106 protein-coding genes, 1 other RNA gene and 1 pseudogene (2 of these 108 only partly in view) are annotated in these 115343 nt (G+C 55.0%); 56 read left to right on the plus strand and 52 right to left on the minus strand.

Annotated features, from left to right (window positions below):
- From ACQG22_RS20230 to ACQG22_RS20255, 6 genes are all read right to left on the minus strand, one after another.
- On the minus strand, positions 1-363 hold the 5' portion of the coding sequence (locus ACQG22_RS20230; protein ID WP_023619960.1) for a DinI-like family protein. Its footprint begins 78 nt before the window's first position; only the first 363 of its 441 coding nucleotides appear in the window; it begins with the start codon at positions 361-363; the stop codon falls past the left edge of the window.
- A 109-nt stretch (positions 364-472) separates the two neighbouring features.
- Positions 473-2434, minus strand: a complete 1962-nt coding sequence (locus ACQG22_RS20235; RefSeq protein ID WP_336340584.1) for a replication endonuclease — start codon at positions 2432-2434, stop codon at positions 473-475.
- Position 2435: 1 nt separating this feature from the next.
- A complete protein-coding gene (locus ACQG22_RS20240) occupies positions 2436-2657 on the minus strand; it encodes a TraR/DksA family transcriptional regulator (protein WP_023619962.1) in 222 nt (73 codons plus the stop codon).
- The gene (locus ACQG22_RS20245; RefSeq protein WP_038420649.1) at positions 2657-2884 is read right to left on the minus strand and encodes a DUF2732 family protein; all 228 of its coding nucleotides are present in this window, start codon (positions 2882-2884) and stop codon (positions 2657-2659) included. Before ACQG22_RS20245 ends, ACQG22_RS20240 begins: the two co-directional genes overlap by 1 nt.
- 67 nt (positions 2885-2951) lie before the next feature.
- The gene (locus ACQG22_RS20250) at positions 2952-3290 is read right to left on the minus strand and encodes a DUF5347 domain-containing protein (RefSeq protein ID WP_336340585.1); all 339 of its coding nucleotides are present in this window, start codon (positions 3288-3290) and stop codon (positions 2952-2954) included.
- A 32-nt stretch (positions 3291-3322) separates the two neighbouring features.
- The gene (locus tag ACQG22_RS20255; RefSeq protein WP_014833350.1) at positions 3323-3586 is read right to left on the minus strand and encodes a hypothetical protein; all 264 of its coding nucleotides are present in this window, start codon (positions 3584-3586) and stop codon (positions 3323-3325) included.
- A gap of 132 nt (positions 3587-3718) precedes the next feature.
- Here ACQG22_RS20255 and ACQG22_RS20260 point away from each other — a divergent pair, with 132 nt between their 5' ends.
- Both ACQG22_RS20260 and ACQG22_RS20265 read left to right on the plus strand, forming a co-directional pair.
- The gene (locus ACQG22_RS20260) at positions 3719-4294 is read left to right on the plus strand and encodes a phage repressor protein CI (protein ID WP_040021848.1); all 576 of its coding nucleotides are present in this window, start codon (positions 3719-3721) and stop codon (positions 4292-4294) included.
- Complete coding sequence (locus ACQG22_RS20265; protein ID WP_063427137.1) at positions 4294-5328, plus strand: phage integrase; 1035 nt, start codon at positions 4294-4296, stop codon at positions 5326-5328. Before ACQG22_RS20260 ends, ACQG22_RS20265 begins: the two co-directional genes overlap by 1 nt.
- A gap of 545 nt (positions 5329-5873) precedes the next feature.
- On the opposite strand, the gene ACQG22_RS20270 is transcribed toward ACQG22_RS20265, so the two are convergent.
- The 14 genes and pseudogenes from ACQG22_RS20270 to ACQG22_RS20335 all read right to left on the minus strand — a co-directional run bounded on the left by ACQG22_RS20270 (position 5874) and on the right by ACQG22_RS20335 (position 29230).
- A complete protein-coding gene (locus ACQG22_RS20270) occupies positions 5874-6413 on the minus strand; it encodes a serine O-acetyltransferase (protein WP_146257248.1) in 540 nt (179 codons plus the stop codon).
- Between the two features lie 260 nt (positions 6414-6673).
- Positions 6674-7357, minus strand: a complete 684-nt coding sequence (locus ACQG22_RS20275) for an outer membrane protein (protein WP_336340586.1) — start codon at positions 7355-7357, stop codon at positions 6674-6676.
- Positions 7358-7494: 137 nt separating this feature from the next.
- Positions 7495-9567 (minus strand): fimbria/pilus outer membrane usher protein, encoded by a 2073-nt coding sequence (locus ACQG22_RS20280; RefSeq protein ID WP_336340587.1) that lies wholly within the window; start codon positions 9565-9567, stop codon positions 7495-7497.
- A gap of 105 nt (positions 9568-9672) precedes the next feature.
- Positions 9673-10101 (minus strand): DUF1090 domain-containing protein, encoded by a 429-nt coding sequence (locus tag ACQG22_RS20285; protein ID WP_336340588.1) that lies wholly within the window; start codon positions 10099-10101, stop codon positions 9673-9675.
- A 62-nt stretch (positions 10102-10163) separates the two neighbouring features.
- Positions 10164-13352, minus strand: a complete 3189-nt coding sequence (locus tag ACQG22_RS20290; RefSeq protein ID WP_369706772.1) for an ATP-binding protein — start codon at positions 13350-13352, stop codon at positions 10164-10166.
- Entirely contained in the window at positions 13349-13978 is a 630-nt protein-coding gene (locus ACQG22_RS20295; RefSeq protein WP_061771918.1) for a response regulator transcription factor, read from the minus strand. The genes ACQG22_RS20290 and ACQG22_RS20295 overlap by 4 nt, the downstream gene beginning before the upstream one ends.
- Positions 13979-14201: 223 nt before the next feature.
- A complete protein-coding gene (locus ACQG22_RS20300; protein ID WP_257000223.1) occupies positions 14202-14561 on the minus strand; it encodes a DUF6911 family protein in 360 nt (119 codons plus the stop codon).
- Positions 14562-14839: 278 nt separating this feature from the next.
- Complete coding sequence (locus tag ACQG22_RS20305) at positions 14840-15568, minus strand: hypothetical protein (protein ID WP_336340593.1); 729 nt, start codon at positions 15566-15568, stop codon at positions 14840-14842.
- Positions 15569-15756: 188 nt separating this feature from the next.
- Entirely contained in the window at positions 15757-15906 is a 150-nt protein-coding gene (locus tag ACQG22_RS20310; protein ID WP_336340594.1) for a hemagglutinin repeat-containing protein, read from the minus strand.
- An 18-nt stretch (positions 15907-15924) separates the two neighbouring features.
- Positions 15925-16398: a CPCC family cysteine-rich protein gene (locus tag ACQG22_RS20315; RefSeq protein ID WP_243649045.1), complete on the minus strand. Its 474-nt coding sequence runs from the start codon at positions 16396-16398 to the stop codon at positions 15925-15927.
- Positions 16399-16787: 389 nt separating this feature from the next.
- Positions 16788-17399, minus strand: a pseudogene (locus ACQG22_RS20320) (VENN motif pre-toxin domain-containing protein); the annotation flags it as partial.
- A 228-nt stretch (positions 17400-17627) separates the two neighbouring features.
- Positions 17628-17876 (minus strand): hypothetical protein, encoded by a 249-nt coding sequence (locus ACQG22_RS20325; protein WP_335277234.1) that lies wholly within the window; start codon positions 17874-17876, stop codon positions 17628-17630.
- 2 nt (positions 17877-17878) lie between these two features.
- Entirely contained in the window at positions 17879-27547 is a 9669-nt protein-coding gene (locus ACQG22_RS20330; RefSeq protein WP_336340595.1) for a hemagglutinin repeat-containing protein, read from the minus strand.
- A gap of 9 nt (positions 27548-27556) precedes the next feature.
- Positions 27557-29230 carry a ShlB/FhaC/HecB family hemolysin secretion/activation protein gene (locus ACQG22_RS20335; protein WP_129251581.1) on the minus strand — a complete coding sequence of 558 codons (1674 nt, stop codon included), beginning with the start codon at positions 29228-29230 and terminating at the stop codon, positions 27557-27559.
- A 260-nt stretch (positions 29231-29490) separates the two neighbouring features.
- Here ACQG22_RS20335 and ACQG22_RS20340 point away from each other — a divergent pair, with 260 nt between their 5' ends.
- Positions 29491-30660, plus strand: a complete 1170-nt coding sequence (locus tag ACQG22_RS20340; protein WP_045293638.1) for a DNA repair protein — start codon at positions 29491-29493, stop codon at positions 30658-30660.
- On the opposite strand, the gene ACQG22_RS20345 is transcribed toward ACQG22_RS20340, so the two are convergent.
- Positions 30661-31425 (minus strand): siderophore-interacting protein, encoded by a 765-nt coding sequence (locus ACQG22_RS20345; RefSeq protein WP_251998761.1) that lies wholly within the window; start codon positions 31423-31425, stop codon positions 30661-30663.
- Positions 31426-31571: 146 nt separating this feature from the next.
- On the opposite strand from ACQG22_RS20345, the gene ACQG22_RS20350 reads away from it, so the two are divergent.
- Positions 31572-32066 (plus strand): PadR family transcriptional regulator, encoded by a 495-nt coding sequence (locus ACQG22_RS20350; RefSeq protein WP_148791225.1) that lies wholly within the window; start codon positions 31572-31574, stop codon positions 32064-32066.
- On the opposite strand, the gene ACQG22_RS20355 is transcribed toward ACQG22_RS20350, so the two are convergent.
- Both ACQG22_RS20355 and ACQG22_RS20360 read right to left on the minus strand, forming a co-directional pair.
- Entirely contained in the window at positions 32063-33622 is a 1560-nt protein-coding gene (locus ACQG22_RS20355) for a methyl-accepting chemotaxis protein (protein ID WP_251998760.1), read from the minus strand. The genes ACQG22_RS20350 and ACQG22_RS20355 overlap by 4 nt on opposite strands.
- A 336-nt stretch (positions 33623-33958) precedes the next feature.
- On the minus strand, positions 33959-35479 hold the full coding sequence (locus ACQG22_RS20360; protein ID WP_058661852.1) for a methyl-accepting chemotaxis protein: 1521 nt from the start codon (positions 35477-35479) through the stop codon (positions 33959-33961).
- A gap of 434 nt (positions 35480-35913) precedes the next feature.
- Here ACQG22_RS20360 and ygjG point away from each other — a divergent pair, with 434 nt between their 5' ends.
- Entirely contained in the window at positions 35914-37293 is a 1380-nt protein-coding gene (gene ygjG / locus ACQG22_RS20365) for a putrescine aminotransferase (protein WP_013098827.1), read from the plus strand.
- 74 nt (positions 37294-37367) lie between these two features.
- On the opposite strand, the gene ACQG22_RS20370 is transcribed toward ygjG, so the two are convergent.
- Positions 37368-37970: a helix-turn-helix domain-containing protein gene (locus tag ACQG22_RS20370; protein WP_058684332.1), complete on the minus strand. Its 603-nt coding sequence runs from the start codon at positions 37968-37970 to the stop codon at positions 37368-37370.
- Positions 37971-38012: 42 nt separating this feature from the next.
- Between ACQG22_RS20370 and ACQG22_RS20375 the strand changes: the two genes are divergently transcribed.
- The 10 genes from ACQG22_RS20375 (at position 38013) to pagP (ending at position 46722) form a co-directional block, all read left to right on the plus strand.
- Complete coding sequence (locus tag ACQG22_RS20375; RefSeq protein ID WP_369706773.1) at positions 38013-38699, plus strand: B3/B4 domain-containing protein; 687 nt, start codon at positions 38013-38015, stop codon at positions 38697-38699.
- Between the two features lie 11 nt (positions 38700-38710).
- Entirely contained in the window at positions 38711-39559 is an 849-nt protein-coding gene (locus ACQG22_RS20380; RefSeq protein WP_369706774.1) for a dihydrodipicolinate synthase family protein, read from the plus strand.
- A 232-nt stretch (positions 39560-39791) separates the two neighbouring features.
- Positions 39792-40517: a winged helix-turn-helix domain-containing protein gene (locus tag ACQG22_RS20385; RefSeq protein ID WP_369706775.1), complete on the plus strand. Its 726-nt coding sequence runs from the start codon at positions 39792-39794 to the stop codon at positions 40515-40517.
- Positions 40480-40980, plus strand: a complete 501-nt coding sequence (locus ACQG22_RS20390) for a hypothetical protein (protein ID WP_038985752.1) — start codon at positions 40480-40482, stop codon at positions 40978-40980. The genes ACQG22_RS20385 and ACQG22_RS20390 overlap by 38 nt, the downstream gene beginning before the upstream one ends.
- Before the next feature lie 439 nt (positions 40981-41419).
- Positions 41420-42097, plus strand: coding sequence for a winged helix-turn-helix domain-containing protein (locus tag ACQG22_RS20395; RefSeq protein ID WP_038420666.1), 678 nt, complete (start codon positions 41420-41422; stop codon positions 42095-42097).
- A 120-nt stretch (positions 42098-42217) separates the two neighbouring features.
- Entirely contained in the window at positions 42218-43657 is a 1440-nt protein-coding gene (locus ACQG22_RS20400; protein WP_038985754.1) for a basic amino acid/polyamine antiporter, read from the plus strand.
- Positions 43658-43678: 21 nt separating this feature from the next.
- On the plus strand, positions 43679-44941 hold the full coding sequence (locus ACQG22_RS20405; protein WP_045293622.1) for an arginine deiminase: 1263 nt from the start codon (positions 43679-43681) through the stop codon (positions 44939-44941).
- 9 nt (positions 44942-44950) lie between these two features.
- Positions 44951-45421 (plus strand): glycine zipper 2TM domain-containing protein, encoded by a 471-nt coding sequence (locus ACQG22_RS20410; RefSeq protein WP_369706776.1) that lies wholly within the window; start codon positions 44951-44953, stop codon positions 45419-45421.
- A gap of 126 nt (positions 45422-45547) precedes the next feature.
- Complete coding sequence (locus tag ACQG22_RS20415; RefSeq protein ID WP_369706777.1) at positions 45548-45925, plus strand: zinc metalloprotease HtpX family protein; 378 nt, start codon at positions 45548-45550, stop codon at positions 45923-45925.
- 155 nt (positions 45926-46080) lie between these two features.
- Positions 46081-46722: a lipid IV(A) palmitoyltransferase PagP gene (gene pagP / locus ACQG22_RS20420; protein WP_013098837.1), complete on the plus strand. Its 642-nt coding sequence runs from the start codon at positions 46081-46083 to the stop codon at positions 46720-46722.
- Between the two features lie 170 nt (positions 46723-46892).
- Here the strand turns inward: pagP and ACQG22_RS20425 are convergent, their stop codons facing one another.
- Entirely contained in the window at positions 46893-47438 is a 546-nt protein-coding gene (locus ACQG22_RS20425; protein WP_013098838.1) for a YfaZ family outer membrane protein, read from the minus strand.
- Between the two features lie 247 nt (positions 47439-47685).
- Here ACQG22_RS20425 and ACQG22_RS20430 point away from each other — a divergent pair, with 247 nt between their 5' ends.
- From ACQG22_RS20430 to ACQG22_RS20440, 3 genes are all read left to right on the plus strand, one after another.
- The gene (locus ACQG22_RS20430) at positions 47686-47943 is read left to right on the plus strand and encodes a hypothetical protein (RefSeq protein ID WP_045902634.1); all 258 of its coding nucleotides are present in this window, start codon (positions 47686-47688) and stop codon (positions 47941-47943) included.
- A 12-nt stretch (positions 47944-47955) separates the two neighbouring features.
- On the plus strand, positions 47956-48249 hold the full coding sequence (locus ACQG22_RS20435) for a hypothetical protein (protein ID WP_058661859.1): 294 nt from the start codon (positions 47956-47958) through the stop codon (positions 48247-48249).
- Positions 48250-48357: 108 nt separating this feature from the next.
- Complete coding sequence (locus ACQG22_RS20440) at positions 48358-49806, plus strand: alpha/beta hydrolase (protein WP_058661862.1); 1449 nt, start codon at positions 48358-48360, stop codon at positions 49804-49806.
- A gap of 139 nt (positions 49807-49945) precedes the next feature.
- Here the strand turns inward: ACQG22_RS20440 and lsrG are convergent, their stop codons facing one another.
- From lsrG to lsrA, 6 genes are read right to left on the minus strand one after another with little or no spacing between them, the layout of a single operon-like run.
- Positions 49946-50239, minus strand: a complete 294-nt coding sequence (gene lsrG, locus ACQG22_RS20445; RefSeq protein WP_013098845.1) for a (4S)-4-hydroxy-5-phosphonooxypentane-2,3-dione isomerase — start codon at positions 50237-50239, stop codon at positions 49946-49948.
- On the minus strand, positions 50236-51123 hold the full coding sequence (lsrF, locus tag ACQG22_RS20450) for a 3-hydroxy-5-phosphonooxypentane-2,4-dione thiolase (RefSeq protein ID WP_029883832.1): 888 nt from the start codon (positions 51121-51123) through the stop codon (positions 50236-50238). Before lsrF ends, lsrG begins: the two co-directional genes overlap by 4 nt.
- An 11-nt stretch (positions 51124-51134) precedes the next feature.
- Complete coding sequence (gene lsrB / locus ACQG22_RS20455) at positions 51135-52136, minus strand: autoinducer 2 ABC transporter substrate-binding protein LsrB (RefSeq protein WP_369706778.1); 1002 nt, start codon at positions 52134-52136, stop codon at positions 51135-51137.
- A gap of 1 nt (position 52137) precedes the next feature.
- Positions 52138-53115, minus strand: a complete 978-nt coding sequence (gene lsrD / locus ACQG22_RS20460; RefSeq protein WP_057071600.1) for an autoinducer 2 ABC transporter permease LsrD — start codon at positions 53113-53115, stop codon at positions 52138-52140.
- Entirely contained in the window at positions 53116-54147 is a 1032-nt protein-coding gene (lsrC, locus tag ACQG22_RS20465; protein ID WP_129327523.1) for an autoinducer 2 ABC transporter permease LsrC, read from the minus strand.
- Entirely contained in the window at positions 54144-55631 is a 1488-nt protein-coding gene (lsrA, locus tag ACQG22_RS20470; RefSeq protein ID WP_129327549.1) for an autoinducer 2 ABC transporter ATP-binding protein LsrA, read from the minus strand. Before lsrA ends, lsrC begins: the two co-directional genes overlap by 4 nt.
- A gap of 215 nt (positions 55632-55846) precedes the next feature.
- Here lsrA and lsrR point away from each other — a divergent pair, with 215 nt between their 5' ends.
- From lsrR to ACQG22_RS20490, 4 genes are all read left to right on the plus strand, one after another.
- Entirely contained in the window at positions 55847-56815 is a 969-nt protein-coding gene (gene lsrR / locus ACQG22_RS20475; RefSeq protein WP_013098851.1) for a transcriptional regulator LsrR, read from the plus strand.
- 35 nt (positions 56816-56850) lie between these two features.
- Positions 56851-58443: an autoinducer-2 kinase gene (lsrK, locus tag ACQG22_RS20480; protein WP_369706779.1), complete on the plus strand. Its 1593-nt coding sequence runs from the start codon at positions 56851-56853 to the stop codon at positions 58441-58443.
- 83 nt (positions 58444-58526) lie between these two features.
- Positions 58527-59702 carry an IS4 family transposase gene (locus tag ACQG22_RS20485; protein ID WP_038418736.1) on the plus strand — a complete coding sequence of 392 codons (1176 nt, stop codon included), beginning with the start codon at positions 58527-58529 and terminating at the stop codon, positions 59700-59702.
- 163 nt (positions 59703-59865) lie between these two features.
- Positions 59866-61887 carry an NADPH-dependent 2,4-dienoyl-CoA reductase gene (locus tag ACQG22_RS20490; RefSeq protein WP_058661947.1) on the plus strand — a complete coding sequence of 674 codons (2022 nt, stop codon included), beginning with the start codon at positions 59866-59868 and terminating at the stop codon, positions 61885-61887.
- Here ACQG22_RS20490 and rlmG read toward each other — a convergent pair.
- Positions 61884-63020: a 23S rRNA (guanine(1835)-N(2))-methyltransferase RlmG gene (rlmG, locus tag ACQG22_RS20495; RefSeq protein ID WP_058661946.1), complete on the minus strand. Its 1137-nt coding sequence runs from the start codon at positions 63018-63020 to the stop codon at positions 61884-61886. The genes ACQG22_RS20490 and rlmG overlap by 4 nt on opposite strands.
- Before the next feature lie 84 nt (positions 63021-63104).
- Between rlmG and ACQG22_RS20500 the strand changes: the two genes are divergently transcribed.
- The 4 genes from ACQG22_RS20500 (at position 63105) to sstT (ending at position 67346) form a co-directional block, all read left to right on the plus strand.
- Positions 63105-63608 carry a YgjP-like metallopeptidase domain-containing protein gene (locus ACQG22_RS20500; protein WP_369706605.1) on the plus strand — a complete coding sequence of 168 codons (504 nt, stop codon included), beginning with the start codon at positions 63105-63107 and terminating at the stop codon, positions 63606-63608.
- Between the two features lie 70 nt (positions 63609-63678).
- Positions 63679-64677: a Gfo/Idh/MocA family protein gene (locus ACQG22_RS20505; protein WP_013098856.1), complete on the plus strand. Its 999-nt coding sequence runs from the start codon at positions 63679-63681 to the stop codon at positions 64675-64677.
- Between the two features lie 251 nt (positions 64678-64928).
- A complete protein-coding gene (locus ACQG22_RS20510; RefSeq protein ID WP_013098857.1) occupies positions 64929-65894 on the plus strand; it encodes a TerC family protein in 966 nt (321 codons plus the stop codon).
- Positions 65895-66104: 210 nt separating this feature from the next.
- Positions 66105-67346 carry a serine/threonine transporter SstT gene (sstT, locus tag ACQG22_RS20515; protein WP_013098858.1) on the plus strand — a complete coding sequence of 414 codons (1242 nt, stop codon included), beginning with the start codon at positions 66105-66107 and terminating at the stop codon, positions 67344-67346.
- 93 nt (positions 67347-67439) lie between these two features.
- Here the strand turns inward: sstT and ACQG22_RS20520 are convergent, their stop codons facing one another.
- The gene (locus ACQG22_RS20520) at positions 67440-68927 is read right to left on the minus strand and encodes a UxaA family hydrolase (RefSeq protein WP_013098859.1); all 1488 of its coding nucleotides are present in this window, start codon (positions 68925-68927) and stop codon (positions 67440-67442) included.
- 17 nt (positions 68928-68944) lie between these two features.
- Positions 68945-70357, minus strand: a complete 1413-nt coding sequence (uxaC, locus tag ACQG22_RS20525) for a glucuronate isomerase (RefSeq protein ID WP_058681005.1) — start codon at positions 70355-70357, stop codon at positions 68945-68947.
- A gap of 473 nt (positions 70358-70830) precedes the next feature.
- Here uxaC and ACQG22_RS20530 point away from each other — a divergent pair, with 473 nt between their 5' ends.
- The 11 genes from ACQG22_RS20530 to ACQG22_RS20580 all read left to right on the plus strand — a co-directional run bounded on the left by ACQG22_RS20530 (position 70831) and on the right by ACQG22_RS20580 (position 78155).
- A complete protein-coding gene (locus ACQG22_RS20530) occupies positions 70831-72129 on the plus strand; it encodes an MFS transporter (RefSeq protein ID WP_013098861.1) in 1299 nt (432 codons plus the stop codon).
- Positions 72130-72270: 141 nt separating this feature from the next.
- Positions 72271-73047, plus strand: a complete 777-nt coding sequence (gene exuR / locus ACQG22_RS20535) for a transcriptional regulator ExuR (RefSeq protein WP_013098862.1) — start codon at positions 72271-72273, stop codon at positions 73045-73047.
- Between the two features lie 343 nt (positions 73048-73390).
- The gene (yqjA, locus tag ACQG22_RS20540; RefSeq protein ID WP_013098863.1) at positions 73391-74053 is read left to right on the plus strand and encodes a DedA family general envelope maintenance protein YqjA; all 663 of its coding nucleotides are present in this window, start codon (positions 73391-73393) and stop codon (positions 74051-74053) included.
- Positions 74054-74055: 2 nt separating this feature from the next.
- Positions 74056-74439, plus strand: a complete 384-nt coding sequence (gene mzrA / locus ACQG22_RS20545) for an EnvZ/OmpR regulon moderator MzrA (protein WP_029883512.1) — start codon at positions 74056-74058, stop codon at positions 74437-74439.
- Positions 74440-74581: 142 nt separating this feature from the next.
- On the plus strand, positions 74582-74950 hold the full coding sequence (locus ACQG22_RS20550) for a DUF1090 domain-containing protein (RefSeq protein ID WP_020689388.1): 369 nt from the start codon (positions 74582-74584) through the stop codon (positions 74948-74950).
- A 29-nt stretch (positions 74951-74979) separates the two neighbouring features.
- Positions 74980-75285, plus strand: a complete 306-nt coding sequence (locus tag ACQG22_RS20555; RefSeq protein WP_013098866.1) for a DUF883 family protein — start codon at positions 74980-74982, stop codon at positions 75283-75285.
- 1 nt (position 75286) lies between these two features.
- The gene (locus tag ACQG22_RS20560; RefSeq protein WP_013098867.1) at positions 75287-75685 is read left to right on the plus strand and encodes a phage holin family protein; all 399 of its coding nucleotides are present in this window, start codon (positions 75287-75289) and stop codon (positions 75683-75685) included.
- Positions 75682-75978 (plus strand): YqjK-like family protein, encoded by a 297-nt coding sequence (locus tag ACQG22_RS20565; protein ID WP_013098868.1) that lies wholly within the window; start codon positions 75682-75684, stop codon positions 75976-75978. Before ACQG22_RS20560 ends, ACQG22_RS20565 begins: the two co-directional genes overlap by 4 nt.
- Before the next feature lie 254 nt (positions 75979-76232).
- Positions 76233-76625, plus strand: a complete 393-nt coding sequence (locus tag ACQG22_RS20570; protein WP_013098869.1) for a DoxX family protein — start codon at positions 76233-76235, stop codon at positions 76623-76625.
- 72 nt (positions 76626-76697) lie between these two features.
- A complete protein-coding gene (locus ACQG22_RS20575) occupies positions 76698-77684 on the plus strand; it encodes a glutathione S-transferase family protein (protein WP_013098870.1) in 987 nt (328 codons plus the stop codon).
- Positions 77685-77789: 105 nt separating this feature from the next.
- The gene (locus ACQG22_RS20580; protein WP_013098871.1) at positions 77790-78155 is read left to right on the plus strand and encodes a DUF805 domain-containing protein; all 366 of its coding nucleotides are present in this window, start codon (positions 77790-77792) and stop codon (positions 78153-78155) included.
- A gap of 41 nt (positions 78156-78196) precedes the next feature.
- On the opposite strand, the gene ACQG22_RS20585 is transcribed toward ACQG22_RS20580, so the two are convergent.
- On the minus strand, positions 78197-79099 hold the full coding sequence (locus ACQG22_RS20585) for a LysR family transcriptional regulator (RefSeq protein WP_014885334.1): 903 nt from the start codon (positions 79097-79099) through the stop codon (positions 78197-78199).
- A 104-nt stretch (positions 79100-79203) separates the two neighbouring features.
- On the opposite strand from ACQG22_RS20585, the gene ACQG22_RS20590 reads away from it, so the two are divergent.
- Positions 79204-79905, plus strand: coding sequence for a pirin family protein (locus ACQG22_RS20590; RefSeq protein WP_369706606.1), 702 nt, complete (start codon positions 79204-79206; stop codon positions 79903-79905).
- 62 nt (positions 79906-79967) lie between these two features.
- On the opposite strand, the gene ACQG22_RS20595 is transcribed toward ACQG22_RS20590, so the two are convergent.
- The 10 genes from ACQG22_RS20595 to garL form a co-directional block, all read right to left on the minus strand.
- The gene (locus ACQG22_RS20595; RefSeq protein WP_048972736.1) at positions 79968-81269 is read right to left on the minus strand and encodes a serine dehydratase subunit alpha family protein; all 1302 of its coding nucleotides are present in this window, start codon (positions 81267-81269) and stop codon (positions 79968-79970) included.
- Positions 81270-81290: 21 nt separating this feature from the next.
- Entirely contained in the window at positions 81291-82622 is a 1332-nt protein-coding gene (locus ACQG22_RS20600) for a hypothetical protein (RefSeq protein ID WP_369706607.1), read from the minus strand.
- Positions 82623-82894: 272 nt separating this feature from the next.
- Entirely contained in the window at positions 82895-85189 is a 2295-nt protein-coding gene (gene pflB, locus ACQG22_RS20605; protein ID WP_013098876.1) for a formate C-acetyltransferase, read from the minus strand.
- A 15-nt stretch (positions 85190-85204) separates the two neighbouring features.
- Entirely contained in the window at positions 85205-86413 is a 1209-nt protein-coding gene (gene tdcD, locus ACQG22_RS20610) for a propionate kinase (RefSeq protein ID WP_369706608.1), read from the minus strand.
- A 30-nt stretch (positions 86414-86443) separates the two neighbouring features.
- Positions 86444-87775, minus strand: a complete 1332-nt coding sequence (tdcC, locus tag ACQG22_RS20615; protein WP_013098878.1) for a threonine/serine transporter TdcC — start codon at positions 87773-87775, stop codon at positions 86444-86446.
- Between the two features lie 9 nt (positions 87776-87784).
- Entirely contained in the window at positions 87785-88774 is a 990-nt protein-coding gene (gene tdcB, locus ACQG22_RS20620; RefSeq protein WP_369706609.1) for a bifunctional threonine ammonia-lyase/L-serine ammonia-lyase TdcB, read from the minus strand.
- A gap of 119 nt (positions 88775-88893) precedes the next feature.
- Positions 88894-89814 carry a transcriptional regulator TdcA gene (tdcA, locus tag ACQG22_RS20625; protein ID WP_038983586.1) on the minus strand — a complete coding sequence of 307 codons (921 nt, stop codon included), beginning with the start codon at positions 89812-89814 and terminating at the stop codon, positions 88894-88896.
- A 797-nt stretch (positions 89815-90611) separates the two neighbouring features.
- Positions 90612-90990: RNase P RNA component class A (rnpB, locus tag ACQG22_RS20630), an RNA gene on the minus strand.
- Positions 90991-91049: 59 nt separating this feature from the next.
- Positions 91050-91940: a 2-hydroxy-3-oxopropionate reductase gene (garR, locus tag ACQG22_RS20635; protein ID WP_013098882.1), complete on the minus strand. Its 891-nt coding sequence runs from the start codon at positions 91938-91940 to the stop codon at positions 91050-91052.
- 21 nt (positions 91941-91961) lie between these two features.
- Positions 91962-92732, minus strand: coding sequence for a 2-dehydro-3-deoxyglucarate aldolase (gene garL / locus ACQG22_RS20640; protein ID WP_013098883.1), 771 nt, complete (start codon positions 92730-92732; stop codon positions 91962-91964).
- A 352-nt stretch (positions 92733-93084) separates the two neighbouring features.
- On the opposite strand from garL, the gene garD reads away from it, so the two are divergent.
- Positions 93085-94656 carry a galactarate dehydratase gene (garD, locus tag ACQG22_RS20645; protein ID WP_095440076.1) on the plus strand — a complete coding sequence of 524 codons (1572 nt, stop codon included), beginning with the start codon at positions 93085-93087 and terminating at the stop codon, positions 94654-94656.
- Between the two features lie 54 nt (positions 94657-94710).
- Here the strand turns inward: garD and ACQG22_RS20650 are convergent, their stop codons facing one another.
- Positions 94711-95520 (minus strand): DeoR family transcriptional regulator, encoded by an 810-nt coding sequence (locus tag ACQG22_RS20650; RefSeq protein WP_013098886.1) that lies wholly within the window; start codon positions 95518-95520, stop codon positions 94711-94713.
- 239 nt (positions 95521-95759) lie between these two features.
- On the opposite strand from ACQG22_RS20650, the gene kbaZ reads away from it, so the two are divergent.
- From kbaZ to ACQG22_RS20695, 9 genes are all read left to right on the plus strand, one after another.
- Positions 95760-97067, plus strand: coding sequence for a tagatose-bisphosphate aldolase subunit KbaZ (kbaZ, locus tag ACQG22_RS20655; RefSeq protein WP_058680263.1), 1308 nt, complete (start codon positions 95760-95762; stop codon positions 97065-97067).
- Between the two features lie 19 nt (positions 97068-97086).
- Complete coding sequence (agaV, locus tag ACQG22_RS20660; RefSeq protein WP_013098888.1) at positions 97087-97560, plus strand: PTS N-acetylgalactosamine transporter subunit IIB; 474 nt, start codon at positions 97087-97089, stop codon at positions 97558-97560.
- A gap of 10 nt (positions 97561-97570) precedes the next feature.
- On the plus strand, positions 97571-98350 hold the full coding sequence (gene agaW, locus ACQG22_RS20665) for a PTS N-acetylgalactosamine transporter subunit IIC (RefSeq protein ID WP_369706610.1): 780 nt from the start codon (positions 97571-97573) through the stop codon (positions 98348-98350).
- Entirely contained in the window at positions 98340-99218 is an 879-nt protein-coding gene (gene agaE / locus ACQG22_RS20670) for a PTS N-acetylgalactosamine transporter subunit IID (protein ID WP_058680262.1), read from the plus strand. Before agaW ends, agaE begins: the two co-directional genes overlap by 11 nt.
- Before the next feature lie 16 nt (positions 99219-99234).
- A complete protein-coding gene (gene agaF / locus ACQG22_RS20675; RefSeq protein ID WP_029883376.1) occupies positions 99235-99669 on the plus strand; it encodes a PTS galactosamine/N-acetylgalactosamine transporter subunit IIA in 435 nt (144 codons plus the stop codon).
- Positions 99666-100799 carry an N-acetylglucosamine-6-phosphate deacetylase gene (gene nagA / locus ACQG22_RS20680; protein WP_222169054.1) on the plus strand — a complete coding sequence of 378 codons (1134 nt, stop codon included), beginning with the start codon at positions 99666-99668 and terminating at the stop codon, positions 100797-100799. Before agaF ends, nagA begins: the two co-directional genes overlap by 4 nt.
- Positions 100800-101045: 246 nt before the next feature.
- Positions 101046-102194 (plus strand): SIS domain-containing protein, encoded by a 1149-nt coding sequence (locus ACQG22_RS20685; RefSeq protein ID WP_045293584.1) that lies wholly within the window; start codon positions 101046-101048, stop codon positions 102192-102194.
- 12 nt (positions 102195-102206) lie between these two features.
- Positions 102207-103079 carry a tagatose-bisphosphate aldolase subunit KbaY gene (gene kbaY, locus ACQG22_RS20690; protein ID WP_214453204.1) on the plus strand — a complete coding sequence of 291 codons (873 nt, stop codon included), beginning with the start codon at positions 102207-102209 and terminating at the stop codon, positions 103077-103079.
- A gap of 20 nt (positions 103080-103099) precedes the next feature.
- Positions 103100-104989 carry an enterotoxin gene (locus ACQG22_RS20695; protein ID WP_246932446.1) on the plus strand — a complete coding sequence of 630 codons (1890 nt, stop codon included), beginning with the start codon at positions 103100-103102 and terminating at the stop codon, positions 104987-104989.
- Positions 104990-105042: 53 nt separating this feature from the next.
- On the opposite strand, the gene rsmI is transcribed toward ACQG22_RS20695, so the two are convergent.
- Entirely contained in the window at positions 105043-105906 is an 864-nt protein-coding gene (rsmI, locus tag ACQG22_RS20700; protein WP_013098896.1) for a 16S rRNA (cytidine(1402)-2'-O)-methyltransferase, read from the minus strand.
- 62 nt (positions 105907-105968) lie between these two features.
- Here rsmI and ACQG22_RS20705 point away from each other — a divergent pair, with 62 nt between their 5' ends.
- From ACQG22_RS20705 to dolP, 4 genes are read left to right on the plus strand one after another with little or no spacing between them, the layout of a single operon-like run.
- Positions 105969-108116 carry a penicillin-binding protein activator gene (locus ACQG22_RS20705; RefSeq protein ID WP_038420689.1) on the plus strand — a complete coding sequence of 716 codons (2148 nt, stop codon included), beginning with the start codon at positions 105969-105971 and terminating at the stop codon, positions 108114-108116.
- Complete coding sequence (locus ACQG22_RS20710; protein WP_013098898.1) at positions 108074-108469, plus strand: YraN family protein; 396 nt, start codon at positions 108074-108076, stop codon at positions 108467-108469. The genes ACQG22_RS20705 and ACQG22_RS20710 overlap by 43 nt, the downstream gene beginning before the upstream one ends.
- Before the next feature lie 21 nt (positions 108470-108490).
- Positions 108491-109081 carry a DnaA initiator-associating protein DiaA gene (diaA, locus tag ACQG22_RS20715; protein WP_003861754.1) on the plus strand — a complete coding sequence of 197 codons (591 nt, stop codon included), beginning with the start codon at positions 108491-108493 and terminating at the stop codon, positions 109079-109081.
- Between the two features lie 9 nt (positions 109082-109090).
- Positions 109091-109666: a division/outer membrane stress-associated lipid-binding lipoprotein gene (gene dolP / locus ACQG22_RS20720; protein ID WP_038420691.1), complete on the plus strand. Its 576-nt coding sequence runs from the start codon at positions 109091-109093 to the stop codon at positions 109664-109666.
- Positions 109667-109715: 49 nt separating this feature from the next.
- Here the strand turns inward: dolP and ACQG22_RS20725 are convergent, their stop codons facing one another.
- Positions 109716-110753, minus strand: coding sequence for a permease (locus ACQG22_RS20725; protein WP_102752152.1), 1038 nt, complete (start codon positions 110751-110753; stop codon positions 109716-109718).
- A gap of 40 nt (positions 110754-110793) precedes the next feature.
- Positions 110794-111438 carry an NAD(P)H-binding protein gene (locus ACQG22_RS20730; RefSeq protein WP_013098901.1) on the minus strand — a complete coding sequence of 215 codons (645 nt, stop codon included), beginning with the start codon at positions 111436-111438 and terminating at the stop codon, positions 110794-110796.
- A 128-nt stretch (positions 111439-111566) separates the two neighbouring features.
- On the opposite strand from ACQG22_RS20730, the gene ACQG22_RS20735 reads away from it, so the two are divergent.
- On the plus strand, positions 111567-112085 hold the full coding sequence (locus ACQG22_RS20735; protein ID WP_013098902.1) for a type 1 glutamine amidotransferase domain-containing protein: 519 nt from the start codon (positions 111567-111569) through the stop codon (positions 112083-112085).
- On the opposite strand, the gene ACQG22_RS20740 is transcribed toward ACQG22_RS20735, so the two are convergent.
- Positions 112065-112499: a YhbP family protein gene (locus tag ACQG22_RS20740; protein ID WP_013098903.1), complete on the minus strand. Its 435-nt coding sequence runs from the start codon at positions 112497-112499 to the stop codon at positions 112065-112067. The two genes, ACQG22_RS20735 and ACQG22_RS20740, sit on opposite strands and share 21 nt — an antisense overlap.
- A gap of 14 nt (positions 112500-112513) precedes the next feature.
- Here ACQG22_RS20740 and ACQG22_RS20745 point away from each other — a divergent pair, with 14 nt between their 5' ends.
- Entirely contained in the window at positions 112514-112843 is a 330-nt protein-coding gene (locus tag ACQG22_RS20745; RefSeq protein ID WP_020687335.1) for a GIY-YIG nuclease family protein, read from the plus strand.
- Here ACQG22_RS20745 and ACQG22_RS20750 read toward each other — a convergent pair.
- Both ACQG22_RS20750 and ubiT read right to left on the minus strand, forming a co-directional pair.
- A complete protein-coding gene (locus tag ACQG22_RS20750; protein ID WP_020687336.1) occupies positions 112830-113333 on the minus strand; it encodes a GNAT family N-acetyltransferase in 504 nt (167 codons plus the stop codon). The genes ACQG22_RS20745 and ACQG22_RS20750 overlap by 14 nt on opposite strands.
- Positions 113327-113851, minus strand: coding sequence for a ubiquinone anaerobic biosynthesis accessory factor UbiT (gene ubiT / locus ACQG22_RS20755; protein WP_102752168.1), 525 nt, complete (start codon positions 113849-113851; stop codon positions 113327-113329). The genes ACQG22_RS20750 and ubiT overlap by 7 nt, the downstream gene beginning before the upstream one ends.
- 211 nt (positions 113852-114062) lie before the next feature.
- On the opposite strand from ubiT, the gene ubiU reads away from it, so the two are divergent.
- Both ubiU and ACQG22_RS20765 read left to right on the plus strand, forming a co-directional pair.
- Positions 114063-115058 carry a ubiquinone anaerobic biosynthesis protein UbiU gene (gene ubiU / locus ACQG22_RS20760; protein ID WP_020687338.1) on the plus strand — a complete coding sequence of 332 codons (996 nt, stop codon included), beginning with the start codon at positions 114063-114065 and terminating at the stop codon, positions 115056-115058.
- A gap of 7 nt (positions 115059-115065) precedes the next feature.
- Positions 115066-115343, plus strand: partial view of a U32 family peptidase gene (locus ACQG22_RS20765; protein WP_038983605.1) — the 5' portion only. Its footprint extends 601 nt past the window's final position; 278 of the gene's 879 nt are visible here — the first part of the coding sequence; its start codon is at positions 115066-115068; its stop codon lies beyond the right edge, outside the window.

Here is a 115343-nt window from a genome sequence, read left to right on the forward strand (position 1 = left end):
CAGCAGCTCGACGCCCGTCATGGAGCCTTCTTTCACCGTCACCCGCGTTGACGGGAACAGAGGCCTTATTCTGCGGGTGAGTTCGCACTGGAAGGCCTCCACGACGGAAGGGCCAATGTGCTGATCTTTATCCAGGGTAATATTGACCCGCACATTGCCTTCTTTTTTGATTCGTTCTGGAACAGGCGATGCCGAGAAAACAACGGTAAACGCGTTGTTTTTGATTAAATTCCCTCTCGCTATCTCAGCAATAAGATTCAGGGCAATTTCACGATCTCTCTCCTGACATGTTCCTTCCGTCGTCAGTCGCGCAATCATCTCGACTCGTTCAATCATGACTTGCTCATTCAACTCTCTGTCCACACAACCTCCACCACGAGATACTGTATAAACATACAGTAGCACGTAATCATAAAAAGAGTGAAGCAAAAAATCAGACCTGTTTGCGGTATGTGCATGATATCGATGGAGATTAGCGCATACTTCCGGCGACCTGATGCCTTAAATGCCCGGTACGTTCAAGGATTGAACTGGCCTTATCCAGGTAGGGCGGGGGCAACTCGCGGTGTCGGTGCAGATGAGTAAAATCACCCGCCGTACAGTTATTGACAGAACTCCAAGAGGGCGCGGTGGCGCCCTTAAGGTCAACGGCCCGCTTCGGTACAATCTTCCACTGTTTGAGGCGCGTTAAAACCGGTGACCCGGCCCCAATGGCCGCATCATAGACCCCGCGGATACAGACGGTTTCCTCGCCGTACTGGTTATATTCTTCCTTCGATTCGTAGAGCGTACGTACCTGCAGATCGTCACGACGGACAAACGGCCCGCCCTGGGCGTTCACATACCCCGCCCAGTCTCCGGCGTCCGCCGCGTCATGCACGGCGGCAAACTCCACGCTCAGGCCATGCGCCGTCTCGCGGTCGGCGAGACGGCGCAACTCCCGGTAGACCGTCACCGGCGCACCGCCAATAAACTGAAACTGACGGATGTGCCAGCGGGCCGCCCAGGCGGAAACGGCGGGAGCGGTCTCTTTCAACAGCTCGCCATTTTCATCATCAGTTTCGCCATCAAGCGCATAGCCATCGATATTCTTCGCGATGTATTTGGCGATATAGCCGGTAGCGCTGCCCTTCTCCGGGTCAATGGCTTCGGCATGAAAACGGGCTTTTTTTGCCCTGTCGCGTTGTAACTCGAAGGCATCCTCTTCGCAGGCATAGTCATTCATGATGCGTCGAACCCGCCCGGTATCCTCCGGCCGCATGAACACCAGCATATGCCAGTGGGGCGTACCGTCATGATGAGGTTCAGCAACCCGGATCCCGAAAATACGAATCCCTTCCCGGTGCAGCTTCGCCCGGATACGCGCCCAGAGTCGGTTGAGATAATGTTGCGTGTCTGCCGGGCTGGCGCCGTTCCACTTGCCGTTACGGTAACCGGCCTGCACGGTCGCGTGATACTTCGCGGGGGCGGTTAAGGTGTAGAACTCGCCTGCATAGCCCAGCTCATGGCAGATATTTTCAAACCCGCGAATGCGGGTCATCAGTTCACAGCGACGTATTGCGGGGTTGGCCACCGAGCCATCGTATTTTTCGATCAGACTGATACGGTTACCCTCTTCATCTTCAAGCTCCAGCCCCTTCAGGAACTCACGCGTACGGCGCTTCTGCTCGCGCCACTCGGCGATGCACCGTTTGCTCGCATAGGCAGATTTCTTTTTGCTGACGTGACCGATGGCGATCTGCAGATGCTCCCGCCAGGCGGCCGCCATCCGACGCAGACGACCGCGCCACCAGGCCTCTGAAAACATCCGGATCACCGCCGGGGCAACGTCCTCTTTGCAGAAGACGGTTTTGGACACGCGCTCCCAGTGGGGAGGGAGCACGTTGAACTGACGGGTAATGACACCGGCGAGCTGATACCAGGCATGCAGCGTTTGATATTCACCCATGCCGGCATCGTCCATATTTGCCAGCTCGGCGCGAATAAAGCGGGCGATGTCAGCCCCCAGCAGATCGATATCCGCACGGGACATATCCGGAAGGCGGTTGAAGCGGACGACCATATCAACCATCCGCGAGGCAAGGTATTGCCGCAGCGGCGTGTCGAAGTGGCCATCAAAAACCGCCGCGGAGACGCTCTCGTGCACGCCGACCCGGCTATATTGCTCAGCAACCCGCTGCAGGCGGGGTAATCCCCCTTTACAGAAGCGGATCAGAAACGCATTGGCTCGCGGTGTGCCCTGCTGTTGTTCGATGGCGTCAACCATCCGCCACACTTCGGAACGGACACATTCAGGCTGCAAAGAGAGGGCTTTTCTGGCTTGCAGCAGCGCCGCGAACAGACGATCGCGACGCTGCAGTTGAGAGTGTGTGAGATAGGGGCTGACAATGGCCGTCCGTGGCGCATTCCACGGATAAGCACAGGAGATAGCCAATTCACCCTCCCCGATAGTGTTTGTTTTTCAGCTCCGTCATTTCCTGGCAGGTAACGCACATGGCCACGCCGGGGACGGCAATACGGCGTGCCTCGGGGATCGGGGCGTCGCACGCTTCGCAGAGCAAACGCGATGGCGACACAGGTCGACGGCGCGCGCTGTTAATGTGGCGCTCGCGTTCTGCCAGTTCACGCTCCTGCACCAGATCGATAAAATCCGCCATCAGTGCAGCTCCTGGGATTCACGCTCGTAACGGGCCGCTTCGTGACACAGCAGTTCAGCCACGTCTTCACCGCTCATGCCGGTTTTGTAAATGTGGCTGGCCAGCGCCTCAAGGCGCTGTGAAACCGCGAGCGCACGTGCTCTTCGCTCCTCGGTCTTCGCTTGCGCCAGCAGACGTACCAGTTTGTCTCCCTCGATCGGGGACGTGCGGTTTTCGCTATTTCGCATTACTCGTTCTCCTTAAATTCAGGCAATAGAATGCCCGGCGGGTTTACGCCATTACGTTTGGTTGGGGTTACATCGGCATGGTCAGCCGTTCGGGAAATAAGCTCACGACTGCACGAAAATGGTTCATGGCGGTAATCAGCGCCCTTTTCTCGTCAGTCGTCAGTTCACCGACCTCGCACGCATGACGGGTAGCGGGTAATTTCGCCAGGAAGAAGATGGCGGCCAGCGCGCGGGTGTTCTCTTCAAAACAGGGATCGCGCTTATCACGCAGCTCTGCAAAAAACCGCGTCAGCTCTTTCTCGCTATTGCCCCAGAATCTGGCGCGCAGTTCGGCCACGTGGTTAAGTCCGGACAGACGCGCCCCGACGCTGAGCGGAACGCCTGCCTGAGCAGCTTCTATCGCCATATCGCCCCTCGCTTCGTTTCCCGCAACGTGAATTATTCACCGATAACAAGCTGGAAGCGGGAATGGCCTAACGCCTTACGTAGCTGCTCCTCTTTCCAGCGCGCGTAATAGATACGGATGGGGCCACCTGCTTTTTTGCAGCCCTTGCGGATAGTGCGCGGCTCAATAGGGACCCGGGGGTTATCGCCTGTCGTCCAGCGGTAGGCAGTACGTTCAGAAACACCTTCCAGCGCGGCGAATTGCTGCAGCGTCACCACAGGGGCTGGCACTTTGATGATTGCGATTTCAGAAGCCATGTTGCATGATTCCCATTTTGATAATGACTGCAATCTTTAGCCTCTGTTTGCCAACGTCTGCCGCTGATTGCCCGAATTTGCAATGATACTAATACCCAATTGAGTATTAGTAAACACCCAAAGGAATATATTTTGATTTTAGATTCTCAAGTGAATAATGAAGAGTTGCTCGATAGAATCTGTCAGGTATATGGTTTTACGCAAAAAATCCAGCTTGCCCGGCACTTCAATATTGCCGCCAGCTCGCTGCAGAACCGCTACGCACGCGGCACTATCTCTTATGACTTCGCCGTGCAGTGCGCCCTGGATACGGGCGCCAGCCTGCGCTGGCTGATGACCGGGCAAGGTGCTCAGTTTGAAGGTCAGCCTGCGCCGGGCGATCCTGTATCTGTCGCATCATTCACTCTTAGTGATGGTCGACTGGAAGAAAATACTACTTTGAGTATCGACTCCCATTTCTTCAGTAAACAACTCACCCGCGGCATCGCCGTCCGGGCTGAGGGAAAACTTCACTTTGTTGAAAAAGACGCATCGTTAACCGACGGGCTGTGGCTGGTTGAGATTGAAGGCACCACCAGCATCCGCGAGCTGACGCTCCTGCCGGGTAAAAAACTCCACGTCGCGGGCGGAAAGATCCCATTTGAATGCGGTATCGAGGAGATAAAAACGATTGGCCGTGTGGTGGGTGTCTACAGCGAGGTTAACTGATGGCGGTCCGTAAAAATCCTGCCGGTGGCTGGCTTTGCGAGATCTACCCCAACGGGGCAAAGGGTAAGCGCATCAGAAAGAAATTCGCCACCAAAGGCGAAGCGCTGGCCTTTGAACAGTACACCGTTCAAAACCCGTGGCAGGAAGAAAAAGAGGACCGCCGCACCTTAAAAGCGCTGATTGATGCCTGGTATAGCGCTCACGGCATTACGTTGAAAGACGGTCTTAAACGCCAGCTGGCGATGCACCATGCCTTTGAGTGTATGGGCGAACCGCTCGCGAGGGATTTCGATGCGCAGATGTTTTCCCGCTACCGGGAAAAGCGGCTGAAAGGTGAATACGCCCGTTCTGCCCGGGTAAAAGAAGTTTCCCCCCGCACGCTTAACCTTGAGCTGGCCTACTTCCGGGCGGTATTCAACGAGCTGAATCGTCTGGGGGAATGGAAAGGCGAAAATCCGCTGAAAAATATGCGCCCTTTCCGTACGGAAGAGATGGAAATGGCCTGGCTGACGCAGGAGCAAATCGCCCGGTTACTGGCCGAGTGTCGGCGTCATGACAACCCGGATCTGGAAAACGTGGTCAGGATTTGTCTCGCCACGGGCGCACGCTGGTCTGAGGCCGAAGGGCTCAAAAAAAGCCAGCTGTCGAAGTACAAAATCACCTATATCAATACCAAAGGGCGAAAAAACCGCACCGTCCCTGTCAGCAAAGCCCTGTATGACGCTCTGCCTGATAACAAAAATGGCCGTTTGTTCAGTGATTGCTATGGTGCGTTCCGCTCTGCGCTGCAGCGGACAGGTATCGAGTTACCCGCCGGGCAATTGACCCACGTGCTGCGCCATACTTTTGCCAGCCACTTTATGATGAATGGTGGGAATATCCTGGTCCTGCAGCGGGTGCTTGGGCATACGGATATTAAAATGACTATGCGGTATGCACACTTTGCACCTGATCATTTAGAGGATGCCGTTAAGCTCAACCCGCTGGCGGTGAGTGGCGATAAAGTGGCGGTGGAGATGGCGAATAATGGGTAATCATTGGCAAACAGTGGCAATCTATGTCAGTGATAAATAATACAATGCATTGATTTTTGGTTGTTCTGGTAGGAACTCATAATCGCCTGGGCGCTGGTTCAAGTCCAGATGCGAATACCAAATTGAAATTATTGCCGTTTAATCCCTACTATTTGCTATCAACGTTAAGCAAAGTCATCGCATTTTGTGCAGGGTTTAGCCCCAAAGATGCATTTCGCGCTTTTTTGACTTTTAACTCCCCGAAAACTTAAAGGGAAAAAGAAGTTTTCTTATGTCAACAAGGATAAACCAGACAATGTTACTCACTACCATGAAAATACTTAAAATATGATTCCGAACAAGTTGCGCGCAGACTGACTTGAAAACATAGATATGCGTTCCAGTTTTGATTTTATATAATCCAGCATGCGCTTACGCGGGTTGGTGATAAAAATGAGATGGAGAAAGGAATGGGTTATAGGTCAACGAGACAAAAACCCGCTCCTGCGGGTTTAATCTACTTCAACCGAGCAAGCTAGTGAAACAATCATTACTCCCACTCTGCTTTACTCTGATACCGACACGCTTACAATCTCTGTTACTTTTTTTGTATAAACACGGCAGTTATCCGGGAGATCTTTATTGATGAAAGTCATTGCGCCAATAGTAACATTATCGCCAATTTTCAGATCGTCGCCGATTATGCAGCTATTCGATCCCAGATAAAAGTTATTCCCAATGACGATCTTACCCTGTGTACCTTTTCCACTGCTTCCAATAACAGAATTTTGGGTAAGTTTCATATTTTTTCCTGCATGCACTCGCTTTGTCACTACTATACCAATATGATGAGCGATAGTTAGCCCTTCACCGATAGTTGCACCGAGCATAATATCGCAAGCAAATTTACTTTTGATGCGTGAGTGGACACGATAAGCCATGCGGCGGTGGCCGTTCTCATACAAATAACTTGCCAGTCGCCACCAAAAAACATATTTCAAACCCGGTTTGTTCCTTAGGCGTGTCATTAGGCGCAGAAAAGAAAATTTTTTTTCAAGACCAATAATCTCTACATGCCAGAATCGTTTTAGCTGTGAAAATTTCATCAAATAAAAATCTCTTTTTTTAGACTTGCTAATCAAGTTCGCCGGACGTCAAGTCAAGCGATTATATCAATATTTACTGCAGGTCTGCAAAATGAGTGAGTTATACTGAAAAAGGCCAGGCGGTCTTCACCGATCTCATCATCCGCAACGGTTACTGATCTGGCTCGGGCAATCAACATGCCACACCTGCGCAATAAAAAAGCCAACCCCGCACTCCCACGGTGTTGGCCCTGTTTTAAAGCAGTGACGGTCACAACAGGTTAAAACACGTAACGCATACCCAGCGTAAATTCGTTAGAGACAATATGCGCTTTCATCTGCTCGTCTTTTAAGCCGCGCGCGTTAGTAAAATTGTTATATCCGCTTTCGATCTTGCCCATATCGATATAGCGATAGCCCAGATCGACATATAGACGTTCAACCGGCGTGTAGCTTACGCCCGCTCCTAACGCGTAGGTCAGGTTGCTTTGAGTGGTCGAGGCGTATTCACGTCCGGCGTTACCCTGCCAGCCGCCCGCTTTGATCTTGCTCACGCCAAGCCCTGCGGTTCCGTAAACAGAGACACCGTAACCGAGTTCATAATCGCGGTAGACATTCAACATCAGTCGTTCAGTTTCGGTCTGCAGGTGGTTAAAGCTGTTCGCGAATGTGCTGGAGCCGCTGGTGTACTCCGTCTTTTGTTTAAAGGTGTATTCCCCTTCGGTACGCCAGCCGTTACCGAACTGGTAGCCTGCGGCAATCGCCGCGCCGCCAAAATGCTCTTTCTCTTTACCACCCACAAACTGTCCGACACCCGGACGCGCGCTGGTATCCATCTCTTTCGCACGCTGTTCAATCTGCAGGTATTTTGCCGAACCGTAATACCCTTCTTCCGTATTTGCCGCCAGAACGGTAGCCGGGATCATCGCCACAGGCAGGGCGATTAAAATTGCTTTCGTCTTCATCTACACTCCATTGAAAAACAGTCAGTGAGACGAATCATAAGCAGTCCCGAAAGGGCAAACTATTAGGATGAATACGCGTTTTACCTGGTAATTTTACGTAGGGATTTGTCTCGCTTTTTGTCCTGTTTATTTTAATTTCAATCGGTTACTGGTTGGGGAAAACGCAGCAGAACAATCGCGCCATCGGTGGGCACCGATTCCAGTTCCGTCACATCCAGCGCGGTGTTTTCCGGCAAGCTCAGGCTATCGACCGTAATGCGGTTCCCGCGCCACGGCGTTAAGTAACTCACCAGCAGCTCGCCTCTGGCATTGGTTGTGGAGCCAAACTGGTTATAGAAGCCAATGCCCGGCGAGTCCGGCACGTCCACCAGCGCAGCGGTGCTGCCGAGCTGTTGGCCAAGCGTCACGCCGCCTGCGTGTACCAGAATGCTGCCGCTGGTGTCGGCATGATAATCACGGCGCGTTCCCCCGCGTACCATACTGAGGTTCAGCTCGCCCGCGTTGTACTGATAGCCCAGGCTCGCAGACAACTCATCATTGCGGTGTAGGGTATGCGTCGCCTGCAGATCGTAACGCAGGCTGTAATCACTCAACGCCGAACCGTACACATTCACTCCATGACTATCTTCCCCCCGGCTGGCGAGCTCGGTGATATAGCCGACATTACTCGTCGTCCCCCAAAGGGATAAAGGCACACTGATGTTGAAACCCACGGTGGTTTCATCCGGGTTTTTACCGTAGCGTTCATAACCGCCGTACAGGCTGACATCCACGTTCTGTAAGGTCGCATCCAGGCTCAGCGTCACCCCCATGCTGCCTGCGTCAGGTTCACGTGACTTCAACCCGTGCCACGACAGGCTCAGGCTGGCGTCCTCGCCAAGATTCTGGTTAAGCTCCAGCTGCCCGCGCAGCGCCCGCCGGGTGACGTCATCGTCCCAGCCGTATCTCAGCAGCTCCGCCCGCGTGATTTTTTCTTCCAGCGACCGGTAATGTTCATTACGTGGATACCACTGGAGCTGGGCAGTGAGGCTGGTTTCGGTTGTAAAGAACGCTTTGGCATAGCGCAGACGCCACACCTTACCCCGTTGCGTCTCCGCCTCTTGCGTATAGCGAGCCGCGCTGACATCTGCGGAAAACGCCCCCCACCGCCCGAGGTTAGCGCCAAAACCCGCGACCTGGCTGAAATAGTGCTCCCCTTGCTGCAACCCGGCAAACACGGTGACCTGCGGGGCAACTCCCCACGAGAACGTACTCTGCCAGAAGCGATCCTTGTCCCTGTCGATACCGTGAAAAGGCTTATACCGACCGGCGGCCAGTTCGTAGCTAAAGAGCCCGTGATGCACCAGATTGGGCATGCTGGAATAAGGCAGCAGGCGGGTACGCTCCGTACCGTCGCTCTCCTGCACCGTCAGCTCCAGGTTGCCGTCCGGGTCCGGTGGATAAAAATCGCGAATGGTAAACGGCCCGGGCGGGACGTGAATACGGTAAACACGTACCCCGTTCTGGTGAATGGTGACTTCCGCCTCTGTGCGGGCATAGCCGTTGATCCACGGCGAATAGGGTCGCCAGCTATCAGGGTACATCGCCTCGTCACTGGCGAGCGATGCACCGCGAAACGCCAGGCTGTCGAACATATTTGAAGAGGTATTGCCGTCGCCCAGCGTCACACGCGAACGCAGCGGCGTGATGCTGCGCCAGAGCGACATCGCATTGGTGTACGAACCGTGTTGTCCCTCTTTTTCATGCCAGAAAGTGTTTTGATAACGCAAACGCCAGGGGCCCACATTAAGGCCGTTGTCCAGGCTCAGCGTGGCGTCAGTACCGGAACGCTCCCAGTAATACTGCGCCTGGCTGTTATCCGCATCCAGACGGTAGTTGATAAACAGCGCGTTGATGCCATCATCCCAGCGGCTGGTGCTGACGCCGTTCTGCTGCGGGCTAATGGCGTCTGTCGGGAACAGAAGCGTCAGCAGTTGCGCCTGCGGGCGGTACCAGTACTTGAGGTTAAACTGCTCTGCAGACTGTGGTGTCAGGCACCCTTTGGCATCCCAGACCAGACGCGCAAGCACCGTGTCACGTACGCCCCACTCCTCCATCAACGGCTGGCTAAGGCAAGGCCCTGAGGCTGACACCTCAAACGAAATCGCCCCTTTATAGAGGTTATTGAGGATCACCCACGTCTTTTGGCTTACCGCACGACTTTCTGCCATGGCGAACAGCAGCATAAAAAAGAGAAGACGGATTCGCATCATGATGGCAGGCAGCGCAAAAAGGTGAGGAGGCTCACGCCCCCTCACCTGTTTTACAAAAAAGCGTTATTTCTGCAGGGAGGCAAGCGCGGCGCGTGCGCGGCTCAGATCTTGCTGAATGCTGCTCAGATCGCTCTGTTTTTCAGCCAGTTTGCGTTGGTATTTCGCCACTTTCTTGCTGTCGCCTTTGGCTTTCGCTTCACGCAGATCGGCCTGAACCTCGGCAATATCTTCGCGCTTCTCGGCCAGTTTCTTCTCCAGCTTCTTCACCTCTTTTTGCGCGTCAGCCTGTACGCTTGCCGGGGTGCAGTGCGCTTTCACTTCAGCCAGCGCTTTTTTCAGGCCGTTGACCTTGTAGGTATTACCGTACTGCTGGGCGATACGGATCTCTTTTTCCAGTGCCGCGGCTTTGGCAGAGCAGCTTTCTGCCGCCTGGGCGGAGGTGAACATACCAACAGAGGCAATAACGGCCAGGGCGGATACGAGTTTTTTCATCGGGATATCTCCTTTATATGTGAACGTCCTCGAATAAAAGAGTACCCCGGCGGACGGGAAGCTTACGCTGTACGCCCGTCCTCATTCTGCTGTAGGACGGTCTCGCCCGGTTGTAGTCCCGTCTCGCGCCAGCGCTGCAATGCGGCCCTTAATGCCTGAATATCCTCCTCAAGCTGACGGATGCCGCCGCTGTCGGCAGCCCGCTCCTGCTCCAGACAGCGCGCCTCAAGCGCTGGCATACCGAGCAGTTGAATACCGCCCCGCAGTCGGTGCAGCGCGTCCTTCAAGGGTGTACCGGGGTCCTTTCGCCACAGCGCAATATCGCCCAGCGTCTCCTCCAGCACGGTTATCTGCAAATCCAGAAACGTTGCCAGATGCTCACCGTCCAGCAGTGCTGGGGGTAGCGTGATGGAATATGGCGAAGCAACCGGCGATTTACCGGAGGGGGTCAGAGGGGCAAGCAGATTTTCCAGCGCAACCAGCGTGACCGGCTTGAAGATACAGTCGCGCATGCCTGCTTCCCGCGCCTCATCCCGCACGGATTCACGCGCGTCCGCCGTCATGCCAAACACCGTGACACAGGGGTAATATTCATTGATGATGCGCGACAGGGCATAGCCATTCATCTCGGGCATGTTGCAGTCGGTGATCACCGCGTCCGGCTGTCGGATTGCCAGGCTCTCAAGCAGCTTTGCCGGGCTGTCGTGCTGGGTGACCACATGCCCCAGCCACTCAAGCTGCTGGGTAAGCAGCATCCGCCCGACCGGATTATCGTCTACCACCATGATGGTCAAGGCTGCGCGTTTGCCGGGTGGCACACAAGCTTTAGTCTCTTTCTCTGGCAGTGCGGCCATGACGGGCAGCCTGAGCGTCACCGTGACCGTTGTCCCCTCTCCCGGCACGCTATTCAGCGTGAGATCCCCATCCATCATGTCCGCGAGCTGGCGGCAAATATAGAGCCCCAGCCCGCTGCCCTGCGCCCGGGTACGGCTCTCACCCTGACTAAAAGGCTGGAACAGACGCTGTTGCGTCGCGATATCAATCCCCTCGCCGGTGTCTGCTATTGTCAGCTCCAGCAGCATAAACTCGCCGTTCTGCCATTGCGGCTGCGCCCGCAGCATCACCTGACCGTGGTCGGTGAATTTAATGGCGTTACCCAGCAGGTTGGTGACGATCTGACGAAAACGCATCACATCGATCAATATGTCCCCTTTCAGGGCGGTATCCATTTCCAGCAGCAGCTTCAATGATTTCTGCGCCGCCAGCCCCTCAAACTGCGACACCGTTCCTTCAATCAGGTTTCGAAGCGAGGCGCGCTCCGGGCGGAGCACCAGACGGCCGGACGCAATACGCTCCACATCCAGGATATTCCCGATAAGCAGCAACAGCGACTGCGCTGCGTCCCAGGCGACCCGTATCGACTGCGGGTTTTGCGGGGCATGGTCGGGACGTTTCATCACCAGCTCCAGCATGCCGATAATGGCGCTGACGGGCGTGCGAATTTCATGGCTCATGGTCGCCAGAAAGGCGCTTTTTCCCCGACGGGCTCGCTCTGCGCGCTGTTTCGCCGCACGCAGCGTCTGAATAAGCTTGCGGATGCGCGCCTGTTGGATGCGCCGCCGATGGTAGATCCACCCGGCCACCAGCGCCAGCAAGGCCAGACCGGCGGCGGTGAACGTCACCATCCACGTAATCGACAGCGCCGTCATCGACACAGAGGCAAACGCATTGCCCGTATTGCTGCCGCGCGTCAGGGCGTGGAGATCTTCCGGCGGGATGTTGATCAGCGCTTTATTCAGAATGGTGATCAGCGGCCAGGCCTGCCGCGATGCGCCAAAGGCAAAGCGCAACGGTTCGGCATCGATGCTGGCGAGAATTTTCAGTGAGGCAAATTCTTTGCGGGTGAGCTGGGCGTTGGCAATGATCAGCGGCACCACCATCATGTCGTTTTGATCCTTCACCACGCTGTTAAAACCCTGCCACCAGGTATCGACCTTCGCCGTCTGGCCGCTATTTTGTCGGCCAAGCCAGTCATCAGGCGCTTCACCACGCAGGCTCACCACGCGGGGCTGAAGCGCCTCCTTCCCCGGGAGCGCACGTCCAACCATAACCCAGGAGTTATACAACCAGGTTCGGGTGGTGAGGAGATCCGCCTGCCAGATCCCCTCCTGCGTGACGCCTGCAATCAGCTCGGCCTCTCCGCGATTTATAGCTCTGAAAGCGGCGGCCTGGCTGGGATAACGGCGGATTTCAAAGGTGAACCCGGTACGCAGGCGGAGCGCGGTCAGCAGATCCGCCAGGATGCCGCGCAGTTGCCCGCGCTCGTTGAAAAAGGCAATGGGGGCGTTATCCTGCGCCACCGCGACGCGGATCCGGGAATGTTCTTTGATCCATTTATGTTCGAGCGAGGTGTAACGCGGTGGCTCTTCGCTCAGGGAGAGCGGGATCCCCCCGCTCCAGCGACGGTGGATCTCCACCCCCGCGTTTTCCGGCAGCGCCGTCAGCATCTTGTTGAGGATCGCGATCCAGACCGCCATCTTTGGCATCGCGGCGAACGAGAATCCCGACGCCTCGAACGTGTCCGCCACCGGACGAATGCTGAGATTGCTTAAATTGGACTGACTCGCCAGATAGCGCGCGGTGATCGCATCGCTGAAGAACAGATCGATTTCGCGAAACGCCAGCGCCTCCAGCGCATGTCGCGTGGAGGAGAAATTCACAATGTCAGCCCCCGGATAACGGGCCAGCACGTCGCTGCTGCTGTAGACAGGCGAAACGGCGATCCTTTTCACCGGCTCATCGGGCGAGGCATCGGTATTCACCACTTCAACCGGGATGTTGTCGCTGTAGGGCACACTCAGCATCAGCCCCTGTTGTTGCTGGCTATCCCCTGCCTGAGGCATAAAATCCGCCTTGCCTGCCCGCAATGCTGACAAGGCATCCTCATAGGTGGGATAACGCACCACCTCGATCTCCAGGCCGAGGTTTTCCGCCACCAGCCCGGTGAAATCCGCATTGATACCACCGTAATCATTCAGCCCGGTGGTGATGTCGTAAGGGGGCATCATCGGCTCCCAGACCGCCAGACGGATTTTGCGGTGTTCGCGCACCCAGCGCCATTCGCTGCCGCTGAGTCCCGGTTCGATCACCTTTTCATGGCTACGCGCCAGCAGGCGAAGGGATTCCTCCTGTTGCGCGGCGCACACGGTAAAGGCAATACAAAAAAGCAGGATAAAGGTAACGGCTCTCACGTCTCTGGCTCTGAAGTATCAATAAGATCGAAAAGTTGTTCAAAATGCGCAAAGCCGCTTTTTTTCATCATTCGCGCCTTATAGGTGCTGATGGTTTTGTTGCTGAGCGCCAGCCGGTCGGCAATCTCCTTGTTGCTTTTGCCCTGCTTCAGATAGTTCAGCACCGCGATTTCACGATCGGAGAAACTCGCCAGCAGCGCCCGGGTATCATGTTGTATTTCAGTAGCCTCGACGATTTTCGTGAACGTCTCTTCCGGGAAACAGTGATAGCCGTCCAGCAGCAGCTGGCAAACCGGCTCGACGCGCTCCAGCGCCAGGCTTTTATTGATAAACCCGCTCGCCCCGGCCTTCAGCGTACGCAGTGCGTAGATCCCCGCAGGCTGGTTGGTATACACCAGCACCCTGAGCGCAGGGAAGTGGTGCTTGATACGCGGAAGAAGATCCAGCCCGTCGGCGTTTTTGAGTTCCAGATCGAGGATCAGCAGTGACGGCTGTTCCCGATGCAGCAGCGCCAGCAGGTTCTCGCCGGAAGATGTCGTCACGATAAAATCCGGATTCTTTTCCAGCAGCACCTTGAGCGCAAAGCAGATTGCCGGATGGTCATCCACAAGCAGTATTTTTGTCATTGGTGTTTATTCTTTCCTGAGGCATTAACGGCTCCATTACACGCTATACACCATAGCCTACCACGTGTTGAATCAGGACAAGGTTTGTCTGGTTTGAGAATAATTCAGAAAAAATACGAAATACACGACCACAACCTACTTTTCATTAGGCATAATGATTTAAATAAATGGGTTTGGAATTTAAATGCCGGATATAACAGGGTTGGTTTCATGCAGCAAAACGCTAAACCTGTCCTGTGATGAAAAAGGTTCTGGAAACCTCAGTCACAAACTCGAAATCACTTGTCAGGCCATGAGAATGACTCAGAAAAACAGGCGAAACAGAACTTTCTTTCCTTTCAAAACAAGCAGTCTGGATGCTTTGTATTTTTGTTTTATCATCCTTACCCTCAATTAATGAGAGCAGGAAATGCATACCATCCGAATGGATGCTGAGCGTTTTTTGATTATCAACATCTACAATATTAACGCTTCCCGTATTCGTCCTGAGCTGATGAAGCGCATCGTAAACATCTGACCATAAGGGGAAGTCCTTTTTACTTAAACCTGTATTTGCGCAAAACAGGGAAAGCTTCATTTTCATCGTTTGTCCTTTAACAATGTTGTTTGCTACGTATTTTAACATGGAAGATGAACAATCCAGAGCAGGATAAAGTGATGTCGCTGGCAAATTACACATTTTAGGAATTTTATGGCCTGCATTCTGGCTATGCCTGCCATCTGCTCGCCGATATCAATGCTCTGCTACTGAGCAGCCCAGTAAATAATTACTGGGCTAACAGGAATGTCAATTTATGAAGAAATATAAAATCGCAAAATGCTATTAGCGTTTACGATTATGATTTGACATTGATACGCCATCTAGAACTTACTTTTAATATTTTCGTATTTTTCATTATAACTATCCGCATTGCCAATACCTCTTCCCTGAATAATTTGCACAGTAGCTGAAATAACATTTTTTACTTTTTCATCTTTACTCATCTCAATATAGAGTCTTTCTGATACACCAGACTCTGTCCCACTTATCATGTTAACCACTGGGATATAAGATGAGGCATCTCTGGAAACATCCGTTTTAGAATAGATAAGCAGAAGGTTACCCTCATCCGTGAACGTCATACCATCAGGATTACCTAATAAATTTATTACTTTCGTTTTATCACTACCTTTTTCTAATTCTGTAAATGCCAAATTACGGGCACTTACATAATCAAGATTATATTTATTAGGATTATGTAAATCTTTTACAAAGATACCATGATTAATGACAATATTATCAGACCCATAGACTACTGAAAGAACTCTATGTGCATAAGTGCCGGTCATGCCGTTTAAAAATCCTGTATATGAAGCAACCGAAAGCTTCCCATCAGGGAATGTTTTCTTTAAAGCAGAGCGGGATTCATCTTTTTTTCCAATAACACTGGACAAAGAAGAGACATTTGTTTCTCCGTCTATTATTTTTGAATTAATTAAAGCGTCACTGTTATTCTTATCAGACAATAATTCACTACCGCCGTTAAATGCAGAGCAAGCAGTCAGTAACATTGATGCTACAGCAACACTTAATAGTAATTTTTTTGACATATTTAAATATCCTTAATAAATTTTATCCTAATTTAGAAGGCACCATAATGCCCTCATCCCACAAGGATTCCGAGCAGGTGCTCAGAACCGCTATTACTACTTTTTTCCGTAATACGGATAATCCCTTTGTATTACCCCTTCAGTCTTCAGTTTGGAGAATCTTTTGCTGCTGCTGCCCGCTCCCAAAATCACGCCGCCCGGCAGTTTTGTCCTGGCTGGCTACTCATCCACAGGTCGCGTCCGATATCCGCAACGATTTTATCGCCACTCACCTGCGCACTGTTCAGGCTGGCGTCCCGACCGCTGTAGTAATCGTCGAGGGAAAGATCCCGGCGCAAGAGGCGGGATCTTTATTGCTACTCTTTTCTTAGATATACCAGTAAACCATTTGTATTCTTTATCCTCTGTGGATAATCAAGACGCTGAACTATTGTATCTACAGTAAAATCATCATCAAAATCGGCAATAATTTCCGTTTCTATTACCGATGCAAGCTCTTCATCGTCGTCATCAACTTCACCTTCAAAATAAAAAAGTAAGCTAATGTTTTTACCAGATAATTCAGTAATAACGGCTCTAATGTTAGGGGTAACGTTTCCCAACAAAGCCCTCTGCAATGAAAGTCTCAGGTACTGTTCATTAAATGCTCGCTTCGCTTCATTTAAACTCGGAGAATTTTCCCCGCCAGAAAAATCTGGATCAGCCGATTGCACAGGGTCATCTTCCCATCCACATACTGGACAAATTTCATAACAACCCGGCTCATCTATTGTCTTATTTGCACAGCATGGGCAAGGATAAGAGCCATTATTCATCATTGCTTGTTCCAATATTCGATACCTTTCTCTGGTTTAAACATTGTACGCGGTACACCATTTATATCTTTTGAAGCAAAGACATTAGTTGCGGGATTGTAATACAGCGTGTCTCCGTTAGGGCGAACTTTAGTCAAAGTACCTGCCGGTGGGGTTGTCATAAAATTATGGGCAGCATCCACATATTGCTTAGCATGCTGATATCAGGAAACTCTTTCCCATGTTTTGTCCAGTGCCCATAGGCATTACCCACAGGTTCTGCTTTCTTGGTTTCTGTCCAAATCTGAGTATCTTTAGATTTACCACCTTTAGCTATCCCACCACCTGCGCCAAGAGGCTCTCCATCCTCATCCAGAACCCCCCGGTTTCAGCCACCCCGGACGGATATCTATTATTGGAAGTTTTTTGTCCTTATCTCCCAGCGCATTATTCTCCGCCGCATTCTTCCCTGCCTGCCCCCCGGCCACCGCCGAACCCGTACTGTCTCCAGCAAGCCCGCCAGCCATCCCGGCCGATATCGTCGCCAGTGCACTAACCGTCTGCTTCTGCTCTTCACTCAGCTTCGATAAATCTTTGACGTCAGGGTACAGCATGCCCGCTATCGCTTTCGCTGCAAGCTCACCGGTCGCCGCACCGGCCGCGCCCGCCGCTGCACTGTTCCCCTGCAGTGCCGCAACCGCGCCGCCCAGTATCGCGTGCGCAATGGTGTTGACCGCCGGATTGCCCTCCGTCGATTTCAGCAGATGCGCCAGCTCCGGTGCCGAGGCTCCCGCCAGCGCGCCGGCGATATCTCCGCCTGCCAGCCCCTGAAGCGCAGCCGTCGCCGCCTGAATGCCACGCTGAATGGTGCTGCCCGTACCAAACTTCGCCTGCTCATCCCTGTACGTCTGCGTCTCTTTCAGTTGCTCATCCGTCAGGTCAGGGTGCGTCTTACGCGCTTCCTTCAGCGCATTCAGCTCGCCCTGCGTTCTGGCGATGTCTGCCACCTGCCCGCCGATATCGCTGATGGCGCTCACCTACGCAAGCCGCCGCCAATACTGACTCCTGCATCGCCACCGCTTCTGCTGTTCTTTCCTGTCGTGTGTTGCGTGCTGGCCGCACCGCCCAGCACTATGTCGTTAGCTGCGACAATTTCCGGGGGCGCTGAACGACACCAGCGATCTGCCCGTATTCAAACGGGGTAACGGGCATTTTTAGTAATCACTGATAAAACGATCCCTGCACAGGGATCGGGATTTCTAACATCATGATTCCAATAATCGCAACCAATCATCAAAATCATCAATATCATACAAGTAATCTCGATCTGAAGAAGGAAGATCGACAGCACCTAGGCTTTGAATCACTTTCCAGGCAACTTGATCTGTGATCCTAATATCATCCGCATCAATAATTGAAAAAGCCCATTGAGCAACATAGGTCCTGTCTAGCGTGCCATATTTTAACCTATTAATTACACTAGCAATTTCATAACGCGATGGAAATGCGTTCATACTTATCTCCTTCCTTGATAATTACCATCAGCATCAAAAATATGGTGGTTCTTATCATTGGTAACAGGTTTCGGAGCCACACTACGAATATTTCCAGCATGATCGAGTGTTTCATACCAGGTTCTGGTTTGGCCTGTTTTTGGATCCCACTCTCTAACCAGCCTGGCCCCTGCCATTTCCCCAGTTGTTCTGGATGGCGTCATATCACCATAAAAGCGATAATTTCCATTCTCCAGCTCCTTAACTCCAGCCTGCCCATATTTCTCAGCCTGTCGATAGTATTCTTTTAGTTTCGCCCCTTCCAGGGAACTAACTGCACGGTTTCCACCTTTAGCTATCCCACCACCTGCGCCAAGAGGCTCTCCATCCTCATCCAGAACCCCCGGTTTCAGCCACCCCGGACGGATATCTATTATTGGAAGTTTTTTGTCCTTATCTCCCAGCGCATTATTCTCCGCCGCATTCTTCCCTGCCTGCCCCCCGGCCACCGCCGAACCCGTACTGTCTCCAGCAAGCCCGCCAGCCATCCCGGCCGATATCGTCGCCAGTGCACTAACCGTCTGCTTCTGCTCTTCACTCAGCTTCGATAAATCTTTGACGTCAGGGTACAGCATGCCCGCTATCGCTTTCGCTGCAAGCTCACCGGTCGCCGCACCGGCCGCGCCCGCCGCTGCACTGTTCCCCTGCAGTGCCGCAACCGCGCCGCCCAGTATCGCGTGCGCAATGGTGTTGACCGCCGGATTGCCCTCCGTCGATTTCAGCAGATGCGCCAGCTCCGGTGCCGAGGCTCCCGCCAGCGCGCCGGCGATATCTCCGCCTGCCAGCCCCTGAAGCGCAGCCGTCGCCGCCTGAATGCCACGCTGAATGGTGCTGCCCGTACCAAACTTCGCCTGCTCATCCCTGTACGTCTGCGTCTCTTTCAGTTGCTCAACCGTCAGGTCAGGGTGCGTCTTACGCGCTTCCTTCAGCGCATTCAGCTCGCCCTGCGTTCTGGCGATGTCTGCCACCTGCCCGCCGATATCGCTGATGGCACTCACCTGCGCCAGCCGCTTCTGCTCCTTCTCCTTGTCAAATATCGGGCTGATGCTGTCGTTTGCGTGTTCTGTATCCCGGCTCAGGCTGGCCACATCCTGCTGCTGGTTTTCGGTATCACGGATGGTGATGTTACCCTCGCCCACCGCCGCCTGTGTCGTACCCTCCGCATGACCGCTGCTGCCCGCTGCCGATACCACGCCGCCCGGCAGGTTGCCCTTGAATGCATCACCGCCAAAGTCACCGCCGCCGCTCAGGCTGACGCCGCTGTGGCTGACCTTGTAATCCGCCTCGTTGTGGATATCCCGGAAGCCCAGCGTGCCCGTATCGAGACTGTTTTTGTCCGCCGTCGCCGTCGAGGCAATCACCGCACCGTCAAGCTGCGTGTGGCGTCCCACCGTCACATCAAAACCGCCATCGCCCGCGAAGAGCCCTGTCTGCTCCTGCACCGAGTCATACGTGCTCTTCATTTTGTCCTGACTGGCACTGATGTAGCCGGACCCCGTCATGCTGCCGAACGAGAAGCTGCCGCCTGCCGCCGTACTGTTCTGCGTCGATTTATAATCGTTGCTGTCCTGCTGGCTGCTCATCCACAGATCGCGCCCGATATCCGCAACGATTTTATCGCCACTCACCTGCGCGCCGTTCAGAATGGCGTCCCGACCGCTGGTCATGGAGACCGTCCCGCCGCTGTCGAGCGTCGTTTCCGTCCAGGCCGTACCATCGCCCTTTTCACTGCCTTTCGAAGCATTCACATTCGCAAACACGCCGATGCCGTAACCGCTCTTGCCGCCGCCAATGCTGACGCCTGCACCGCCACCGCTGCTGCTGTTCTTTCCTGTCGTCTGCTGTGTGCTGGCCGCACCGCCCAGCACGATGTCGTTCGCTGCGACAAGCGCGGTGTCGCCGCCCGCCTTCAGCTGGCTGCCGCCGATAAGGATGTTGCCGCTGTTCTCTCCTTTCTCTTTTCCGGTCGCGGTAATGGACAGATTATTCCCCGCATTCAGCGTACTGCCCGCAACCGTGTCACTCTGCATGTGCTGCTCGGATTTCGATTTCTGCGAAGAGAGCGAAACGCTGACGCCGATACCGCTGTTGGGATCGCCGTTAATCTGCGCCATTTCTGCACCCTGCGATGCCTGTACGCCTGACAGTGCCGCTTTGGTGGCCTTCAGCGCCGCAAGGCGGTCATCGCTCTCGCCTTTCGCGTCACGTGCCGTCTGCACTGCACTGTTCACCGCACTCCCCGCCGCCCCGGACAGCGCCACCGTCAGCCCGCTGCTCTTCTGCTCAAAGGTCTCATCGCGGGTGCGTTTGTCATGCCCCGGATCAATCACCACGCTGTCACCGGTCAGGCTGATATCCTTCTGCGCGATGATATCTGCCCCGCCGATATGCGCCTGTTTGCCCGCTGCAATGCTGACGTTGCCGCCCGTCGAGCCGACGGTGCTGAAGCTCTCGCTCTGGGTGGTACCCTGCTCGCGAAGATCGTGGGTGGACTTGCTGCTGCCGATGGTGAAGCCAATGCCGCCCGTGCCCATCAGGCCGGACTTTTTGGTCTCCTTAAAGCGCCAGGCCGTGTCGGTGTTGGTCGCCGCCACGATGTCCACATTGTTGCCCGCGGAAAGGGCCACATCGCCATCGCCAGCGACCGCAGAACCTAACACCCGCAGGTTGTTACCCGCCGACACCGTCACATTGTCGCCGCTCAGCAGCGAGCCTTTCTCCCGTGTCGCGCTGTCTTCCTCGATGGTGTGGGTGGTCTTTTTGCTCAGGAAGCCGCTACTGGTTTTAGTTTGTTCCCGATAGCGGTAATCGCTCTCCGTCGCCGTCGTCAGATTTACGTCGCGGCCTGCCGCCACGCCAATATCGCCCTGCGCTGTCACGTCAGCCGCCTGCGCGGTTACGTCGCGCCCTGCGAGGATCACCGTATTCCCCCCGCTGGCAATCTCCGTACCCTGCTGACGTACAGATTCGTCAATGGCGGTTTTTTTCTTCGCCTGGCTGCTGGAGCGTTCCATCGACGCTTCCGCGAGCAGGTTCACATCCCGACCGGCCTGAATGCCCACATCGTCTTCCGCCGCTATCGCCGCCGCACGGGCATTCACGTCGTTACCCGCCTGCAGGGTGAGGTCACCGCCCGCGCTCAGGGTGCTGCCCTGATGTGTGACGGACGCCGTCTCCGTGGTCGCGCGGTTGCGCCCGGCGCGTCCTTCGCTGGTCGCAATCTCGTTGGCGGTGATGTTGATATCATTCCCCGCCGCCATACCCAGGCGGCCACCCGCCGACACGTTTGCGCCGGTCACGTTGATATCCTGTCCGGCGCGCATCGTCAGCCCGTCGGTGGCGGTGATGGAGGCTGTCTTGCCGACATCGGTGCCACTGAAATGCACATTTCCCGCATCGACATTCCACTGCTGTGCGCGGGTGATGTTGTTAATGCTGCCCGCGACGCTCTCCAGCCCTACCGTTTTGCCGCTGATGGTGGATCCGATGTTATTGATATCCCCCAGCGCGCTCAGGTTCAGCCCGCCGCCTGCGCTCAGCAGTCCGGCGTTGAGGTTGCTCAGGCTGTTGCTGCTGTCGATTGAGAGCCCATTCTGCGCCGCAATTGTACTGCCGCTGTTAATGACGTTACCGCCCGCCAGCTGGACGTTATTGCCGCTAATCACGCTGCCGCTGTGAACGGTGACATCCTTCGGCGACAGGTAGACTTTCGGGATCATCACCGTCTGACCATTGATGGTCGCTGACTCCCACCAGAGCATGCTTTTATCGAGTGCAGCAACCTGCTCAGCCGTGAGCGCCACGCCGAATTTCAGCCCCAGCGTTTTTTGTTGCTCTGCGGCGCTGTCCATCAGGTAGCGCATCTGATCGAGATCGGAGCCAATGCCGTTGATATAGCGGCTACCGGTCTGGTTCAGAATCGCGTTGCTGACGTAACGGGTATCAAACGCCGCGTCGCCGAGGAACCGGTAGTCGCGATCCGGGTTCAGGCCGAGCCTGTCCAGGAAATAGGACGAGCCAAGGAACTGGTTCCGATCGGTATACGCGCTGTTGGTTTCACGCGGTGTGGCACCGGGTGTTATGCCAAGTAGGTCATACAATCCATTAAACAGGCTGTCGTCCATGTTGCCGAGTTCATCGAGCTTCGGGTTCACCGTAATCAGATACGGGCTATCGGGATCGGTGGAGGGAACAAAATAGCCGTTGTTGCCGGACGGCAGTGGATAGTTACCGCTGCTGCCGTTTTGGTCGGAGAGCGATGAACCGCCGGAGATATCTTTCAGGGCGTCAGTGATATTGCCCAGTTGTTCAGGGAAACGAATGTCCGCACTGCCACCTTGTGCCAGTGATTCACTGTTAAGGCCCTTACCAATAGCTTCAGGCGAGAGCGTATTCAGCGTTGGGGCATCAATCGTATTACTGAACTCACCCGAATTTGCGGTGACGTTAGTATTGCTGATATCACTCGTAAAGTTTGCGCTAACGTTACCGCCAGCACTGATGACTGAGCGGTATACACCGCCATCAGCCACAAATTCGGTTGTGCGTTCACCGAGGATATAAGGCACCCAGCCATACCAGCCGTAGTCCTCATCAAACCAGCCCCAACTTCCGTCCGGATATTGTGTCAGAGGCTCCCATTTGCTATCGCTGCAGTCCCGGTAAAACCACTCGCAACGGTATTCAGCCTGAACGTACGTAACGCGGCGTCCACCTTCCGCAGAAAGGTTATTCAGTGTTCCCCCAGCAAGAACGGCATTACGGCCAGCAAGAATATGGCTGGCACGGTTATCCAGCGTTCCGGCATTAATCGTAATATCGCGTCCGGCAGCAATTCGGGCTGAACTGCCAGTGGCGGATACGGAAACCACAGACTCACTCAGCAGGAACTGCCGGATGTCCTCCCCTGTGAGGCGATAATCAACCCTGTCCCTGCACTGACCACTGCCATTAGCACCACTCCCAAGGCACTGCTCATACCAGTCATACACAACCTTACTGCCATCGTTTTTCCAATCTTCAAGAAGGAGGACAAAATCCGAACGTCTGCCGTTGAGATCATAACTAAAGTAGTGTTCATCTGCGGCAGGAATGGCATCCGGGTATTCCCGTTCAGACTGGCTGACAGTCAGGCCATCGGCTTCATTGAGTAAATGGCCGGTATTAACGGTGATATCACCGCGTGTGGTCTCAATCGTACCGGAGCGGTTAACAACTTCAGCGTTTGCCTCCCCGACTGCATTCTTCTGCATCCAGAGGCTGTTATCCGCAAGAATATCGCCGTATATGTTGTGGATACGTGCAGCAAACAGAGAGATATTATTGCCCGCATAAATCAGCGCCGTGTTCAGCAGCGTACCGGCGGCCGTCATCGTCAGACTGCCCGCTGTACCGGTGAAACCGTTGACGGTGATATTTTCACGTGAGGTAAGCTGCACATCTCCGCCTGCCTGAAGCGAGCCGGACGCATTGAGCAACAGGCTCTGCGCGTTGAAGGTACTGCTACCGTTCCCGGTGGTGAGCGTACCGTTGTTCGTGAACGCTCCGCCAGCACTGAGGGCAATGGCATTGCCCTGCATTACGCCGCTGTTCGTCATGGCATTCTGCGATGAGACAGACAGCGTTTTACCTGCCGCCAGGGTGCCGGTGTTAACGAGCGCGTTAACCAGTTTCAGCGTGGTGTCGCCCAGAGAAACCACATCACCACGGCCGCTGTAATTACGCACGTCGAGCAGCAGCTTATCCCCGCTGTAGAGCTTACCGCTCTCGGTATTATCAAGAGCGTCACCGTTTATCGTAAGCGAAGTGGTGCCTAATACCGTTCCGCTGTTGGTAACGCTCTGGTAATTTGCCTGCAAATCAGCGCCCTGGAGTGTGCCGCTGTTATCAAGCGAGCTGCCGCGCAGTTCTGCGCGTGTCGTTGCGAGGACATTTCCGCCATTCACGGCTTTCACCACATCCAGCAGCAACGTTACCGCCTGAACCAGCCCGCTGCTGCTGTTCGCCAGCTCCGGTGCGGTCAGCGTGAGTTTGCCACCGGAGAGCATTTTGCCGTCGTTCTGTACGCGGGTGGTGGCCTTCACCGAAGATTCCCCACCGCCCTGCAGCGTGCCCTGATTGTTCAGCGTGGCTGTCGATACCGTCAGCGCATTCTCGCTCAGCAGCACACCGCTGGCGGTATTGTTCAGCGCGCCCGAGGCATTCAGCGTCAGCGCTTCTCCCTGAAGCCGTCCGCTGTTAATGAGTTGCCCGGCGGTAACCGTGGTCGCTTTCCCCTGGATTTGCCCGGCATTCGTTGCATTTTCCGCATCAAGCGTCAGCGCGCCTGCGCTGAGCAGTTTTCCTCCGGCCTGGTTATTCAGCTGCGTTAGGGCAACCGAAAGCGCATCAACGCCGGTGATCTCACCGCTGTTGTTCAGGGTATTGCCCCCCAGCGTGAGGTGTTTTGCAATCCACTGCCCGCTGTTTGCCAACGTCAGCGCTGAGAGCGCCAGTTCTCCATTAGAGGTAATTTTGCTGCCCGTTGTCCCGGTAAGGGTGCTGTCGATTTGCGCATCCAGTAAATTTTCTGCCTGGATCGCACCGCCGTTCGTAAGCGCCTGCGCATGAATAAGTACCCGTTTCCCCTGCCATTGCCCTGCGTTACGCAGATCGCCGCCTGTCACGGACAACTCGCCCGCGGTCAGCAACGATCCCGACGCGTCATTCACCAGCGTCAGTAATGGCGCCGCCATCTCCAGGCGGGCGGCCAGCGTCAGGGCGGCAATCCCGGTCAGCGTTCCGCTGTTCGTGATGATGTCCTGATGCGCGGTGACGCGATTCCCCTGAAGCGTACCGCTGTTGCGCAGCGTCTTTCCGTTAAGCGAAAGGTCACCGGCCGACAATATATTGCCGCTGTTAACGGTATTGACCGCATTCAGCGTCCCGTTGCCCTGGCTCATCAGTTCGCCGGTATTGCTGAGCGTTCCGGCGGTCGTAACGTCAAGTGAGCCGGTCGCGAGGGAACTTCCGCGGTTAGTCCAGTCGTGGGAGCGGATACTGACACCCTGTCCCTGGAGCTGCCCTGCGGTAGCCAGCGTGGTACCTGAAAGGCCGAGCGCTCCCCCCGTCAGCGTGCGGGAGCCTGTCAGTAAATTCAGTATTCCGGCGGTCAGTGATAATGCGCTATCGCCCTGTAACAGACCGGCACTTTCCAGGCGATCGGCATTCAGCGTCAGGGTGTTGCCCACCATGCTGCCCGCACTGGACACCGACTGTGCCGTGATGCGGTTTGCCCCTTGAGCCAGCAGCATCCCCTCCGCGCTGTTCTTCAGCGTCTTGTAATCAATTGCCAGTGAAGTCCCGCTCAGCTCGCCGCTGTTGGTCAGATTTGAACCAGAGAGGGAAAGCGCCGCGTCGCTGGTGATAATACCGGCGTTGTTCAGTTCAGAGAGGGAAAGTGACAGTGCCGACGGGCTGTACAGCACGCCGCTGCTGCGGTTATCCAGCAGACGGGTAACCAGCGACAGCGTTTGTCCGGCGTGGATCAGACCACCGTTAATGACCTGAGGGCTGTCGATTACAAGCGCGGAGGCCGTCAGGGTTCCACCGTTGCTGAGATGGCCGGTTTCAACCTTAAGTCCTGAAGCTGATGATTTCCCCGTATGGTTGAGACTGCTGTCAGCCTTCAACGTCATGTTGCCTTTGGCAGCCTGAGTTCCTTCAAGTTTTGCGTTTTGCACGGCCACGCCGACGCTGTTGCCCTGTGTCTGTGCCGTGGCCGTGGTGTTGAGGCTGCGGCCCTGCACGGTAACGGCTCCACCGGCACTGGTTTCACCTGCAAGCGTGGTATCGGTATTGTTCAGCGCCACATCCCCGTCGCTGTGGGTCACTGACGTTGCGCTGGCGGTGAACGTCTCCGCTGAGGTGGTGAGCCCCCGGACACCGGAAAGCGTACCGCTGTTGTCGATCTGCGCCGCGTTCAGCGTGAGCGTGTCATCGCTGATAAGCGTGCCGCTGTTGTTCAGATTGCCGCTCGCGGTTACGGTGGTTTTCCCTTTCGCACCGGTCTCACCGGAAAGCGTGGCATTGTCTGCGCGGATATCCAGCGTGGAGGCGCTCTTCAGCGCGCCGGAGCTGGTGATATCCGTCCCGGAGACGGTCAGGCTGTTGCCCTGAACGGTGCCGGTATTGCTGAATATACCGGTGTTAATCCGGGTATCCGCCACGGCGGCTAATGCGCCATGGTTCGCGAGGCTGCCCGCGCTGACGGCGAGAGATTGCCCGGCGGTTGTGCTGCCTTTCAGTTGGCTGTGGCCAGACGTGGTGAGCGTGATGTTCCCGCTGGCATTTGTTGTGCTGCGGCTCTCCTGCGTCAGCGTCTGCGCGTTGAGGGCAATCTCGGAAGCACTGAGATTTCCCTGCTGCACCAGCTCGCCTCCTTTGACCAACAGCTGCTGACCCGCCACAACAGAACCGTTAAGCGCCGCGTTTTTCTCAGCATTTACGGCAAGATGACGACCCGCGCTTGCCTGGGCATCTGCACTCTGGATCAGGGTGGTCGCGGCAAGCGTAGCGTCATTTGCTGCCGTGAACGCACCGCCGTTTTGCGTCAGCGTGCCGCGGGTTGTTAACTGAAGGTTGTTATCGGCGGCAACGTGAGCCTGGTCAAGCGTCAGCGCCGTCTGGCCGGAGACCGTGACGTTGCCACCCGCTTTATGGTCCCCGCGTAACGTTACGTCCGCCGCGCTGACCGTGGTGCTACCGCTGGCAAGGGTATTTTTCAGCACCACTTTTCCCGCGCTGCTGAGCGCAATATCCCCCTGTCGCGCATTAAGGTTGCCCAGGTTTACGCCCACCCCCGTTTCACTGGAGACCAGACGGATCCGGTTTGCGTACATGCCGCCCAGCGCGCCGGTGTCTACCGCGACCTTCGGGGCTGTACCTTCACCTTTTAACGCACTAACGCTGCCATCCGCCGCTACGCGGTTCGCCCCTGCAACGACACGTAAATCTTTCGCATGCAGTTGCGCGTTGATCTCCGTCGCACGGGAGATGATCGACACCGCATCGCTCTGCGAGCCATTGAGGCCCGCGCCCTCGATGGTGACCGCCCCCTGGGTTACATCAAGAGATTGCAGCTTACCGCTGGCATCAAGCACCGGTTTACCTGTGGTGAGGGTCACATTCGGCGTGTTGATAAATCCGCAGCCGTTACAGGTGATACCGTAGGGATTCGCCACGATGACGTTCGCCGCCTTGCCGGCCACTTCGGTATAGCCCTGCAAATTTGAGCGGTTAGCGCCGGTGACTTCGTTGATGATGCCTTTGGCTTCCTGCCCGGCCTTCAGGTTGGGGTTATTCTGGATAAGCCCGCCAAGCTGAGTCTGGTTAAGCTGCCCGGTCGCGTTATTGAGGATCAGCCCCTCTTTCCCGACGTTGTAGTCGTTGTATTTGTTATGGGAAATACCGGACTGGTTCGGCGTGGCGATGTTCACCACCGGCACGCCGTTAGCCGCCTTATCCATCTGCGTATTGCCGGACGGGGTGATGGATGCCGCCACCGCGGGTAACAGCGGCTGCGTCGCCAGCAGAACGCTCAGTAACGCGCTCAGCGCGCGCTGTGAAAAACGAACCTGATCCTGTTTCATCATCCCTGTCCCTTAGAAAGCCACTGATACGCGGTAGTAAATCGTGAGGTGATCCGGTGCCAGCCAGTCCGGATACGCCATCGGTGTGCCAACGGTAAACTGGCTTGAATAGCCGCGATGAGCCGTCGTCAGACCAAACGCGGCGCCCCACAGCGTGCCGGAGGCGTAACGGTCAAATCCGTCCTTCTTCAGCCAGCCACCGTCAACTGCTGCCAACAGGCCAACATCCCCCACCCACGGCAGCGTAAAGAGCGAATAATTGAGTTCATTTCGCCAGTAACCGCCGTTATCACCGGAGAGGTACTGCTCTTTGAAGCCGCGCACGGAGGTCTCTCCCCCCAGCGTCAGGCGCTCGCTGCCGTACAGCCGGTCCGGCGACCACTGAAAATAGACGCTGGTCAACCACCACAGCCCGTCAGCAACCGGGCGCTGAAAACTGCCGTTGACGCTCCATTTGCGGAACTCGGCTTTCGGCACATCGCCATGTTTGTCGTTATCATCTTCGGCGCCAAACCACGGCACACCCTGAGTGAAGGTCGGGTTCAGGGTCGCCACGCCGGAGGCAATTTTTTGCGTGTGGTTAAGGCCCAGGGAGAAACTTGAAAGTTTGCGGCTGCTGGTAGCCAGCAGAACATCGTCGAGATAGTTATGGTTGATGCGGTGGGTGATGCCCGCCGACACGCCGGTTTTGATATCGCCATTGCGGAACAGGACCCAGGAGCCATTCAGACGGTGGGTTTCGGTGTCGCCCGTCGAACGCCAGAGCCAGCCGTTATTATTGATGGTGCTGAGGTAGTTGCTCCAGCTGTAGCTGTAGTCCAGCAAGCCGTAGCCGTAAGGCACGCTGACCCCGGCGGCAAAATTCTGAGCATCATGGCTGTTCGAAAAATCGCTGCTGCGCCCGCCGCTGATAAACCACTTATCCGCCAGCCCCAGCAGGTTATTGCCGTACAGCGCGCCATTGAGCTGTCCGGTACCGGTACTCTTTTGCCCGCTGTTATCGAAACTCACTGAACCGCTGAGCGGGAATTCAGGCGAAGCCGTCAGATTGACGATTGAATAGCCCTGCCTGTCACCAGGCAAAATTTCTATTTCAACCGGCGTCTGGCGCACGCGATTAAGCTGCTCCATGCCCTGTTCGATATCGCGCAGGTTAAGAATTTTCCCTTCGAGGCCAGGGAAGGTCATGCTCAGCGTGCGGGTGGGAACCCCTTCAAGCCGGATTTGCTGGAGTTTGCCTTCCAGTACCGCGAGATGCAGTACGCCACCAGAGAGATCCTGCTCGGTTAAAAATGCGCGGCTGGTGATATACCCCCGGATGATATACCAGTCAGAGACGGCGTTGGTCAGGGCGTTGAGACGCGCCATATCAAGACACTGGTTCACCCACGGCGCAACCAGGCGATCTTTGGCTAACGGAGAAAGAAGGGTGGTACCCGTCAGCTCAATGCGCGAGATAACAAAACAGGGACCTTGCGGAGTCGCAGCACTGTCGGGCTGAACAGGACGCGGTAATACCACGCTGCGCTCCAGCTCTTCACGCTGGCGCTGGTTTTCATCCAGCAGCTGCTGCTGTTGCTGCTGAATAGTATTACGGTCGGCCGGAGACAGGGGGGCCGCCTGCGCAGCACCTGCCAGCAAGGCCATGCCAGCCAGCACCTGTAGTATCGACGTTTTCCCTGTCATCACTGCCACTCCTTGCTAAAAGTCCGTTTTCAGACTTGCCTGTCAAAAAACGCGCAACTTATGTCAAAAAGTAAACAGTGTAAATACACACATTTAATTTAAGGTCTCTTTTGCTGCATTTTCAGAATTTAGCGGGTGACACTGCGTAAATCTAAAGAAATCCCCCATCGCGCCGATCATCATCCGTGTGTATTATTTCCTGTAGCGTTTCCAACAACTAACCTTAACTCAAATACTTAAGCGCCAAAGCGAAAGGCATCATGAGCACACCGATCAAACGGCTAGAAATCATTAAAAATGCCATTGAACTGGAAGATGACGATATCATTCAGAGCCAGCTAACCCGGCTGAAAAATGAAGCGTTTGACGATGAGCTACAGGCAATCGTCGTGGCGCTTGAGCAGAAAAACTACACTGCGGCCATCGCCGCGATCGTCGCGTGGCTACAAAGCCAGCGTGCCGTGACGCCATGGCGCGATCCGCAGGTCGCCGCGAGCAAACTGGAACTGAAAGCGCTGGAAGAGCGACTGCGCGATCTGATTGACCGCCGTAACGCGCGCGTACAGCAGCTTGATGAGTTCAACGATCTCTATTTCTCCCGCCTGGGCCCGCTGATGCAGCAGATCCTCGCCCTGCGTAAAACGCTGGCCGAGCTGAACCTGCGCCGCCAGCAGGCTGAGGCGCGTCGTCGCGAGGAAGACTACCGCCGCTGTCAGCGCTACATGGCCCAGGCCGTGGAGGTGCTGGCAACACTCACCCAGCGCTGGCGCGAACTTCCTGCCGATTCCGTACAGGCAGCCGAGGCGCGTAAGCATCTGCAGCAGCAAAGTAACCTGATTGCCAACCTGCTTGCCGAGGCGCTGGAGCTGGAGAGCGGCTTAACGCGTGAGGAAGAGCCTGCGCGTCAGGCGCGTGACGAGGCCAACGAAGAGTACGAGAAATACCGCGAGCAGCATCAGGATGCCGAAGTGCGTCTGCGTAAAGGGAAAGATCTTTCACAGGAGGATCGGGACGAGCTGAAACGGCTCTGGCGGCAGGCGAGCAAGCTGTGTCACCCGGATCTGGTGGCAGACGATTTGAAAGAAGAAGCCAACGCGATGATGGTGCAGCTCAACCAGGCCAAACAGCGTGGAGACGTCAAAACCATTCGTTCTCTGGTGGCGCGCCTGCAGCAGGGCTTCGAGCCGCTGATGGCCAGCGACAGGCTGAACGATCTGGAGCGCATCCGCAAAAAAATGGCTCAGGTTCGCGAGCAGATCGACACCTTAGTGAACGAGCTGGCAGAACTGGAGAAAGAAGAATCCTGGCTGCTGGTGTCGTCGCTCAGCAATATGGAAGCGTACTTCGCGCAGCAGGAAAAAGCGCTGAACGAGGTCCGCGCCTCGCTCGAACATCAGGTGAGCGAAGCGCAGCTCGATTCAGCAGCGTAATTATTTCGCGTGCCAGTACGCGCTGGCACGCACCAGCTGCTGATCGATAGCCTCAGTCTCAAACAGTCGGCTCAGGTTTTTAACCACCTTCCCTTCCCCGGTCAGCCAGATAAAGTAATCTTCCGCCGGAACGTTCAGCGACGCCAGCTGCTCAACCACCGCCTGCTCGCTGTGGCCGATCACCCAGGTGATGTTGAACGCGCTCAGGTGCGCCAGATAACCCTTGTATAATTCATCCCCGACGGTGACCACCGCGTGAATTTCCGGGCGTTTCGGCAAGCTGGCGATGCCTTCCAGGCGGCGACGCAACGCCGGCATCCCGGACTCATCGCACACGTACAGCTGCCAGGCGTAATCCTCCGGTACCACCAGCGAACCGCGCGGGCCACCAATCGTCAGCCTGTCGCCCACTTTCGCCTCTAGCGCCCACTGGCTGGCAACCCCGCCGTCATGCACGAAGAAATCAAGCGCCAGCTCGTGCTTCGCGGCGTCGTACAGCGGTGTGTAATCCCGGCTTTGCGGGCGCACGCCGTCGCCCCAGTCAATGCCCTCGTCGGTGACCACCGGTGGCACAAACGTCGTTCCCGGGGCCGGGAAAAACACTTTGGTGTGATCGTCGAAACCGCGGGAGCTAAAGCCCTCCAGCGCCTCGCCGCCTAAAACTATGCGCTGAAAACCAGCGCTTACGCGCTCAACACGGAGCACGGTCAGTTCACGAAAACGCAGTTCGTTACGCACGCGTTGTGGATAGCGGGTGGTTGCCATGTTAAGACCCTTCTCAGGTGAATACGATATATCTAAATTGATTTTAAATGATAATGATTGCTAATCAGCAAGAATGCAAGATCTTTTAGATTGCATCTGAATATATCTTAGATATAGTTTAGATATATCAATTCACGAGGCACACTATGCGACACGAACATGATGGCGGCGGACGTCGACCACGCTTTTTTGGTCACGGCGATCTGCGGCTGGTGATTCTGGATATTCTGACCCGCAACGCGAGCCACGGTTACGAGCTGATCAAAGAGATTGAGAACCTGACCCAGGGGAACTACACCCCGAGTCCTGGCGTGATTTACCCGACGCTGGATTATCTTCAGGATCAGGCGTTTATCACCATTACGGAAGAAGAGAATGGGCGTAAGCGCATTGCCATCAATGCGGCAGGACAGCAGTGGCTGGAGGAAAACCAGGAACAGCTTGAGCAGATTCAGGCGCGTATCAAAGCCCGCACGGTTGGTTTCCAGCTACGCAAAAACCCGCAGATGAAGCGGGCACTGGATAACTTCAAAGCGGTGTTAGATCTGAAGGTGAATCAGGGAGCGCTCAGCGACGCGCAGCTTAAGCAGATCGTTGGCGTGATCGACCGCGCGGCGCTGGAGATCTCCCAGCTGGATTAAGCCGGTGCGTGCGCGCTCACGCGGAAGACGCGTACCAGCTCTTTCAGGTGCATCGCCTGCTCGTTGAGGGAGGCCGCCGCGGCAACAGACTCCTCCACCAGCGCGGAGTTTTGCTGGGTGGTGGCATCAATCAGGCCAATCGCGCTGTTAATCTGCGAGATCCCCTCTGTCTGCTCGTGGCTGGCCTGGCGGATCTCACGCAGGATCACATCCATCTCTTCCACGTTGCCCACCATGCCATTGATAAGCTCGCTCGCCTTCTCGACCAGATTCATCCCGTCCTGCGTCTGGCTGGTGGAGCTTTCAATCAGCTCACGTATCTCACTGGCTGACGAAGCACTCTTCTGCGCGAGCTGGCGCACTTCACCAGCCACCACCGCAAAGCCACGACCGTGCTCGCCCGCCCGGGCCGCTTCCACCGCCGCGTTCAGCGCCAGAATATTGGTCTGGAAGGCAATGGCATCGATCAGGTCGATGATGTCGGACATCCGGTTCGAGGTCTCGTTAATCAGGCGCATTTTGCTGGTCACCTGCTTCATCATCTCACCGTTGTTTTTGACCACCTTCGCGGCATCTGCCGACAGGTTGGTCGCTTCTCCGGTATGCGAAGCGGTGTTTTTCACCGTCGCGGTGATCTGCTCCATCGAGGCGGCGGTCTGCTCCACAGAGCTGGCCTGCTCTTCCGTGCGCGCAGCCAGATCCTGGTTCCCGGCGACAATCTGCGCGGCGGCGCTGGAGATATTCTCCGAGCCGGTCTGCACCTGCTGCACAATGTCCAGCAGACGTGTTTTCATCTCCATCAGGGCATGCAGCAACAGGCCGGTTTCGTCTTTACCGTGCAAGGTGATACTGCCGGTGAGATCGCCATCCGCAATCGCCGCCGCAAAGTCCACGGCCTGGCCCAGCGGACGGGTAATGGAACGCACGATAAACCAGCCAATCAGGCTGCCTGCCGCCACGCTGAAGAGAGTAATGAGAATGAGCAGCAGACGGTTGCTCCTGAAATCACTTTCCACCTGCACCCCGGCGTTCTGCATCTCAGTGTTCTGAATCGCAATCAGCTGCTGCACTTTGGCTTTATAGGCCTGCTGCAGTTTGAGGGTGTTGGTCATCATCTCCTGAAGCGCACCCGCGCGATCGTGGTTCTGCACCGCCTGCAAAATACGATAGCGCGAGTCCAGATACTGCTGGCGCACGCCGCGTATCTCGCCGAGCACCTGCTGCGATTGCTGATCCTGCAGCACGTTGTTCAGCTCACCGAGGAGCACCGTGATGTGCTCACTAATCTCTTTAAGATGCTGCTGCGACTGCGCCGTGTACGTTCCCTGTTCATCCAGCAGCATGAGCTGCTGAGTGCTAATAAATTCCTGGAAGTTATCGATTAACTGGTTCGCTTTTACCGTGGTTGGATAATCACTGGTAATAATGGATTGCATCCCGTTGTTTGCCCGGTTCAGACTCATTAAAGACAAACTCGCGCTCACCACCATCAGGACAATAAAGAATCCAAACGCCAGAAATAATTTCGTGCCGATTTTTACGTCATGTAAGAACATATTTACTCCATCGATGTGATTATTTCTCAGACGATCACCGTTATCGGTAACGAAACCGCTAACTTTATGACTTTGATCGTTTTTTTATTTCATAACCATCACAATGGATAGGCAGAGGCTATTAATATAGCCGTATCGATCGTTACTCAACCACCAGACGGGGCATTTATGAAATAGCATCGGGGAAAAATGACTTAGGCAGGGATAAATAACTGAGGCACTTTCTTTAGTTATTTAATATAAAATTAACAATAAATCGCAAGAATAATTACAAATGAAGCGACGAAAGCCGTTTACGCCTGGCAGAATAAACGGCTTTTCTGGAACATTACAGACTCAATGGAGAACCGTCACTGCATCCTGAAGACGTCCGGCCCGGTGTTTTACCATCGCGGAGATCTGCGCACTCTCTTCAACCAGATCGGCGTTTTTCTGCGTGATGCTGTCCAGTTCAGCCACCGCGCGGGTTAACTCCGAGAGCCCGGTAGCCTGTTCAGAAGTGGCATGGCTAATCTGCGCGATCAGCTGAGTGACGTTTTTCACCTGCTCAACGATATCATCCATGGTGCGCCCTGCGGCGTGTACCTGCTCGGAGCCGGACTGTACCTTACTGGCGCTGGCATCAATCAGCTTACGGATATCGTTGGCGGCATTAGCGCTGCGGCTGGCAAGATGGCGAACTTCCCCTGCCACCACCGCAAAGCCTTTGCCCTGCTCACCGGCCCGTGCCGCTTCTACCGCCGCATTCAGGGCGAGGATATTGGTCTGGAAGGCAATATCGTTGATCAGGGTGGTAATGGAGCCGATACGCTGTGTACTGTCGGCGATATCGTCCATGGTTTTGACCACCGTCTGCATCGCGTTCCCGCCTTTGGTCGCCGCACTGCTGGCGGCTACGGAGAGCTTATCGACCTCGGTGGCGGTTTCAGAGTTACTCTGAACGGAGGCCGCCATCTGGTTCATCGTCGCCACGGTCTGCTGCACGTTTGCAACGGTCTGACGCGTGCGGTCGTTCAGATCCTCATTACCCTGCGCCAGCTTGTCGCTGCCGTCGCGCACGCTCACCACCTGGCTTGATACGTCATTGATTAGCCAGCGACACATCAGCCCCAGTTGCCCCACCGCGCGAAGGGTCAGGCCCAGTTCGTCGCTGCGGTTCAGGTGCTGCACGCTATTGCGCTCGCCGGTTGCCACCTTCAGCGCCTGTCGCGCCACGTTCTCTACCGGGCGGACAATCTGCTGTTCAAACAACAACGTGCCCAGCAGCATCATTATCGCTGCTGCGGCCAACGACACCCAGCCTGCTGAGGTTGCCACAAGCGTGGCGGCGAGCGCGCCAAAGAGCACCGCCATCACGCCGCGTACCCGCCAGCGCAGCGGCATTGCCGGTAGTTTTCCGAACCAGTCCTGACGCACCACCAGCCCTTTATGGATCCGTTTGGTACAGCGTCCGGCATTCAGGGCCTTATAGAGTGGCTCCACGGTAGCGATCTCTTCTGCCGTCGCTTTGGTGCGAATCGACATATAGCCGGTGACCTTCCCGTGGCGCACCATCGGCACCGCGTTGGCGCGCACCCAGTAGTGATCGCCATTTTTACGGCGGTTTTTGACAATTCCGCTCCACGGCTCGCCCTGTTGCAGGGTGTACCACATATCGGCAAAAGCGGCTTTAGGCATATCAGGATGGCGCACCAGATTATGCGGCTGACCCATCAGCTCATTAAGCTGATAGCCACTCACCTGAACAAAGGTGTCGTTAGCATGAGTCAGATAGCTGTGGACGTCTGTGGTAGACATTAAGGTGGTGTCATCGTCCAGAAGATATTCATTCTGGGTGACATAGGTTGGAGAGGACATCGTGAGCATCCCTTGCAGGTTATTTGAATGTTAATTTTGTGGTTTATTGTTTTTTCGGCGGTAAACAATTTATCTTTAGTTGTTAAACTTGATGGAGATCGCAGATTTCACTTAAACCGCACTTTTTGTAAGATTTTATAATTGATTGATTTTAAATACTTTCACAATGAAATTACCTGCAAAGGATGATCTGTTAACGCCCACTTAAGTCGCACCGCCTGCACCCCCCTGGTGCAATTGACCCCATCCACGTCTTCCTGCCCCCGTTTTCCGTACCGCTAAATCCCGTCTGGAAAACATCGGCATGATTAAATATTGCGCAACATTATTTTAACCTGGCGTTTATCCCGATTTTCGTTAAGTCCGCTGAAGTGGCGTAATCCCTGCAATACTTAACGCAGTATCATGTGATACGCGATCCCCGGGAGCATATTTTGAACAGGTTACCTTCCAGCGCCTCGGCTCTTGCCTGTACCGCGCACGCACTGAATCTCATTGAGAAGCGAACGCTTGATCATGAGGAGATGAAACAACTTAACCGAGAGGTCATCGATTACTTTAAAGAGCACGTCAATCCAGGTTTTCTGGAGTATCGCAAATCTGTTACCGCCGGCGGGGATTACGGAGCCGTAGAGTGGCAAGCGGGAAGTCTGAATACGCTTGTCGACACCCAGGGACAGGAGTTTATTGATTGCCTGGGTGGTTTTGGCATTTTCAACGTGGGGCACCGTAATCCAGTAGTGGTTTCCGCCGTACAGAATCAACTCGCGAAACAACCTCTCCATAGCCAGGAACTGCTCGACCCGCTTCGCGCCATGCTCGCGAAAACGCTGGCAGCCTTAACGCCCGGCAAACTGAAATACAGCTTCTTCAGCAACAGCGGCACGGAATCGGTCGAAGCGGCGCTTAAGCTCGCCAAAGCGTACCAGTCGCCGCGCGGGAAATTCACTTTTGTCGCCACCAGCGGCGCATTCCATGGTAAATCCCTGGGCGCCCTGTCTGCGACCGCCAAATCCACCTTCCGCAAACCGTTTATGCCGCTGCTGCCGGGCTTCCGCCACGTGCCGTTCGGCGACATTAATGCCATGCGCACCGTGCTCAGCGAATGCCGTAAAACCGGCGATGACGTAGCCGCGGTGATCCTGGAGCCAATTCAGGGCGAAGGCGGCGTGATCCTGCCTCCACAGGGCTATCTGCCTGCCGTACGTCAGCTGTGCGATGAGTTTGGCGCGCTGCTGATCTTCGACGAAGTGCAGACCGGCATGGGGCGTACCGGCAAAATGTTCGCCTGCGAGCATGAGAACGTTCAGCCGGACATTTTGTGTCTGGCTAAAGCGCTTGGCGGCGGCGTAATGCCGATTGGTGCGACGGTTGCTACCGAAGAGGTCTTCTCGGTGCTGTTCGACAACCCGTTCCTGCATACCACCACCTTTGGCGGTAACCCGCTGGCCTGTGCGGCCGCGCTGGCCACCATCAACGTGCTGCTGGAGCAAAACCTGCCTGCGCAGGCGGAGCAGAAAGGCGACATGCTGCTGGACGGTTTCCGTCAGCTGGGACGTGAATACCCGGATCTGATCCAGGAGGCACGAGGTAAAGGGATGCTGATGGCCATTGAGTTTGTTGATAACGAAATCGGCTATAGCTTCGCGAGCGAGATGTTCCGCCAGCGGGTGCTGGTGGCCGGCACGCTCAACAATTCCAAAACCATCCGCATTGAGCCACCGCTGACGCTGACCATTGAGCAGTGTGAGCAGGTACTGAAGGCGGCACGTAAAGCGCTGGCGGCACTGCGCGTGAGTGTGGAAGAGGCGTAAAAAAACGCCGGGTGGCGCTGCGCTTACCCGGCCTACAACACCAGCCCGGTAAGCGTTGCGCCACCGGCTGCTTTTTATCGGTGAAACTCCGCCACCGTCATGGTAAAGCGCAGCACCTTTTTTCCCTCATTGGCATAGCCGTGCGCGGCTTCCGTTTTCGCCACCGCCGATGCTCCGGCAGCAACCTGCGTAACCGTCTCGTCCACCGTCAGGGTTAATATGCCTTCGTTCACGTGCAGCAGCTCAAAGGTGCCCGCCGGATGCCCCGAAGAGGTAAAACGCTCTCCCGGCTGCATCTCCCACTGCCATAGCTCAATCATATCCGGGCCCGCGGTTCCTGCCAGCAGTCTGGCGCGTCCGCCCTTTTCCCCCTGCCACAGCACCGGGATCGCGGCTTCTTCGATAACGTGCACCAGCGGCTCGCTGGAGACGTTAACGATATCCGCCACTGAGATACCGAGCGCGGCAGCCAGCTTGCACAAAATGGCGATGCTGGGGTTGGCTGCGCCCTTTTCGATCTCCACCAGCATGCCTTTGCTGACGCTGGCACGCCGCGAGAGCTCATCCAGCGACAGTTTTTTCTCTTTACGCCAGTTGCGTATGCGGTTCGCTACGGCCAGGCTTACCTGGGTGATATCGGCACCCTGCCCAGTCATTATATTGACTTTTTCAGTCATTGGTCACTACCATGGTATAAAACAGTCAATACAGGATTATTTATGTCTCTCGTTACGCCGTCAATAGACCCGCGCCTTGCCGCAATTGCCCCGGGCTTTCGGGCGCTGAGCATTCTGGTTGAAGCTGCGCCGATTACCCACCCGGAAGTCGCTCCGGCCGTGCTCACGCAAGCCTGCCAGCAGATGCTTAATGATGATGTGCCGTGGGCTGACGCGCACCTTTCCGGCTGGGATGAGGTATTTAAGGCCTTCGGCGCAAAACCGAAACGTACGCCCTGCTCGGCATCCGCCTTACGTAAGCGGGTCTTAAAAGACGGCTCGCTGCCACCGCTCGATCCGGTGGTGGATATCTACAACGCGGTGAGCATTCGCTACGCCATCCCGGTTGGTGGAGAAAATCTTGCGACTTATTCAGGCGCGCCGCGCCTGACGCTGGCGGACGGCAGCGAGCCGTTTGATACCTTCAAAGAGGGGCAGCCGGTGGTGGAATACCCGGAGCTGGGCGAGGTTATCTGGCGCGACGACCTCGGTGTTACCTGCCGTCGCTGGAACTGGCGCCAGGGTATACGGACGCGTCTTGACAGTCAGGCGCAAACCATGTGGTTTATTCTGGAAAGTCTGCCGTCAATGCCGCTTACGGCACTGGAAGAAGCCGGAGCGGATCTGATTGATAACCTGCAACGTCTGATGCCGGGTGCAGTGGTGCACAGGCAGTTACTGACCCTGTAAGAGGATAAAAAATGTTTAGTGGAGTCAGCGCATTTCCGTTAACGCCCCTGAAAAACGGCACGTTTGATGAGCAGGCCTTTACGCATCTGCTCTCTCCCGTGGTTGAGGCAGGCGTCGATTCACTGGGCATTCTTGGCTCGACCGGGAGCTATGCCTATCTGACCGTTGAAGAGCGTGCCCGGGTGACACGCTGTGCGGTGGAACATGCCGGTAACATACCGGTTATCGTCAGCATCGGCGCAATGCGGCTGGACGATATTCTGCGTCTGGCTGACGACGCGCAAACGGCCGGAGTCTCCGGCGTGCTGATGGCACCCGTGTCGTACCAGCGATTAACGGATGAGGAAGTATTCAAGCTCTATGAAACGGTGACCCGCCAGCTCTCCGTACCGCTGTGCATTTACGATAACCCTGCCACGACCGGTTTTGCGTTTAGCAATGAATTGCTGTTTGCCGTCGCGTCTCTGCCAAATGTGGGCTCCATCAAGCTTGGCCGCGTGCCGGAGGACCTGTCGCAGGTACGTGCCCGGCTTCCTGATACGGTCACACTGGGTATCGCCGGTGACTGGCGGGCAGCCTCAGCCCTGCAGGCCGGGTTTGACGTCTGGTATTCGGTTCTCGCGGGGTTGTTCCCAAAAGCGGCGCTGGCGATAGCGCGTTCGGGGAAAAGTACAGAGTCAGAACGGTTAGAGCCGCTATGGGATCTGTTCCGTCGTTACGGTAGCGTAAGGGTCATCGCGGCAGCGGCGGAAATAAGGGGAAAAGTGGCAACACCCGGCTTGCCGTTCCCGTTGCAGGCAATTCGGGGAGAGCCGCGCGAGGCGCTTTCAGCGATCCTTGCGAAATTGGAACTGGCCTGAAAAACGCCGGGTGGTGCTGCGCTTACCCGGCCACACCGCATCATTCATAAAGTAATCATTCTCAGGAATGGTTGAGAAAGCAACGTCCCCGCCCTCGCAGTTTGTCCCTCTGTCTACGTGTAATTATCCCGGTAAAAATACGTCTTCTCGACTCTTAATAGAAATCAGAAGATTGAATAATAGTAGCGCTAAAATTATAATGCTTAGATTCATTTGCGAGGACGTTTAAGCTATGCAGTACCTACTTGACGGGATAGTGCATTATAATGATGAATCGCGCATTTTAACCGATAATAAACGCGAAGTTGAGCTTTCACTGGCGACGTCGCGATTATTAAATGCACTTATTGACGCCAATAATTCTCAGGTCAGCCGTACTGAACTCCTTGAAAAAGTCTGGGAAGAATATGGTCTGGTTGCTTCTGATAACAACCTGAACCGAAACATATCTCTGTTGCGAAAAGCATTTCTTGAATTCTCGCTTGAAGACAAAATCGAAACAATACCAAAGCAAGGATTTGTACTGCACTGTCAGTGTACTCGTGTTAGTACTACACGTAGTAGCACGTACGAAAAATTTAAAAAAATCTGTTCCTCCCACAAAGGTTTTTACATTAGCACAATAGCATTAACCGTTTTAATGGTGAGCACCATCACTGCCTTTTATTTGTACCATTTAAACGATAGCACTATGCATAAATATAAGTCAGTCGGATTATGCGATGTCTATACTGACGAAAATGGCGTCAAACAAGAGAATATTGACTCATTTTTTAATACAAATTTAGGGCAAAGAATCGCATTAAAATGCCAGCAATATCCCAAAAATATCTATTTTGATGACAACAGAGCGCCTTTAAAAAGCAAGGTGTACTCAACTCACATTGCCCTGTGTGGCAAACAAAATACAGGGAAAGGACATGAATGCGAAAACTTCGTCAATATTAACAACAATTAATATTGTTTTATGCCTGTTGATGCTTCCCTTGCTTGCAATGGGAATATACAAGCTTGTTGGTGTTTATGATTACCTACCGATGAACTGTATGTCGACGGTACATATCAACTATGAAGATTCAAATAATGTCCAGCAAGGGATTAATGGAAATATCAAAATTGTTTTCCACATTACCAACGATGGTCTCGTCACGGTCAGCGAATACGGCACGTTGAACTATTATGGTAAAGAGTATCTTGTCGATCGTACAGGAAACATGACCATTGACACAGACGTGCAAAACGGATTCCATAAAGTTACGAAAGGTAAATTTCTTGCTAATCCGCAGGATAATGCACCTTCTGTGCTGGTTGAGAAACTCACCTCAAGCCAGCCTGTCCTGCACTATAAGATCCAGAAGCTTGACACCAAAACCTGGCGAATAAGCGATTTGCAGCGTGCCATATTTATTTGCCGAAAATGAGTTTATTGACGCAAGCACATGGCTCATTGTGCTAATGTTATGAATGCAAGACAGATGTATAGATTGTTAAATCAAAAAATAAAACTCGCACTTAACTCTTAACAAAAATCCAACCAGAAAGCAATTGGAGCAACCATACGTTCATCTAAACAAACACTCTACACGCCAAAAAAGCAGAATAAAAACCTTCTTAAATGTGATTTTTCTTGATTTAATTCTACTTCCTCTGTTTTTCTCATACTCTTCCCTTCACTTCTTTTATTCTGCATTTTTTTATTTTGTATTTCTAATATCCCTCATAAAAGAATTGTTTGAATTTATTTCGAAAGTATTATTTAGCCAACTTTTGGTGACGATGCTTTTATCTGTAAAGCATAGAAATCCATTTCATAAAATGTCAAAAACCCTAACAGGCGAAGCAACAAAGTGAGAGGAAGATATGCGCGTGTTAATATTAGATCCTAACATTATAAATCAGCATTATTTGAAAACCCAAATTGAAGAGGCAGGTATTTTAACTGATGTATCTTCGAGTATTGAGGAAGTGGAAATGTTTATGTTTTCAAATAAAGCTGAACTCCTGATTATGGCATCTGAAACGCTTTCCACTACTGAGTTACAGGCGATTCGTAAGTGGCGACGCGAAGGGCGCACTATCCGCATCATGATCCTTAACAGCAGCAACGATATTGAACATAAGGTGAAAGCGTTTGAAAGCGGTGCTGACGATTATGTTGTCAAGTCTAGTCATATTGAAGAGATTATCATCAGAATTTGGGTTTTAGTACGCCGGAATTATCTCACCCCTTCCAGCCGTATTACTGCAGGTAATTTAGAGCTCGACTTAAACAGCAAGGTACTCTTCATCAACAAGCAAAAAATTCGACTGACCCGTTTTGAATTTGAAATTATGAAGCTACTGGTGAAGAACAAAGGTAAGGCGCTGAGCAAACGTAAAATCATGAAACATCTCTACCACGACTGGATGGGTAAAGAAAACAATACCGTCGAGGTGCTTATTGGTCGTCTGAGAAAGAAACTGGCACCCTACAACAGCGGGCAAATCAGAAATCAAAGAGAAGAGGGTTATTATTACGATCTAAACGGTGCGATCTGAGTTACACCCAGCCCCTGTGCTGCCTTGATGGCATAAAAATTAACTTCATTTAAGTACGGTATATTTAACGCTTTTAAACTCACACTTCATCAATCACAGCTTCATTGTTAAGAAAATTATATGAACAAATCTACGACCAATACGCTATCGCTTTGGTCTTTAACGACGCTTGTCGTCGGAGCGATGATCGGAGCGGGTATATTTTCATTACCTGCTGCATTCGGACGAGCAACCGGTGGGCTTGGTGCAATTATTGCCTGGGTGATTGCCGGTGGCGGTATGCTGATGCTGGCATTTGTATTCCAGAACCTTGCGCAAAGAAAGCCTGAACTCAATGCGGGCGTCTTTAGCTACGCTAAAGCCGGTTTCGGCGAATATCCGGGCTTCATTTCGGCACTCGGTTTCTGGGCGGGTACATGTATCGGCAACGTATCCTATTTTATTTTAATTAAATCAACATTAGGCGCTTTTTTCCCTGCATTTGGCGAAGGTAATACGCTGCTGGCAATCGCTGTCTCATCAGTTGTTTTATGGTCTTTTCATCTCCTGGTATTGCGGGGTATTAAAGAAGCGGCCTTTATCAATACCCTGGCCACCTGTGCCAAGATCATCCCTATTTTTGTATTTATCGCCATTCTGATAATGGCATTCAAAAAAGAGATGTTTATGCTTAATTTCTGGGGCGGGGCCGCCGGAGAGCCACCTCTCTTCAGATCAATCTTTTCCCAGGTCAGAAGCACCATGTTGGTGACCGTATTCGTATTCCTTGGAATCGAAGGGGCAAGTATTTACTCGCGTTATGCAACTAACCGGAAAGACGTTGGCCTGGCGACCGTATTCGGCTTCATCGGGGTGCTGTGCTTACTGATGTTAGTCACCATGCTTTCTTATGGCGTTATGCCCCAGGCCGAGCTGGGAGCCTTACGGCAACCCTCAATGGCCGGTGTTCTCGAAAGCATAGTGGGACGCTGGGGTATGATTTTCATCAGCGTGGGGTTAATTATCTCTGTCCTCGGAGCCTATCTTTCCTGGTCATTGCTCGCCGCTGAGGTTATTTATTCCGCGGCGTTGAAAAAGAGCATGCCTGCCGTTTTTGCACGCGAGAATCGCTGGCGCGTTCCCTCTTCAGCCGTATGGTTGACGAATATCGCGATACAGCTGTTCTTAATTATCACTTTTTTCAGCGATTACGCATTCCTGTTAGCCCTTGAGCTAACCAGCGCGATGACGCTTATCCCCTATCTTCTGGTTGCCGCGTATAGCCTGAAGCTGGTTATTACACGAGAAACCTACGAACAGTGCACAAAGGGATATTATAAAGACCTGGTGATCTCTGTCATTGCCACTGCCTATGCCTTTTTGATGATTTATGCCGGCGGATTAACGTATGTGCTGCTGTCCGCCGTTATTTATGCGCCTGGCACACTGCTTTATTACATTGCTAAGCGTGAGCAAAACAAAAAAATATTCTCTGGTACGGAACGAATATTATTTACCGCCATCGTGCTCGCGGCTTTGGCCTGTATTTATGGAATTATAAACGGAAATATTACCATTTAATTACTCTCTTAAGGAGATACTATGCAAGATATACCACTGGGTGTTCACTCCGAGGTCGGCCAGTTACGCAAAGTGATGGTATGCGCCCCTGGGTTAGCACATAGCCGTCTTACGCCGGGCAATTGCGACCGACTGTTATTTGATGATGTCATGTGGGTAGAGCGTGCCCGTCAGGATCATCTCGATTTTATTAACAAAATGCGCGGATGCGGTGTTGACGTTGTTGAGATGCATGATCTGCTCTCCGAAACGCTGGCTAACCGTCAGGCACGCAACTGGCTCATCGAACAGCAGATTACTGCTGATGAAATCCCGTTGGGTTTGCTTAATGAAACACGCTCGTTCCTGGATTCGTTACCCGCAGATCGGCTGGCTGAGTTTATGATCGGCGGGCTTTCAACCTATGATTTGCTGAACAGACACAGGGGCGATAAAGAAGAACTTGAACTCGTCGGAAGAGCGACAGGGCTGCGTGAATATTTGCTCCCGCCGTTGCCGAATACGCTTTATACGCGAGATACCACCAGCTGGATTTATAACGGGGTTACGCTTAATCCCCTTTACTGGCAGGCTCGCCGTGAAGAAACGTTACTGACCACTGCTATCTATAAGTTCCATCCGGACTTCACCCGTCAGACGATCAATACATGGTGGGGAGATCCAACGCGTTATCACGGATCCGCCACCCTTGAAGGCGGCGATGTTATGCCTATTGGCAACAAGACCGTTTTAATCGGTATGAGCGAACGAACGTCCTATCAGGCCATTGCCCAGCTTGCATCTGCCCTGTTTTCGAACCCGTTTAGCCATGTCGAGCGCGTTATTATTGCCGCGATGCCGAAGCTCAGAGCGGCGATGCACCTGGATACCGTATTCACCTTTTGTGACAGAGATTTAGTGACGCTATATCCCGCCATTGTTGATCAAATCGAAGTCTTTTCACTGATTAAGGACGACTCCCCAGGCGGAATGCGTCTGGAGCATTATTCAGAGCCGTTAACAGAGGTGGTAGCCAGGGCACTCAATTTACGCTCGCTCAGGGTCGTTGAAACCGAAGGCAATGTTTACGACACCGAGCGTCAGCAATGGGATAGCGGAAATAACGTGGTCGCCATGTCTCCAGGTGTCGTTATCGCCTATGACCGCAATACCAAAACAAACGACCGTTTGCGTAAAGAAGGCGTTGAGGTCATTGAAATTGTTGGGAGTGAATTAGGGCGTGGACGCGGTGGCGGCCACTGTATGACATGTCCATTAATTCGTGATGCCGTTGATTACTCATAAGGAAGAGAGATGTTTACACGTTCTGTTTTAATGTTGGCCGGTTTGCTGGCATTGGCTGGCTGTATTGAAAAACCCGTTGGTTCTGCCCATCATGCAAGTGCTGCGCTTTCCGGTCAGGTGATGGCACTGTCGCACGGCACAATCACAGGGGTGAGATACATAACAATCCAAAACGACACCGGAAGCAGCGCTGCCGGTACAGTCGGGGGCGCGTTGATTGGCGGTGCTGCCGGTAATGCTATTGGTGGCGGAAGCGGCCGTCTGCTGGCGACGGCTGGCGGTACCGTTGCTGGCGCGATGGCAGGACAGTCGATACAACGAGGAATGGCGCGACATAATGCGGCTGAACTCTTTATTCGTCCTGATAACGGGCAAGAGTTCGTCACCGTGCAGCCTGCCCGTGAAGGTGAATTTGTCGTAGGGCAACGTGTAAATATTACCTCGCATCGCGGTCAGGTAACGATCTCTCCAGCTCGATAACGCGCTTTATCATATCTGCCACAACAGGATGATTGTCCTTTTCATTAAGGATGAAATTTTTTTGTGGCAGGTTTTTATCTTTTATTTATTCCATGTGACCATTTATATCCTTAAGAGGGCATCATTGTGACGACTCATCTATTACAATTTTGGAATATGGCAGCCACCCTGTTTTCCATATTCTTTTTTATTGCGTATCTGTTTGTTATTTTCCAGATCGTTACTGATTTATTCCGTGACAATACACTCAACGGCTTCTTTAAATCGCTTTGGATAATGCTGTTACTTTTCATCCCGCTGATCACCTCTGTTTTTTATCTCATTCTGAGAGGTAAGGGAATGGCCAAAAGACAACGTGCTTACAGACTGGATGCGAATGCCGTAGCACAATATAGTCTTTGTAAATCACCAGCGGAACAAATATCAGACGCCAAAAAACTATTAGACCAGGACGTTATTAGCCAGGAGGAGTTCGAACTCCTTAAAAAGAAAGCCATAAATTAAATCACAATGACTAAGGATGGCGTAATATCCAACCTTAGTCATTTCGTTTTAGAAAATCAGTCATCTCTGGCGCTATTAACAATTCGTCTCATGTTTTGTTAATGCGCTGGCCTATTTATTATTTTTAACTACTTTTATCCACTGGAGTGTTCGCAATGAAAAGCACTACCCCCTGGCAGCCCTGTAAGGAAAAAATCGACTTTATCGGCGGCTTTTATCATTTATTTTTGTTGATTTGCTCTGTTTTACTCTGGAGCGGGTTACTTCTTTTTGCCACACGTGCCTATGGCCAGACTCATGCTGATGAAAATGCAGCAAGCTGGGGCAGCAGGATTGTTTCCGATATTACGCAAACCTGGACAGATTATGATAGCCACGATATTTATCTTCCTTTTATCAGCTGGCATAACCGGTTCATGTACGATAAAGAAAAGACCGATCGCTATAATGAAATGCCCTGGGGTGCCGGAGTGGGGGTTTCTCGTCATCACAGCAATGGCAACTGGAGTGCACTGTATGGAATGGTGTTTAAAGACTCACATAATGAGTGGCAACCGGTCACCGGCTATGCATGGGAGAAAGGATGGCATCCAGGCCAACAAAAAGATTTCAGGTTGGGATTAGGGGTGACCGCCGGGATAACGGCGCGTAAAGATATGGGCAACTACATTCCCTTACCGATTATATTCCCGCTTTTTTCAGCGAGTTATAAAAATGTGAATGTCCAGTTCACCTATATTCCTGGCACCTATAATAACGGAAACGTACTCTTCGGGTGGTTACGTTACAACCTGTAGCAGGGCTCAGCCCTGCATTACACTCTCGGTCTTTTTACTATCAGCGCAGGAAAGGAAATGTTTTAAGAGAAAAAGGAAGAAGAGTATCTGGATAAAAAGGAGGGTAAAGAAAATGACTGGATTATATGCAACGACTCACCGCGAGCGTAGGGCTCGCGGTGAGTGTTTGTTTAGAATTGAAGTGCGGCGCCCAGGTAAGCACCATCAAGCAGCGTATGATTAGGCGTACCGGATTTACCATGAACGCTAATATGACGGTAACCCGCTTTGAGTTTCACCTCATCTCGTACCTGCCAGGCCAACCCTGCATCAACTTCAACATAGTTTTCGACGGCATTGTTCAGGCCACGTGGCGCGGTATAACCTTCACCATAGGCATACACCTCATCGCTAAAATGGACACGAACCCCGCCACCAATCGGTGCCGCAAATCCATTATCACCTTTCTTAGGCGCCATATAGATGGCCTTGGCACCTGCGTAAAGATCGGCTTTACCCAGAGACACCTGATAACCCAGGCCGACACCGCCAGAATTACGGCCATCATTATAATTGTTAGCCCAGTTTGCAGTATAAAAAATACCGGTCGGCTCTGGCGCAATCAGTGCATTTAACTCCGTATGTTGTGTACCTAACTGAGCGCCAATTTCAGCTGCGTTAGCACCAACAGAAAGAGTTGAAAGAATTGCCACTACTGTGAGTGTTTTTTTAAACATTTGTTATCACCTAATCTACATTAAAAAAAAGAAGTCAGAACCTTAAACAAGCTCTGTCTGGTGGCTTATTTTAGGGGGCGATGTTATATGAAGTTCAAACAAACAAGAGATCCTCACTCACCATACTCTCATTCATTAATCAGCGAGGTGGCAGCTGCGCACGCTATAAAATGACGTGTGTTTAAGTTCCATCTATCTTTTCGCACTAGAATGCCTTTTTATTTTCACCGAAACCAGTGAGGAAACCATGTTCCCGGAAGAAAATATCAGACGTCCCAGAAAACCAAACTTTATCCGTTATCTTTTTCTGTTCAACCTTTTATTGCTGCCCCTTTTCATGATTGTGGCACGCCTGGTCTGGGGACAGGATTTCTTTTCTGTTTCCCCCAATGGCGCTTTGTTCTGGCCGGGCGCTGTCTCGCACGTTTTGTTGCTGGGCGGGGTTTGGTTGTTTTTAGATGTTCTGTTTATGATTTGGTTTTACCTTACCAACAAAAAAAACTGAGGAGCAACGCTCATGCTGTTATTTATTTCATGGCTATTTGCATTAGTTGGCAGTGAATTACTGCTGTTACAGATCAATTCAGTGAGCATTATCATGCCTCTCTTATATTTATCTATGGGGATAATGTATTTATATCAAAAGAATAAAATAAGGAATATGTTATGGCTGGATGCAAACTTAAAAAAAACACGCATCCTCAACCTCAAGATTCTGTTTGTGGCGGCGCTTAGCATTATGTTATCTATCGTCGCGCATATCAATTTCGCCATTAACTCCTTGCTTATCATGCAATGGTTAAAAGCATAGTTTATGCGATGTCCATATCTTTATTCTGTGCCCCCATCATCAACCACGCTGCGCTTTAAAACCTAAATACAGCAGATATCAGGTTGAATATCTATGTTTAGAGGATTTATGCGCAAGAAAAGTATTAGAGTGATGAAGCGTTGTATTTTTATCCTTTTGGGCTTCACGCTTTGTGCAATGACAGGCCTGTTTTATTGGGTACAGCGTAGCGGCGAACTCCAGCCCTGGCACACTTTTGTCCCTAATGAATTACGCGAAAACGAGATCGATCGGGCCGACTGGGATGACTATATCAATGCTGAAAACGCCCTCTTCATGGAGGTGCATAACAATGTCGTTATGAAGCAAACCGATCAGGATACAACGAGTTTAAATCGTTATAACCCGTCAAGCCCGGTATTTCCGGACACCCTTCCCACAGACTGGAATCGATCCTACATCATGCGCCCACAGGCGGAACCGAGAGGGGCTGTCGTGTTACTGCACGGACTTACGGACTCCCCTTACAGCCTGCAGCATATTGCCCGGCTCTATCAAAAAGAAGGGTTTGTCGCCATCGGGATCCGTCTACCTGCCCATGGAACCGTACCCGGGGCATTAACGGATGTAAAATGGCAGGACTGGCTGGCAGCAACGCGTCTTGCGGTGCGCGAGGCAACAAAAATGACCCATGCGGATGCGCCGCTGCATATTGTTGGCTTTTCCAATGGTGGGGCGCTGGCCATGAAATATGCCATCGATGCCCTTGATGATGAGAGCCTGAAGAAGCCACAACAAATTGTCCTGATTTCTCCCATGATAGGCATAAGCCGCTTTGCTCGGTTTTCGGGAATGGCCGAATGGACAGCCTTTCTCCCGGCCTTTTCTCGTGCGGCCTGGTTAGGTCTGGTACCAGAATTTAATCCTTTTAAATATAACTCTTTTCCCGTGAATGGTGCGCGGCAGGCTTATCTTCTGACTGAGACATTGAAACGGGATCTTACGCGGCGCAAGTCATCGGCTGGCTGGAAAGATCTTCCTCATGTGCTTACGTTTCAGTCCGTTCTTGATTCCACAGTCAGTACCCGGGCAGTGCTGGACGTGCTCCATCACAATCTACCGGATAACGGTAGCGAACTGGTGTTGTTTGATATTAATCGTGCGGTCAATTTTCGTGCACTGTTTCGCCACTCTTCGGATCGCGCGCTATCACACTTACTGGCAACACCACAGCGTACTTACACGACGACTATCGTCAAAAACGCCTCTTCAGAGAGTATGAACATGGTCGCTTCGACGCACTTAGCGCACTCAACAACAGCAGACGTGCAGCCCCTGAATGTGCGCTATCCGAGAGATGTTTTTTCACTCTCTCATGTCGCCCTCCCGTTTCCTGTCCATGACTCCTTATATGGAAGTGAACCCTATGAACCGAATCACTATGGTCTGAGTCTGGGTGTTTTACGCGTCAGAGGGGAGCGAGCGGTACTGCTGGCAGATATGGACTCCTTAATGCGTATCACCTCGAATCCGTTCTATCCCTATCTGATTGAAAGGATTGCTGGCGTCATAAGATAATGGAAGAGGCGTTTTTTAACGTCAGCTCATCGTTGGGGATAGATGAAATAAAAGACAATCGGCGCCAGAGTATAACATCCGTTATTCTTCGCCTCTTTCACCACTATCCCCATTGAATCGCTGGCTGCCGGTTAATTTGTCACTCCGGCAGCAGCCCCACAAAACTGCGTTTTTTGCGCGGCTCCGACATCAGCTCTTCGAGCTTATCCACGCAGGCCAGGTAGTGCGGCGTTTTTTTATGCGCCAGCACCGCCTCTTCGTCTTTATAGGCCTCGTAGATAAAGAACCGGGTTTTCACCCGGGGGTCCTGCAACACATCAAAACGCAGGTTTCCCGGCTCCTGAATTGCGCCCTCGTGGTTGGCGCGAAACACCTCCAGAAACTCGTCCACCCGCTCGGGTTTGATGTTGATCTCCACTAACGTCACGTTCATTTCGCTTCTCCCTGTTTCTCTTCCTGCCAGAACTGGAACGCCTCCCGGGCGCTCATGTTCTCGTGAACCACTTTCTTCACCGCCTTCAGCATGGCGAGCGGCGCGCTGGACTGGAAGATGTTGCGCCCCATGTCCACGCCGGAGGCTCCCTGGTCAATCGCGCGCCAGCACATCTCCAGTGCCTCGTGCTCCGGCAGCTTTTTCCCCCCGGCGATGACGATCGGCACCGGGCAGCTGGCGGTCACTTTTTCGAATCCTTCATCCACATAGTAGGTTTTAACAAACTGCGCCCCCATTTCGGCGGCAATACGGCTGGCGAGCGAGAAGTAACGCGCATCGCGCGCCATCTCCTTGCCGACGCCCGTCACCGCCAGCACGGGCATCCCGTAGCGTGCCCCCGCATCCACCAGCTTGATGATGTTATTGATCGACTGATGCTCGAATTCACTGCCAATGTACACCTGCGCCGCCACCGCACAGACGTTCAGGCGCAGCGCGTCTTCCATTGCCACTGCCACGCACTCGTTCGACAGCTCGCCCAGAATTGAGTTACCGCCGGAGGCGCGCAGGACCACCGGTTTATTGGTGGCGGCCGGTACGGTGCTGCGCAAAATACCGCGGGTACACATCAACACGTCGGTTTCGGCGAACAGCGGCGCGATAGAGAGATCGATACGCTCAAGACCGGTGGTCGGCCCCTGGAAGTAACCGTGGTCAAAGGCCAGCATCACCGTGCGGTTGCTTTTTGGGTTGAAGATGCGCGAAAGCCGGGACTGCATGCCCCAGTCCAGCGAGCCACAGCCCTTCAGGGTGAACGGTACATTTTGCTGCGGTGTACCGATGCCAAAATCCTTACCGTCTTTGATGTCGTCTAAATCAGCCATTTGCTCCCCCGTCAGAAATCGTATTTGTTGATGTTCTCTTTGGTGAACACCACGCGCTCTGGCAGCAGCACGATGCCGTTGCCTTTTGCTTCATACTGGTAGCCCTGGACGCTGTTCGGCTCGACCTTCAGCGTACCGATATCTTTTACCTCCACGCTGTCGCCGACGTTAAGATCGCCTTTTTTCAACAAACGATCGGCGACATTGACCGCAATTTTGCCCTGTTGCACCACATCCCACAGGCCGAAGGCTTTAACCGTGCCGCGCTCGACGTACGGACGCATGACGTTAGGCGTACTGAATCCGACAATCGCCACCCCTTCCCGCTTCAGGTTTTCCGCCGCCTGCGCCGCGGCAGGCAGAGCGTTGGCATCCGGGGCGATGATCGCATCCAGATCCGGGTACGCTTTTAAGATCCCTTCGGCGGTTTGCAGGGATTTGGTGGCGTCGTTATAGCCAAACTGGGTGGTCACAATCTGCCACTGGGGATGATCTTTTTCGATTTTGGCCTTCGCCTCTTTCACCCACTGGTTCTGGTCGGTGACGGTCGGGCTGGAGTAGAAGAACGCCACTTTGGCATTCGGTTTTGTCACCTGCTTCCCGGCCATCTCCACCAGCAGGCCACCGAGCTGCTCCGGGGTACCCTGGTTGATGTAAATGCTGCGGCACTCCGGTTTGGTGTCGGAATCCCAGGTCAGCACTTTGACGCCGCGCTGCATGGCGCGCTTCAGCGCCGGGCAGAGGCCTTCCGGCGACACGGCGGAGACAATAATGGCGTTATAGCCCTGATTGACGAAGTTATTGATGAGCTGCACCTGGCCGGAGACGCTCGGCTCGGTGGGGCCGTCGTAAGTGACGTCCACGCCGAGGTCTTTCCCCGCCTCTTTCGCGCCATTGCCGCCGCTGGTGAAGAAGCCCACCCCCACCAGCTTCGGGATAAAGGCGATGCGGTCCGCCGCCTGCGCCGAGGCGAAGCTGAGGGCCATTGCCAGGACTATCAGTTTTGTTTTCATCTTACGCTCCGGATAGTTTTCTAAAGAGAGAACGCACCCATTCACGGTGCAGACTCAGCGAACGTCCCATCACCACCACAACCAACAGCGCCCCTGACAGCGCGCTCGACACCTGGTTGGGTATGCCGACCATCTGTAACCCCTGCTGCAGGTACCCCACCAGCAGCGCTGCCAGTGCCGTACCGATAACCGAACCTGACCCACCATAAATATTCGCCCCGCCGAGTACGGCAGCGGTGAGGGCAGGCATCAGCAGATCGCGCCCCAGATCCGAGCGCGCGGAACCGAAATAGGAGACCATCACCAGCGCGGCAATGGCCGAGGCGATGCCCACCAGGCCATACAGCGCGTAGGGCATGCCGTTAACCGACAGCGCCGCATAGCGCGCGGCGCGCGGGTTCTGGCCGATTAAGAACAGATGCCGCCCAAAGCGCCCGCGGTGGGTAATCAGCCAGAAGAAGAGCGTAATGAGCGCAAACAGCACCAGCGGAATGGGCAGACCTGACACGGTCAGGTTAGCGAACGCGGTAAAGCTGTCCGGGAAGCCGCCGATGCCCTCATAGCCCGTCGCGCCCGCCATGCCGGAGAGCAGCAGCGCCCCGCCGCCGTAGAGGTAGAGCGTGCCGAGAGTGATAACTAAAGGGCTGATACCCGTGTAGTGGATCAGCGCCGCATTCACCAGCCCGCACAGCAGGCCCAGCAGCAGCGTCAGAGGAATGGCGACCGCCATCGGCCAGCCCGATTGCATCATCACCCCCAGCGCAATGGCGCACAGGCCAATGGTTGAACCGAGGGAGATATCGATCCCGCCGCTGATAATCACCAGCGTCAGCGGCAGCGCCACAATGCCGATGCAGATAAAATCGCTGGTGCTGAACAGCAGCATGTTGATGTCGAGCATCCGCGGGTTGATGGCGCCAAAGAGCAGGATCTCCAGCACCAGTAAGATCAACAGCGCGCTTTCCCAGTTAAGCTTCATTTACGCCACCTCTTTTTTGCGTTTGGGAAATGGGGTGACATGCTTTCCCCCTCTGTTACCCGGCTGGAAGCGACCGTATTTCAGCGCCCGCTGATGACGCGCCAGCGCCTGGCGCAGACGCCCGTCGAGCACCAGCACGCCCAGCAGCACCAGCCCGGCGATAAAGTCATTCCACCACGCCGGGAGCTTAAACAGCACCAGTACGGTGTCGATTTGCGTCAGGAAAAAGGCCCCAAGCAGTGCGCCAATCAGCGTGCCCGTCCCGCCCAGCAGCGAAATGCCGCCGAGCACGCAGGCGGCGATGGCTTTCATCTCCAGCCCGCTCCCGGTCTGGTTTGGCACAAAGCCAATCTGCGCGGCAAAGACAATCCCGGCGCAGGCCGCCAGCATGCCGTTGAGAGTAAAGGCGATCATCCGCGTGCGGTTAACCGCCACGCCCAGCTGGCGCGCGGCGGCAAGGTTATCGCCCACGGCATAGAAATCGCGTCCAAACGCGGTACGCGAGAGCGCCCACGCGCCGATGGCGGCCAAAAACAGCACCACCATGCCGAGCGGCGAAATGCCCACGGCTACGGGTTCAGAGAGGGATTTCAGCCCCGGCGGTAACCCTTCAATCCACTTTCCACCGGTCCAGAGCAGCATCGCCCCGCGATACAGCCCCAGCGTGCCGAGGGTGGCGACAATCGCCGGGATGCGCAGCGCCACCACCAGAAACCCGTTGAACGCCCCTGCCAGCGCGCCGACAGACAGCGCGAACAGCATCGATACCGGCAGGCTGTAGCCATTGTTCAGCGCCACGCCGACGGCGATGGCGGAGAGCCCCACGGTGGAGCCCACGGAGACGTCAATATTGCGGGTCAGCATCACCAGCGCGGCGCCAAGCGCCAGCAGGATCAGGATTTGCGCGCTGGCGAAGATCATCCCCAGCGTCTGAAGGCTCAGGTACGCCGGATTAAGCGCCACCAGCACGGCAAACAGCGCCAGAATGGCGAGAAACGCGCTCAGCTCGCGGTTTTTCAGTAACGTCTTCATGATTGTCCTCCGAACGCCAGCGCCATCATCCGCTCGAGGCTGACGGCATGGCGCGGCAACTCGCCGCTGAGCACGCCCTGGTGCATGACCAGCACGCGATCGGCAAGGCCAGGAAACTCATCGAGATCGCTTGAGATCATCAGCACTGCCACGTTCTGCGCGGCCACGCTTTTGATGAGCTGGTAGATATCGGCACGTGCCGACACGTCCACGCCGCGCGTCGGTTCATCGACGATCAGCAGTAACGGGTTGGCTTCCAGACAGCGGGCCAGCAGCACTTTCTGCTGATTCCCGCCGGAGAGGGTGCGCACGGTTTGATCCGCATGGTTGAGTTTGATCCCCAGCGCACGGTGGTAACGCTCCACCACCGCGGACTCCCGCTTGCGCTGCTGCCAGAGAGACGGCTCGTTCAGCGCCACGGTGTTCCAGCGGATGGGTGCATCCAGGAACAGGCCGGACACCTGCCTGTCTTCCGGCAGATAAACCAGGCCTTTGTCCAGCCGGGCGCCCACACTCTCGTGAGTGATCTCCTGATTCTCCAGCCAGACCCGTCCGCCACGCACCGGACGCAGGCCGTAGAGCGTCTCGGCAAATTCGGTGCGCCCGGATCCGACCAGCCCGGCCAGACCGACGATCTCGCCTGCATAGATCTCAAGCGAGAGATCGATAAACCCCTCCCCGGTAAGATCGTCCACGCGCAATACCGGAAAATCCTGCGGCTGGGTGCGACGGTTTCCTGGCAGCGCCAGCCACAGTTTTTGCGCATCGCTTAAGCCTTTCTCCCGGCTCACCGGCGTCATGGCGGCAATCAGCGCGTTATCGTCGAACTGCGCGGTTTCCCCGCTGAGCACTACGGCACCGTCGCGCATCACCGAGACGTGGCTTGCCAGCTGGCGGATCTCCGGCAATTTATGCGAGATAAAGACGATGCCGACGCCCAGATCCTGCAGGGCGCGGATCTGGCGAAACAGACGTTCGGTTTCACCCGGCGTAAGGGAGGCCGTGGGCTCGTCGAGGATCAGGATCGTTGCGTTACGCATCAGACCGCGCAGGATCTCCACCATCTGCTGATCCGCCACTTCCAGCGTGCTGGCGGTGGCGTCGAGATTTAGCTGGCACTGCAGCTGCTGCAGCTTCTCCGTCAGCCGATTCTCTCTTTCCCGTTCACGCGGCAGGCGGAAAAGGATGTTTTCCCGCACCGTCAGATTGGGGAACAGGAGCGGTTCCTGAGGCACCAGATAGATACCTAACTTATGGGCCTGCACGGGCGTGAGCCGCGCATATGAATGACCTGCTACGGAAAGTTCACCGCTGTCCGGCGTCTCCACCCCGGCGATGATCTTCATCAGCGTCGATTTACCCGCGCCGTTCCCGCCCATCAGCGCATGCACCTGGCCCGCAAGCAGCGTGAAATCAATGCCTTTCAAAACCGGCACCCCGGAAAACTGCTTGCAGATGGCTCGTGCTTCGATAAGTGGGGTCATCATCGCTCCGCTATTGAACAAATGATTTTTAGATTTAATAATGTTCAAAAGCGTAGACGGTGAACTATATTTACAACCGTGCAGGGATCACAGTTTTATCGATTAAGATCCATCTGAGAAAGAAACTATCTAAATGATCCGTTTTGCCGCGTGGCTCACACTTTCGACCTGCGCCGTCACGAACATATGATCTAAATTTTTATAAGAGTTCAATTATGAGCGATAAACGCACTGCGGAAGAAGGTCGGTTTGCCGGGCTGGCACTGGCGGAAGAGGAGCTGGTTGCCCGCGTGGCCTGGTGTTACTACCACGACGGATTGACGCAAAACGACATTGGCGAACGGCTCGGCCTGCCGCGCCTGAAGATCTCTCGCCTGCTGGAGAAAGGTCGCCAGTCAGGGGTGATCCGCGTGCAGATCAACTCCCGCTATGAGGGCTGTCTGGCACTGGAAACCGAACTGCAGCAGCGCTTTGGGCTAAAGCTGGTGCGCGTACTGCCAGCACTGAATACCCCGCCAATGAACGTGCGGTTAGGCATTGGTGCCGCGCAGTCGTTAATGGGCGTGCTGGAACCCGGCCAGCTGTTAGCGGTGGGATTTGGTGAAACCACCATGAGCAGCCTGCAACATTTAAGCGGCTTTATCAGCTCGCAGCAGATCCGCCTGGTGACGCTCTCCGGCGGCGTGGGGCCCTATATGACCGGTATCGGCCAGCTGGACGCGGCATGCAGCGTCAGCATGATCCCCGCCCCGCTTCGCGTCTCCTCCGCCGAGGTGGCCGGGATCTTAAAACGTGAAACCAGCGTGCGGGACGTGATCCTCGCCGCAACGGCCGCCGACGTGGCGGTGGTCGGGATTGGGTCCGTGAACCAGCGTCGTGATGCAACGATATTGCGCTCAGGCTACATCAGCGAAGGTGAACAGCTGATGTATGCCCGTAAAGGGGCGGTCGGCGACATTCTCGGTTATTTCCTCACTGCCGAAGGAGAGTGCGTTGAGGAGCTGGAGATCCATAAAGAACTGCTGGGCGTCACGCTTGATGAACTGGCGCAGTTACCTACCATCGTCGGCGTGGCTGGCGGTGTTGAGAAAGCCGATGCGATTTACGCCGCACTGAAAGGTCGCCGTATCAATGGCCTGGTGACGGAAGAGACAACAGCCCGCGCGGTGCTGGCCCTGACGTAACGGGGTAAGCCCTGCGCTAACAACGAGGCAAACTCATGAGTTACCTTTTAGCGTTAGATGCAGGGACAGGCAGCGTGCGTGCCGTTATTTTCGATCTGCTGGGCAACCAGGTTGCCGTGGGTCAGGCCGAGTGGCAGCACCTGAGCGTGGAAAATGTGCCGGGCTCGATGGAGTTCGACCTCAATACCAACTGGCGGCTCACCTGCCAGTGCATCCACCAGGCGCTGGATCGCGCGCACCTGAGCGCGGCGGATATCCAGTCCGTCGCCTGCTGCTCCATGCGCGAAGGGATCGTGCTGTATGACCGCAACGGTGAGGCCATCTGGGCCTGCGCCAACGTCGACGCCCGCGCCAGCCGCGAGGTGGCCGAACTCAAAGAGATCCACGACAACCAGTTTGAATCCGAAGTGTACGACGTTTCCGGCCAGACCCTGGCCCTGAGCGCCATGCCGCGTCTGCTGTGGCTGGCGCACCATCGCCCGGATATCTATCGCAAGGCTGCCACTATTACCATGATCAGCGACTGGCTGGCGGCGAAGCTCTCCGGCGAGCTGGCGGTCGATCCATCAAATGCGGGCACTACGGGGATGCTGGATCTCTTCTCCCGCGACTGGCGGCCAGCACTGCTGGATATGGCCGGGCTGCGCGCCGATATCCTCTCTCCGGTGAAAGAGACCGGCACCGTGCTGGGCGCTATCACTAAAGAGGCCGCGCAGCAGAGCGGCCTGCGTGAAGGCACCCCTGTGGTGATGGGCGGAGGCGACGTGCAGCTGGGCTGTCTGGGGCTGGGCGTGGTCCGCGCCGGGCAAACGGCGGTGCTGGGTGGTACCTTCTGGCAGCAGGTGGTCAATCTGCCGCAGGTGCGCACCGATCCTGAGATGAATATTCGCGTGAACCCACACGTTATCCCCGGTATGGCGCAGGCGGAGTCGATCAGCTTCTTCACCGGCCTGACCATGCGCTGGTTCCGCGACGCCTTCTGCGCAGAAGAGAAGCTGATCGCCGAACGTATGGGGATGGACACCTATTCCCTGCTCGAGGAGATGGCGAGCCGGGTGCCCGCGGGTTCGCATGGCGTGATGCCCATCTTCTCCGACGCGATGCATTTTAAGCAGTGGTACCACGCCGCCCCGTCGTTTATTAACCTCTCCATCGACCCGGAAAAGTGCAACAAAGCGACGCTGTTCCGCGCGCTGGAAGAGAACGCGGCGATTGTCTCGGCCTGCAACCTGGCGCAAATCTCACGTTTCTCCGGCGTTAACTTCGAGAGCCTGGTGTTTGCCGGAGGCGGTTCGAAGGGGGCGCTATGGAGCCAGATTTTAAGTGACGTCACCGGTTTGCTGGTGCGCGTACCGGAAGTGAAAGAGGCGACGGCGCTGGGTTGCGCCATTGCCGCCGGAGCCGGGGCCGGACTGTTTGCGGATATGGCCACCACCGGCGAGCGGCTGGTGAAATGGAGCCGCGAGTTTACCCCGAACCCCCAGCACCGGGCGCTGTACGATGGCATGATGCAGAAGTGGCAGGCGGTGTACGCCGACCAGCTCGGTCTGGTGGACAGCGGGCTGACGACGTCAATGTGGCAGGCACCGGGGCTGGTGCGTTCCCCCTCACCCCGCCCCTCTCCCTAAGGGCTGAGGGTTCCCCAGAAAAATGAAAAGCACGATGAAGTGTGATCTACTGGTTGCGCTAACAAATCAGAAGAGACCTCATCGTGCCTTTACAGACAGTCTGCCAGAAATTTTTCTCCGCGTCTTTACCGGACGTTCACAGCTTCCGGATTAATGTCCTTGTTTCCATGGCCGTTGCCCTCACGCACGGTGCGGATCTGACCCTGACCAGCCTTGGTCGCACTCTTCCCGGCAGGGCGCACGTCAAAAATAAAATTAAACGTGTTGACCGTGCCCTGGGTAATACCGCCCTTCACCGGGATATTCCCCGTATTCAGCACCTGCTCACACATACCATCACCTCCCTGATGCCCTTCTGTGTGATTGCTGTCGACTGGACAGGCTGGCATGACAGGAACTGGTATCTTCTGCGGGCAAGCCTGGTCTGTAATGGTCGCTCACTGCCGCTTATGAGTGAGGTTGTCCCCGCAGAGCTGGCGCAGAACAGCGATGTACAGTGCCGCTTCCTTGACCGCCTGCATGATGCCATCCCGAAAGATAAAGCCGTCACCATCATTACGGATGCAGGCTTCCGGACAGACTGGTTCCGGCATGTCAGCCAGCTGGGCTGGAGCTTCACCGGCAGGGTCAGGGGCTGCATCAGCTTCCGGCTGGACGGAGATAAAAAATGGATGAAAATCAGTGAGCTTGAGGCTACCGGACAACCGGTCTGCGTGGGTTACGGTGTCCTGTCCCGTAAACCACGAACGCCCTGTTACGGCCGGTTCTATCTGCATAAGCGCCCTGACGCAGGGCGTCAGGGAAAAGGGGGGATGCCGAAAACACAGCGGGAACACCGCAGTAGCGCGCGGGAGCCCTGGCTGCTGTTCAGTAATGCAGAGGGACTGGAGCCGCACCAGATAATGGCCCTGTACAGCCGCAGAATGCAGATAGAACAAAACTTCCGGGACGACAAAAGTCCACGCTTCGGGTTCGGTCTGAGGCTGAGCCGGAGTCAGGGAAAAGGGCGACTGGAAGTGCTGAATATGGTCGCGGCAATGGCAAGCCTGGTGATGTGGCTGGCAGGTTACAGGGCAGAAAGGCAGTGTTTACACTGGCACTATCAGGCAAGCAGCATCAGGCACAGACGGGTTCTGTCATACCTGAGTCTGGCAGAAGAAGTCATCCGGCATGAGCCCGGGAAAGTGAGACGGCTGAATATAGTTAACGAGATGAAAAAGCTGGGAAAAGAGTACAGTAATATGGTCATGGTTGCATGACCATATTACTGGGGATCCCTCAGCCCTGTGGGAGAGGGTTAGGGTGAGGGCATTATTTGAATCCCATCACAATCACTGCATTCCCCTTTTCCCTTTTACTTTCTGCTGGCTAAATTAGTAACTCATCCGACCACATAACAATAATTTTACACTGGAAGAGACTATGAGCCGCTACCCGTCGCTATTCGCCCCCCTCGATCTGGGGTTCACAACGCTCAAAAACCGCGTGTTGATGGGCTCAATGCATACCGGGCTGGAGGAGCATCCGGACGGGGCCGAGCGTCTGGCGGCCTTTTATGCCGAACGCGCGCGCCACGGGGTGGCGCTGATCGTCACCGGGGGTGTGGCTCCCGCGCCATCAGGCGTGGGGATGGAAGGCGGAGCGGTGCTTAACGATGCGTCACAACTGCCGCACCATCGCATTGTGACCGATGCCGTTCACAGCGAAGGCGGTAAAATTGCCCTGCAAATCCTGCATACCGGGCGTTATAGCTATCAGCCCAATCTGGTGGCACCGTCGGCCATTCAGGCACCGATTAACCGCTTCAAGCCGCATGCCCTCAGCCACGATGAAGTGCTGGTGCTGATTGACGACTTCGCCCGCTGTGCGGCGCTGGCGCGTGAAGCGGGCTATGACGGCGTCGAGGTAATGGGCTCCGAGGGCTATCTGATTAACGAATTCCTCGCCGCCCGCACTAACCAGCGTGACGACGAATGGGGCGGCGATTATGCGCGACGTATGCGCTTTGCCGTCGAAGTGGTACGCGCCGTGCGCGAACGTGCGGGCGCTGACTTTATTATCATCTTCCGCCTGTCGATGCTGGATCTGGTGGAAGGCGGCGGGACGTTTGACGAGACCGTCCAGCTAGCGCAGGCGATTGAAGCCGCCGGTGCTACCCTCATCAATACCGGGATTGGCTGGCACGAGGCGCGTATCCCGACTATCGCCACGCCGGTACCGCGCGCGGCATTCACCTGGGTTACGCGCAAGCTGAAAGGCAAAGTGTCTGTTCCGCTGGTGACCACTAACCGTATTAACGATCCGCAGGTGGCGGATGATGTCATCTCACGCGGCGATGCCGATATGGTGTCGATGGCGCGTCCGTTCCTGGCAGATGCAGAACTGCTTTCCAAAGCGCAAAGCGGGCGTGCGGATGAGATCAACACCTGCATCGGCTGTAATCAGGCCTGTCTGGATCAGATCTTCGTCGGGAAAGTGACCTCCTGCCTGGTTAACCCCCGCGCCTGCCATGAAACCAAAATGCCGGTGCTCCCGGTAGACAAATCAAAACGCCTGGCGGTTGTCGGGGCGGGCCCCGCGGGGCTGGCGTTTGCGGTAAATGCGGCGTCGCGCGGGCACAGCGTGACGCTGTTCGATGCCGCAGGCGAAATTGGCGGGCAGTTTAATATTGCCAAACAGATCCCCGGCAAAGAGGAGTTCTATGAAACGCTGCGCTACTACCGCCGGATGATCGAGCTCACGGGTGTGGATCTGCGGCTCAACCAGTGGGTAAGTGCGCCAGATCTGCTGGATTACGACGAGGTGATCCTGGCGAGCGGGATCGCCCCGCGCACGCCTGCGATCGAGGGTATCGATCATCCTAAGGTGCTGAGCTATCTCGATGTGCTGCGCGATAAAGCGCCGGTTGGGGAAAACGTCGCCATTATCGGCTGCGGTGGGATCGGCTTTGATACCGCCATGTATTTAAGCCAGCCAGGCGAGGCCACCAGCCAGAACATTGCCGAATTTTGCGTGGAATGGGGCATCGACACCAGCCTGAGCCAGTCCGGCGGCCTGCGCCCGGAAGGGCCACAGCTGCCAAAAAGCCCACGGCAGATCGTCATGCTGCAGCGCAAAGCGAGTAAGCCGGGTGAAGGACTGGGGAAAACAACCGGCTGGATCCACCGCGCCACCCTGCTTTCGCGCGGCGTGAAGATGATCCCGGCGGTGAGCTATCAGAAGATCGACGACGACGGCCTGCACGTCACGATCGGCGATGAGCCACAGCTGCTGCGCGTGGATCATGTGATTTTATGTGCCGGGCAGGAGCCAAAGCGCGATCTGGCGGATCCGCTGCGTGAGGCAGGTAAAACGGTACATTTGATCGGCGGGTGCGATGTGGCGATGGAGCTGGATGCGCGGCGGGCCATTGCGCAGGGCACCCAGCTTGCACTGGTTATTTAGCGACGACGTCCCAGCTTCACCGCTTTCAGCACCACGAACTTGTTGTTGGTGGCGATGGTGACGCAGTTACCGAAAATCTTCTTCAGCTTGTGGAAGTAGTCCAGGTGACGGTTCGCCACAATATACAGCTCGCCGTTGATTTTCAGGCAGCGGCGCGCATGGTGGAACATCTCCCACGCGACGTTATCCGTCAGGGCGTGCTTCTGGTGGAACGGTGGGTTGCAGAACACGGCGTTGAAGCGGAAAGGCTCTACGCCGGACAGCGCGTTATTGATCATAAACTCACAGCGATCCAGCGCCTCTGGCATGTTGGTTTCCACGTTCAGACGGCTCGACGCCACCGCCATTGGCGATTCGTCGCTGAAGACCACGCTGACTTGTGGGTTCTTTGCCAGCAGCGTCAGGCCAATCACGCCGTTACCGCAGCCGAGATCCACAATCTCCCCTTCCAGATTTTCCGGCAGATGTTCAATAAAGAAACGTGCGCCGATATCAAGGCCGGTACGTGAGAAGACGTTCGCATGGTTGTGGATGGTCCAGTCGGTACCTTCCATCTTCCAGCTCAGCGTCTCTGGCGCGTCAGCCAGTTCCGGCGCGCTGAAGGTACAGTTGATCAGGCGCGCTTTTTTCCAGGCCAGCGTGGTGGTGGTCGGGCCCAGCACTTTCTCGAACAGATCCAGCGTTGAGGTATGAATATCACGCGCCTTCGCGCCCGCGATGATGCGCGTCTCTGGCGTGACGACTTTCCGTAATGCACGCAGTTGCTGCTCCAGCAACGCCATGGTTTTTGGCACTTTGATCAGCACCACGCCCGGCGCCTGCGGGTAGTCTGCGGTGCTGTCGAGGAACTTCACGCTGGATTCATCGAGATCGTTGTGACGCAGATTTTCACGCGTCGCCAGCTCGCTTAAGTATGAATCGCCAATGCTGTAAGGCGTGTGCGCCGCCAGGGCGCAGCCCAGCGCTCCGAAGGCATCATTCAGGATCAGAACCGGGCCGCGAATTTCAGTGTCATCCAACTGTTGCAGCAGATATTCATCCGCCGCTTCCCACGCCTGAAGCGGGTTAACGTCGTCCGTCTCCGGGAAACGTTTAAGGTTGAGTGAACGGAAACCGTTGTCTAAGTGGCTCATCGGCCCTCCTGAATGGTAAAATTTGGCGTTATCCCTGAAAAGGGTGCGTGAGTATACCCGTTTTCAACTTATTTTGGGGTTTTGATGAACCAGCTGACTTATCTCCAGGGCTACCCGGAGCATTTGCTCTCCCAGGTACGCACGTTAATTGCCGAGCAAAAACTGGGGGCGGAGCTGGAAAAACGTTATCCCGGCACGCACGATGTCGCGACCGATAAGGCCCTCTGGCAGTATACGCAGGATCTCAAAAACCGGTATCTGAAGAGTGCACCACCCATCAATAAAGTGATGTACGACAACAAGATCCACGTGCTGAAAAACGCGCTCGGCCTGCATACGGCCATTTCACGCGTACAGGGCGGTAAGCTAAAAGCAAAAGCCGAGATCCGCGTCGCCACCGTCTTTCGCAACGCACCGGAAGCCTTTCTGCGGATGATCGTGGTGCACGAGCTGGCGCACCTGAAGGAAAAAGAGCATGACAAGGCGTTCTATTCCCTGTGCTGCCATATGGAGCCACAGTACCATCAGCTGGAGTTTGATACCCGTTTGTGGCTTACGCATTTATCGTTAAAGAGTAATGCGCAGTAGCGCACTGGTTTTGCAACAATCACGTGCTACAGTGGCTAAAGGTTCCCCGCTATGGAGTACGTAAACGTTTATGATACGTTTCGCAGTCATTGGTACGAACTGGATCACGCGCCAGTTCGTCGACGCCGCCCACGAAACCGGCAAACTTAAGCTCACCGCCGTCTATTCCCGCAGCCTTGAACAGGCGCAGGCCTTCGCGAACGATTATCTGGTTGAACATCTGTTCACCTCGCTTGATGAGATGGCGCAAAGCGACGCCATTGACGCGGTCTATATCGCCAGCCCGAACGCCCTGCACTTCCCGCAAACCCGGCTCTTCCTCAGCCACAAAAAACATGTCATTTGCGAGAAGCCGTTGGCCTCGAATATCGAGGAAGTGGAAGCCGCCATTCAGTGCGCCCGCGACAACCAGGTGGTGCTGTTCGAAGCGTTCAAAACCGCCAGCCTGCCGAACTTCCTGCTGCTACAGCAGTCTTTGCCGAAGGTGGGCAAAGTGCGCAAAGCCTTTATTAACTACTGCCAGTACTCGTCGCGCTACCAGCGTTATCTGGACGGCGAAAACCCGAACACCTTTAATCCGGCCTTCTCCAACGGCTCGATTATGGACATCGGTTTCTATTGTCTGGCCTCTGCGGTTGCCCTGTGGGGCGAGCCGCACGGCGTAACGGCCACTGCCAGCCTGCTGGAGAGCGGTGTGGATGCGCACGGTGTCGTGGTGCTGGATTACGGTGATTTCAGCGTCACGCTGCAGCACTCCAAAGTGAGTGACTCCGTCCTGCCAAGTGAAATTCAGGGTGAAAACGGATCGCTGGTTATCGAGAAGATCTCCGAATGCCAGAAGCTGAGCTTTGTGCCACGCGGCGGTAAAGCGCAGGAGCTGACGCAGCCTCAGCATATTAACACTATGCTCTATGAGGCAGAGGTCTTCGCCCGTCTGGTGGAAGACAACGAAGTGAATCACCCGGGGCTTGCGATAAGCCGCACCACGGCGAAGCTGCAAACGGAAATCCGTCGCCAGACCGGCGTGGTTTTCCCGGCTGACGGCGTGAGCACAGAAGCTATCGCGTAAAGCTGTGTAATGAATGGCTGAGGACCATTGACGAAACTGATGGTCTGACATATTTTGTTACGAGCAAAGGGGAGTAACTTCCTTGCCGGTGGATCGTCATTACGATGCGTGCAAAACCGCATCCGGTCGCCGGGCAACCTTCGTGGTTGTAAGTGAGACCTTGCCGGAAGGCGAGGTCTATGCATAAAAAGCTAACGGCTATCGTCTTCTGACCATGGCCGTTTTTGTTTTTTATGTGTAAGGAAAATAGTATGCATTCTGTCGGCACTCCAATGTTGTGGGGCGGATTCGCGGTTGTCGTGCTCATCATGCTGGCAATCGACCTCTTTTTGCAGGGCCGTCGCGGCGAGCACGGTATGAGCGTCAAGCAAGCCGCCGTCTGGTCGCTGGTGTGGGTATCCCTCTCACTCCTTTTCTGCGCCGCCTTCTGGTGGTATCTGGCCTCGACCGAAGGCCGTGCGGTGGCTGATCCTCAGGCGCTCGCCTTCCTCACCGGTTATCTGATTGAAAAAGCGCTGGCGGTTGATAACGTCTTCGTCTGGCTGATGCTGTTCAGCTACTTTGCCGTGCCTGCTGCCCTGCAGCGTCGCGTGCTGGTTTACGGCGTGCTGGGGGCAATCGTCCTGCGTACCATCATGATCTTCGCCGGAAGCTGGCTGATAACCCAGTTCGAATGGCTGCTGTACGTCTTTGGCGCGTTCCTGCTGTTCACCGGGGTTAAAATGGCGCTGGCGAAAGAAGACGAAACCGGTATTGGTGATAAGCCGCTGGTGAAGTGGATCCGTGGTCATCTGCGCATGACGGACAAAATCGAGAGCGAGCATTTCTTTGTCCGCAAGAATGGCCTGCTGTTCGCCACCCCGCTGCTGCTGGTGCTGATTCTGGTGGAGCTGAGCGATGTGATCTTCGCCGTGGACAGTATCCCGGCTATCTTCGCCGTCACTACCGACCCGTTCATTGTGCTGACCTCTAACCTGTTCGCTATTCTCGGTCTGCGTGCGATGTATTTCCTGCTGGCAGGCGCGGCTGAGCGCTTCTCAATGCTGAAGTACGGTCTGTCGGTGATCCTGGTGTTTATCGGTATCAAGATGCTGATTGTCGATTTCTACCATATCCCGATTGCCATCTCGCTCGGCGTGGTGTTTGGCATTCTGCTGGTAACGCTGATTATCAATACCTGGGTTAACCGCCAGCACGATAAAAAGCAGCAGGCGTAGTGCGTTTTGCCGGGTGGCGCAGCGCCACCCGGCACTTTCGTTAATCAATAGTTAAAAAACATGACGCAACACGTAAAATCCAGCATTTTACTCTTCCGCCTTTCCTCGCTTTCCCTGATACTCAACCAGGCAAACAAATACTTACATCCGGACATAAATGTGCCTTAGAGCACAGCCAGGATGGAACGCAATTTCACTCAGGAATAACGTATGAGCACACAATCACGCGGTCTGTTCGCGCGCCTGGCGCAGGGCAGCCTTGTAAAACAAATTCTGGTCGGGTTGGTACTGGGTATTCTGCTGGCAATGGTGTCAAAACCTGCTGCAGAAGCCACGGGGCTGCTTGGAACCCTTTTCGTTGGCGCACTGAAAGCCGTGGCACCGGTACTGGTTCTGATGCTGGTCATGGCGTCGATTGCCAACCACCAACACGGACAAAAAACCAACATTCGGCCGATCCTGTTCCTGTATCTTCTGGGCACCTTCTCCGCTGCATTAACCGCCGTGGTATTTAGCTTCCTGTTCCCGTCTACGCTGCACCTGACCAGCGCGGCCGGTGATGTCACGCCGCCATCCGGGATTGTGGAAGTGCTGCGTGGCCTGCTGATGAGCATGGTCTCTAACCCAATCACGGCGCTGATGAACGCAAACTACATTGGCATCCTGGTCTGGGCAATTGGGCTGGGCTTCGCGCTGCGTCATGGTAATGAGACCACGAAAAACCTGGTTAACGATGTCTCGAACGCCGTGACCTTCATGGTGAAAATCGTTATTCGCTTCGCCCCAATCGGTATTTTTGGTCTGGTCTCCTCTACGCTGGCAACCACCGGTTTTGACGCGCTGTGGGGCTACGCCCAGCTGCTGATCGTCCTGGTTGGCTGCATGCTGCTGGTGGCGCTGGTAGTTAACCCCCTGCTGGTGTTCTGGCAGATCCGCCGCAACCCGTATCCACTGGTAATGACCTGCCTGCGTGAAAGCGGCGTGTACGCCTTCTTTACCCGCAGCTCTGCAGCTAACATTCCGGTTAACATGGCGCTGGCGGAAAAACTGAATCTGGATCGTGATACTTACTCCGTGTCGATCCCGCTGGGTGCAACCGTGAACATGGCGGGCGCGGCGATCACCGTCACCGTGCTGACTCTGGCGGCAGTGCATACGCTGGGTATCGCGGTGGATCTGCCTACGGCGCTGCTGTTGAGCGTGGTGGCCTCGCTGTGTGCCTGTGGCGCATCCGGCGTGGCGGGCGGCTCTCTGCTGTTGATCCCGCTGGCGTGCAATATGTTTGGTATTCCGAACGAAATTGCCATGCAGGTGGTCGCAGTCGGCTTCATTATCGGCGTGCTGCAGGATTCCTGTGAGACGGCGCTGAACTCTTCTACCGACGTGCTGTTCACCGCTGCGGCCTGTCAGGCGGAAGATGCGCGTTTAGCGAAGAACGCATTACGAGGTTAACAGCAAAACGGCAACCCTGAGGTTGCCGTTTTTAGTGTTTGTCCCCTCTCCCGTGGGAGAGGGTCAGGGTGAGGGCACCAGCCCGCACCCAACTTACAACGTCACCCCACTCTTAAAGATCGCCAGCTCACGGAAGTCGTTTTTCTCGTTGCAGGTCTGCTTGCCGTTGGCAAATTCCACAATACTGTCCACAAACTCCGTCAGCAATTCAGGCATTGCTTTACCGTGAATGAGCTGACCGGCATCAAAGTCGATCCAGTGCTTTTTCTTCGCCGCCAGTTCACTGTTGGTGGCAATTTTGACCGTCGGGACAAACCCGCCGTACGGCGTACCGCGGCCGGTGCTGAACAACACCATGTGGCAGCCGGCACCGGCCAGCGCGCTGGTGGCAACCGCATCGTTCCCCGGGGCGCTCAGCAGATTCAGTCCGTGGGTTTTCAGGCGTTCGCCGTAGCGCAGGACATCCACCACCTGGCTGGCGCCCGCTTTCTGGGTACAACCCAGTGACTTCTCTTCAAGCGTGGTGATCCCACCCGCTTTGTTACCCGGCGACGGGTTCTCATAAATCGGCTGGTTATGAGCGATGAAGTACTGTTTGAAATCATTCACCATGGTGACCGTTTTCTCAAACGTCGCTTCATCACGGCAGTGGCTCATCAGGATACGCTCGGCACCGAACATCTCCGGCACTTCCGTCAGCACCGTCGTTCCCCCGTTGGCGATCACATAGTCCGAGAAGCGGCCCAGCATCGGGTTCGCGGTGATGCCGGAAAGACCGTCCGAGCCACCACACTCCAGCCCAAACTTAAGCTCGCTCAGCTTGCCCGGCTCACGTTTATCGTGACGCATCGCCTCATACAGCTGGTGCAGTTGCTCAACGCCCGCTTCCACTTCATCATCCTGATGCTGACACACCATAAAGTGCACGCGCTCAGGGTCAAACTCGCCCAGCGTCTCCCGGAAGGCATCCACCTGGTTGTTCTCGCAGCCCAGGCCAATCACCAGCACCGCCCCCGCGTTCGGATGACGCACCATGTTTTGCAGCATGGTACGGGTGTTGATGTGATCGTCACCCAGCTGTGAACAGCCGTAGGTGTGGCTGAACAGGTGCACGCCGTCAATGCCTTCGGCATCGTGAGTCTCTTTCAGGAAACGCGTCTGGATTTGACGCGCGATCCCGTTCACGCAACCGACTGTCGGGAGGATCCAGAGTTCGTTGCGGATCCCTACCTCACCGTTGGCGCGGCGGTAGATCTGCACCTCACGATCTGCCGCCTGCTCCTCTTGCGCATGGAAATCAGGTTGATAGCTGTACTCGTCCAGATCGCTCAGATTGGTGCGGGTATTGTGGGAATGAATGTATTCACCCGGCGCAATATCCGCCAGCGCATGGCCAATCGGTAAACCGTACTTCACCACGTTCTCCCCTTTCATAATGGGGATCAGGGCAAACTTATGTCCACGTCCAATGGCCTGGCGCAACGTGACCGATTGATTACCGAAAGTGACCTCTGTTCCTTCGGTCAGATCTGCCAGCGCGACGCCGACGTTATCCAGCGAATGGATTTTGATGTAGTGCATATCAACCTCAAACGGGCTTAGTTCAGTTCAATGGCGAAGTAGTCACGCGCATTGTTAAAGCAGATGTTTCTCACCATCTCGCCGAGCAGCTGGATATCCGCCGGTGCTTCGCCCGCGTGCACCCAGCGGCCAATCATCTGGCACAGAATGCGGCGGAAGTATTCGTGGCGGGTGTAGGAGAGGAAACTGCGGCTGTCGGTCAGCATGCCGACAAAGCGGCTTAACAGACCCAACTGCGCCAGCTGCGTCATCTGACGCTCCATGCCATCTTTCTGGTCATTGAACCACCAGCCGGAGCCGAACTGCATCTTGCCCGGCATCCCTTCCCCCTGGAAGTTGCCGATCATGGTGCCCAGCACTTCGTTATCGCGCGGGTTCAGGCAGTAGAGAATGGTTTTGGGTAGCAGATTTTGCTCGTTCTGTTTGCTCAGCAGTTTAGAGAGCGCTTCGGCCAGCGGACGGTCGTTGATGGAGTCAAAGCCCACGTCCGCGCCCAGCAGTTTGAACTGACGCTGGTTGTTATTACGCAGCGCGCCAATGTGGTACTGCTGCACCCAGCCGCGACGGGCATATTCAGCGCCAAGGAAGACCAGTACCGCAGTTTTGAACTGGGCGACTTCATGTTCGTTCAGGGCTTCACCGGAGAGACGGCGCGCCAGAATGCTATCCAGCTCGGCTTCGTTAGATTCTGCAAACAGCACCACATCCAGCGCATGGTCAGAGACTTTACAGCCGTGTGCCGTAAAGTGATCCAGACGTTTGATCAACGCGCTCTGCAGGTCCGCAAAACGACGGATGTCGGTGTCAGAAACCTCGCCCAGCTTCACCATATAGTCGCTAAAAGTGTCGAGTTCGATGTTAAAGGCTTTATCCGGACGCCAGCTTGGCAGCACTTTGATATCAAACGCGGTGTCTTTTGCAATGACCGCGTGATGTTCAAGCGAGTCGATCGGGTCGTCGGTGGTGCCCACCATCTTCACGTTCATCTGCTTCATGATGCCGCGCGCGGAGAAGTTATCCTGTGCCAGCAAGTCGTTGCACTGCTCCCAGATCTCATCCGCCGTAGCCGGTGAAAGCAGCTTACCGGTAATGCCAAACGGACGGCGCAGTTCGAGGTGCGTCCAGTGATAGAGCGGGTTACCGATGGTCTGCGGCACGGTAGCCGCCCAGGCATCAAATTTCTCGCGGTCGCTTGCGTCGCCGGTACACAGGCGTTCAGCGACGCCGTTGGTGCGCATGGCGCGCCATTTATAGTGATCGCCCTTCAGCCAGATGTCATACAGGTTTTTAAAACGGTAATTGTCGGCAACCTGCTGCGGCGGTAAATGGCAGTGGTAATCAAAAATGGGCTGGTCTTTTGCGTAGTCGTGATACAGGCGGCGGGCAAATTCAGTGTCTAACAGAAAATCGTCGGTCATAAACGGTGTCATTATCGTCTTCCTCGTAACGGGAGCGGCAGAAAGCTTATGTTCAGATGCTGCAAAGTTATCACACCAATTTCCAGAGCCTGAGGTTTTTTTCGTGAGTTGGATCAATAAACCTGGACAAAAAAATTACCCCGAATGAGGTAAACCCTTCTGCAGACCGCGTCAGGACTGGCTTCGCCTGCGCCAGATAATGCCCCTACAAAGAATCATACATTTGTGATGTCACTCACCTTTTAAAGTTGTATGACAAGTTATCTTTTCGCCGTCGCAAACACGCAGCCGACGGAATGCATTACCGGTGTCAGACATCGGATTTAACGGTACGGAAACCGACTTATGCACGCTTATTTATGGCAAGGTTCGGGCCGTTCCGGGACGTTCTCCCGGTTACGCCCCTCCCGTTACACAGCCCTCCCCCAAACCGGTGAGAGGTTGCCGTGCCCTGGCACGGAAATAACATAACGATGAGGTTTTAGATGCGTAAAATTAAAGGGTTACGTTGGTATATGATCGCACTGGTGACGCTCGGCACCGTGCTGGGCTACCTGACGCGTAACACCGTGGCAGCCGCCGCGCCCACGTTGATGGAAGAGCTGCACATCTCCACGCAGCAATACTCCTACATCATTGCCGCCTACTCCGCGGCTTATACCATCATGCAGCCTGTTGCAGGCTATGTGCTGGACATTCTCGGTACCAAAATCGGTTATGCCTTCTTCGCCATCGCCTGGGCGGTGTTCTGCGGTGCAACGGCGCTGGCAGGCAGCTGGGGTGGCCTGGCGCTGGCACGCGGCGCGGTAGGTGCGGCGGAAGCGGCGATGATCCCGGCAGGGCTGAAAGCCAGCTCTGAGTGGTTCCCGGCAAAAGAGCGTTCTATTGCGGTCGGTTACTTCAACGTCGGCTCGTCCATCGGGGCGATGATTGCCCCTCCTCTGGTGGTGTGGGCCATCGTCATGCACAGCTGGCAGATGGCGTTTATTATCTCTGGCGTACTGAGCTTTGCCTGGGCCATGGCGTGGCTGGTGTTCTATAAACACCCGCGTGACCAGAAAAAACTGTCTGAAGAAGAACGCGAGTACATCATTGGCGGTCAGGAAGCGCAGCACCAGACCAACAACGGCAAAAAAATGTCCGTCTGGCAGATCCTGGGGACCCGTCAGTTCTGGGGTATCGCGCTGCCACGCTTCCTGGCTGAACCGGCCTGGGGCACCTTTAACGCCTGGATCCCACTGTTCATGTTTAAGGTCTATGGCTTTAACCTGAAAGAGATCGCCATGTTCGCCTGGATGCCCATGCTGTTCGCTGACCTGGGCTGTATCGTGGGTGGTTACCTGCCGCCACTGTTCCAGCGCTGGTTTGGGGTGAACCTGATTGTTTCCCGTAAGATGGTCGTGACCATGGGCGCGCTGCTGATGATTGGCCCGGGGATGATCGGCCTGTTCACCAGCCCGTACGTGGCTATCGCCCTGCTGTGCATCGGTGGTTTTGCACACCAGTCGTTATCCGGTGCGCTGATTACCCTCTCGTCTGACGTGTTCGGCCGTAACGAAGTGGCAACGGCCAACGGCCTGACCGGGATGGCCGCCTGGACCGCAAGTACCCTGTTTGCGCTGGTGGTGGGTGCGCTGGCGGATACCATCGGTTTCAGCCCGCTGTTTGCGGTACTGGCTATCTTCGACCTGATGGGGGCAGTCGTTATCTGGACGGTGCTGAAAAGCAAATCTGCCGACGAACTGGCGAAAGAGTCCCTCGGGGGACCGGCGACGCAGAGTTAGCATTGCTGTGCCGGGTGGCGCTGCGCTTACCCGAGCTATAAAACCAGCCGCCTCCGGGCGGCTTTTTTAAAGGCAAAATCTGGAGAGTGGCATGCAAAAGTGGTATAACAAATCATCCGCCGTACCCTGCCTGGAGCGCATATGGAAATCACCGAACCACGTCGTTTATATCAACAACTTGCTGCCGAGCTGAAAGATCGCATCGAGCAAGGGGTCTATCTTGTCGGTGACAAACTCCCCGCTGAGCGCTTCATAGCCGATGAAAAAAACGTGAGCCGCACCGTGGTGCGCGAAGCGATCATCATGCTCGAAGTGGAAGGTTACGTTGAGGTTCGCAAAGGTTCCGGCATTCATGTGATTTCTAATCAGCCTAAACACTCTCCTGTTGCGGACGAAAGCCTGGAATTTGCCAGCTATGGTCCGTTTGAGCTGCTCCAGGCCCGCCAGCTCATTGAAAGCAACATTGCGGAATTTGCGGCAACTCAGGTGACCAAGCAGGACATCATGAAACTGATGGAGATCCAGGAGAACGCCCGCAAGGAAAAATGTTTCCGCGATTCGGAGTGGGATCTGCAGTTCCACGTTCAGGTGGCACTGGCAACGCAAAATACCGCGCTGGCCGCAATTGTAGAAAAAATGTGGACTCAGCGCGTTCACAACCCGTACTGGAAAAAACTGCACGATCATATCGATTCACGTACGGTGGATAACTGGTGTGACGATCACGACCAAATCCTCAAGGCGCTGATTCGTAAAGATCCCCACGCCGCGAAACTGGCCATGTGGCAGCACCTCGAGAACACCAAGCAGATGCTGTTCAATGAGACCAGTGACGACTTCGAATTTAACGCCGACCGTTATCTTTTTGCGGATAATCCTGTCGTTCACCTCGATACCGCGTCAAGTCAGGCAAAATAGTTTGCCTCCGTGCTGGCAGGCGCTTCGCTGCGCCTTCCCGCGCTTATGGGTAAGCAAAACATATATAGTGTCAGCCTTTGTAAATCCCCTCGCTCACTTCCAGGGCTTACGCCAAAATCATCACACCCTGCAAATTCTGTGACGCAGAACGTTGGGCTTTGTTACAATTGGATTCAATTCCTTATTTTGTAAGTTAGTGCTTGCTAACCAGCCAATTAACAGGGAACAGTGTTGGCCACACCGCAATGTGTCCGCGAGCGACCATAATGAAATCACAACAATGTCGCCGTGCTGTTTGTCCCGGATAACAGGCGTGACGTTAACCGATTTCCAGGAACACTGAATGGAACTTTTGACCCAACTACTGAATGCCCTCTGGGCTCAGGATTTCGAAACGCTGGCCAACCCTTCCATGATTGGCATGCTCTATTTTGTCCTGTTTATGATCCTGTTCCTTGAGAACGGTCTGCTGCCTGCGGCCTTTTTGCCCGGCGACAGTTTGCTGGTGCTCGTCGGCGTGCTGTGTGCCAAAGGGGCGATGGCGTTTCCGCAAACCATTTTTTTACTGACCGTCGCCGCCAGCCTCGGCTGCTGGGTGAGCTACATCCAGGGACGATGGCTTGGCAATACGCGGATCGTGCAGAACTGGCTTTCGCACCTTCCGGCGCATTATCACCAGCGGGCGCACCATCTTTTCCATAAGCACGGTCTTTCCGCACTGCTGATTGGCCGCTTTATTGCGTTTGTACGTACTTTGTTGCCGACCATCGCGGGTCTGTCAGGTCTCAGCAGCACTCGCTTCCAGTTCTTTAACTGGATGAGCGGCCTGCTGTGGGTGCTGATCCTCACCACGCTGGGCTATGCGCTGGGTAAAACGCCGGTCTTCATGAAGTATGAAGATCAGCTGATGTCATGCCTGATGCTGCTGCCTGTCGTCCTGCTGGTCTTCGGCCTGATCGGTTCGCTGGTTGTCCTGTGGAAGAAAAAATACGGAGCCAGGAGCTAACCATGGTTATATCAGCGCTCTCCCTGCGTCGTAGTGCGTACGCACTGATCGCCCTGGTGCTTATCAGCGCCATGCTTCTGATCTGGAGCGCGCTTTCGCATCAGGAATCTACGCTGGCCATTCGCCCGGTTAATCAGGGTGTCAGCGTACCGGATGGGTTTTCTGTCTGGCACCATCTGGATGCCAACGGGATCCGCTTTAAAAGTATCACCCCACAAAACGATGTGTTACTGATCAAGTTTGACTCTCGTGCACAGAGCGCGGCCGCGAAAGTGGTGCTTGACCGCACGCTGCCGCAGGGATACATCATTGCCCAGCAGGACGATGACAGCCGTCCAGCGGCCTGGCTGTCGCTGATTCGCGATACGTCGCACCGATTTGGATAATTACCAGGATTCCGAATCTTTTCACCCACTTTGGTGAATCCCCCGTTTACTTACTATGCTTAAGTACGCGGAGCACCCCTCAAATGTTCTCCGCTTAGTCTGGATAGCGGCGTATGCCGCAACACAATGGAAGGTTTCGATAATGAAATTCCGCATTACTCTGGCTTTGGCCCTTTTATCTTTAAGCACTGCCTCCTTCGCCACTTCTCTCTGTCAGGAGAAAGAGCAGGATATTCAGCGTGAGATCGGTTATGCCGAAAAGCACAACAATCAGCATCGTGTTGAGGGGCTGAAAAAAGCGCTGAGCGAAGTGAAAGCGAACTGTTCAGACAGCCAACTGCGTGCCGATCACCAGAAAAAAATCGCTGAACAGAAGGACGAGATAGCCGAGCGTCGTCACGACCTGCAGGAAGCGAAAGAGAAAGGGGATGCGGAAAAAATTGCCAAGCGCGAGAGAAAGCTGAAAGAAGCGCAGGACGACCTGAAAGCGCTGGAAGCTCGCGATTATTGAGTTAACGGAAATCTCAACAGGAGAAAATCATGTCAAAAGATACGACGTCTGAACATCTGCGCGCTGAACTGAAATCCCTGGCTGACACCCTTGAAGAGGTGCTGAACTCCTCCGCCGATAAATCAAAAGAAGAGGTCAGCAAACTGCGCAGTAAAGCGGAGCAAGCGCTGAAAGAGAGCCGTTATCGCCTGGGTGAAACCGGTGATGCGCTGGCAAAACAGACACGTGAAGCCGCAGCGCGTGCTGACGAATATGTTCGCGATAATCCGTGGACGGGTGTCGGTATTGGTGCCGCAATCGGTGTGGTACTGGGCGTACTGCTGACGCGTCGTTGATATGGAAGATCCTCGTCACGCACAAGGGCCTGCTAACAACGTCCTCGGCATCGGCCAGCGTATCTTAACGACGCTGGTCGGGATTGCCGAAACGCGCGTCCGGCTGGCAGTGGTAGAGCTGGAAGAGGAGAAAGCCAACCTCTTCCAGATGCTGCTGATGCTTGGACTGACCATGCTCTTCGCCGCGTTTGGTCTGATGAGCCTGATGGTACTCATCATCTGGGCCATCGATCCGCAATATCGACTCAACGCGATGATTGCCACCACCGTCGTTTTGCTGGTTGCAGCACTGATTGGCGGTATCTGGACGATGCGCAAAGCGCGTAAGTCCACTTTCCTGCGCCATACGCGCCAGGAGCTGGCGAACGATCGCGCTCTGCTGGAGGATGACAAACCGTGAGCGATAAAGCCGAACGTGAAAAGCGAAAAGCCTTTCTGTTAAGTCAGATCCAGCAGCAACGGCTGGATCTGTCTGCCAGCCGCCGCGACTGGATTGATGCGACGCGTCGGTTTGACCGTGGCTGGAACACCTTCCTGAGCCTGCGTTCCTGGGCTCTGGTTGGCAGCAGTGTGATGGCAATCTGGACGATCCGTCATCCGAATATGCTGATCCGTTGGGCCCGACGCGGCTTTGGTGCCTGGAGCGCCTGGCGCTTGGTGAAAGCGACGATTCGCCAGCAGCAGCTTCGCTAGCCTTCTCGCCGGGTGGCGGCTACGCCTTACCCGGCCTACTTTTGAATCGTAGGCCGGGTAAGCGCAGCGCCACCCGGCAAAATTCCCCCAGTCTCCCTTACTCAATATCTTTGAAAAAGATTGACAGTTTTCCTTGCTAACAATCGCCAACCGTCACGTTTATGATGCTCTCCATCGACAGCAAAGACGCGGTATCTACCCGAATTTGCAGAGAAATAATGTTCAGCCGCTGATGTGGTTTCCTGGAGAGTAAAATGAAAAAATTAGAAGATGTTGGTGTACTGGTAGCACGTATTCTGATGCCAATTCTGTTCATCGTTGCAGGTTGGGGCAAAATCACCGGTTATGCGGGTACCCAGCAGTATATGGAAGCCATGGGCGTTCCGGGCTTCATGCTGCCACTGACCATTCTGCTTGAGTTCGGCGGCGGCCTGGCGGTACTGTTCGGCTTCCTGACCCGTACCACGGCGCTGTTTACTGCGGGCTTCACCCTGCTGACGGCGTTCATCTTCCACAGCAACTTTGCTGAAGGCGTGAACTCCCTGATGTTCATGAAAAACCTGACCATTGCGGGTGGCTTCCTGCTGCTGGCTGTCACCGGCCCGGGCGCATACAGCATCGACCGCGTTCTGAATAAGAAATGGTAAGCACGCTATACTGAATAAACACAAAGCGAGGAGACCTCTCCTCGCTTTTGCTATCTGACGGAGGAGAAAAAAATGGGACAACTCGTAGACGGCGTCTGGCAGGATGTCTGGTATGACACCAAATCCACCGGTGGACGCTTCAAGCGCTCTGTTTCGGCCTTCCGTAACTGGCTTACCGCCGATGGTGCTCCCGGCCCGAGTGGCGAAGGTGGCTTTGCGGCCGAGAAAGATCGTTATCACCTCTATGTTTCCCTCGCCTGCCCGTGGGCGCACCGCACGCTGATTGTGCGCAAGCTGAAAGGCCTCGAATCCTTAATTCCGGTGTCGGTGGTGAACCCGCTAATGCTGGAAAACGGCTGGACGTTCGACCATGATTTCCCTGCTGTGACGGGTGATGAACTGTATCATCACGATTTCCTCTACCAGCTTTATCTGCGCGCCGACCCGCACTACACCGGGCGCGTCACCGTACCGGTTCTGTGGGATAAGAAAAACCAGACGATTGTCAGCAATGAGTCTGCGGAGATCATCCGCATGTTCAACACCGCCTTCGACGCCCATGGCGCGCGCGCCGGGGATTACTATCCGGTTGAGCTGCGAGACAAAATCGATGAGCTGAACAGCTGGATTTACGACAACGTTAATAACGGCGTTTACAAGGCCGGTTTTGCCACCAGCCAGGAAGCCTACGACGAAGCGGTTGGAAAAGTCTTTGAATCTCTTGAGCGTCTGGAGCAGATCCTCGGCCAGCACCGCTACCTGACGGGCGATCGTCTGACGGAAGCGGATATCCGTCTTTGGACGACGCTGGTTCGTTTTGATCCGGTCTATGTCACCCACTTTAAGTGTGACAAACACCGCATCAGCGATTATCTGAACCTGTATGGTTTCCTGCGCGACATCTACCAGATGCCGGGAATTGCCGAAACGGTCGATTTTGACCATATCCGCACCCACTATTTCCGCAGCCACAAAACCATTAACCCGACGGGTATTATCTCCATCGGGCCGTGGCAGGATCTGAATGAACCCCACGGGCGCGACGTTCGTTTTGGATAAATATTAAGGGCATCGTGAGATGCCCTTTTTTAATTCACAATCTCCATCTATCCTTACCTCGATCGCTTAGAAAACAAGTGATTGACTGATAAATGAGGCAAGGAAATGGATTGGTATTTAAACGTACTGCGCAACTACATTGGATTTGGTGGCCGCGCGCGCCGCAAAGAGTACTGGATGTTCATTCTGGTGAACTTCATTTTTGCTCTGGTGCTGAGCATCGTGGATAAAATTCTGGGCTGGGAGTGGGCGAGTGGGGAAGGCGTCCTTACATCGATTTATGCCATCTTTATTCTTCTGCCGTCCTGGGCCGTACAGTTCCGCCGGCTTCACGACACGGATCGTTCCGCCTGGTGGTTACTGCTGCTGTTAATCCCGGTAGTGGGGTGGATTGTGATTTTAATCTTCAACTGTCAGAGCGGGACGCCGGGTGAAAACCGCTTTGGTCCGGATCCGAAGATCGGCGCGTAAATTTATGCCCGATGGCGCTTAGGCACATCGGGCTTACTCTTTTATTTGTTGTGATGCGCAAAGAGCTTTGGAATTTCTCGCAAACACCACGATTTGGCTTCGCCCATGCTGTCGCGACGCCACGCCATAATGATATCCACTTCGCTGGTGTACTCCGGGCTGACGACGCGCAGGCGCCCTTCAGCAATATCTTTTTCAACAAACGGATACGGCATGGTCGCCACGCCCAGTCCTGCCAGCAATGCCTGGCGCTTATCTTCCAGCGATGTGACCGTCAGACGCGGCTGTTTATCCAGCAACTGCACCGTTAGCACCGGACGTTCGCGCGCGGTATCCGCAACCGCCACGCCCCTGTACTTCACGCGCGTCACTTCAGAAAGCGGCTCCGGCTCCTGGTGAATGGGGTGATTTGGCGCGGCGACGTAAACGTTCATCACGCTGTAGAGTTTACGGGAGTTGATCTCAGACGATGAACGGAAGTGCATATCCGGCGCAATCACGATATCCGCCCTGCCCGTCTCCAGACGCTCCCACGCGCCTGCCAGCACCTCGGTGATGATTGAAAGCTGCGTGTTCGCTTTGTCTGCCAGCCTGTCTACCAGCGGGAATAACGCCTCGGTAGGCACCAGAGCCTCAGTGACCAGCGTCAGGTGAGTTTCCCAGCCGCGTGCCAGCGCCTCGGCGTCCGTCGTTAGTTTATCCGCCGCTTCCAGCAGTACGCGGCCACGTTCCAGCAGCATCCGTCCAACGTTCGTGAATTTTGTTCGATGACCGGAACGGTCAAAGAGCACCACGTCCAGCTCTTCCTCCAGCTTTTGCATGGTATAGCTGAGCGCAGACGGAACGCGCCCCAGTTCATCTGCCGCGGCGGCAAAGCTGCCACGCCTGTCAATCGCGTCCATGACGCGAAGCGCTTCAAGCGTCAATGCTCTCTCTTTAGCCATCTCGTTCTCATTCAGGAAATTTGAACATACCGGGCAGAATATCTGGCTAACAATGAAGCGTCCATACCTTTACCATTGTTTTAGTGTAAAGAGAGGTCAAGTTTATGATTACGACAAGAACAGCTAAACAGTGCGGACAAGCCGATTTCGGTTGGCTGCAGGCCCGCTACACCTTTTCCTTTGGACACTACTTTGACCCTAAACTCCTCGGTTACGCTTCACTGCGTGTGTTAAATCAGGAAGTACTCGCCCCGGGCGCCTCCTTCCAGCCGCGTACGTATCCGAAAGTCGATATCCTGAACCTGATCCTGGAAGGCGAGGCAGAATACCGCGATAGCGAGGGCAATCATGTCCAGGCAAAGGCTGGCGAAGCGCTGTTAATTTCCACGCAGCCGGGCATTAGCTATAGCGAGCATAATCTCAGCAAAGACAAAACGCTGACCCGCATGCAGCTGTGGCTGGATGCCTGCCCTGAGCGGGAAAATCCGTTGGTGCAAAAAATCGATCTGCAGAGCGAAAAGCAACAGCTGATCGCTTCTCCGGACGGGAGCAAAGACAGCCTGCAACTGCGTCAGCAAGTGTGGTTGCACCATATCGAACTGAAGAAAGGTGAACAGGCGAGCTTTCAGCTTCATGGCCCGCGCGCCTACCTGCAATCGATTCACGGTACGGTGCATGCGGTAACGCACACGGAAGAGAAAGAGGCGCTCACCTGCGGCGACGGGGCATTTATTCGTGATGAAGCGAATATTACGCTGGTGGCCGATACGCCGCTGCGTGCGCTGCTGATTGATTTGCCGGTGTAGAGAATGCCCTCACCCTAACCCTCTCCCGGTGGGAGAGGGAACCGATCGAGCCCCTGAACTCGCTACACCTTACTCGCCATAATCTCAATAATCTGCCGGTCCGTTGCCTGCATTGAGCGGCACGCTAACGCGCACAGATTAGAGATAGACTGCTCCACATCGTGCGCCACAATCCCTTCATTGCCCGTCACGGCAGACTCATCCAGCGCCATCATCACCGCTTTCCAGGCACTGCTGACGCTGGTTGAGACTTTCATCGCACAACTGTTTGACGCGCCGTCGCAAATCATCCCACTGACGTCACCGATCATGCTGCTGATGGCCATCGCGATCGTTTGATAGTTTCCCCCCATCAGCCAGGCCATGCCGGCTGCCGCCCCCATCGCTGCGGTTGTCGCAGCGCACAGCGCCGACAGGCGGGGAAGCTGGGCGTGGATATAGATCGCCGAAAGATGGGACAGCATCAGCGCTCTGGCCAGCCGCTCCTCATCAGCCTGAACGTGCTCCGCCACAACCACTACCGGCATGGTGGCGGTGATCCCCTGATTGCCGGACCCTGAATTGCTCATTGCCGGAAGCGTAGCACCGCCCATTCGGGCGTCAGAGGCCGCGCTGGTGCGGATAACAATGTCCGAGCCAACATCCTTCGCCATCCATCCGCGCGTGCGCTGCTTATTCAGCGTCGCGCCAATATGCAGCCCCCATTTTCCGCTCAGCCCTTCACGAGAAAGGGCATCGTTAAGCTGCCCCGCCTGCAGAATAAAGCGGATCGCCTCACACGGAACCTGCTCCACGAACGTGAGGATCGCCGACAGCGTGGTGTGAGAGAACACCTCCAGCGGATCGTCACCCGCCTCTCCCGGCTGTTCATCACGGGTGAAGCGTGTTTCGCCCTCACAGACCACCTCCACCACGCGAGTATGCCCGCCTGCGATGGTCACCATGGCCGAGGCCTCTCCGGCATAAACACAGGCGCGCGAATAGAGGATTTCCTCGCACGGCACCTGCAGTTTCACCTGGACCTGACCCGCATTGAGCAGGGCTTTGGCACGTTCCAGCGCATCGGCTGACGCCCCTTTTAGCACCTCCAGCCCGGCGCGGGCATTCCCGCCCATCGCTCCCAGCGCCGCCGCAATGGGTAGCCCGACCATGCCGGTGCCGGGTACCGTTACGCCAAGCCCGTTTTTCATCAGATTGGGCGATACCCATGCTTCAATGCGCGTTACCTCACCGGGCAGGTGCTCAGCGGCTATCGCACAGGCCAGCGCCAGAGAGATAGGTTCAGTGCACCCCAACGCAGGTTTAACCTCTTCCTGCACCGCGCGAATAAAATGATTCCATAAAGGGTTAGTTTGCTCAGACATCGTTACGACCTTAATTGCTCCTCAGGAGAATGCGAGGAAAGGAGAAACACAAAGCAGCAGCCCGGTAATGATGATAATCACCAGTGATACGCCTTTATATTTATGCAGGGCGGGTACCTTGTAGACCAGCCATGCAGGGATCAGACAGCCCACCATGCCGAAGATGGGGCTGCAAATAGACGTGAAGCTCAGCACCGGCGCGTTTAACACAATCGTGCTCCAGGCCAGCAGGATGGCGAACAGCATAATCCCACGCTGGACGGTGTTTTCATTGATTTTCTCTGCCGACATTTTGCGACGCAGAATGTTCATCACGATGCCCTGCGTGGCCTCGCGAAAGCCAAGATAGACGCCGAAGAAGGCCGTCATAACAGCAAAGATATTGAGGATCACGCTGACGATTTTGACCCAGCCCGCTCCCTCTCCGCTGATAAACTGCGCCGCAATCGCCAGGGCAGAGATGTTCTGCTCATAGGCTTTGACCGCTTCATCGTGCCCCATCGCCAGCGTGAAGGAGACGGCGTAGAAGAATACCGTCACAAACAGCACGCCAAAGGCGATATTCATGGCCCGCAGCGCTTTATGACGCGCCACCTCAACGGACTTTTCCCGTGAACGGTAGGAGATCACCATCGGGCTTAAGGTCTGAATAAACAGAATTGAGGTTAAGGTAAAGGGAAGCGTAATGATGGCATTTTTAATCAGCAACCCCATCGGCGGCAGCATGCCTACGTTGGCTAAATGCCAGAGGCCAATCATCGACAAGCCCAGCGCGGCAACCACAAATAGCTTGGTCAACACCATCAGGCTGGAGACTTTAAACAGCAGCTTTTCGCCGCGGGAAGAGATGGCCACCAGAATACAGATCAGCACTAACCCGTAGAACGGGTTTTCTGAGAGTAGCCCGTCGGTAACGCCAAAGGTCTGCAAATAAGAGGCGCTGTCGTTGGTAATGGCGGTGGAATAGACAAACATCCAGATGACCAGCATTACAAAATAGAGTGCGCCTAATAAGATGCCCCAGTTTTTCCCGAGATATCCACTAATGACGCTCGGATAATCTTTGCATTCCGGTGATTCCGCCAGCGTATTAATAAACAGGCGCTGGAATAAATACATCGCCGGATATCCAATCACGGACGAGAGCAAAAAGACCCACAGCCCCATTAATCCGACCTGCACCGGGAGAAAAACAATCCCCGCGCCGATGGCCATCCCGATACTCATGATGACCCAGCCCGTATCGGTACTGTCGAACTTGATCGCCTCGCGCCATTCGCTCTCACGCATTCCCGCCCGCCTTGCCGCGGGGGAATCATTCACAATCACACTGCTGTTTGTAGCCGTATCCATAAGGCACTCGCTTAATTTGTAGAGTAACTGATTAATTTTTATAGGTTTCCGTTCGCCAGCGATGGCGAGTCAGAGAGTGCAGGTGCTTGTAGTTAGTGTGAGAAAATCATAGCCGGAGAGAGGGAGAAAAAAGTCACAAAATAAATAGGGCTTTTCTAATGCTGGAGGAAGATTTGCTTTTGAAATACTCAATAAGGTTGATATTTTCTAAACGTGATGGCATTCACGAAATTAAAAGCCTCCCCAAAGGGGAGGCCCAGCCTTAGCCTGGATTACATCACCTGCGTAAACGTCCTTGAAATCACATCCTGCTGCTGCTCGCGGGTCAGGGCATTAAACCGCACCGCATACCCCGAAACGCGGATCGTCAGGTTCGGGTAATTTTCCGGGTGCTCAATGGCGTCCAGCAGCATTTCCCGGTTCATGACGTTGACGTTCAGATGCTGCCCGCCCTCGATGGCTGTTTCGTGGTGGAAGTACCCGTCCAGAAGCCCCACAAGGTTGGTTTTGCGCACCAGCTCGTCCTTGCCCAGCGCCTGCGGCACGATAGAGAAGGTGTAAGAGATCCCGTCCTTGGCGTAGGTGAACGGCAGCTTGGCAACCGAGGTTAACGATGCCACTGCCCCTTTTCTGTCACGTCCGTGCATTGGGTTGGCACCCGGCGCAAACGGCGTGCCGCCCCGGCGTCCGTCTGGCGTGTTGCCGGTCTTCTGGCCGTACACCACGTTCGAGGTGATGGTCAGGATCGACTGGGTCGGCACCGCGTTACGATAGGTTGGTAACGCCTGAATTTTCTTCATAAAGCGCTCCACCAGGTCACAGGCGATGCTGTCCACGCGATCGTCGTTGTTACCGTACTGCGGATAATCCCCTTCAATGACAAAATCGACCGCCAGACCGGTATGGTCGCGCACCGGTTTCACCGTCGCATATTTAATGGCCGACAGGGAATCGGCGGCCACCGACAGTCCGGCGATACCGCAGGCCATGGTGCGGTAGACGTCCCGATCGTGCAGCGCCATCAGCGAGGCTTCGTAGCTGTACTTATCATGCATGTAGTGAATGAGATTCAGCGCGCTGATGTACTGCACCGCCAGCCAGTCCATAAAGTGATCCAGGCTCGCCATCACGGTGTCGTAGTCCAGCACCTCGTCCAGCAGCGGCGCGGTTTTCGGCCCGACCTGGATCTTCAGCTTCTCATCCACCCCGCCGTTAATCGCATACAGCAGCGTTTTCGCCAGGTTGGCGCGGGCACCAAAGAACTGCATCTGCTTGCCGATCACCATCGGGCTGACGCAGCAGGCAATGGCGTAGTCGTCGCTGTTGAAGTCGGCACGCATCAGATCGTCGTTCTCATACTGCAGCGACGAGGTGACAATCGAGACCTGCGCGGCGTATTTCTTGAACGCGATCGGCAGTTGTTCAGACCACAGGATCGTCAGGTTTGGCTCTGGCGCAGGCCCCATGGTGTGCAGCGTGTGCAGGTAGCGGAAGCTGTTTTTGGTCACCAGCGTGCGGCCGTCCAGCCCCATTCCGCCAATCACCTCCGTCGCCCAGATCGGATCGCCAGAGAAGAGCGTGTCGAACTCCGGCGTGCGCAGGAAGCGCACCATACGGATCTTCATGATGAAGTGGTCGATCAGCTCCTGTGCCTGGACTTCATTCAGCCGCCCGGCCTGCATGTCGCGCTCAATGTAGATATCGAGGAATGACGCGGTGCGCCCCAGCGACATCGCCCCACCGTTCTGGGATTTCACCGCGGCCAGGTAGGCAAAGTACAGCCACTGCACCGCTTCCTGCGCGTTCATCGCCGGACGCGAGATATCAAAGCCGTAGTTCGCCGCCATCTGCTGGATCTGCAGCAGCGCGCGCTTATGCTCCGCCAGCTCTTCGCGCAGGCGGATCGTCGCCTCCAGATCCTCGCCGCGTTCCAGCCTCGGCTGCAGATCCGCGAACTGCAGTTCACGCTCACGCACCAGATAGCTGATGCCGTACAGCGCCACGCGGCGGTAGTCGCCGATGATGCGCCCGCGTCCGTAACCGTCCGGCAGCCCGGTCAGTACGCCCGATTTACGGCAACGCATCATCTCCGGTGAGTAGACGTCAAACACGCCCTGGTTATGGGTTTTACGCAGGTCGGTAAACAGGTATTCGAATTGCGGATCCATCTCGCGGCCGTAGGCTTCAAACGAGCTGCGGATCATGTTGATCCCACCATACGGATGCAGGGCGCGCTTGAGCGGCTTATCGGTTTGCAGGCCGACGATGGTCTCCAGCTCCCGGTCGATATAGCCCGGTCCGTGAGCGGTAATGGTGGTGGCGATGTTGGTATCGAAATCCACCGGGGCGTGGGTGGCATTTTCCTGGCGAATCCCCACCATCACCTTTTGCCACAGCGCCGTCGTTGCTGGCGTCGCCTGCGCGAGGAAAGTTTCGTCGCCTTCATAAGGGGTGTAGTTATGCTGAATAAAATCGCGCACGTTAACGGCGTCTTTCCATTCTTCACCGCGAAACCCGGCCCATGCGTCGCTGTAGGGCGCAACGCGCGTATCAATCGTTACTTTCATGAGATTCTCGCTCTGTCAGGCGTAAGCCGCAGCCGGGGTAACCTTCCCAAGACGGAGGGCGTCCAGCGCGATCATTTTTTCTTCATTGGTAGGGATCACCGCACACGCCACGCGGGACGTATCGGCGCTGATGATGCGTTCACCCGCGCTGCCAGGCAGGGCGTTGCGGGTCTCGTCGAGGATGATGCCAAAGACCTTGAGATGTTCTGCTACCAGCCTGCGGATGAGCGTAGAGTTCTCGCCAATCCCTCCGGTAAACACCACCCCGTCCAGGCGATGCAGCGACGCCGCGTGTCCGGCGATATGCCGTGCAATGCGGTGCACAAAGGTGTTTATCGCCAGCTGCGCCCGCGGATTTCCCTCGCGCCAGGCTTTTTCCAGCGTCCTGAGATCGGCGGAAATTCCGGAGATCCCCAGCAAGCCAGATTCTTTGTTAACCACACGCTCCAGATCCTCGAACGACTGGCCGGTTTGCTGGGCAATCCACGCCATCGCGCCAAAATCCACGTCGCCACAGCGCGTGCCCATCATCAGCCCTTCCAGCGGCGTCATCCCCATCGAGGTATCGACGCTTTTGCCATTACGAACCGCGCAAATCGACGCGCCATTACCCAGGTGGGCAATCACTAACCCGCTGTCGTCCGGCGAAAGCCCGAGAAGCGCATGCGCCTGCCCGGCAACGTAGCGGTGGGAAGTACCGTGAAAACCGTAGCGCCGCACGCCCAGCTCCTCAAAATAGCGGTACGGCAACCCGTAAAGATACGCCTGCGGCGGCAGCGTCTGATGGAAACTGGTGTCAAACACCGCCACCTGCTGAACGTTCGGGAACAGGCGTTCCGCCGCTTCCACACCGCTTAAGTTGGCGTAGTTGTGCAGTGGTGCCAGAGAAGAAACCTGGCGGATCTCATTGATAACCTGCTCCGTGATAAGGGTCGACTCGCTGAAGCGTTCACCGCCGTGGGCAATGCGGTGGCCAATTAAGGCCACGCTGCTCATCAGGTCACGCTTCTCCAGCTCCAGGGCGATGGCAGCCAGCGCCCCTTCGTAGTCATGGTGAGCCAGTGTGGCTGGCTCACTCCCGTTCACGGAAATAAAGGCTTTTTCAGTGTTGATACCGTCGGCAATGCCCGTCATCAGGGCATCGCAGCTGCTGGCATCGAGCACTGAAAACTTAACAGAGGATGAACCGCAGTTAATAACCAGTACAACCGGAAACTCAATCATGGTGTGACTCCGCTCTTCCTGAGCATTGATTTAGAACAGTTTGTAAACGATGTTCAGAATGGTCAGCAGACCGACAACGGTGACGAAGATGTTCTCGGGTCTGCCCTTATACTTCGCCATTGCCGGGGCTTTGCGGATGGCATACATCGGCAACAGACACAGCAGAGAAGCGATGATGGGTGCTCCCATGGCCTCAATAAGGTCCAGAATGTTCGGGTTGGCATACGCGACAACCCAGGTGGAGCCCATGATGAAGACCATGCTGATGGTGTTCAGTTTGCCCACCGAGACCTTCTTCTTATCGCCCTTGTACCCGAACTTCAGGATCAGGCCGTTCAGTCCTTCCAGCGTGCCCAGATAGTGGCCGAAGAAAGATTTGAAGATTGCGACCAGCGCGATGATAGAGGCGCCGTATTCCAGCACCGTCGCAAACGTCGATTTGGTGCCTGACATCGACGCAAAATGGTTCGCCAGATAAGAGAGCACCGGAATGTTCTGCGCTTTGGCATCAGCCATGTTCTGCGGAGAGAGCGTAAACAGGCAGCTAAAGGCGAAGAACATCACCACGGCGACCATCAGCAGGCTGGCGCGGCCGATGATTCTGGAACATTTCTGCTCGGTGAAGTCTTTACCGAACTCCGGTTCGTACTCTTCGCGCTTGGAGACCACAAACGAGGAGACAATCGGCGAAAAGTTAAAGGAGAAGACCATGATGGAGATCCCCAGCCACACCGTCACCAGTATGCCGTCATGGCCGGTGAAGGCGATATCGCTCAGGTTAACCTGGTCGATCACCGCCGAGTTCCAGTAAGGGATCAGCGACAGGGAAATCAGCACCAGACTGGCGATAAACGGGAACACCAGATAGCTCATGACCTTCACCATCAGGTCTTTACCGAACCAGATCACAAAGGCCATCAGCAGCAGCAGGAACAGCGCCACTACGCCGCGGTTTAGCGCCGGCATCTGGAGCTGGTTTTCCCAGAAGGTCATAAAGGTGTTGGTAATGGTGACGCCGTAAATCCACAGCAGCGGGCAAATGGCGAAGAAGTAGAGGAACGTGATGACCACTCCGCCTGTTTTACCAAAATGCTCCTCCACCGTTTCGGTAATATTGCCGGAAACGTTGCTACCGGACAGGCACAGACGCGCCAGCGCGCGGTGGCAGTAGAACGCAATCGGGAACGCGAGAAGCAGCATCAGCAGGATAGGGATCAAGCCACCGAAACCTGCACGTATAGGGAAGAACAGCACGCCTGCGCCAATGGCGGTACCAAACAATCCCAGCGTCCAGGTGGTGTCTGACTTACGCCAGGAGGACGTTTTTGTCTGGCCAACGATAATGCTTTCAGTGTTGCTCATAGGTCATCCTTATGCGTCAACGAAGCCGGTAATTTGGGAAACACGAGAGAGATCGATATTGCCGCCGGAAATAATGCAGACGGTTTTGCGCCCCTGAATATAATGGTCGAGCTTGCCGCTTAATAACGCCGCGCAGGCCAGCGCCCCCGCCCCTTCGGTCACCACTTTGTTTCGCTGAATTAACGCAATCATGCTGTTGCGAATATCGTCTTCGCTGACCAGCACAATGTCGTCGACTAATTCACGAACAATTTCGAAGGTTAATTTACCCGGACGAGAAACGTCGCAGCCGTCTGCTAATGTGCTGGTAACCCGATGGTTAATAATTTCACCCGCCTGATACGACGCCGCCATGCCGTGAACATTTTCAGACTGCACGCCGATAATATTAATGGTCGGGTTAATCGATTTTATTGCCGTTGCGATGCCAGCAATTAACCCGCCACCGCCGATGGGCACAATGACGTTATCCACATCGTATAAATCTTCGAGAATTTCGAGGCCGATCGTGCCCTGGCCGGCGATCACTTTTGGGTCATCATAAGGCGGGATAAAAATACGCCCTTCCATCTCAACGATTTCGCTCACTTTGGCGATCGTGTCGTTGAAGTTCTCGCCGTGCAGCACCACTTCCGCCGAGTAGTCACGCGTGGCGGCAACTTTGGATTTTGGCGCGCCCATCGGCATCACCACTTTGCCGTCGATGCCGAGCATGGCACAGGAAAGGGAGACGCCCTGCGCATGGTTTCCCGCAGAGCAGGCCACAACCCCTTTACGTCTTTCAGCATCGGTCAGCGAGCTTAATTTATTGAACGCGCCGCGAATTTTGAAGGAGCCGGTACGCTGCATATTTTCAAACTTCAGAAAGATTTCACCCTTACAGCGTTCGCTGAGATAATTCGAGCGCGGCATGCCGGTTTTATATATCTTTCCTGCCAGTCGTTTTCTGGCGTCCTGAATATCTTCAATGGTTACCGGGAGATCGTAGGTAATATGCATAATATCCTCGTTATAATAATTCATTCTTTTCGGGCAAAGTCAGGGTATCAGAGCACAGCTAAAATAAGCTCTGGGGTGTTTTTCAAAAAATAGGCAGTACTTATTTGGAAATTAATTATTCATCGTCGTCGTTCACTGGTCAGTGACGCATATTGTTTCGCCAGCTCAACTAACACTGACGCTGATTTTTTAATTCTGTAATTTTTTGACCACACGGCGGCATAGCGTGCCACCGGTAATTCATCTTCCACTGGCAGCACAATAAACTGGTCTGAACCGAACGGCGCAATCATGTCGCGGGGGATCACCGTCAGGTAGTCGGCATTGAGGACAAGGTTATAAATGGTGACGACGGAATCGGTCTGGACGATGTTTTCAATACTGATGTGGTTGTCTTGCAGGGTGGTCAGAAGTTCTTTGTAGTAGCCCATGTCGGTTTGCGGCATCACCCACTGCTCATGGGTGAGCGATGCCAGTGTCGTCGGGGCGGTGCACGTTCGTGATTTGCTGGCCACCAGCACAAATTCAGACTCGAACAGCGGTTCGACATGCAGATCCTGCAGCAGCATTTCATCACTCAGCGTGCCGATGGCAAAGTCCAGCCGCCCGTCACGAATGGCGGGAAGGAAAGAAGAGAGCTGCGCTTCATACATGGAGACCCGCGCTTTCGGGAACACTTCCTTGAATTTTTTGATCATTTCAGAGAGGAACGTGAAGCCAATCAGTGAGGGATAACCAAACGAGACGTCCATGACGGTGCTGAAACTGAGGCTGTTAATCTCGCTCACCATGTTTTTCATCTCACGGGTGATCGACTCTGAGTACGAGAGCAGAACCTGGCCCGCCGCCGTCAGTTTTACGCCCGTGTTTTTACGCACCATCACTTCCACACCGAAGTAAGATTCGATATCACTGATAATTTTGCTGACGGCGGGTTGCGTCAGACCCAGTTGTCTTGCTGCAGAACCTATGGAGCCACTTTTAATGACTTCCTGAAATACCACGAGGTGCTGTGTTTTCGGTAGAATAATAGTGTTCATAATATTCTGCGCTTATTTCCCTATGACGGGGTGGATTCTACTCAATATTGTTTCAGGGGGTATGTGCTGTTACTCACAATTTGTCTTTTCGCACCCTTACCAGGAACTACCCAACCCCATTAAAAACCTTTTAAATCAATAAAATACAACCAATCAAATACGCTATCACGCTGATATTGATCAACAAAAATGGCGGTAATAAATTTATTTTATGGCGATAACCCGGATAAATTTCGCTGCGTTTAAAAAATCAATAAAGACTATCTTTCAGGCAATTAAAGAACAATAAATAACCATTATTCATGTGAAACATTCTTTCAGTTTTTCGAAATTTACGGGCGTAATTTGACAGAGGTTCGGGAAAGAGTGGAATACATCACACATTTTTAGGGTGAATGTTTTTAATTTCAAAATATACATATCAAATAAGAAAACATTCGGGATCATCCAGTTAACATTCATAACAAATTAATCATACTCAGAATTCAGGATTTTTTAGCGGTAAATTTTGTGATAGCGATCAGGATTAGACAGCAGAGCGGCAATGAATGAAGAAAATAGTGAAATGTGCTTAATGTCGCAAATATGAGAATTGGTGTCGTTTGGGGAGGGGCCGGGTGGCGCTGCGCTTAACCTGCGTACATGCCCCATTAAGCAAAAACCCCGCCGAAGCGGGGTTCTCTAAGAAGTTGAAGCTGACCGATAAGCCGCGTTCTTTCATAGAAAGCGGAGTGGACAGTCATTCATCTCTTTTAGCGCAGATAGCAAAAACCCCGCCGAAGCGGGGTTTTCTAAGAAGTTGAAGCTGACCGATAAGCCGGGTTCTGTCGTGGACAGTCATTCATCTAGGCCAGCAATCGCTCACTGGCTCAAGCAGCCTACCCGGGTTCAGTACGGGCCGTACCATGTGAACCCCTATTTGGCCTTGCTCCGGGTGGAGTTTACCGTGCCACGGACTGTTACCAGCCGCGCGGTGCGCTCTTACCGCACCCTTTCACCCTTACCTGATCCCACTTGCGTGGGCCATCGGCGGTTTGCTCTCTGTTGCACTGGTCGTGGGTTTCCCCCCCAGGCGTTACCTGGCACCCTGCCCTATGGAGCCCGGACTTTCCTCCCCTCCGCCCGTCTCCACCCGAAGGTGGACGACGACGAAGCGGCGACTGTCTGGTCAGCTTCGGCGCGCAGTATAGTGGGTTTGCACGCCGCTGTCACCCTTGGTTGTAGGGAAGCCGAAATTAACGGGAGACTTCCACCTTCGCCAGTTTTTCGTAGTAGCACGCAATGGCACTGTGGTCAGCGGTGCCCAGGCCATCGGCACGTAGCGCCTGCATCATCTCCATGACGGCGGCGGTCAGCGGCAGTTGGGCCCCTACGCCGTGAGAAGTGTCCAGCGCGTTAGCCAGATCTTTAATGTGCAGGTCGATACGGAAACCGGGTTTGAAGTTACGATCCATCACCATCGGCGCTTTAGCGTCCAGCACCGTGCTACCCGCCAGCCCACCGCGGATCGCCTGGTAAACCAGATCCGGGTTGACGCCCGCTTTGGTGGCCAGAGTGAGCGCCTCCGACATGGCGGCAATATTCAGCGCCACAATCACCTGGTTTGCCAGCTTGGTTACGTTACCCGCGCCAATCTCCCCGGTGTGCACCACGGAACCGGCCATCGCTTTCATCAGATCGTAGTATTTGTCGAAAATCGCCTTATCGCCGCCGACCATGACCGACAACGTGCCGTCGATGGCTTTCGGTTCACCGCCGCTCACCGGGGCATCGAGCATCTCGACGCCTTTCGCTTTCAACGCCTCGCTGATTTCCCGGCTGGCCAGCGGTGCGATGGAGCTCATGTCGATCAACACAAGGCCCGGCTTCGCGCCGTCGATAATGCCGTTCTCACCCAGCGCGACCTCTTTTACATGGGGAGAGTTTGGCAGCATGGTGATAATGACATCGCACTGCTCGGCAATGGCTTTGGCTGTGGTGGCGGTTTCTGCGCCAGCCGCCATCACTTCGGCCACGGCCTGCGAATTATGGTCTGAAACCACCAGGGAGTATCCTGCTTTGATGAGGTTTTTACTCATTGGTTTGCCCATAATGCCGAGGCCAATAAAACCCACTTTCAGCGTCATAATCTGTTTTCCTCAAGATGGTTATTTTTTAAAAGCGTCCGCTAATTTCTGCGTCGCAGAACGGAATACGCCGAGGTCGCTGCCGACGGCAACGAAGGTCGCGCCCCACTCCAGATAGCGGCGTGCGTCTGCTTCAACCGGCGCCAGAATGCCACACGGTTTGCCGTGCGCTTTGGCGCGGGCAAAGATGTGCTGGATGGCGCGCTGCACATCCGGGTGACCCGCATTGCCCAGGTGCCCAAATGCGGCCGCCAGATCGCTTGGGCCGACAAAAATACCGTCCACGCCCTCGGTGGCGGCGATGGCATCCACGTTATCGACACCCTGCTGACTCTCAATCTGTACCAGAATGGTGATGTTGCTGTTGGACTGCGCAAAGTAGTCCGGTACGGTGCCAAACATGTTGGCGCGATGCGAAACGGAGACGCCGCGGATCCCTTCCGGCGGATAGCGTGTTGACGCCACGGCCTGTGCCGCCTCCTCCTGCGTTTCGACAAACGGGATCAGGAAGTTGTAGAAGCCGATATCCAGCAGGCGCTTGATGATCACCGGCTCGTTCGTGGGGACGCGGACCACCGGCGCGCTCTGGCTGCCTTTGAGCGCCATCAGCTGCGGAATAAAGGTGCTGATATCGTTCGGCGCATGCTCGCCATCAAGCACCAGCCAGTCGAACCCCGCCAGACCCAGCACTTCGGTGCTGATTGGGTTTGCCAGTGCGGACCAGCATCCAATTTGAATCTGGTGCGCCGCAAGCGCCGCTTTAAATTTATTTGGGAAGATAGCGTTATTCATCGTATTTACCTTTTTAATTCCGCAGCCCTGGTCAGTATACTTATTACCAGCGTTATATTTATTCTCTATTTCGGCGTGATAAAATCGTCATTCAGTATAATCGCCGCTTTCCGGCAGCACATTGTTTTAATGCTCAAGTGTTACGCTCTGTTTCAATAATATTTTGAGCATATGCACAAACCACTGGGCGCTGATGCACAGAATCAGCCATTACTGGTTCGGGAGCGATCGCGATCACATTCTCACGCTCTGTCTCCTGACATGCTCTATTTTCGCAAGCTGCGTTTTTATTTTTGCCATAAGAAAATTGGCTGTATTAATTATCAGATTCTTTGCTGGAGAATATTGAACAATGGCCGACATTGAAATTCGACAAGCGTTGCCGACGGCGTTCTATATAAAAGTTCACGACACGGATAATGTGGCAATTATTGTGAACGACAATGGCTTAAAAGCCGGAACCCGCTTCCCGGATGGCCTGGAGCTGATTGAACATATTCCGCAGGGGCATAAAGTGGCGCTGGTGGATATCCCGGCCCAGGGTGAAATCGTGCGTTATGGTGAAGTCATTGGCTATGCCGTCCGTGCCATTCCGCAAGGCAGCTGGATTGATGAGTCTCTGGTCGAGCTGCCAGAAGCCCCACCGTTGAACACCCTGCCGCTGGCGACCCGTGTCCCGGAGCCGCTGCCACCGCTGGAAGGGTACACCTTTGAAGGCTATCGCAACGCAGACGGCAGCGTTGGAACCAAGAATCTGCTCGGCATTACCACCAGCGTTCACTGTGTGGCAGGCGTGGTGGATTACGTGGTGAAACTCATTGAGCGCGATCTGCTGCCAAAGTACCCGAACGTTGATGGCGTGGTGGGGCTGAATCACCTTTACGGCTGCGGCGTGGCGATCAATGCCCCTGCGGCCGTGGTGCCAATCCGAACTATTCACAATATCGCCCTGAACCCGAACTTTGGTGGCGAAGTGATGGTGATAGGCCTGGGTTGTGAAAAGCTACAGCCTGAGCGCCTGCTGCAGGGCACCGAGGATGTAAAAGCCATTCCGGCCGATGAGGCCAGCATTGTACGTCTGCAGGACGAACACCACGTTGGTTTCCGTTCGATGGTTGACGATATCCTTGAGGTTGCAGAGCGTCATCTGGCTAAACTCAATACGCGTCAACGTGAGACCTGCCCGGCTTCCGAGCTGGTGGTTGGTACACAATGTGGCGGCAGCGATGCGTTTTCCGGCGTGACCGCCAACCCGGCGGTGGGTTATGCCTCCGACCTGTTTGTTCGCTGCGGGGCCACGGTGATGTTCTCTGAAGTGACAGAAGTGCGAGATGCCATCCATCTACTCACGCCACGCGCCATCAACGAAGAGGTGGGCAAACGCCTGCTCGAAGAGATGGCCTGGTACGATAATTACCTCGATATGGGAAAAACCGACCGCAGCGCCAACCCCTCTCCGGGGAACAAAAAAGGGGGCCTGGCGAACGTGGTGGAAAAAGCGCTCGGCTCTATCGCCAAATCCGGTCAAAGTGCCATTGTAGAAGTCCTCTCGCCGGGCCAGCGCCCAACGAAACGCGGTTTGATCTACGCGGCAACCCCGGCCAGTGACTTTGTTTGCGGCACCCAGCAGGTGGCTTCCGGCATTACGGTGCAGGTCTTTACCACCGGACGCGGTACGCCGTACGGCCTGATGGCGGTGCCTGTGATTAAAATGGCCACCCGCACTGAGCTGGCTAACCGCTGGTATGACTTAATGGACATTAACGCAGGCACCATCGCCACCGGGGAAGAGAGCATAGAAGAGGTAGGCTGGAAGCTGTTCCACTTTATTCTGGATGTGGCGAGCGGCAGGAAGAAAACCTTCTCGGACCAGTGGGGGCTGCACAATCAGCTGGCGGTGTTTAACCCGGCACCGGTGACGTGATAGCCCCTCACCCTGCCCTCTCCACAGGGGAGAGGGTTAGGGTGAGGGGAGAAACTACCCTTTCACCAACACCACATCGATCCCGCTTTTACGCAACCCATCCAGGCTCTCCGCCGGGATGCCTTCGTCGACAATAATCATATCAATCCGTTGTGTATCAATGATTTTATGCAGGCTCGAGCGGTTAAATTTGCTGGAGTCGGTCACGACAATAATACGCTCTGCCACTTCGCACATCCGGCGGTTGAGGCGCGCCTCGTCTTCGTTGTGCGTGCTCACACCGCGATCGAGATCGATGGCGTCAACGCCCAGGAACAAAAGATCGAAGTGATAATTCTGCAATGACTGCTCCGCCTGGTCGCCATAGAAGGATTGCGACTGACGGCGCAGATGCCCGCCTGTCATCAGCAGTTCCACTCCTTCCGCTTCCAGCAAAGCGTTCGCGACGTTCATGCCATTGGTCATGGCAATCACATCCGTGTGCTGGCGCAGCATTCGGGCAATTTCAAACGTTGTGGTACCCGAATCCAGAATGATGCGATGCCCTGGCTTTACCAGTTCTGCGGCAACTTTCGCGATGCTGCGCTTCACGGCAGTATTCAGCGAGCTTTTATCTTCAACGGAGGGTTCAACGCCCGGCACATTGCCTTCGCAAATCAACGCGCCACCATAGGCGCGAACGGCGATACCTTGCTTCTCCAGAAAAGCCAGATCGTTGCGGATCGTGACCGTCGACACGCCGTATAAATGGGAAAGATCGTTAACCTGTACGCTTCCCTGCGCCCGCAACCGCTGAATGATCTGCTCTCGCCTTTCACTGGTGCCGGTGATGCGCTTTTCCGCGGAGGAATCAGTGCTGCTCATACGCGATCCTTTATAAATAAACTTTCGTTTCATTTCGTTTTGCCTATTAAGGCCTTTCTTTTAGGGGAATGCAAGCCCCATATGCCGTTCTTACCCTCCCCTTCCCGACGCTGAAACCTTTCATTGCGTTTCTTTTGTGAAACAGATCGGAAAACTATTATCTTTCGTTTTATTTTTATACCACCATAATGCAGTATCAAATGAAACAAAACGAAAGATGAATACCATCACCATCCGAAATGGAGAGGAAAGTGAAACATCTGACTGATATGGTGGAACAACATAAACGGGGGAATACAAACGGGATTTATGCCGTCTGTTCCGCACATCCATTAGTACTTGAAGCTGCAATTCGTTACGCCCATTCGCAACAAACGCCGCTGCTGATTGAAGCCACCTCAAACCAGGTCGATCAGTTTGGCGGTTACACCGGCATGACGCCCGCCGACTTTTACGGGTTCGTCCGCAAGCTGGCGGACTCTCTTGGCTTCCCCGCGTCGCAGCTGATCCTCGGCGGCGACCACTTAGGGCCAAACCGCTGGCAACACCTGCCCGCGCAGGAAGCGATGTCCAATGCTGACGATCTTATTAAAAGCTATGTCGCAGCCGGGTTCAAAAAGATCCACCTCGACTGCAGTATGTCCTGCGAGGATGATCCGGTTCCTTTGACCGACGCGATCGTCGCCGAACGCGCGGCACGTCTGGCGAAAGTCGCCGAACAGACCTGCCGTGAACAGTCTGGTGAATCCGATCTGGTCTATGTCATTGGCACTGAAGTCCCCGTGCCGGGTGGCGCGCACGAAACGCTTACCGAGCTTGAAGTCACCACGCCGGACGCGGCTCGCGCGACGCTTGAGGCGCATCGTCATGCGTTTGAAAAGGAAGGGTTAGGTGACATCTGGCCACGCATTATTGGCCTGGTGGTTCAGCCTGGCGTGGAGTTCGACCATGCGCACGTCTGTGACTACCAGCCGCAAAAAGCCCATGCCCTGAGCACCATGGTTGAAGCCTACGATACGCTGGTTTTTGAAGCGCACTCTACCGACTACCAGACGCCACAGGCGCTTCGCCAGCTGGTAAAGGACCACTTCGCCATTTTAAAAGTCGGCCCGGCCCTTACCTTCGCTCTGCGTGAGGCACTCTTTGCGCTGGCTGCCATAGAAGAAGAGCTGCTGCCAGCGAAAGCCAGCTCGGGCCTGCGTCACGTGCTGGAAAACGTGATGCTCGATCGGCCGGAATACTGGCAAAGCCACTACCATGGCGACAGCAACGCACGCCGCCTGGCGCGTGGCTACAGCTACTCTGACCGCGTACGCTACTACTGGCCGGACAGCCAGATTGACGATGCCTTTGAACGTTTGGTGCGTAACCTGGCGGACGAACCGCTACCGTTGCCGCTGATTAGCCAGTATCTGCCGTTGCAGTACAGCAAAGTTCGCGAGGGGGCTCTCAAGTCAACGCCGCGAGAACTCATCATCAACCACATTCAGGACATACTTCAGCAGTACCACGCCGCCTGCGAAGGCGTAACGACTCAGCATGCATAATTAAAAAGAGGAAAAAGCTATGCCAAACATTGTCTTATGCCGAATTGATGAACGTCTGATCCACGGTCAGGTGGGCGTGCAATGGGTGGGGTTCGCGGGGGCGAACCTGGTACTGGTCGCGAATGACGAGGTGGCAGAGGATCCGGTTCAACAGAACCTGATGGAAATGGTGCTCGCGGAGGGGATCGCCGTGCGTTTCTGGTCATTGCAAAAAGTGATCGACAACATTCATCGCGCCGCTGATCGCCAGAAAATTCTGCTGGTCTGTAAATCTCCCGCTGATTTTCTGAAGCTGGTTGAGGGGGGCGTGCCCATCACCCGTATCAACGTAGGAAACATGCACTACGCCAGTGGCAAACAACAAATTGCCAAAACGGTATCTGTAGACGCGGACGATATCGCCGCCTTCAACGGCCTGAAAGCGGCCGGGGTGGAATGCTTCGTTCAGGGCGTTCCAACAGAGACTGCTTTGGATCTCTTTAAACTGCTTTGAGGGATTCACAATGGAAATCAGTCTGTTGCAGGCTTTCGCGCTGGGGCTTCTCGCCTTTATCGCGGGTCTGGATATGTTTAATGGCTTAACACACATGCACCGTCCGGTCGTACTCGGGCCGCTAGTTGGCCTGATCCTTGGCGATCTGCACACCGGGATTTTAACCGGCGGGACGTTAGAGCTGGTCTGGATGGGTCTGGCACCGCTCGCGGGCGCACAGCCGCCAAACGTCATTATCGGCACCATCGTCGGGACCACGTTTGCCATCACCACAGGCGTGAAACCGGATGTCGCCGTCGGGGTCGCCGTGCCGTTTGCCGTCGCGGTACAGATGGGAATTACTTTCCTCTTCTCGGTAATGTCCGGCGTGATGTCCCGCTGCGATCGCATGGCGGCTAATGCAGATACCAACGGCATTGAACGGGTTAACTATCTGGCTCTGCTGGCACTTGGCCTCTTCTATTTCTTGTGCGCATTTCTGCCCATTTACTTTGGTGCGGAGCACACGAAAACCGCCATTGATGTGCTGCCGGAGCGCCTGATTGATGGCCTTGGCGTCGCGGGCGGCATCATGCCTGCCATTGGCTTTGCCGTGCTGCTCAAAATAATGATGAAAAACGTCTACATCCCCTACTTCATTATCGGTTTTGTCGCTGCGGCCTGGCTCAAGCTTCCGGTTCTGGCGATTGCCGCTGCCGCGCTGGCCATGGCTTTGATAGACCTGATGCGTAAATCACCTGAACCGGCGGCGCCTGCAGCCCAGAAAGAGGAATTCGAAGATGGCATCTAATCACACAACATTACCGGGCGTGTCTGAAAGCGAAGAGACGCTGCTGACCGGCGTCAATGAAAACTTCTACGAAGACCAGAGCATCGGTGCCGAACTGACCAAAAAGGACATCAACCGCGTCGCCTGGCGTTCTATGCTGCTGCAGGCCTCATTCAACTATGAACGTATGCAGGCCTCCGGCTGGCTTTACGGGTTACTGCCTGCGTTGAAAAAGATCCATACCAACAAGCGCGATCTGGCACGCGCCATGAAAGGTCACATGGGGTTCTTTAATACCCACCCGTTCCTGGTGACCTTTGTTATTGGCATTATTCTGGCGATGGAACGCTCCAAACAGGATGTAAACAGCATCCAGAGCACCAAAATTGCCGTCGGTGCGCCGCTTGGCGGCATTGGTGACGCCATGTTCTGGCTGACCCTGTTGCCTATCTGCGGCGGTATCGGCGCCAGCCTGGCGCTGCAAGGTTCGATTCTGGGTGCGGTGGTGTTTATCGTGCTGTTTAACGTGGTGCATCTCGGCCTGCGTTTTGGCCTGGCGCATTACGCTTACCGGATGGGTGTCGCAGCCATTCCGTTGATCAAAGCCAATACTAAAAAGGTCGGCCATGCGGCTTCCATCGTCGGGATGACGGTAATCGGTGCGCTGGTGGCAACCTATGTTCGTCTCAATACCACACTCGAAATCAAAGCCGGGGATGCGGTCGTTAAACTGCAGGCTGACGTTATCGATAAGCTGATGCCTGCGTTTCTGCCGCTGGTCTACACCCTGACCATGTTCTGGTTAGTGCGTCGTGGCTGGAGCCCGCTGCGGCTGATTGGTATCACCGTGGTGCTGGGTGTTGTCGGTAAATTCTGTCACTTCCTGTAAAAACAAAGAGGTTGCGATGTTAGGCATTATTTTGACGGGTCACGGTGGATTTGCCAGCGGGCTTGAGCAGGCTATGAAGCAAATCCTCGGCGAGCAGCCGCAGTTTATCGCCATCGATTTTCCGGAAACCTCCACCACCGCGCGGCTGACAGCGGAGCTTGAGCAGGCGGTGAGCGAGCTCGATGCCCGGCACGATATTGTGTTCCTTACCGATCTGCTGGGCGGGACGCCGTTTCGCGTTGCTTCTACGCTCGCTATGAAAAGACCGGGCAGCGAAGTGATCACCGGCACCAACCTGCAATTGCTGCTGGAGATGGTGCTCGAACGTGAGGGTCTGAGCAGCGAAGCGTTTCGTCGGCAGGCGCTGGAGTGTGGTCACCGTGGTCTGACGAGCCTGGTAGATGAGCTTGGCCGCTGTCGCGAGGAAGCTCCCGCTGAGGAAGGGATATGAGTCAGCTACTGCGCGCGCGGCGGGTACTGACCGAACAGGGCTGGCTGGATGACCACCAGCTTCGTATCGAGAACGGCGTTATCACGGCGATTGAACCTGTCCCTGCGGGGGTTAACGCTCGCGATGCCGGGCAGCTTTGTCCGGCGTACATCGATATTCACGTTCATGGTGGCATGGGTGTGGATGTGATGGATGACGCCCCCGATGCGCTGGACGTTTTGGCTCTTCATAAAGCACGTGAAGGCGTCGGGGCATTTTTGCCCACGACGGTCACCGCGCCGATGGAGGCGATTCACGGCGCACTCACGCGGATCGCCCGACGCTGTCAGTCAGGCGGCCCTGGCGCGCAGATTCTGGGCAGCTATCTGGAGGGCCCGTACTTTACGCCGCAGAACAAAGGGGCGCATCCGCCTGAACTGTTTCGTGAACTGGATATCGCCGAGCTGGACGCGTTGATTGCGGTATCGCACAACACGCTGAAGGTGGTGGCACTGGCACCGGAAAAGCCCGGCGCGCTACAGGCCATTCGCCACCTGAAGCAGCGGGGTATCCGTGTGATGCTGGGCCACAGTGGCGCCACGTACGAGCAAACCCTCGCCGCCTTTGACGCCGGTGCAGACGGACTGGTGCACTGCTTTAACGGTATGACGGGGCTGCATCACAGAGCGCCGGGTATGGTCGGTGCCGGGCTGACGGACAAACGGGCGTGGCTGGAACTTATTGCCGACGGTCATCATGTTCATCCGGGCGCCATGCGTATATGTAGCTGCTGTGCGAAGGACCGCGTGGTGCTGATTACCGATGCCATGCAGGCGGCAGGTATGCCGGACGGGCGGTATATGCTCTGTGGCGAAGAGGTCACAATGCACCACGGCGTAGTGAAAACCGTCTCCGGCGGGCTGGCGGGAAGCACGCTGTCGCTGGATGCCGCCGTCAGGCATATGGTGGAACATGCGGGTGTGACAGCAGAAGAGGCTATTCATATGGCTTCGCTGCATCCTGCCCGCCTGCTGGGCATTGATCATCAGCTTGGCTCCTTAGCGCCAGGGAAACGCGCCAATATTATTGCGCTGGATGATGGTTTACACCTTCAGCAGATCTGGATTCAGGGCCAGGCTCTCCCCCTTTAGCCCTTTTATTGTGTCTCCTTTTGGCTTTATGGCGCCAAACCGTAAGGCCTTTCTTTTCCTTTCCTTAAGTTTACCCTTTCCTTTCGCGATCACACTTTTCGTTTTATTTCTTTTCTTTCATTGAACTTTCGATTTCTTTTCTATAGATTTTATTTAACTGCTTAAGTGAACAAGTGAAACGAAACGAAAGATAGCGACACATTTGCCAGCGTCTGATGTGGAATTCACACGACTAAGGATTGAGTTATGCCACAGATCACCCCCACCGCCACCACCGGCACCTGGACCGAAGAAGAGATCCGCCAGCAGCCTGCCAGCTGGATCCGCTCGCTCCACAACATCGATAATTTGCGCTCCTCGATTGACAGTTTCCTGACGCCACTGCTGCGTAAGCACGATCTGCGGATCGTACTGACCGGCGCGGGCACGTCCGCGTTTATAGGCGATATTATTGCGCCATGGCTTGCGAGCCACACCGGGAAAAACATCTGCGCCGTTCCGACAACCGATCTGGTCACAAACCCGATGGATTACTTCAGCCCTGCACATCCGCTGCTGCTGATCTCATTTGCCCGTTCCGGTAACAGCCCTGAGAGCGTCGCCGCCGTTGAGCTGGCCAATCAGTTCGTGCCGGAGTGCTACCACCTGTCGATCACCTGTAACGAGGCGGGAAACCTGTATCAGAGCGCTATCGACAGTGATAACGCCTGTGCCCTGCTGATGCCTGCCGAAACGCACGATCGCGGTTTCGCGATGACCAGCAGTATCACCACCATGATGGCAAGCTGCCTGGCCGTATTCGCGCCAGAGACGATCAACAGCAACACCTTCCGCGACGTGGCCGATCGCTGTCAGGCGATCCTCACCTCACTTGGTGATTTCCGCCATGGCGTATTTGGTAACGAGCCCTGGAAACGGATCGTCTACCTGGGAAGCGGTGGCCTGCAGGGGGCGGCACGCGAATCGGCGCTGAAGGTACTGGAACTGACCGCGGGCAAGCTGGCGGCATTCTACGATTCCCCAACGGGGTTCCGTCACGGGCCTAAGTCGCTGGTAGATAACGAAACGCTGGTGGTGGTGTTTATCTCCAGCCATCCGTATACGCGTCAGTACGATCTGGATCTTCTGGCCGAATTGCGTCGCGATCGCCAGGCCCTGCGCGTTGTCGCCATCGCCGCTGAAAACGATCCGGTGATTGAAGCGGGCCCGCACATCCTGCTGCCGCCTTCACGCCCGTTTATTGATATGGAACAGGCGTTCTGCTTCCTGATGTACGCCCAGGTCTTTGCGCTGTCCCAGTCCCTCAGCGTGGGCAATACACCCGATACGCCATCCGCCAGCGGCACGGTCAACCGCGTGGTACAGGGCGTTGTTATTCACCCGTGGCAGGCTTAAGAGGATCGCATCATGAGCATTATCTCAACGAAATATCTTCTGCAGGACGCACAGGCAAAAGGCTACGCCGTGCCGGCGTTTAACATCCACAACGCAGAGACGATCCAGGCGATCCTCGAAGTGTGTAGCGAGATGCGATCGCCAGTGATCCTCGCAGGCACGCCGGGCACGTTCAAACATATTGCCCTGGAAGAGATCTACGCCCTGTGCAGCGCATATTCATTAACTTACGACATGCCGCTGGCGCTGCATCTCGATCATCACGAATCCCTCGACGATATTCGTCGCAAGGTTAACGCTGGCGTGCGTAGCGCGATGATCGACGGCAGCCACTATCCGTTTGAACAAAACGTGAAGCTGGTGAAATCGGTAGTCGATTTCTGCCACCTCAACGACTGTAGCGTCGAGGCTGAGCTGGGCCGTCTGGGCGGCGTGGAAGATGACATGAGCGTCGACGAGGAGAGTGCATTTCTCACCGACCCGCAGGAAGCGAAACGCTTTGTCGAACTGACCGGCGTGGATAGCCTCGCCGTCGCCATCGGCACCGCACATGGCCTGTATACCAAACGCCCTAAAATTGACTTTCAGCGCCTGGCCGAGATCCGCGAAGTGGTCACCGTGCCGCTGGTGCTGCATGGCGCGAGCGATGTGCCGGATGAGGATGTACGTCGCACCATCGCGCTGGGTGTGTGCAAAGTCAACGTGGCGACCGAGCTGAAAATCGCCTTCTCTGACGCAGTGAAAGCCTGGTTTGCTGAAAACCCGCAGGGTAACGATCCGCGTTTTTATATGCGGGTCGGAATGGATGCCATGAAAGAGGTGGTCAGAAGCAAAATTACCGTGTGTGGCTCGGCAAACCGCTTGCTGCTTCCGGCAGAAGCCTGATGAAAAAGGATCTTACCCTGATGAAAAAAATCCTCACCCTATCCATGCTTGCCCTGTGTGTTTCCCATAGCGCGATAGCAGCGAATTACTCCCTTAATAACGACAACATTGCCCTGTCATTTGATGACGCGAACTCGACGGTCGTGGTGAAGGACACCAGGGCTAATCATCCGCTGACGCCGCAGGAGCTGTTCTTTCTGACGCTGCCGGACGAGACTAAAATTCACACGGCGGATTTTAAGGTCAAAGATGTCGAAAAACAGGACAGTGGAATTGTCGTCGACTTCACCCATCCTGACTTTAACGTGACGGTGAAGTTGAACCTGGTGAAGGGCAAATACGCCAGCATCGACTACACCATCGCCGCCGTCGGGCAGCCACGGGATGTGGCGAAAATCACCTTCTTCCCGACCAAAAAGCAGGCTCAGGCACCTTACGTAGATGGGGCAATTAACAGCTCGCCGATTATCGCAGACTCGTTCTTTATCCTGCCGGATAAACCCATCATTAACACGTACGCCTATGAAGCGACGACCAACCTCAATGTGGAGCTGAAAACCCCCATTCAGCCGGCAACCCCGGTCAGCTACACCACCTACTTCGGTACCTTCCCGGAGACCAGCCAACTGCGCCGTAGCGTAAACCAGTTTATCGATGTCGTGCGTCCGCGTCCGTATAAACCTTACTTACACTACAACAGTTGGATGGATATCGGCTTCTTTACCCCGTACTCCGAGCAGGATGTGCTGGGGCGGATGGACGAATGGAACAAGGAGTTTATTGCCGGGCGGGGTGTCGCGCTGGATGCTTTCCTGCTTGACGATGGTTGGGATGACCTGACCGGGCGCTGGCTGTTCGGCCCGGCTTTCAGCAAAGGTTTTGGCAAGGTACGGGAGAAAGCAGACAGCCTGCACAGCTCTGTTGGCCTGTGGCTCTCGCCATGGGGCGGATATAACAAACCGCGCGATACGCGCGTCTCGCATGCAAAAGAGTACGGTTTCGAAACAGTAGACGGGAAGCTGGCGCTGTCAGGCCCGAACTATTTTAAGAACTTTAATGAGCAGATCGTTAAGCTTATCAAAAACGAGCACATTACCTCGTTCAAGCTCGACGGGATGGGTAATGCCAATTCGCATATTAAGGGCAGCCCGTTCGCCTCGGATTTTGACGCCTCTATCGCACTGCTGCATAACATGCGCAGCGCCAATCCGAATCTGTTTATTAACCTGACGACCGGTACCAATGCCAGCCCATCCTGGCTGTTCTACGCCGATTCCATCTGGCGTCAGGGAGACGACATCAACCTGTACGGCCCCGGCACACCGGTGCAGCAGTGGATGACCTATCGCGATGCGGAGACGTATCGCTCTATTGTGCGTAAAGGTCCGCTATTCCCGCTGAACTCCCTGATGTATCACGGGATCGTCAGCGCGGAGAATGCGTATTACGGTCTGGAGAAGGTGCAAACGGACAGCGATTTTGCTGACCAGGTCTGGAGCTACTTCGCCACCGGCACCCAGTTGCAGGAGCTGTATATCACCCCTTCAATGCTCAACAAGGCGAAGTGGGATACCCTGGCGCAGGCTGCCAAATGGTCCCGGGATAACGCCAGTGTGCTGGTGGATACCCACTGGATTGGCGGAGACCCAACGGCGCTTGAGATCTACGGCTGGGCGTCGTGGAATAAAGACAAAGCCATTTTTGGATTACGAAACCCGTCGGATAAACCGCAAAGCTATTATCTGGATTTGACGAAAGATTTCGAAATCCCGACCGGAGACGCGACGCCGTTTAGCCTGAAAACGGTCTATGGCAGTAACGCCACGATACCGGCAGAGTATAAAAACGCGGTGGTGATTACCCTCAAACCGCTGGAAACGCTGGTGTTTGAGGCGATGCCTGTTCACTAATCGTAGGCCGGGTAAGGCGCAGCCGTCACCCGGCAAAATAAGCACGCAGGGGCTTACTCCCCCTGCTGCTCCAGCGCATATTTATAGAGCGCATTCTTCTTCACGCCGTGGATTTCTGCCGCCAGTGCTGCCGCTTTCTTAAGCGGCAATTCAGCCTGTAGCAGTGCCAGAGTACGCAGCGCATCGGCAGGCAGTGCGTCCTCCTCCGCTTTATGCCCTTCGACAATCAGCACCATCTCACCCTTGCGACGGTTTTCGTCCTCTTTTACCCACGCCAGCAGTTCGCCGACCGGCGCGCCGTGAATGGTTTCCCAGGTTTTGGTCAGCTCGCGCGCCAGCACCACGTAGCGGCTCTCTCCCCAGACGGTCACCATATCTTCCAGGCTTTCCAGCAGGCGATGCGTGGATTCGTAGAAAATCAGCGTACGCGGTTCAGCTTCCAGCTCTTTTAACACGTCACGGCGGCCTTTGGATTTGGCGGGCAGGAAACCTTCATAGCAGAAACGATCGGATGGCAGGCCCGCTGCGCTCAACGCAGCAATCGCAGCACACGGTCCTGGCAGAGGGACCACCCGGATCCCGGCTTCACGGCAGGTACGCACCAGATGGTAGCCCGGATCGTTAATCAGTGGCGTACCGGCGTCAGAGACGAGCGCAATGTTCTGCCCCTCTTTGAGCTTCGCCACCAGCGTTTCTGCTTTTTGCTGCTCATTATGATCGTGCAGGGCGAAGAGACGAGCGTTAATCGCAAAGTGTTGCAGCAATAAACCGGTATGCCGGGTATCTTCAGCGGCAATTAAATCAACAGCTTGCAATACGGTCAGCGCACGTTGGGTAATATCAGACAAATTCCCGATAGGAGTAGGTACAATATAAAGCTGGCCTTGAGAATTCTCTGCCGTTTCGTGTTGTTTCATTGTTTCGTCCGTATTGCCGATTTAATATTGAGCATTGCGTAAAAAAAATCACTGGATACAGTATGGTACCGTTAACGTTTCTTCGAAAAAAAGCCACGCGCAGCGTGCCGCTTCTGCTGGCAGCCCTGATCTTTGCAGGCTGTGGCACCCAGGCACCTGACCAGAGCACGGCCCATCTGCAGGGATCCGCTCAGGCTGATTCTGGCTTTTATCTGCAACAAATGTCGCAAAGCTCAAATGATACCAGGATCAACTGGCAATTACTCGCCATTCGTGCACTGCTGAAAGAGGGCAAAACCCAGCAGGCCGCCGAACTGTTCAACCAGCTTCCGCACGAGCTTAACGATGCCCAGCGTCTTGAGCAGAGCCTGCTCTCTGCCGAGCTGAAAGTCGCGCTGAAAGATTATGCCGCCGCGAAAAAGATCCTTGGCGACATCGACGTAAGCGCACTGGATAAAAATCAGCAGGCCCGTTTCTGGCAGGCGGGGATTACCGCTGAGCAGGGACGCCCTTCCCTGACGCTGCTGCGGGCGCTGATCGCCCAGGAGCCGCTGCTCGGCGGTGCGGACAAGCAGAAAAATATTGATGCCACCTGGCAGGCGCTCGCCTCAATGACCCAGGAACAGGCGCAGGCGCTGGTCATCAATGCTGATGAAAACGTGTTGCAGGGGTGGCTTGATCTGCAACAGATGTGGTTTAACAACCGCAGCGATCCAAACATGCTGAAAGCCGGTATTACCGACTGGCAAACGCGCTACCCACAAAACCCGGGCGCGAAAATGCTGCCGACACAGCTGGTGAACGTGCAGAACTTTAAGCCTGCCTCCACCAGCAAAATCGCCCTGCTTCTGCCGTTGAACGGCCAGGCGGCGGTATTTGGCCGCACCATTCAACAAGGTTTTGAAGCGGCGAAAAACGGTACCACGCCAGTGACCGGCAGTGCAGTTCCGGCGCAGGCAGCTCAGGCGGCAAACGTGAACGACGTTGTCAGCCCTTCCGCCGCGGAAACCAGCGACCTGACCACAGCACAAACGCCGCCGCAGGGGACGATGCAGAACCCGGTGACGGCACCGACCACACCAGCGGCCGCAGCACCCGCGCCTGCGACTCCGGTAGAGACACAATCCGCACCGGCGACGGAGCCTGCGACAGCGGAGCAACCTCAACCGCAGACCACTGAGCCCGTAGCACAACCTGCCGCCCAGCCACAGGCCGTAGCCACCACCAGCGCTAACCCGGGCGCTGAGCTGAAAATCTACGACACCAGTTCTCAACCGCTCGATCAGGTTCTGGCGCAGGTGCAACAGGACGGTGCCAGCATCGTTGTGGGTCCGCTGCTGAAAAACAACGTTGAAGAGTTGATGAAGAGCAACACTGCGCTGAACGTGCTGGCGCTCAACCAGCCTGAACAGGTTCAGAACCGCGCCAATATCTGCTATTTCGCCCTCTCTCCGGAAGATGAAGCCCGCGATGCGGCGCGTCATATTCACGAGCAAGGGAAACAGTCTCCGCTGCTGCTGATCCCTCGCAGTACGCTGGGCGATCGCGTCGCCAACGCCTTTGCCGAAGAGTGGCAGAAGCTGGGCGGCGGCATCGTGCTGCAGCAGAAATTCGGCTCCGTCTCTGAACTGCGCGCGGGCGTTAACGGCGGCGCGGGTATTGCGCTTAACGGCAGCCCGGTGAGTGCAAGCCTGCCACAGCAGCAGAGCGTGACGATTGGCGGTCTGACCATCCCTGCCCCACCTACCGATGCGCAGATTAGCGGTGGCGGTAAAGTGGATGCGGCCTATATCGTCGCTACGCCACAAGAGATTGCCTTCATCAAGCCGATGATCGCCATGCGTAACGGCAGCCAGAGCGGCGCCACGCTCTACGCCAGCTCTCGCAGCGCACAAGGCACCGCAGGCCCGGATTTCCGCCTGGAGATGGACGGCCTGCAATACAGCGAAATTCCGATGCTGGCGGGCAGCAATCCGGCCCTGATGCAGCAGGCGCTGAGCGCAGTCCGTAACGACTACTCACTGGCGCGTCTGTACGCGATGGGCGTCGATGCCTGGACGCTGGCGAACCACTTTACCCAAATGCGTCAGGTGCCGGGCTTTGAGCTAAACGGCAATACCGGCGATCTGACGGCCACTCAGGATTGCGTGATTAACAGGAAGTTATCATGGCTCAAATACCAGCAGGGACAAATCGTCCCGGCCAGTTAAGCCGTAAAGAGACCGGCGACGCCTGGGAATTAAAAGCGCGTCGCTGGCTTGAGGGCAAGGGACTGCGCTTTATCGCCGCTAACGTTCGCGGACGTGGCGGCGAAATCGATCTGATCATGAAAGAGGGTCAGGTCATTGTGTTTGTGGAAGTACGCTACCGACAGTCTTCCCGTTTTGGCGGTGCTGCCGCCAGCGTGACACCCGCCAAACAACATAAATTATTACAGACTGCCCACTTGTGGCTTGCCCGCCATAATGGGAGTTTTGATACTGTGGATTGCCGGTTCGATGTGTTAGCCTTCACCGGAAACGAGATCGAATGGCTGAAAAACGCTTTTGGCGAAGACGCATAATTAAGATTTAAAAGGGATAACGTGCTCGAAAGAATTAAAGTGTGCTTCACAGAAAGCATTCAGACTCAGATTGCCGCGGCAGAAGCCCTCCCTGACGCAATCTCTCGCGCCGCCATGACGCTGGTGCAGTCCCTGCTCAATGGCAACAAAATCCTCTGTTGTGGCAATGGCACGTCCGCTGCCAACGCACAGCATTTTGCTGCCAGTATGATCAATCGTTTTGAAACAGAACGCCCCAGTTTACCTGCCATTGCACTTAATACCGATAATGTGGTCTTAACAGCGATTGCTAACGATCGTCTGCATGACGAGATTTACGCTAAGCAGGTGCGTGCCCTGGGCCATGCGGGCGATGTGCTGCTGGCCATCTCCACGCGCGGCAATAGCCGTGACATTGTCAAAGCCGTCGAAGCCGCCGTTACTCGCGATATGACTATCGTTGCCTTAACTGGCTATGACGGGGGCGAACTGGCGGGCCTGCTGGGGCCGCAGGATGTGGAAATCCGCATTCCGTCTCACCGTAGCGCACGCATTCAGGAGATGCATATGCTCACGGTGAACTGCTTATGTGATTTGATCGATAACACGCTTTTCCCTCACCAGGATGATTAAGGAGTTCTCATGAAGGCTTTATCGACCCTCGCAGTCCTTATGTCTGCATTACTGCTGCAGGGATGTATCGCTGCGGCTGTCGTGGGTACCGCAGCCGTCGGCACCAAAGCAGCGACCGATCCGCGCACCGTTGGCACCCAGGTAGATGACGGCACGCTGGAGCTGCGCGTCAACAGTGCGCTGTCGAAAGACGAGCAAATTAAGAAAGAAGCGCGCATCAACGTGACGGCTTACCAGGGCAAAGTGCTGCTGACAGGCCAGGCGCCAAATACTGACCTCTCCAGCCGCGCAAAACAGATCGCGATGGGCGTAGAGGGCACTGCGGAAGTCTTCAACGAAGTCCGTCAGGGGCAGCCAATCAGCCTTGGTACCGCCTCCAATGATACGTGGATCACCACCAAAGTCCGTTCCCAGCTGCTGGGTTCAGACCAGGTGAAATCATCCAACGTGAAAGTGACGACCGAAAACGGCGAAGTGTTCCTGCTGGGTCTGGTTACCGACCGTGAAGGGAAAGCGGCGGCCGATATTGCCAGCCGGGTGAGCGGCGTGAAACACGTCACCACCGCATTTACCTACATTAAGTAATTCCCACCTGACTGTAAGCCCGGTGCGTGCTCGCGCCACCGGGCTTTTTTCACAGAAGCGCAATACTCCCCACAATCACGCCACTCAACGCCACCAGCCCTGCGGTGAGCCACAGCGCTTTCGCCGGGAATGACTTACGCAGCATGATAAGCGACGGCAGGCTGATGGCAGGCAAGGTAATGAGCAACGCCAGTGCCGGTGCGGTGCCCATGCCAGCCAACATCATGGTCTGCACAATCGGAATTTCAGCCGCCGTTGGGATCACAAACAGACAACCGGCAATGGCCATCGCAATGACCCACATCAGGGTATTGTCGATGGCGCCGTCGGCATGCGGGAATAGCCAGACGCGTGCGGCCCCGAGCACCAGCACCGCCAGGATATACACAGGAATGGTGCTCCAGAAAAGCTGCCACAGTGCATTCCCCCAGCGCGCAAAGAAGCTTCCCTGTGGCTCGCTGACATCAAGCTCAATGGCGGCCGGTTCAACGGCGTTATCTTTCACCCATTTCTGCACCAGCGTTGCCACCACCAGCACCGTCAGCAGACCGGCCACCAGACGGATAAAGGCGAAATGCCAACCCAGCACAAAGCCCATAAACACCAGCGTTGCCGGGTTTAACAGCGGGTTGCCCATCCAGAACGCCAGCGCACCGCCCATAGAGACTCGCTGACGGCGCATACCGGCAGCAACAGGCGCGGCACAGCACGAACACATCATGCCCGGCAGGGAGAAAATGGTCCCCAGCAGGGTGCCCTGAAAGCGTGGCTGCCCCAGGGTTTTCACCAGCCAGTGACGCGGGATAAGCACCTGAATCAACGAGCCCAGAATGACGCCTAATACGGCGGCTTTCCAGACGGCAAGGAAATAGACCATGGCATAATCCCACGCCGCGCGAAGCGGGCTGGAATCAGCCTGAGCGAGAATAGATTTACCGATGCTGTGCGTTTCGGCGGCAGTGAAGGCTTTACCGTAGTACGGCTGCCATTTCACATACCAGAGGCCTATAATGACCACGAGAAAGAAGAGCGCGGGCTTCCACCATTGGACAGGTGTTGCCGCCTGAGATGAAGACTGACCAGTCATAGCATTCCCCGGAGAGTGTTATTTAATTAGCCGGGGGAGTTTACGCCTCGCCCTGCGCGATTTCACGCAGTTTCGCCGAAGGGATGATATTCACCCCCTCCTGCGATGGTGACAGCCCCTCTTTTAACATCGCACGCGCCACGTCGCGCGCCTCGATGGATTTCCAGTTACCGGGGAGAATGCGGAACAACGGGGCAAACATCGACTCGTTAAAACGACGCTCGTCGCGATGCCCCAGCAGCATGGAGGGACGGACTATTGTCAACCGCTCCCACTTCTGGGCAATCAGGGCCTCTTCCATCTCGCCCTTCACCTTGCTGTAAAAGAACGGCGAACGGGCGCTGGCGCCCAGCGAGCTGACCACCACAAAATGGGTGGCACCCAGCTTTTTCGCCGTTAGCGCCGTATCGACCACCAGCGTATAGTCAGCATGAACAAACGCCTCTTTACTGCCCGCCTCACGCCGCGTTGTCCCGAGGCAGCAAAAGGCGATATCGATGGGATCCTGCACCTGCGCCAGTGCGTCGGTCAGCTGTGGATCGTGAGGATTAAAGACGCCAGAAATGTCCGCCAGCGGTCGACGTGTCGGGGCCGCAATGTAGTTCACCCTGCGATCCTGGATCAGCAGCCGCAGCAGATGATCGCCCACCAGCCCGGTTGCCCCCGTAATCAGTACCTGACTCATTTCATCCCCTTTACAGAATAGTCCGTTTGCGAACTCAGCATGGTCAACCACACTTAGAAGTCTGTTACCGGTAAGTATTTACCACAAACGGGAAAAAAACAGTCTGAAGCGAAAACAACGGAGGAAGCATGGGTAAAAAAATCGCAGTCCTGATTACCGACGAGTTTGAAGATTCAGAATTCACCTCACCTGCTGAGGCGTTCCGCAAGGCGGGACATGAGGTCATCACCATTGAGAAAGAGGCGGGAAAAACGGTGAAAGGCCATAAGGGCGAGGCCAGCGTGACCATCGATGAGACCATCGATAACGTCAGCCCGTCTGATTTTGATGCCCTGCTGTTACCCGGCGGTCATTCACCGGATTCCCTGCGCGGCGACGAGCGCTTCGTAACGTTCACCCGCGATTTTGTCTCCACCGGAAAACCGGTCTTTGCTATCTGCCACGGTCCGCAACTGCTTATCAGCGCGGATGTGGTGCGCGGGCGTAAACTCACTGCCGTGAAACCTATCGTTGTCGATCTGAAAAACGCGGGGGCCGAGTTTTACGATCAGGAGGTGGTCAACGACAAAGACCAGCTGATCACCAGCCGAACCCCGGACGATCTGCCGGCGTTCAACCGCGAAGCGCTACGCCTGCTCGGCGCGTAGCCAGTGCAGCTTTTTGCCAAAGCCCAGCGTGTTGTCGGTAAATTTCAGCTCATCAAGGCGGATTTCCCACACCGGGGCTTTTAAGGCGGCGGCTACCGGAAAGCGGCGCGTGTAGTGCTTACGGCGCGCGTCGCTCTCTTCACCGTCCAGACGACGGATCTCCCCTTTAAACTGTACCCCACGGATCAGTGCCACCGTTTTAGGCTGACCGTTAACTGTCCCTGCCACCTTCGCCTGCTGACCGGTCATCTGCGCATGGCGCGTTTTATCTTCGCTCATCACATAAAACGCAACGCGCTCAGGGTCATAATAGTAAAACGCATTCGCGCACCACATTTCACCGTCGTCATACACGCACCAGGTGACAACATGCTGTTTCGCCAGCCAGCGGTTAATGGCAGCCAGAGTTTCCATTTTCGTTCTCTCTCATGCTATGGTGCGTTCACCTTAACATACTGAATCTGTTTACCGTGTGCTGGTTTCTCTATCTTGTCCGTACCGCAGATAACGCTCTCTACACCGGGATCACGACCGATGTGGCGCGGCGTTTTCTTCAGCATCAAACGGGAAAAGGGGCAAAAGCGCTGCGGGGGAAAGGAGAATTGACGCTCGCCTTTTCTGCCCCCGTGGGTGACAGATCGCTGGCGTTAAGAGTGGAATACCGCATTAAGCAGTTGACGAAGCGCCAGAAAGAGCGCCTCGTCACCGGAGACGGATCGTTTGAGGCGCTGTGTGAAAGCCTGATTAGAAGCGATTAAAATGGTCGTGATACTCCACGAGGCCATTTACGCCGTTGAGCGCGTCATCCGCCAGACGGTGCACCTGGAAGGCAGTTTCGGTGCCCGGCCAGCGACAGCGGAGATCGTACTGCGCCGCCGGCTCGAAGCCCAGGCGACCATAGAAAGCAGGATCGCCCAGCGTCACCACCGCGGCATAGCCAAACTCATTGAGCGAGTCCAGCCCTTCATACACCAGCTGACGTGCCAGCCCTTGTCCACGATAGTGTTCATCTACCGCCAGCGGCGCCATTCCTACCCACTGTAATTCTTCACCCTGAACGGTTACCGGGCTGAAGGCAACATAGCCCACCACCTGACCTTCGTCATCGGTGGCAACCAGCCCCAGCGTGATCAGGCCGTCTTCGCGGAGATCGTGGACCAGTTGGGCTTCTGCGTCGCTCGCAAAAGAGCGGCGTAACAACGCATCGATACCCGGTGCATCAATCCCAATTTCGACTCGAATCAGCATGGCTCACCTACTGAAGTGTGTTTACTGTCAGGCGGGGTTTTCAGCCCGGCCTCAACGAAATCTGCCATTTGCATTAACATCACGCGCAGCGCTTTTGGCATCTGCTCCAGCTCAATGGCATCCATTAAATTTTTGACGTACAGACCCAGTTCCGTATCGCCTTCAATGACCAGACGGCGCTGGAAAAAGAGGGTATCCGGATCCTGCTTACGCGCGGCGATCATCAGCAGATCGCAGGCGTCGGCGCTAAAGCTCACATCCGCGTCGGCGGACTGGCGCACAATCAGCTGGTCATTCTCGACGGAGGTAAACCAGCGCAGACCGATATCACGCACTTCAATGCTTAACCAGCGGCCTTCCAGGAACGCCAGTTCGCCTTCCTGCAGCGCCTGGCGGAACTGCCAGCTCAGGATCTGCTCCAGCACCTGACGTTTAAGCGCGAACGGCGCCAGTTTTACCGGCACGCTCAGCATTGATGGACCAAATTGTACGAGACGTGAACGCAGTTTATCCAGCACGAGCTTTACTCCCTGATAGCGATAGTCCGGGTATTTTGCCATATCCGGAGGAGAACATAGCGGCGTAAATCAACAAACCGTCGTCCGGTGTACCTCATTATTGGTGCCATCAATACGCCATTAGCTGCCTTAAATCAAAAATTGTCGCGTATGGGTTAATTAAAATCCCAGCTCGTTAACATTTTTGCTCTCGACGACATCAGGATAAATTATGGAGCTGCTCTGCCCTGCCGGAAACCTTCCGGCGCTTAAGGCGGCCATCGAAAATGGGGCCGATGCGGTCTATATCGGGCTGAAAGATGATACTAACGCCCGCCATTTTGCTGGCCTCAACTTTACGGAGAAAAAGCTTCAGGAAGCCGTTAACTTCGTACATCAGCACCGCCGCAAATTGCATATTGCCATCAATACCTTTGCCCATCCTGATGGCTATGCCCGCTGGCAGCGCGCGGTGGATATGGCAGCACAGCTGGGTGCCGATGCGCTGATTCTGGCCGACCTCGCCATGCTAGAGTATGCGGCAGAACGCTATCCTCATATTGAGCGCCATGTCTCTGTTCAGGCCTCTGCCACCAACGAAGAGGCGATACGTTTTTATCATCAAAACTTTGACGTGGCCCGGGTGGTTTTACCGCGCGTGCTCTCTATTCATCAGGTTAAGCAACTCGCACGCGTCACGCCAGTGCCGCTGGAAGTTTTTGCCTTTGGTAGCCTGTGCATCATGGCTGAAGGCCGCTGCTATCTCTCCTCGTATTTGACCGGTGAATCCCCTAATACCGTTGGCGCCTGCTCGCCTGCCCGCTTTGTTCGCTGGCAGCAAACCCCACAGGGGCTGGAATCTCGCCTGAATGAGGTACTGATTGACCGCTATCAGGACGGTGAAAACGCTGGCTACCCGACGCTGTGCAAAGGCCGCTATCTGGTTGACGGTGAGCGTTATCACGCGCTGGAAGAACCCACCAGCCTCAACACACTGGAACTGCTGCCGGAACTGCTGGCCGCTAATATTGCCTCGGTGAAGATTGAAGGTCGCCAGCGCAGCCCGGCCTACGTCAGTCAGGTGGCGAAAGTCTGGCGTCAGGCCATTGACCGCTGCATGGCAGATCCGCAGAACTACGCCCCGCAATCGGCCTGGATGGAGACGCTCGGCGCAATGTCTGAAGGCACCCAAACCACGCTTGGCGCGTATCACCGTAAATGGCAGTGAGATAACCATGAAATATTCATTAGGACCGGTGCTCTACTACTGGCCAAAAGAGACGCTGGAAGATTTTTATCAACAGGCCGCGACGAGCAGCGCCGATGTGATTTACCTTGGCGAAGCGGTATGCAGCAAGCGCCGTGCCACCAAAGCAGGCGACTGGCTGGAGATGGCGAAAAGCCTGGCCGGGAGCGGCAAACAGGTGGTGCTCTCTACGCTGGCGCTGGTACAAGCCTCATCTGAACTGGGTGAGTTGAAGCGCTACGTGGAGAACGGCGAGTTTCTGCTGGA

It is taken from the genome of Enterobacter cloacae complex sp. 309I3, from assembly GCF_050031595.1.
GTDB classification, from domain to species: domain Bacteria; phylum Pseudomonadota; class Gammaproteobacteria; order Enterobacterales; family Enterobacteriaceae; genus Enterobacter; species Enterobacter cloacae.

Coding starts and splice junctions, on each gene's coding strand:
- ACQG22_RS20240 (WP_023619962.1), bottom strand. CDS start 2,657: ATGGCGGATTTTATCGATCTGGTGCAGGAGCGTGAACTGGCAGAACGC.
- ACQG22_RS20245 (WP_038420649.1), bottom strand. CDS start 2,884: ATGCGAAATAGCGAAAACCGCACGTCCCCGATCGAGGGAGACAAACTG.
- ACQG22_RS20250 (WP_336340585.1), bottom strand. CDS start 3,290: ATGGCGATAGAAGCTGCTCAGGCAGGCGTTCCGCTCAGCGTCGGGGCG.
- ACQG22_RS20255 (WP_014833350.1), bottom strand. CDS start 3,586: ATGGCTTCTGAAATCGCAATCATCAAAGTGCCAGCCCCTGTGGTGACG.
- ACQG22_RS20265 (WP_063427137.1), top strand. CDS start 4,294: ATGGCGGTCCGTAAAAATCCTGCCGGTGGCTGGCTTTGCGAGATCTAC.
- ACQG22_RS20270 (WP_146257248.1), bottom strand. CDS start 6,413: ATGAAATTTTCACAGCTAAAACGATTCTGGCATGTAGAGATTATTGGT.
- ACQG22_RS20275 (WP_336340586.1), bottom strand. CDS start 7,357: ATGAAGACGAAAGCAATTTTAATCGCCCTGCCTGTGGCGATGATCCCG.
- ACQG22_RS20280 (WP_336340587.1), bottom strand. CDS start 9,567: ATGGCAGAAAGTCGTGCGGTAAGCCAAAAGACGTGGGTGATCCTCAAT.
- ACQG22_RS20285 (WP_336340588.1), bottom strand. CDS start 10,101: ATGAAAAAACTCGTATCCGCCCTGGCCGTTATTGCCTCTGTTGGTATG.
- ACQG22_RS20295 (WP_061771918.1), bottom strand. CDS start 13,978: ATGACAAAAATACTGCTTGTGGATGACCATCCGGCAATCTGCTTTGCG.
- ACQG22_RS20300 (WP_257000223.1), bottom strand. CDS start 14,561: ATGAAAATGAAGCTTTCCCTGTTTTGCGCAAATACAGGTTTAAGTAAA.
- ACQG22_RS20305 (WP_336340593.1), bottom strand. CDS start 15,568: ATGTCAAAAAAATTACTATTAAGTGTTGCTGTAGCATCAATGTTACTG.
- ACQG22_RS20325 (WP_335277234.1), bottom strand. CDS start 17,876: ATGAACGCATTTCCATCGCGTTATGAAATTGCTAGTGTAATTAATAGG.
- ACQG22_RS20330 (WP_336340595.1), bottom strand. CDS start 27,547: ATGATGAAACAGGATCAGGTTCGTTTTTCACAGCGCGCGCTGAGCGCG.
- ACQG22_RS20335 (WP_129251581.1), bottom strand. CDS start 29,230: ATGACAGGGAAAACGTCGATACTACAGGTGCTGGCTGGCATGGCCTTG.
- ACQG22_RS20340 (WP_045293638.1), top strand. CDS start 29,491: ATGAGCACACCGATCAAACGGCTAGAAATCATTAAAAATGCCATTGAA.
- ACQG22_RS20345 (WP_251998761.1), bottom strand. CDS start 31,425: ATGGCAACCACCCGCTATCCACAACGCGTGCGTAACGAACTGCGTTTT.
- ACQG22_RS20350 (WP_148791225.1), top strand. CDS start 31,572: ATGCGACACGAACATGATGGCGGCGGACGTCGACCACGCTTTTTTGGT.
- ACQG22_RS20355 (WP_251998760.1), bottom strand. CDS start 33,622: ATGTTCTTACATGACGTAAAAATCGGCACGAAATTATTTCTGGCGTTT.
- ACQG22_RS20360 (WP_058661852.1), bottom strand. CDS start 35,479: ATGTCCTCTCCAACCTATGTCACCCAGAATGAATATCTTCTGGACGAT.
- ACQG22_RS20370 (WP_058684332.1), bottom strand. CDS start 37,970: ATGACTGAAAAAGTCAATATAATGACTGGGCAGGGTGCCGATATCACC.
- ACQG22_RS20375 (WP_369706773.1), top strand. CDS start 38,013: ATGTCTCTCGTTACGCCGTCAATAGACCCGCGCCTTGCCGCAATTGCC.
- ACQG22_RS20380 (WP_369706774.1), top strand. CDS start 38,711: ATGTTTAGTGGAGTCAGCGCATTTCCGTTAACGCCCCTGAAAAACGGC.
- ACQG22_RS20385 (WP_369706775.1), top strand. CDS start 39,792: ATGCAGTACCTACTTGACGGGATAGTGCATTATAATGATGAATCGCGC.
- ACQG22_RS20390 (WP_038985752.1), top strand. CDS start 40,480: ATGAATGCGAAAACTTCGTCAATATTAACAACAATTAATATTGTTTTA.
- ACQG22_RS20395 (WP_038420666.1), top strand. CDS start 41,420: ATGCGCGTGTTAATATTAGATCCTAACATTATAAATCAGCATTATTTG.
- ACQG22_RS20400 (WP_038985754.1), top strand. CDS start 42,218: ATGAACAAATCTACGACCAATACGCTATCGCTTTGGTCTTTAACGACG.
- ACQG22_RS20405 (WP_045293622.1), top strand. CDS start 43,679: ATGCAAGATATACCACTGGGTGTTCACTCCGAGGTCGGCCAGTTACGC.
- ACQG22_RS20410 (WP_369706776.1), top strand. CDS start 44,951: ATGTTTACACGTTCTGTTTTAATGTTGGCCGGTTTGCTGGCATTGGCT.
- pagP (WP_013098837.1), top strand. CDS start 46,081: ATGAAAAGCACTACCCCCTGGCAGCCCTGTAAGGAAAAAATCGACTTT.
- ACQG22_RS20425 (WP_013098838.1), bottom strand. CDS start 47,438: ATGTTTAAAAAAACACTCACAGTAGTGGCAATTCTTTCAACTCTTTCT.
- ACQG22_RS20430 (WP_045902634.1), top strand. CDS start 47,686: ATGTTCCCGGAAGAAAATATCAGACGTCCCAGAAAACCAAACTTTATC.
- ACQG22_RS20435 (WP_058661859.1), top strand. CDS start 47,956: ATGCTGTTATTTATTTCATGGCTATTTGCATTAGTTGGCAGTGAATTA.
- ACQG22_RS20440 (WP_058661862.1), top strand. CDS start 48,358: ATGCGCAAGAAAAGTATTAGAGTGATGAAGCGTTGTATTTTTATCCTT.
- lsrG (WP_013098845.1), bottom strand. CDS start 50,239: ATGAACGTGACGTTAGTGGAGATCAACATCAAACCCGAGCGGGTGGAC.
- lsrF (WP_029883832.1), bottom strand. CDS start 51,123: ATGGCTGATTTAGACGACATCAAAGACGGTAAGGATTTTGGCATCGGT.
- lsrB (WP_369706778.1), bottom strand. CDS start 52,136: ATGAAAACAAAACTGATAGTCCTGGCAATGGCCCTCAGCTTCGCCTCG.
- lsrD (WP_057071600.1), bottom strand. CDS start 53,115: ATGAAGCTTAACTGGGAAAGCGCGCTGTTGATCTTACTGGTGCTGGAG.
- lsrC (WP_129327523.1), bottom strand. CDS start 54,147: ATGAAGACGTTACTGAAAAACCGCGAGCTGAGCGCGTTTCTCGCCATT.
- lsrA (WP_129327549.1), bottom strand. CDS start 55,631: ATGACCCCACTTATCGAAGCACGAGCCATCTGCAAGCAGTTTTCCGGG.
- lsrR (WP_013098851.1), top strand. CDS start 55,847: ATGAGCGATAAACGCACTGCGGAAGAAGGTCGGTTTGCCGGGCTGGCA.
- lsrK (WP_369706779.1), top strand. CDS start 56,851: ATGAGTTACCTTTTAGCGTTAGATGCAGGGACAGGCAGCGTGCGTGCC.
- ACQG22_RS20490 (WP_058661947.1), top strand. CDS start 59,866: ATGAGCCGCTACCCGTCGCTATTCGCCCCCCTCGATCTGGGGTTCACA.
- rlmG (WP_058661946.1), bottom strand. CDS start 63,020: ATGAGCCACTTAGACAACGGTTTCCGTTCACTCAACCTTAAACGTTTC.
- ACQG22_RS20500 (WP_369706605.1), top strand. CDS start 63,105: ATGAACCAGCTGACTTATCTCCAGGGCTACCCGGAGCATTTGCTCTCC.
- ACQG22_RS20505 (WP_013098856.1), top strand. CDS start 63,679: ATGATACGTTTCGCAGTCATTGGTACGAACTGGATCACGCGCCAGTTC.
- ACQG22_RS20510 (WP_013098857.1), top strand. CDS start 64,929: ATGCATTCTGTCGGCACTCCAATGTTGTGGGGCGGATTCGCGGTTGTC.
- sstT (WP_013098858.1), top strand. CDS start 66,105: ATGAGCACACAATCACGCGGTCTGTTCGCGCGCCTGGCGCAGGGCAGC.
- ACQG22_RS20520 (WP_013098859.1), bottom strand. CDS start 68,927: ATGCACTACATCAAAATCCATTCGCTGGATAACGTCGGCGTCGCGCTG.
- uxaC (WP_058681005.1), bottom strand. CDS start 70,357: ATGACACCGTTTATGACCGACGATTTTCTGTTAGACACTGAATTTGCC.
- ACQG22_RS20530 (WP_013098861.1), top strand. CDS start 70,831: ATGCGTAAAATTAAAGGGTTACGTTGGTATATGATCGCACTGGTGACG.
- exuR (WP_013098862.1), top strand. CDS start 72,271: ATGGAAATCACCGAACCACGTCGTTTATATCAACAACTTGCTGCCGAG.
- yqjA (WP_013098863.1), top strand. CDS start 73,391: ATGGAACTTTTGACCCAACTACTGAATGCCCTCTGGGCTCAGGATTTC.
- mzrA (WP_029883512.1), top strand. CDS start 74,056: ATGGTTATATCAGCGCTCTCCCTGCGTCGTAGTGCGTACGCACTGATC.
- ACQG22_RS20550 (WP_020689388.1), top strand. CDS start 74,582: ATGAAATTCCGCATTACTCTGGCTTTGGCCCTTTTATCTTTAAGCACT.
- ACQG22_RS20555 (WP_013098866.1), top strand. CDS start 74,980: ATGTCAAAAGATACGACGTCTGAACATCTGCGCGCTGAACTGAAATCC.
- ACQG22_RS20560 (WP_013098867.1), top strand. CDS start 75,287: ATGGAAGATCCTCGTCACGCACAAGGGCCTGCTAACAACGTCCTCGGC.
- ACQG22_RS20570 (WP_013098869.1), top strand. CDS start 76,233: ATGAAAAAATTAGAAGATGTTGGTGTACTGGTAGCACGTATTCTGATG.
- ACQG22_RS20575 (WP_013098870.1), top strand. CDS start 76,698: ATGGGACAACTCGTAGACGGCGTCTGGCAGGATGTCTGGTATGACACC.
- ACQG22_RS20580 (WP_013098871.1), top strand. CDS start 77,790: ATGGATTGGTATTTAAACGTACTGCGCAACTACATTGGATTTGGTGGC.
- ACQG22_RS20585 (WP_014885334.1), bottom strand. CDS start 79,099: ATGGCTAAAGAGAGAGCATTGACGCTTGAAGCGCTTCGCGTCATGGAC.
- ACQG22_RS20590 (WP_369706606.1), top strand. CDS start 79,204: ATGATTACGACAAGAACAGCTAAACAGTGCGGACAAGCCGATTTCGGT.
- ACQG22_RS20595 (WP_048972736.1), bottom strand. CDS start 81,269: ATGTCTGAGCAAACTAACCCTTTATGGAATCATTTTATTCGCGCGGTG.
- ACQG22_RS20600 (WP_369706607.1), bottom strand. CDS start 82,622: ATGGATACGGCTACAAACAGCAGTGTGATTGTGAATGATTCCCCCGCG.
- pflB (WP_013098876.1), bottom strand. CDS start 85,189: ATGAAAGTAACGATTGATACGCGCGTTGCGCCCTACAGCGACGCATGG.
- tdcD (WP_369706608.1), bottom strand. CDS start 86,413: ATGATTGAGTTTCCGGTTGTACTGGTTATTAACTGCGGTTCATCCTCT.
- tdcC (WP_013098878.1), bottom strand. CDS start 87,775: ATGAGCAACACTGAAAGCATTATCGTTGGCCAGACAAAAACGTCCTCC.
- tdcB (WP_369706609.1), bottom strand. CDS start 88,774: ATGCATATTACCTACGATCTCCCGGTAACCATTGAAGATATTCAGGAC.
- tdcA (WP_038983586.1), bottom strand. CDS start 89,814: ATGAACACTATTATTCTACCGAAAACACAGCACCTCGTGGTATTTCAG.
- garR (WP_013098882.1), bottom strand. CDS start 91,940: ATGACGCTGAAAGTGGGTTTTATTGGCCTCGGCATTATGGGCAAACCA.
- garL (WP_013098883.1), bottom strand. CDS start 92,732: ATGAATAACGCTATCTTCCCAAATAAATTTAAAGCGGCGCTTGCGGCG.
- garD (WP_095440076.1), top strand. CDS start 93,085: ATGGCCGACATTGAAATTCGACAAGCGTTGCCGACGGCGTTCTATATA.
- ACQG22_RS20650 (WP_013098886.1), bottom strand. CDS start 95,520: ATGAGCAGCACTGATTCCTCCGCGGAAAAGCGCATCACCGGCACCAGT.
- kbaZ (WP_058680263.1), top strand. CDS start 95,760: ATGGAGAGGAAAGTGAAACATCTGACTGATATGGTGGAACAACATAAA.
- agaV (WP_013098888.1), top strand. CDS start 97,087: ATGCCAAACATTGTCTTATGCCGAATTGATGAACGTCTGATCCACGGT.
- agaW (WP_369706610.1), top strand. CDS start 97,571: ATGGAAATCAGTCTGTTGCAGGCTTTCGCGCTGGGGCTTCTCGCCTTT.
- agaE (WP_058680262.1), top strand. CDS start 98,340: ATGGCATCTAATCACACAACATTACCGGGCGTGTCTGAAAGCGAAGAG.
- agaF (WP_029883376.1), top strand. CDS start 99,235: ATGTTAGGCATTATTTTGACGGGTCACGGTGGATTTGCCAGCGGGCTT.
- nagA (WP_222169054.1), top strand. CDS start 99,666: ATGAGTCAGCTACTGCGCGCGCGGCGGGTACTGACCGAACAGGGCTGG.
- ACQG22_RS20685 (WP_045293584.1), top strand. CDS start 101,046: ATGCCACAGATCACCCCCACCGCCACCACCGGCACCTGGACCGAAGAA.
- kbaY (WP_214453204.1), top strand. CDS start 102,207: ATGAGCATTATCTCAACGAAATATCTTCTGCAGGACGCACAGGCAAAA.
- ACQG22_RS20695 (WP_246932446.1), top strand. CDS start 103,100: ATGAAAAAAATCCTCACCCTATCCATGCTTGCCCTGTGTGTTTCCCAT.
- rsmI (WP_013098896.1), bottom strand. CDS start 105,906: ATGAAACAACACGAAACGGCAGAGAATTCTCAAGGCCAGCTTTATATT.
- ACQG22_RS20705 (WP_038420689.1), top strand. CDS start 105,969: ATGGTACCGTTAACGTTTCTTCGAAAAAAAGCCACGCGCAGCGTGCCG.
- ACQG22_RS20710 (WP_013098898.1), top strand. CDS start 108,074: ATGGCTCAAATACCAGCAGGGACAAATCGTCCCGGCCAGTTAAGCCGT.
- dolP (WP_038420691.1), top strand. CDS start 109,091: ATGAAGGCTTTATCGACCCTCGCAGTCCTTATGTCTGCATTACTGCTG.
- ACQG22_RS20725 (WP_102752152.1), bottom strand. CDS start 110,753: ATGACTGGTCAGTCTTCATCTCAGGCGGCAACACCTGTCCAATGGTGG.
- ACQG22_RS20730 (WP_013098901.1), bottom strand. CDS start 111,438: ATGAGTCAGGTACTGATTACGGGGGCAACCGGGCTGGTGGGCGATCAT.
- ACQG22_RS20735 (WP_013098902.1), top strand. CDS start 111,567: ATGGGTAAAAAAATCGCAGTCCTGATTACCGACGAGTTTGAAGATTCA.
- ACQG22_RS20740 (WP_013098903.1), bottom strand. CDS start 112,499: ATGGAAACTCTGGCTGCCATTAACCGCTGGCTGGCGAAACAGCATGTT.
- ACQG22_RS20745 (WP_020687335.1), top strand. CDS start 112,514: ATGCTATGGTGCGTTCACCTTAACATACTGAATCTGTTTACCGTGTGC.
- ACQG22_RS20750 (WP_020687336.1), bottom strand. CDS start 113,333: ATGCTGATTCGAGTCGAAATTGGGATTGATGCACCGGGTATCGATGCG.
- ubiU (WP_020687338.1), top strand. CDS start 114,063: ATGGAGCTGCTCTGCCCTGCCGGAAACCTTCCGGCGCTTAAGGCGGCC.